The organism is Rossellomorea aquimaris, assembly GCF_001877785.1.
Taxonomy (GTDB): Bacteria; Bacillota; Bacilli; order Bacillales; family Bacillaceae_B; genus Rossellomorea; species Rossellomorea aquimaris_A.
Window position 1 is genome coordinate 57,672 of the sequence record NZ_MINN01000139.1, and the last position, 115,343, is coordinate 173,014.

101 protein-coding genes, 1 pseudogene and 3 riboswitches (1 of these 105 only partly in view) are annotated in these 115,343 nt (G+C 46.6%); of the genes and pseudogenes, 25 read left to right on the plus strand and 77 right to left on the minus strand.

Annotation, left to right across the window (positions count from 1 at the left end):
• On the plus strand, positions 1 to 2,244 hold the 3' portion of the coding sequence (locus BHE18_RS20385; RefSeq protein ID WP_071620336.1) for a glucosaminidase domain-containing protein. 780 nt of this gene lie to the left of the window's left edge; the window shows 2,244 of its 3,024 coding nt (coding positions 781-3,024); its start codon lies off the left edge, out of view; it ends in the stop codon at positions 2,242 to 2,244.
• A gap of 54 nt (positions 2,245 to 2,298) precedes the next feature.
• Here BHE18_RS20385 and BHE18_RS20390 read toward each other — a convergent pair whose 3' ends face one another.
• The 4 genes from BHE18_RS20390 to BHE18_RS20405 form a co-directional block, all read right to left on the minus strand.
• Positions 2,299 to 3,468: a CDP-glycerol glycerophosphotransferase family protein gene (locus BHE18_RS20390; protein WP_071620337.1), complete on the minus strand. Its 1,170-nt coding sequence runs from the start codon at positions 3,466 to 3,468 to the stop codon at positions 2,299 to 2,301.
• Complete coding sequence (tagD, locus tag BHE18_RS20395) at positions 3,468 to 3,860, minus strand: glycerol-3-phosphate cytidylyltransferase (RefSeq protein ID WP_071620338.1); 393 nt, start codon at positions 3,858 to 3,860, stop codon at positions 3,468 to 3,470. The genes BHE18_RS20390 and tagD overlap by 1 nt, the downstream gene beginning before the upstream one ends.
• 336 nt (positions 3,861 to 4,196) lie before the next feature.
• Positions 4,197 to 5,300: an acyltransferase gene (locus tag BHE18_RS20400; protein ID WP_071620339.1), complete on the minus strand. Its 1,104-nt coding sequence runs from the start codon at positions 5,298 to 5,300 to the stop codon at positions 4,197 to 4,199.
• A gap of 312 nt (positions 5,301 to 5,612) precedes the next feature.
• Complete coding sequence (locus BHE18_RS20405) at positions 5,613 to 7,163, minus strand: glycosyltransferase family 2 protein (RefSeq protein WP_071620340.1); 1,551 nt, start codon at positions 7,161 to 7,163, stop codon at positions 5,613 to 5,615.
• A gap of 299 nt (positions 7,164 to 7,462) precedes the next feature.
• On the opposite strand from BHE18_RS20405, the gene BHE18_RS20410 reads away from it, so the two are divergent.
• The 6 genes and pseudogenes from BHE18_RS20410 (at position 7,463) to BHE18_RS20435 (ending at position 18,484) form a co-directional block, all read left to right on the plus strand.
• Positions 7,463 to 10,816 (plus strand): CDP-glycerol glycerophosphotransferase family protein, encoded by a 3,354-nt coding sequence (locus BHE18_RS20410; protein WP_071620341.1) that lies wholly within the window; start codon positions 7,463 to 7,465, stop codon positions 10,814 to 10,816.
• Between the two features lie 168 nt (positions 10,817 to 10,984).
• Positions 10,985 to 11,806 carry an ABC transporter permease gene (locus BHE18_RS20415; RefSeq protein WP_071620342.1) on the plus strand — a complete coding sequence of 274 codons (822 nt, stop codon included), beginning with the start codon at positions 10,985 to 10,987 and terminating at the stop codon, positions 11,804 to 11,806.
• Positions 11,807 to 11,823: 17 nt separating this feature from the next.
• Positions 11,824 to 12,630 (plus strand): teichoic acids export ABC transporter ATP-binding subunit TagH, encoded by an 807-nt coding sequence (gene tagH / locus BHE18_RS20420; protein WP_071620343.1) that lies wholly within the window; start codon positions 11,824 to 11,826, stop codon positions 12,628 to 12,630.
• Between the two features lie 104 nt (positions 12,631 to 12,734).
• Positions 12,735 to 13,901: pseudogene (locus BHE18_RS20425) on the plus strand (CDP-glycerol glycerophosphotransferase family protein); the annotation flags it as partial.
• Between the two features lie 217 nt (positions 13,902 to 14,118).
• Complete coding sequence (locus BHE18_RS20430; RefSeq protein ID WP_071620345.1) at positions 14,119 to 15,171, plus strand: C40 family peptidase; 1,053 nt, start codon at positions 14,119 to 14,121, stop codon at positions 15,169 to 15,171.
• A 187-nt stretch (positions 15,172 to 15,358) separates the two neighbouring features.
• Positions 15,359 to 18,484 carry a S8 family peptidase gene (locus tag BHE18_RS20435; RefSeq protein WP_071620346.1) on the plus strand — a complete coding sequence of 1,042 codons (3,126 nt, stop codon included), beginning with the start codon at positions 15,359 to 15,361 and terminating at the stop codon, positions 18,482 to 18,484.
• A 45-nt stretch (positions 18,485 to 18,529) separates the two neighbouring features.
• Here the strand turns inward: BHE18_RS20435 and BHE18_RS20440 are convergent, their stop codons facing one another.
• A complete protein-coding gene (locus BHE18_RS20440; protein ID WP_071620347.1) occupies positions 18,530 to 19,408 on the minus strand; it encodes a helix-turn-helix domain-containing protein in 879 nt (292 codons plus the stop codon).
• A 557-nt stretch (positions 19,409 to 19,965) separates the two neighbouring features.
• Between BHE18_RS20440 and BHE18_RS20445 the strand changes: the two genes are divergently transcribed.
• Positions 19,966 to 20,286, plus strand: a complete 321-nt coding sequence (locus BHE18_RS20445; RefSeq protein ID WP_141771952.1) for a hypothetical protein — start codon at positions 19,966 to 19,968, stop codon at positions 20,284 to 20,286.
• Between the two features lie 56 nt (positions 20,287 to 20,342).
• Here the strand turns inward: BHE18_RS20445 and hutG are convergent, their stop codons facing one another.
• The 7 genes from hutG to BHE18_RS23360 form a co-directional block, all read right to left on the minus strand.
• Positions 20,343 to 21,284, minus strand: coding sequence for a formimidoylglutamase (gene hutG, locus BHE18_RS20450; RefSeq protein ID WP_071620349.1), 942 nt, complete (start codon positions 21,282 to 21,284; stop codon positions 20,343 to 20,345).
• Positions 21,262 to 22,542: an imidazolonepropionase gene (gene hutI / locus BHE18_RS20455; protein ID WP_071620428.1), complete on the minus strand. Its 1,281-nt coding sequence runs from the start codon at positions 22,540 to 22,542 to the stop codon at positions 21,262 to 21,264. The genes hutG and hutI overlap by 23 nt, the downstream gene beginning before the upstream one ends.
• Positions 22,543 to 22,545: 3 nt before the next feature.
• Positions 22,546 to 24,216 (minus strand): urocanate hydratase, encoded by a 1,671-nt coding sequence (gene hutU / locus BHE18_RS20460; RefSeq protein WP_071620350.1) that lies wholly within the window; start codon positions 24,214 to 24,216, stop codon positions 22,546 to 22,548.
• Positions 24,209 to 25,732 carry a histidine ammonia-lyase gene (hutH, locus tag BHE18_RS20465; RefSeq protein ID WP_071620351.1) on the minus strand — a complete coding sequence of 508 codons (1,524 nt, stop codon included), beginning with the start codon at positions 25,730 to 25,732 and terminating at the stop codon, positions 24,209 to 24,211. Before hutH ends, hutU begins: the two co-directional genes overlap by 8 nt.
• Before the next feature lie 298 nt (positions 25,733 to 26,030).
• Complete coding sequence (gene hutP, locus BHE18_RS20470) at positions 26,031 to 26,477, minus strand: hut operon transcriptional regulator HutP (protein ID WP_328585904.1); 447 nt, start codon at positions 26,475 to 26,477, stop codon at positions 26,031 to 26,033.
• Positions 26,478 to 26,718: 241 nt separating this feature from the next.
• Positions 26,719 to 27,168, minus strand: coding sequence for a hypothetical protein (locus BHE18_RS20475; protein WP_071620352.1), 450 nt, complete (start codon positions 27,166 to 27,168; stop codon positions 26,719 to 26,721).
• A gap of 772 nt (positions 27,169 to 27,940) precedes the next feature.
• Entirely contained in the window at positions 27,941 to 28,096 is a 156-nt protein-coding gene (locus tag BHE18_RS23360; RefSeq protein WP_171910765.1) for a hypothetical protein, read from the minus strand.
• A 207-nt stretch (positions 28,097 to 28,303) separates the two neighbouring features.
• Positions 28,304 to 28,379, plus strand: a riboswitch (cyclic di-GMP riboswitch).
• A 17-nt stretch (positions 28,380 to 28,396) separates the two neighbouring features.
• Between BHE18_RS23360 and BHE18_RS23820 the strand changes: the two genes are divergently transcribed.
• The 6 genes from BHE18_RS23820 to BHE18_RS20505 all read left to right on the plus strand — a co-directional run bounded on the left by BHE18_RS23820 (position 28,397) and on the right by BHE18_RS20505 (position 37,281).
• Positions 28,397 to 28,525, plus strand: coding sequence for a hypothetical protein (locus BHE18_RS23820; protein ID WP_268876478.1), 129 nt, complete (start codon positions 28,397 to 28,399; stop codon positions 28,523 to 28,525).
• Between the two features lie 120 nt (positions 28,526 to 28,645).
• Positions 28,646 to 29,311 carry a hypothetical protein gene (locus tag BHE18_RS20485; RefSeq protein ID WP_071620354.1) on the plus strand — a complete coding sequence of 222 codons (666 nt, stop codon included), beginning with the start codon at positions 28,646 to 28,648 and terminating at the stop codon, positions 29,309 to 29,311.
• Positions 29,312 to 29,333: 22 nt separating this feature from the next.
• Entirely contained in the window at positions 29,334 to 30,566 is a 1,233-nt protein-coding gene (locus BHE18_RS20490; RefSeq protein ID WP_071620355.1) for an efflux RND transporter periplasmic adaptor subunit, read from the plus strand.
• 110 nt (positions 30,567 to 30,676) lie between these two features.
• The gene (locus BHE18_RS20495; RefSeq protein WP_071620356.1) at positions 30,677 to 32,284 is read left to right on the plus strand and encodes an alkaline phosphatase; all 1,608 of its coding nucleotides are present in this window, start codon (positions 30,677 to 30,679) and stop codon (positions 32,282 to 32,284) included.
• 520 nt (positions 32,285 to 32,804) lie between these two features.
• Entirely contained in the window at positions 32,805 to 34,457 is a 1,653-nt protein-coding gene (locus tag BHE18_RS20500; RefSeq protein WP_071620357.1) for an SWIM zinc finger family protein, read from the plus strand.
• Positions 34,450 to 37,281: a DEAD/DEAH box helicase gene (locus BHE18_RS20505; RefSeq protein ID WP_071620358.1), complete on the plus strand. Its 2,832-nt coding sequence runs from the start codon at positions 34,450 to 34,452 to the stop codon at positions 37,279 to 37,281. Before BHE18_RS20500 ends, BHE18_RS20505 begins: the two co-directional genes overlap by 8 nt.
• 617 nt (positions 37,282 to 37,898) lie before the next feature.
• On the opposite strand, the gene BHE18_RS23365 is transcribed toward BHE18_RS20505, so the two are convergent.
• Positions 37,899 to 38,072, minus strand: a complete 174-nt coding sequence (locus BHE18_RS23365; protein ID WP_156416151.1) for a hypothetical protein — start codon at positions 38,070 to 38,072, stop codon at positions 37,899 to 37,901.
• A gap of 18 nt (positions 38,073 to 38,090) precedes the next feature.
• Positions 38,091 to 38,480, minus strand: a complete 390-nt coding sequence (gene ssb / locus BHE18_RS20510; RefSeq protein ID WP_071620359.1) for a single-stranded DNA-binding protein — start codon at positions 38,478 to 38,480, stop codon at positions 38,091 to 38,093.
• Positions 38,481 to 38,740: 260 nt separating this feature from the next.
• Here ssb and BHE18_RS20515 point away from each other — a divergent pair, with 260 nt between their 5' ends.
• Positions 38,741 to 39,181, plus strand: a complete 441-nt coding sequence (locus tag BHE18_RS20515) for a YwpF-like family protein (RefSeq protein ID WP_071620360.1) — start codon at positions 38,741 to 38,743, stop codon at positions 39,179 to 39,181.
• Positions 39,182 to 39,275: 94 nt separating this feature from the next.
• Positions 39,276 to 39,596 carry a helix-turn-helix domain-containing protein gene (locus BHE18_RS20520; protein ID WP_071620361.1) on the plus strand — a complete coding sequence of 107 codons (321 nt, stop codon included), beginning with the start codon at positions 39,276 to 39,278 and terminating at the stop codon, positions 39,594 to 39,596.
• An 83-nt stretch (positions 39,597 to 39,679) separates the two neighbouring features.
• Here the strand turns inward: BHE18_RS20520 and BHE18_RS20525 are convergent, their stop codons facing one another.
• Both BHE18_RS20525 and BHE18_RS20535 read right to left on the minus strand, forming a co-directional pair.
• On the minus strand, positions 39,680 to 39,811 hold the full coding sequence (locus BHE18_RS20525; protein ID WP_235860398.1) for an anti-repressor SinI family protein: 132 nt from the start codon (positions 39,809 to 39,811) through the stop codon (positions 39,680 to 39,682).
• 34 nt (positions 39,812 to 39,845) lie between these two features.
• A riboswitch (cyclic di-GMP riboswitch) is annotated at positions 39,846 to 39,975 on the minus strand.
• 368 nt (positions 39,976 to 40,343) lie between these two features.
• Entirely contained in the window at positions 40,344 to 40,982 is a 639-nt protein-coding gene (locus tag BHE18_RS20535) for a TasA family protein (RefSeq protein ID WP_071620363.1), read from the minus strand.
• Between the two features lie 249 nt (positions 40,983 to 41,231).
• On the opposite strand from BHE18_RS20535, the gene BHE18_RS20540 reads away from it, so the two are divergent.
• On the plus strand, positions 41,232 to 41,555 hold the full coding sequence (locus tag BHE18_RS20540; RefSeq protein WP_071620364.1) for a helix-turn-helix domain-containing protein: 324 nt from the start codon (positions 41,232 to 41,234) through the stop codon (positions 41,553 to 41,555).
• Positions 41,552 to 42,136 carry a class D sortase gene (locus tag BHE18_RS20545; protein ID WP_171910766.1) on the plus strand — a complete coding sequence of 195 codons (585 nt, stop codon included), beginning with the start codon at positions 41,552 to 41,554 and terminating at the stop codon, positions 42,134 to 42,136. The genes BHE18_RS20540 and BHE18_RS20545 overlap by 4 nt, the downstream gene beginning before the upstream one ends.
• 33 nt (positions 42,137 to 42,169) lie before the next feature.
• Here the strand turns inward: BHE18_RS20545 and BHE18_RS20550 are convergent, their stop codons facing one another.
• From BHE18_RS20550 to BHE18_RS20610, 13 genes are all read right to left on the minus strand, one after another.
• Positions 42,170 to 42,484 carry a hypothetical protein gene (locus BHE18_RS20550; protein WP_071620365.1) on the minus strand — a complete coding sequence of 105 codons (315 nt, stop codon included), beginning with the start codon at positions 42,482 to 42,484 and terminating at the stop codon, positions 42,170 to 42,172.
• Positions 42,485 to 42,995: 511 nt separating this feature from the next.
• Entirely contained in the window at positions 42,996 to 43,430 is a 435-nt protein-coding gene (gene fabZ, locus BHE18_RS20555) for a 3-hydroxyacyl-ACP dehydratase FabZ (RefSeq protein ID WP_071620366.1), read from the minus strand.
• Between the two features lie 135 nt (positions 43,431 to 43,565).
• The gene (locus BHE18_RS20560; protein WP_071620367.1) at positions 43,566 to 43,841 is read right to left on the minus strand and encodes a DNA-directed RNA polymerase subunit beta; all 276 of its coding nucleotides are present in this window, start codon (positions 43,839 to 43,841) and stop codon (positions 43,566 to 43,568) included.
• Positions 43,842 to 43,856: 15 nt separating this feature from the next.
• A complete protein-coding gene (locus BHE18_RS20565; protein ID WP_071620368.1) occupies positions 43,857 to 44,699 on the minus strand; it encodes a flagellar hook-basal body protein in 843 nt (280 codons plus the stop codon).
• Between the two features lie 57 nt (positions 44,700 to 44,756).
• Positions 44,757 to 45,596, minus strand: coding sequence for a flagellar hook-basal body protein (locus tag BHE18_RS20570; RefSeq protein ID WP_071620369.1), 840 nt, complete (start codon positions 45,594 to 45,596; stop codon positions 44,757 to 44,759).
• A gap of 95 nt (positions 45,597 to 45,691) precedes the next feature.
• The gene (locus BHE18_RS20575; RefSeq protein ID WP_071620370.1) at positions 45,692 to 46,711 is read right to left on the minus strand and encodes a rod shape-determining protein; all 1,020 of its coding nucleotides are present in this window, start codon (positions 46,709 to 46,711) and stop codon (positions 45,692 to 45,694) included.
• A gap of 676 nt (positions 46,712 to 47,387) precedes the next feature.
• Positions 47,388 to 47,648, minus strand: coding sequence for a sporulation transcriptional regulator SpoIIID (spoIIID, locus tag BHE18_RS20580; RefSeq protein ID WP_034765200.1), 261 nt, complete (start codon positions 47,646 to 47,648; stop codon positions 47,388 to 47,390).
• Positions 47,649 to 48,177: 529 nt separating this feature from the next.
• Positions 48,178 to 48,846, minus strand: coding sequence for a 3'-5' exonuclease (locus tag BHE18_RS20585; protein WP_235860399.1), 669 nt, complete (start codon positions 48,844 to 48,846; stop codon positions 48,178 to 48,180).
• 7 nt (positions 48,847 to 48,853) lie between these two features.
• Entirely contained in the window at positions 48,854 to 50,740 is a 1,887-nt protein-coding gene (locus BHE18_RS20590; protein ID WP_071620371.1) for a DUF294 nucleotidyltransferase-like domain-containing protein, read from the minus strand.
• A complete protein-coding gene (locus BHE18_RS20595; RefSeq protein ID WP_071620372.1) occupies positions 50,721 to 52,388 on the minus strand; it encodes a sodium:solute symporter family protein in 1,668 nt (555 codons plus the stop codon). Before BHE18_RS20595 ends, BHE18_RS20590 begins: the two co-directional genes overlap by 20 nt.
• A gap of 150 nt (positions 52,389 to 52,538) precedes the next feature.
• Positions 52,539 to 52,841 carry a DUF4212 domain-containing protein gene (locus tag BHE18_RS20600; RefSeq protein ID WP_071620373.1) on the minus strand — a complete coding sequence of 101 codons (303 nt, stop codon included), beginning with the start codon at positions 52,839 to 52,841 and terminating at the stop codon, positions 52,539 to 52,541.
• Positions 52,842 to 53,032: 191 nt separating this feature from the next.
• A complete protein-coding gene (locus tag BHE18_RS20605) occupies positions 53,033 to 53,215 on the minus strand; it encodes a hypothetical protein (RefSeq protein ID WP_071620374.1) in 183 nt (60 codons plus the stop codon).
• Positions 53,216 to 53,511: 296 nt separating this feature from the next.
• A complete protein-coding gene (locus tag BHE18_RS20610; RefSeq protein WP_071620375.1) occupies positions 53,512 to 54,438 on the minus strand; it encodes a M23 family metallopeptidase in 927 nt (308 codons plus the stop codon).
• A gap of 233 nt (positions 54,439 to 54,671) precedes the next feature.
• On the opposite strand from BHE18_RS20610, the gene BHE18_RS20615 reads away from it, so the two are divergent.
• Positions 54,672 to 55,103 carry a VanZ family protein gene (locus tag BHE18_RS20615; RefSeq protein ID WP_235860400.1) on the plus strand — a complete coding sequence of 144 codons (432 nt, stop codon included), beginning with the start codon at positions 54,672 to 54,674 and terminating at the stop codon, positions 55,101 to 55,103.
• Between the two features lie 413 nt (positions 55,104 to 55,516).
• Here BHE18_RS20615 and spoIID read toward each other — a convergent pair whose 3' ends face one another.
• From spoIID to BHE18_RS20640, 4 genes are all read right to left on the minus strand, one after another.
• Complete coding sequence (gene spoIID, locus BHE18_RS20620; RefSeq protein WP_071620376.1) at positions 55,517 to 56,530, minus strand: stage II sporulation protein D; 1,014 nt, start codon at positions 56,528 to 56,530, stop codon at positions 55,517 to 55,519.
• A 530-nt stretch (positions 56,531 to 57,060) separates the two neighbouring features.
• The gene (gene murA, locus BHE18_RS20625; protein ID WP_071620377.1) at positions 57,061 to 58,371 is read right to left on the minus strand and encodes a UDP-N-acetylglucosamine 1-carboxyvinyltransferase; all 1,311 of its coding nucleotides are present in this window, start codon (positions 58,369 to 58,371) and stop codon (positions 57,061 to 57,063) included.
• A 32-nt stretch (positions 58,372 to 58,403) separates the two neighbouring features.
• Positions 58,404 to 59,153 (minus strand): YwmB family TATA-box binding protein, encoded by a 750-nt coding sequence (locus BHE18_RS20630; protein WP_071620378.1) that lies wholly within the window; start codon positions 59,151 to 59,153, stop codon positions 58,404 to 58,406.
• A gap of 489 nt (positions 59,154 to 59,642) precedes the next feature.
• The gene (locus tag BHE18_RS20640; protein WP_071620380.1) at positions 59,643 to 59,879 is read right to left on the minus strand and encodes a DUF1146 family protein; all 237 of its coding nucleotides are present in this window, start codon (positions 59,877 to 59,879) and stop codon (positions 59,643 to 59,645) included.
• A 486-nt stretch (positions 59,880 to 60,365) separates the two neighbouring features.
• Here BHE18_RS20640 and BHE18_RS20645 point away from each other — a divergent pair, with 486 nt between their 5' ends.
• The 4 genes from BHE18_RS20645 (at position 60,366) to BHE18_RS20655 (ending at position 63,301) form a co-directional block, all read left to right on the plus strand.
• Entirely contained in the window at positions 60,366 to 60,971 is a 606-nt protein-coding gene (locus BHE18_RS20645) for a hypothetical protein (protein WP_071620381.1), read from the plus strand.
• A 142-nt stretch (positions 60,972 to 61,113) separates the two neighbouring features.
• Positions 61,114 to 61,269: a hypothetical protein gene (locus BHE18_RS23370; protein ID WP_171910767.1), complete on the plus strand. Its 156-nt coding sequence runs from the start codon at positions 61,114 to 61,116 to the stop codon at positions 61,267 to 61,269.
• Entirely contained in the window at positions 61,259 to 62,611 is a 1,353-nt protein-coding gene (locus tag BHE18_RS20650) for an arsenic transporter (RefSeq protein ID WP_071620382.1), read from the plus strand. The genes BHE18_RS23370 and BHE18_RS20650 overlap by 11 nt, the downstream gene beginning before the upstream one ends.
• A 21-nt stretch (positions 62,612 to 62,632) precedes the next feature.
• Positions 62,633 to 63,301, plus strand: a complete 669-nt coding sequence (locus tag BHE18_RS20655; protein ID WP_071620383.1) for a DUF2642 domain-containing protein — start codon at positions 62,633 to 62,635, stop codon at positions 63,299 to 63,301.
• A 559-nt stretch (positions 63,302 to 63,860) separates the two neighbouring features.
• Here BHE18_RS20655 and BHE18_RS20660 read toward each other — a convergent pair.
• The 12 genes from BHE18_RS20660 to upp form a co-directional block, all read right to left on the minus strand.
• On the minus strand, positions 63,861 to 64,265 hold the full coding sequence (locus BHE18_RS20660) for a F0F1 ATP synthase subunit epsilon (RefSeq protein ID WP_032086917.1): 405 nt from the start codon (positions 64,263 to 64,265) through the stop codon (positions 63,861 to 63,863).
• Between the two features lie 22 nt (positions 64,266 to 64,287).
• Positions 64,288 to 65,691 carry a F0F1 ATP synthase subunit beta gene (gene atpD / locus BHE18_RS20665; RefSeq protein ID WP_071620384.1) on the minus strand — a complete coding sequence of 468 codons (1,404 nt, stop codon included), beginning with the start codon at positions 65,689 to 65,691 and terminating at the stop codon, positions 64,288 to 64,290.
• Positions 65,692 to 65,763: 72 nt separating this feature from the next.
• Positions 65,764 to 66,621 (minus strand): F0F1 ATP synthase subunit gamma, encoded by an 858-nt coding sequence (locus BHE18_RS20670; protein WP_032086919.1) that lies wholly within the window; start codon positions 66,619 to 66,621, stop codon positions 65,764 to 65,766.
• 120 nt (positions 66,622 to 66,741) lie between these two features.
• On the minus strand, positions 66,742 to 68,250 hold the full coding sequence (atpA, locus tag BHE18_RS20675) for a F0F1 ATP synthase subunit alpha (protein WP_071620385.1): 1,509 nt from the start codon (positions 68,248 to 68,250) through the stop codon (positions 66,742 to 66,744).
• Positions 68,251 to 68,277: 27 nt separating this feature from the next.
• Positions 68,278 to 68,814 carry a F0F1 ATP synthase subunit delta gene (locus BHE18_RS20680; protein ID WP_071620386.1) on the minus strand — a complete coding sequence of 179 codons (537 nt, stop codon included), beginning with the start codon at positions 68,812 to 68,814 and terminating at the stop codon, positions 68,278 to 68,280.
• Positions 68,811 to 69,329, minus strand: coding sequence for a F0F1 ATP synthase subunit B (locus tag BHE18_RS20685; protein WP_064567825.1), 519 nt, complete (start codon positions 69,327 to 69,329; stop codon positions 68,811 to 68,813). The genes BHE18_RS20680 and BHE18_RS20685 overlap by 4 nt, the downstream gene beginning before the upstream one ends.
• 146 nt (positions 69,330 to 69,475) lie before the next feature.
• Positions 69,476 to 69,688, minus strand: coding sequence for a F0F1 ATP synthase subunit C (gene atpE / locus BHE18_RS20690; RefSeq protein ID WP_032086923.1), 213 nt, complete (start codon positions 69,686 to 69,688; stop codon positions 69,476 to 69,478).
• 74 nt (positions 69,689 to 69,762) lie between these two features.
• Positions 69,763 to 70,479 (minus strand): F0F1 ATP synthase subunit A, encoded by a 717-nt coding sequence (atpB, locus tag BHE18_RS20695; protein WP_071620387.1) that lies wholly within the window; start codon positions 70,477 to 70,479, stop codon positions 69,763 to 69,765.
• 22 nt (positions 70,480 to 70,501) lie between these two features.
• On the minus strand, positions 70,502 to 70,876 hold the full coding sequence (locus BHE18_RS20700; RefSeq protein ID WP_032086925.1) for an ATP synthase subunit I: 375 nt from the start codon (positions 70,874 to 70,876) through the stop codon (positions 70,502 to 70,504).
• A 14-nt stretch (positions 70,877 to 70,890) separates the two neighbouring features.
• Positions 70,891 to 71,103: an AtpZ/AtpI family protein gene (locus BHE18_RS20705; protein ID WP_032086926.1), complete on the minus strand. Its 213-nt coding sequence runs from the start codon at positions 71,101 to 71,103 to the stop codon at positions 70,891 to 70,893.
• A 1,389-nt stretch (positions 71,104 to 72,492) separates the two neighbouring features.
• Complete coding sequence (gene wecB, locus BHE18_RS20715; RefSeq protein WP_071620389.1) at positions 72,493 to 73,641, minus strand: non-hydrolyzing UDP-N-acetylglucosamine 2-epimerase; 1,149 nt, start codon at positions 73,639 to 73,641, stop codon at positions 72,493 to 72,495.
• A 17-nt stretch (positions 73,642 to 73,658) separates the two neighbouring features.
• Positions 73,659 to 74,288 (minus strand): uracil phosphoribosyltransferase, encoded by a 630-nt coding sequence (gene upp / locus BHE18_RS20720; RefSeq protein WP_032086928.1) that lies wholly within the window; start codon positions 74,286 to 74,288, stop codon positions 73,659 to 73,661.
• A gap of 168 nt (positions 74,289 to 74,456) precedes the next feature.
• On the opposite strand from upp, the gene BHE18_RS23375 reads away from it, so the two are divergent.
• Positions 74,457 to 74,618, plus strand: coding sequence for a hypothetical protein (locus BHE18_RS23375; protein WP_171910768.1), 162 nt, complete (start codon positions 74,457 to 74,459; stop codon positions 74,616 to 74,618).
• Positions 74,619 to 74,771: 153 nt separating this feature from the next.
• On the opposite strand, the gene glyA is transcribed toward BHE18_RS23375, so the two are convergent.
• The 20 genes from glyA to BHE18_RS20840 all read right to left on the minus strand — a co-directional run bounded on the left by glyA (position 74,772) and on the right by BHE18_RS20840 (position 96,170).
• Positions 74,772 to 76,013, minus strand: coding sequence for a serine hydroxymethyltransferase (glyA, locus tag BHE18_RS20730; RefSeq protein WP_071620391.1), 1,242 nt, complete (start codon positions 76,011 to 76,013; stop codon positions 74,772 to 74,774).
• A 460-nt stretch (positions 76,014 to 76,473) separates the two neighbouring features.
• Positions 76,474 to 77,016 carry a TIGR01440 family protein gene (locus BHE18_RS20735; protein WP_071620392.1) on the minus strand — a complete coding sequence of 181 codons (543 nt, stop codon included), beginning with the start codon at positions 77,014 to 77,016 and terminating at the stop codon, positions 76,474 to 76,476.
• 12 nt (positions 77,017 to 77,028) lie between these two features.
• Positions 77,029 to 77,472, minus strand: a complete 444-nt coding sequence (rpiB, locus tag BHE18_RS20740; RefSeq protein WP_071620393.1) for a ribose 5-phosphate isomerase B — start codon at positions 77,470 to 77,472, stop codon at positions 77,029 to 77,031.
• Positions 77,473 to 77,676: 204 nt separating this feature from the next.
• Entirely contained in the window at positions 77,677 to 78,966 is a 1,290-nt protein-coding gene (locus BHE18_RS20745; RefSeq protein ID WP_071620394.1) for a methyl-accepting chemotaxis protein, read from the minus strand.
• Between the two features lie 20 nt (positions 78,967 to 78,986).
• Positions 78,987 to 79,433, minus strand: coding sequence for a low molecular weight protein arginine phosphatase (locus tag BHE18_RS20750; RefSeq protein ID WP_071620395.1), 447 nt, complete (start codon positions 79,431 to 79,433; stop codon positions 78,987 to 78,989).
• A 948-nt stretch (positions 79,434 to 80,381) separates the two neighbouring features.
• On the minus strand, positions 80,382 to 80,936 hold the full coding sequence (locus BHE18_RS20765; protein WP_071620398.1) for a manganese efflux pump MntP: 555 nt from the start codon (positions 80,934 to 80,936) through the stop codon (positions 80,382 to 80,384).
• A 139-nt stretch (positions 80,937 to 81,075) separates the two neighbouring features.
• Entirely contained in the window at positions 81,076 to 82,116 is a 1,041-nt protein-coding gene (locus tag BHE18_RS20770) for an L-threonylcarbamoyladenylate synthase (protein WP_071620399.1), read from the minus strand.
• Positions 82,117 to 82,465: 349 nt separating this feature from the next.
• Positions 82,466 to 82,912 carry a GNAT family N-acetyltransferase gene (locus BHE18_RS20775; protein WP_071620400.1) on the minus strand — a complete coding sequence of 149 codons (447 nt, stop codon included), beginning with the start codon at positions 82,910 to 82,912 and terminating at the stop codon, positions 82,466 to 82,468.
• A 591-nt stretch (positions 82,913 to 83,503) separates the two neighbouring features.
• A complete protein-coding gene (spoIIR, locus tag BHE18_RS20785; RefSeq protein ID WP_071620402.1) occupies positions 83,504 to 84,367 on the minus strand; it encodes a stage II sporulation protein R in 864 nt (287 codons plus the stop codon).
• A gap of 298 nt (positions 84,368 to 84,665) precedes the next feature.
• Positions 84,666 to 85,532: a peptide chain release factor N(5)-glutamine methyltransferase gene (gene prmC / locus BHE18_RS20790; RefSeq protein WP_328585905.1), complete on the minus strand. Its 867-nt coding sequence runs from the start codon at positions 85,530 to 85,532 to the stop codon at positions 84,666 to 84,668.
• A 1-nt stretch (position 85,533) separates the two neighbouring features.
• Positions 85,534 to 86,607: a peptide chain release factor 1 gene (prfA, locus tag BHE18_RS20795; RefSeq protein ID WP_071620403.1), complete on the minus strand. Its 1,074-nt coding sequence runs from the start codon at positions 86,605 to 86,607 to the stop codon at positions 85,534 to 85,536.
• A 523-nt stretch (positions 86,608 to 87,130) separates the two neighbouring features.
• Positions 87,131 to 87,595, minus strand: a complete 465-nt coding sequence (locus tag BHE18_RS20800; protein ID WP_071620404.1) for a hypothetical protein — start codon at positions 87,593 to 87,595, stop codon at positions 87,131 to 87,133.
• 160 nt (positions 87,596 to 87,755) lie between these two features.
• Positions 87,756 to 88,367: a thymidine kinase gene (locus BHE18_RS20805; RefSeq protein WP_071620405.1), complete on the minus strand. Its 612-nt coding sequence runs from the start codon at positions 88,365 to 88,367 to the stop codon at positions 87,756 to 87,758.
• Between the two features lie 562 nt (positions 88,368 to 88,929).
• Complete coding sequence (rpmE, locus tag BHE18_RS20810) at positions 88,930 to 89,142, minus strand: 50S ribosomal protein L31 (RefSeq protein WP_071620406.1); 213 nt, start codon at positions 89,140 to 89,142, stop codon at positions 88,930 to 88,932.
• Between the two features lie 211 nt (positions 89,143 to 89,353).
• Positions 89,354 to 90,616 carry a transcription termination factor Rho gene (rho, locus tag BHE18_RS20815; protein ID WP_071620407.1) on the minus strand — a complete coding sequence of 421 codons (1,263 nt, stop codon included), beginning with the start codon at positions 90,614 to 90,616 and terminating at the stop codon, positions 89,354 to 89,356.
• Positions 90,617 to 91,315: 699 nt separating this feature from the next.
• On the minus strand, positions 91,316 to 92,278 hold the full coding sequence (gene glpX / locus BHE18_RS20820) for a class II fructose-bisphosphatase (protein WP_071620408.1): 963 nt from the start codon (positions 92,276 to 92,278) through the stop codon (positions 91,316 to 91,318).
• A gap of 212 nt (positions 92,279 to 92,490) precedes the next feature.
• Positions 92,491 to 93,774 (minus strand): UDP-N-acetylglucosamine 1-carboxyvinyltransferase, encoded by a 1,284-nt coding sequence (locus tag BHE18_RS20825; protein ID WP_071620409.1) that lies wholly within the window; start codon positions 93,772 to 93,774, stop codon positions 92,491 to 92,493.
• A gap of 177 nt (positions 93,775 to 93,951) precedes the next feature.
• Positions 93,952 to 94,593, minus strand: a complete 642-nt coding sequence (gene fsa / locus BHE18_RS20830; RefSeq protein WP_071620410.1) for a fructose-6-phosphate aldolase — start codon at positions 94,591 to 94,593, stop codon at positions 93,952 to 93,954.
• A gap of 178 nt (positions 94,594 to 94,771) precedes the next feature.
• A complete protein-coding gene (gene fdaB / locus BHE18_RS20835) occupies positions 94,772 to 95,629 on the minus strand; it encodes a class IIb fructose-bisphosphate aldolase FdaB (protein WP_032086946.1) in 858 nt (285 codons plus the stop codon).
• Between the two features lie 178 nt (positions 95,630 to 95,807).
• A complete protein-coding gene (locus tag BHE18_RS20840) occupies positions 95,808 to 96,170 on the minus strand; it encodes a response regulator (protein ID WP_032086947.1) in 363 nt (120 codons plus the stop codon).
• Between the two features lie 353 nt (positions 96,171 to 96,523).
• On the opposite strand from BHE18_RS20840, the gene BHE18_RS20845 reads away from it, so the two are divergent.
• The gene (locus tag BHE18_RS20845) at positions 96,524 to 97,045 is read left to right on the plus strand and encodes a DUF2529 domain-containing protein (RefSeq protein ID WP_071620411.1); all 522 of its coding nucleotides are present in this window, start codon (positions 96,524 to 96,526) and stop codon (positions 97,043 to 97,045) included.
• A 33-nt stretch (positions 97,046 to 97,078) separates the two neighbouring features.
• Here the strand turns inward: BHE18_RS20845 and BHE18_RS20850 are convergent, their stop codons facing one another.
• The 12 genes from BHE18_RS20850 to BHE18_RS20910 form a co-directional block, all read right to left on the minus strand.
• Positions 97,079 to 98,068, minus strand: coding sequence for an ABC transporter permease (locus tag BHE18_RS20850; RefSeq protein ID WP_071620412.1), 990 nt, complete (start codon positions 98,066 to 98,068; stop codon positions 97,079 to 97,081).
• Positions 98,037 to 99,575: a sugar ABC transporter ATP-binding protein gene (locus BHE18_RS20855; RefSeq protein ID WP_440480404.1), complete on the minus strand. Its 1,539-nt coding sequence runs from the start codon at positions 99,573 to 99,575 to the stop codon at positions 98,037 to 98,039. Before BHE18_RS20855 ends, BHE18_RS20850 begins: the two co-directional genes overlap by 32 nt.
• A 10-nt stretch (positions 99,576 to 99,585) precedes the next feature.
• Complete coding sequence (locus BHE18_RS20860; protein ID WP_071620414.1) at positions 99,586 to 100,671, minus strand: sugar ABC transporter substrate-binding protein; 1,086 nt, start codon at positions 100,669 to 100,671, stop codon at positions 99,586 to 99,588.
• Positions 100,672 to 100,831: 160 nt separating this feature from the next.
• A riboswitch (SAM riboswitch) is annotated at positions 100,832 to 100,938 on the minus strand.
• A 514-nt stretch (positions 100,939 to 101,452) separates the two neighbouring features.
• Complete coding sequence (locus BHE18_RS20865) at positions 101,453 to 103,057, minus strand: CTP synthase (RefSeq protein ID WP_071620415.1); 1,605 nt, start codon at positions 103,055 to 103,057, stop codon at positions 101,453 to 101,455.
• 384 nt (positions 103,058 to 103,441) lie between these two features.
• Positions 103,442 to 104,020: a DNA-directed RNA polymerase subunit delta gene (rpoE, locus tag BHE18_RS20870; protein WP_071620416.1), complete on the minus strand. Its 579-nt coding sequence runs from the start codon at positions 104,018 to 104,020 to the stop codon at positions 103,442 to 103,444.
• Between the two features lie 161 nt (positions 104,021 to 104,181).
• A complete protein-coding gene (locus BHE18_RS20875) occupies positions 104,182 to 104,376 on the minus strand; it encodes a hypothetical protein (protein WP_071620417.1) in 195 nt (64 codons plus the stop codon).
• A 931-nt stretch (positions 104,377 to 105,307) separates the two neighbouring features.
• The gene (gene icmF, locus BHE18_RS20885) at positions 105,308 to 108,574 is read right to left on the minus strand and encodes a fused isobutyryl-CoA mutase/GTPase IcmF (protein WP_071620419.1); all 3,267 of its coding nucleotides are present in this window, start codon (positions 108,572 to 108,574) and stop codon (positions 105,308 to 105,310) included.
• Positions 108,571 to 109,224, minus strand: coding sequence for a TetR/AcrR family transcriptional regulator (locus BHE18_RS20890; RefSeq protein ID WP_071620420.1), 654 nt, complete (start codon positions 109,222 to 109,224; stop codon positions 108,571 to 108,573). The genes icmF and BHE18_RS20890 overlap by 4 nt, the downstream gene beginning before the upstream one ends.
• 116 nt (positions 109,225 to 109,340) lie before the next feature.
• On the minus strand, positions 109,341 to 110,480 hold the full coding sequence (locus BHE18_RS20895; protein WP_071620421.1) for an acyl-CoA dehydrogenase: 1,140 nt from the start codon (positions 110,478 to 110,480) through the stop codon (positions 109,341 to 109,343).
• Positions 110,481 to 110,753: 273 nt separating this feature from the next.
• The gene (locus BHE18_RS20900; protein WP_071620422.1) at positions 110,754 to 111,890 is read right to left on the minus strand and encodes an acyl-CoA dehydrogenase; all 1,137 of its coding nucleotides are present in this window, start codon (positions 111,888 to 111,890) and stop codon (positions 110,754 to 110,756) included.
• Between the two features lie 245 nt (positions 111,891 to 112,135).
• A complete protein-coding gene (locus tag BHE18_RS20905; RefSeq protein ID WP_071620423.1) occupies positions 112,136 to 112,987 on the minus strand; it encodes a 3-hydroxybutyryl-CoA dehydrogenase in 852 nt (283 codons plus the stop codon).
• A gap of 529 nt (positions 112,988 to 113,516) precedes the next feature.
• Positions 113,517 to 114,704: an acetyl-CoA C-acetyltransferase gene (locus tag BHE18_RS20910; protein WP_071620424.1), complete on the minus strand. Its 1,188-nt coding sequence runs from the start codon at positions 114,702 to 114,704 to the stop codon at positions 113,517 to 113,519.
• Between the last annotated feature and the right edge of the window lie 639 nt (positions 114,705 to 115,343).

A 115,343-nucleotide genomic window follows, 5' to 3' on the forward strand; every position in this document is an offset into this window, starting at 1 on the left:
TCGAATTGGTATGTTACTAGAGTATATTTAAACGGCATCGCCACTACAGGTTATATCTCTGTCAAGGATGTCGAGAAACTCCCGGCGGAACAAACAAGGCTTAAGGGAGTGGCGAAACAGACTACTCCGATCTACCGTAAGGCATCAGCATCCTCAGGTACTTGGAAGAGTTACCCTGCAGGAAGTGTACTTGTTTACGATACATTCATCAGCGGATGGTATGAAGCAAGGGTTTATGCTGAAGGTGATTGGAGAATCGGATACATCAATGCAGCCCACGTACAGAATGCAGCTGAAGATCCGGTCAGGTTGAAAGGCGCAGCCAAGAATACCACCCCGGTTTACCACGATGCGACGACCTCTTCACCTGTGTGGAAGAGCTATCCGGCAGGAAGTATCCTTGTCTATGATACATTCATTGACGGATGGTATTCAGCAAGGATGTATGCAGACGGTGCCTGGAGAACAGGTTACATCAATGCAGCAGACGTACAGAATGCAACTGAAAATCCGGTCAGGCTGAAAGGCGCTGCCAAGAAGACCACTCCGGTTTATCACGATGCAGCGACTTCTTCACCTGTATGGAAAAGCTACCCGGCAGGAAGCGTACTCGTTTATGATACATTCATTGACGGATGGTATTCAGCAAGGATGTATGCAGACGGCGCCTGGAGAACGGGGTACATCAATGCAGCAGACGTACAGAATGCTACTGAAAATCCGGTCAGGCTGAAAGGTGTTGCCAAGAACACCACTCCGATTTACCAAGATGCGGCGACTTCTTCACCTGTATGGAAAAGCTATCCGGCAGGAAGCGTACTTGTCTATGATACATTCATTGACGGATGGTATTCAGCAAGGATGTACGCAGACGGCGCTTGGAGAACGGGATACATTAATGCTTCAGATGTCGAGAACAGCGTACAGGATCAGAAATCCATCAGAGGGATCGGCCTGCAGTCGCCAACCAATCTTTATGAAGATGCCAGTACTGATTCCTCTGTATTAAAGAGCTATCCACAAGGGAAGATTCTGTACTATCAGTCATTTGTAAGCGGTTGGTATGAAACAGGATTTTATGTAGACGGCAAAAAGAAAACGGCTTATATTGACGCCAGCCATGTTGAAAATATCCTGGATCAGCAGGATGATCTTGAGGGGATTTCCCTTTCAGACTCAACGAATGTATATACGTATGCATCAAGAGGCTCTTCTGTGATCAAGAGTTATCCAAAAGGAAAGATCCTGAAGTTCAAAACGTTTTCCGCCAGCTGGTACGAGGCGCGGGTCTTTGTAAACGGAGACCCTAAAATCGGATATATCCATAAAGACGATGTCCAAACCCTCGGTACCGATGTCATCCAGGAGTATACGAATTATGGAATGACATTTGAAGAAATGCTGGATCTACAGATGAGTAACAACCCGCAGACCGATTTATACCGTAATGAGCCTGCCTATATCTGGGCAGACTATGTGGATTTGGATACGTGGACGGTAACGGCCAATGTTAACGTACGTTCCAGTATGTCCACAGCCAGCAGCGATAATATCGTCTCAATGGTAAAGAACGGCGGATGGGTAAATGTCGTCGATACGCATGGTGACTGGGTAGAGGTCCGCCTCACTTGGAAAAATGCTAAAAGAGATGATGTAGCCTACTACTTGGACCCTTCTAACTTCACATTTGGAAGCAAAGAGTACTATCAGTTCCTGAAACTTTCATTACCTGCTAATTTAAGCGTGCAGGAAGTGAATGAGAAGGTGCTTACAGGCAAGGGAATACTGGATGGAAAAGGCCAGGCGTTCATTGATGCTGCCAGCAAGTACAAGGTAAATGAAGTTTACTTGATTTCACACGCTTTGCTTGAAACGGGTAACGGGACATCCGATCTTGCTAATGGTGTCGTTTACAACGGAGTGAAAGTATACAACATGTATGGCTATGGTGCATACGACAGCTGCCCGCTGACCTGCGGTGCACAAACCGCCTATGAACAAGGCTGGTTCACCCCTGAGAAAGCCATCATCGGGGGAGCCGAACTGATCAGCAGCGGATATATCTACAGGGATGGATTCCAGCAGGATACTCTTTATAAAATGAGATGGAATCCTGAAGGATATCACCAATATGCAACAGATATCGGCTGGGCTGCCAAACAGGTTTCAAGTATTTTTAACCTTTATTCATTATTGGATAACTATACTTTGTACTTTGATCAGCCATATTATGAAGTGAAATAAATGACTGAATTAAAAAAGCTGAAGCGAAAACCGCTTCAGCTTTTTTTCATGAGATCAATCCATCTTCTCTCTTATATGATTCAAGATATTTTTACTCGATTCCCCTTTTGAATATTCATTCCATTTAGAGGAGAATGAGCGGACTCTTTCCATGTTTACATCCCCTTGAGCAATAAAAGCGGCGACCTCCTCCGGGGTACGGGCAATCGGACCAGGCAGGAGTGAGAGGAAATTCTCCCATATTCCCCGTTCCTTTTCGTATTGCTCCAAGTCATGCCAGAAGAATATGATCGGGCGATTCAACAAAGAATATTCAAATGGAATGGAAGAGTAATCGGTTATGAGTACATCTGAAATAAATAATAATTCATTCAGCTGATGATGGCCCGAAAAATCATATACGAAATGAGCCAGATCTCCAGGGATGCTTATGTTATTTTTGACTGCCGGGTGAAGTTTAAGAAGCAGGACATATTCATCGCCGAATTGCTTAGCCATGTTCTTCAGATCCAGCTTGATTTCAGTATCCGTCAACTGGTCTTCCCGATAAGTCGGTGCATAAAGCAGCACTTTTTTATCTTTAAGGAAAGGATGTTTCTTGTATAGTACAGATTGTGCGAGAAGCTGGGCCTTTTGATCAAAAAATACATCTGTTCGCGGAATTCCTGTTCGGAGCAGCCGATCTTCTGTCACCCCGAATGCTTCCCGGAAGACTTCTGCCATCGCTTCGGAGCCGATAACTACCTTGTTGAAGCGATTATAAACCGATTTAAAGCGACTTTGGGCCTTTTGGCTTCTATTCTCAATCGACGGATCTTTTAATCCGAATTTTTTAATCGCTCCATTAGCATGCCATAATTGAATGCATTCCACTGTCGGCTTAAAGTCGGATTTTGCAAGGAATCCGTAATAGTTATCCACGAAGACCACTTTAGACGTGGCCAGATGATAGATGGAGCGTATGAAATCCCAAGGTTTTTTAAACTCAAAGAGCAATGTTTCTGCGTCTTTATATTTTGAGAAAATCCCATACATTTTTTCTGTCGTTAAAAAAAGAGTACGACAAGAAAAATCTTGTCGTATCATCTCTTTATAAATGCTTTTATTATTTTCACTGAAAGAGACCACAAAGGTTACTTTCTTTTGCAAAGGGAATAATTTGCTGACTTTAAAGATCACGCTGAAAATAAATAAATAGAATGTTACAGCAAGCTCTCTGATCATTATTTTACATGCAGCAGATCTTTTTTGATCTTACTTGTTGAGATACCGATCGTTCTCGGAAGGTAAACCACTTCACAGTATTCTTTAAGGAAGTCGAACTCACCTTTCCAATCGTCTCCCATTACAAATACGTCAATATCTCTATTTACAACATCCAATACTTTTTGTTCCCAGTTTTCTTCAGCAATGACTTCGTCAACATATTTGATTGACTCAAGGATCATTTTTCTATTTTCGAAGCTGTGATAAGACTTTTTATTTTTAATGGCATTGAATTCATCTGAAGAAATTGCCACTGTTAAATGATCTCCCAATTCTTTTGCTCTTTTCAGCAGATTAATATGACCCCAATGAAGTAAATCGAACGTTCCATATGTGATTACTTTTTTCATTATAGGTTCTCCTCCTGTATTATAACTTCCCAAAAATCTCTATTCTTTTATCCAATTAATCCAAGTGGCTTGTCATTATAGCAAACTAGTAAATAAATCATCTAATAATCAAGTAATCAAGCATTTCTTAAGACAAGTATACCCGAAACTCTTTACACTGAGTTTATAGGGAATTTACAATTGCGTAATAATACTGTCGAAAAATGCCATTCTTTCATCTCATTTTAAACGAGGGAACTTTTTATCGCAAGAGCCCTTGAATGAATATTTAGTGAACTATCTACTTAATACCCATAACATAATGGATTTACACTACATTTACAATTGAAATTTTTTCTATTGTTTCCATTGAGCCAGCGATATTCCCTTTATTCTTATCATCGGCTTAACGACACGTTTTTTCACTTTTTGCAGTAATTCATAGGATACATAAGAGAGGACCAGGACCAGCGGGCTGAATAGAATATGCCACACCACTCTTTCTTCCAAGCCAGGGTATCCCATCACATCTATGAGCAAATGAATGAATTTAATATAGAAGACATGGATCACATAGATGCCTGCGGTTTCCCTCCCGATCTTCGTAATCACAGAGTCTTTCCCCAACTCCGGTTTTGATAGCGCAAATAAGAAAAGTGCAATTGTAACAGGAAGACTCAGAAGGAAGTAATCCCCTATCTTTCCATCAAGAATGAAGACCGTTATTCCTCTTTCTATGATCAACAAGAAAGAAAAGACGATGAAAAGACCCAGCCAGACATACTCATTTATGTCCTTTATCTTCTTTTTGATCGTCTGTTCGTTATACGCTGCATAAGCACCCAATGTTGTGTAAAGAAGACCGAAAAACACTGCGTCCCTCGTTCCGAACGGCAGACTGATCAAACCCGAATAAGATTGTCCGAACAGACCTGTTAAATGTAATCCAAAGCTTGCTAATAGCAGCAGATTAAGCTTATTCAGATGAAGGAAAACATATAAAATGATGATGCTCCATATAAGTGCAACCAGATACCAAAGCTGATAGCCCGAACTTTCCCCATAGAAGAACACTTCCAGTCTGATATTCTCACCCAGGAATCGCATGGTTTCTTTTACAGACGCAATAGGGAAGGAGTGAAAGAACACCTGAACGGCCAAATCGTAAAGCATATAGAAAATGAACCAGCTTGCAAAAAGAATTGAAAGCTTTGACACGTACTTGCTGAAGTACACACCCCCGCCGCTCCCGTCGCGCGCCCTCATTTTCTTTCCGAGTAAATAACCTGAAGTTATAAAGAAGAACGGCACTGCAAAGCGTGAAAGCGTATCAATGGTAAAATCGATATATTGTCCTTCTATCCCCCGGACAGTCACTTCTTCGAATGGACCTGCGTGAATCAGTATGACAGCAAATATGGCAAAAAATTTAAGATAGTCTATTGCATCGTTTCTCTTCATTAAAGTGTCACCTCACTACTAGCGGCTTCACGCTAATTTAACATGTTTCGTCACATGGCGAAATTAAATATACATTACATTAAAATTAAAGGCTGTTTTCTAAAAGATTGCTGCTTTTCGTAAATTGTCCAGCAGCCTGAATGTTTCTTTGTGGACATGCCCTTTTCGAATTCAAGTTTAGACCACAGGCAGAAGGACATCAGAAAACCCTAAGTTCCGGTATTTTCTTGTGTGTAAAACAGCAAAGTATGCGAAAAGAGCTACATTAAAAAAGTGAGCCCTGGAAAAGCTCACTTTAATAGATGTCACTATTCATTCCATTACCGGCTTGACTGAAAGACCCAGGTTATCCGCCTTTGTAGTATAGAAGAGGAACTCCCTGTCTTTATAGGTGATATGATTTTGCGGGATGACTTTAAGGTTTGCCAATTGGTAGTCATTATACCGGACGAAAATGGTATATAAGGAGTCATCCAGGCGATTGAGGTCCTCTACTGATACAATGAAGGAACCCTCATTGCCTTTCAGGCTGACATCACACAGCAAGTCATGATCGACCTTGGAACGGTCCCTGATGACAATTTCATTTATTTCATTCATATAGTCACCGTACACTTCAAACGTCTGTCTGTATGACTTTTCCCCTGCCGTTTCCTGTTCAGAGGCTACTGCAAGCATTGGAATACGGATTAAATGATATTCGTCCTCTAAAAAAGGAATTTCAAAGTACGGGAGCCCGCCTTTGATCACGTACTTCTTATGTTTCTCTTTTTTATGCCATAGGAAGATTTTCGTGAAATCATCGATTCGATTATTGATAAAAAGCTCTGCTGCAGCTCTGAATAACGGCATCTTGAACTCCTCAAGGAACGGATAACGCAAATCCGATGTTGTCTCTACTACTTCTCTGAACAATTCAAAAAACGATTCCTTGTTTTTTGAATTCACAAAAAGGCTGCTGTCGAATGTCCGAAGGAAATCATACTCATATATTCGTGTCAGTGCTGTCTTTTCCATATGCAAAGGAAGATTCTTACCTTTGATATAGTGAATGATTTCAAGATCATTTCTGCGTTTATCCAAAACATCTGTCGTTTTGGTCAATGATCCTTTGTTTTCTTCCAGTCTGTTCACATAGTAGACAGGCTGAACAGTAGTGGATACGGCAGCTGCATTAAAGAATACATCAGAGAAGAAAACTTTATCTTCTCCGAATCTCATCTCCGGAAACCGGATGTCATGGTCAATCAACAGTTTTCTTTTAACCATTCTTGCAGTTGGGCCCATATGATAGAAGAAATGCGGAACATCAAACGGCGAAATCCCCCTTCTTTCCTTTACTGAAGCGAATTCACCTATGATGCTTTCTCCCGATTTCTCCATTTTGATGGTCTTCCCTGCAACATAGTCATCACCCGTCTCTTCCAGAATTGAATACAAGGCTTTCAATCCGTCAGGGTGAAGCCAGTCATCTGCATCCAGAAACGTAATATAGTCGGTTGTTGCAAGCTCAATTCCTATATTTCGCGGAGTCCCGGGAGAGCCGGTATTCTCGTGCAAAGTGATCAGTGTTATATTCTTATATCGATCCGCATAAGACGCGGCAATTTCGGCCGTTCGGTCAGTTGAACAATCATCCACGATGATATACTCGATGCTCTCTGCTTCCAATGATTGATTAAGCACCGATTCAATGGTCTTCCCGATGAATCTCTCTGCATTGTAGGCAGCTGTTACTACCGTGAGTTTCTTGCTGCTCAACAGCTTTTTCATCAGGCTGTGAGGATGATTCAACACACTATATTTCTTTTGAGCAATTAAGTCCCTTGCTTTCTGACCAAAGTCACCATTTAATTTGTTCATTCTCATCCTCCTAGCGGTTGAAACCTTCAAAGGATTATACCCGTCATCGTCTTTTTATTAACCTCAAGGTTTTTTAAAATTCTTTTACAAAGTGACAGCTTCTTAACAATTCGTTACCCTTCCTTATCATGTCTCTTTTTATGTATTTAATAAGCTATAATAATTTCTATTGCAAAGCGGAAACTATGCATATTATGAAGAATTTATCAGTCCTTGTCGAAAATTGAAAAAACATTTATCATTAAATGGTCTATATTAATTTTCTGTAAAAAATTTTAAGAATATTGGTGGTCTGAGATATGCTCCCGAAACTTTTAAATAAGTTCAAAAACAATAACCGCAAGGGCAATAATCACAAGAATAAGCTTAAAGAGAAGATTACCATCCTTCAAGATGGCGACACCCTTACATTTAATGGGAAACTCTCTAAAGATTACTACAAAGTTGAAGATCTATGGCTGAATTCCCGTTTCAATAGTGAAGATTGGTTCAATGTCTCCGCAAATCAATTATCCGATCAACATCATTTTCAATATCAATTCTCCATCACGGAACTAATAAAAAATGTAAGCTCCAAATATCCCGAAGGCGAGCAGGCTTTCGATTGGTATGTAAAGCTCAGTGTTCCCGTTGTACAGTTAGGTGAAAAGGGTTATCGAGCGATTGAAAATAAAGCCACTTTCACCGAAAAAGATGGTGAGACAATCGCTTCATACATGATCCGCCTGGGACGGTTCACGCATACCGAGCGCGGCCGGCTGGCTTTTGTCGAATACAACGATCAAAAAGGAATCTGCTATTTAACGACAAAAGGGAATCTATCCTTCCTTTTGAATGGAGAGCCTGATACTCCCACTAAAATTCAAATTGATCACGTTTCCGTCAAAAAAGGAGCAATGGACATATCCGGGAAATTGTTCACCCGAAATTCAACGATCCTGCATTCACGGATTGTACTGAAAGGAAGAAACACGAGCAGTGAATTCACCAGCCCCGCAACCGTTGACTGGAACGAGGAGACACGCAACAAATTCGGCTTGAACAGATATGAATATTCCGCCACTCTCGACTTTAATAAAGTCTGCGCCGGAGAAATCCTCAAGGAAGATATTTATGACATCTATCTTGCCCTCAAACTTCATGACAAAATGGAAGAAAAACTAATACGGGTCGGCAGACCGACTTTCCGGTCAAGATATTTCATTAAGGAAACTCATTACACAGCAGGGGAAACGGTATCGATTATCAACCCTTACTACACCTTCAAGGCATCCAATTTGTCGCTGGAAGTATATGAATATGACAGAGAAACATTTACTTATTTAGCGGCAAAACAGAAATTCGCCTGGTTTCATCGATTCATGAACAGAAACAAAGATGTATGGCTTGTTGGTGAAAGACCATATAAAGCGCAGGATACAGGATTCCATTTCTTTAAATACATGAGAGAGAACCATCCTGAAAAAAATGTGTATTACGTAATTGAAAAAGATTCTCCAGAAAGAAAAAACGTCGAGCCATATGGAAATGTCATTAACTTTAAGTCAAAGGAACACGTATGGAATTCCTTGATTGCAACAAAGGTTATTTCATCCCATCATCCCGACTATCTATATCCTGTCCGCACACCGCGGTATAAGCGGATTGTGAAAGCTACAAAGGTCTTTCTGCAGCACGGTGTCATGGGAACAAAGAATATGGTGGCAAACTACGGGAAAAAAGCAGCCGGCTTTGACACAGATCTTTTTCTTGTGAGCTCTGATTTTGAAAAAGACATGATTGTAAATGACTTCGGTTATCATCCAAAAGAAGTATTTGTCACTGGTTTATCAAGATTCGATCAACTGCTGAAAAAGGATGTTGCAAAAAAGGATCAAATCCTGATCATCCCTACGTGGCGCGATTGGATAAATAACGAAGAAAGTTTCCTGGAAAGCGAATATTATGAGCGATACCGAGAGCTTGTTTACCATCCAGAGCTTCACGCTATAGCTGAACGCAACGGGATGGAAATAGTCTTCTGCCTCCACCCGAATATGCAGGCATTCACGAAATATTTCACCGATGCCCCGGTCAAGCTCATTAATCAGGGTGATGTGGATGTCCAGAGGCTATTGAAGGAAAGCACCCTAATGATTACTGATTACTCAAGTGTAGGATTTGACTTCAGCTTCTTAAATAAGCCGATCATCTACTACCAGTTCGACCGTGACCGCTTTATCGGCAAGCGCCGCTCACATTTGGATCTTGATAATGACCTCCCGGGGGCGATTGTAAGAGATGCAGATCATTTACTGGACGCTCTCCGGAAATACGAAGATCAGTCATTCATTATGCCTGCTGAATTCCAGAAAAGGTCGCGGAAATTCCTTAAATATAATGATTTAAAATCTTCTGAGAGAATTTACAATGTCATCAATACAGCGGAAGTCAAAAAGCCGCTGACTGAAAAAATCAGCGAAAATCCGCTTGCAACCGCATTGTTCAATCGGTACCGCCGAAGTAAATGGTATTATCCATCAATGAAGTGGTTTTATGCCGCGGCAAAACGGGTAGTACCTATTGACAGAAATATGATCCTGTTTGAAAGCGGCATCGGAAAACAGTATGCTGACAGCCCTCGTTATATTTACGAAGAAATTGTCAATGAAGGGCTGCCGTTCAAAAAAATCTGGGTATATAACCAGACGATGCCGGTTCGCGATGATGATACCAAACAGATCAAGAGGCTGAGTCCCCAGTATTTCTATTATCTTGCAAAATCAGGTTATTGGGTGAACAACCAAAATTTCCCGACCTACATCAAAAAGCGCAAAGGCACCACCTATCTTCAAACGTGGCACGGTACTCCGTTGAAAAAAATGCTGTTTGATATCGAAAACATCCAGGGCCGCTCTGATGATTATCTTGATCGCGTCCACGGAGCAACACAGCAATGGGATTACCTGGTGTCACCGAGTTCATATGCTACCAAGGCATTCAAAAGTGCATTTAGATACAAAGGAAATATGCTGGAAGTCGGATATCCGCGCAATGATTTATTTTACAAACCAAGTCAAGATGATCTGGCTGAAAAAGTAAAGAACAGATTGGGGATTCCGAAAGATAAAAAAGTTATCCTGTATGCACCAACCTTCCGGGATAATGAGACAACCGGCAAGAATAAGTTCGTCTTTGATATCAAGATGGATCTGCAGCAAATGAAAGAACGCCTGGGTGATGAATATATCATCCTGCTCCGGATGCACGTTGTCATCAGTAACAAACTTACCATTCCGGAAGAACTCAGAACTTTTGTTTACAATGTTTCAAAGTATCCTGAAATCCAGGAACTCAGCTTGATCAGTGATATCCTTATTACGGATTATTCTTCCGTTATGTTCGACTTTGCGAATACAGGTCAGCCTATCCTGTATTTCACTTATGATTTCGAAGAATATAAAAACAATATCCGCGGCTTCTATATGGATTTTGAAGAAGAAGCACCCGGCCCGTTTGTGTATGATACCCAGGAAATTATTGAAGCGGTTGAAAACATCGGACGGGTGAAGCATGATTACCGCGATAAATACCAGGCCTTCCTGGAAAAATACTGTTATCTTGAAGACGGTCAGGCTTCTAAACGAATTGTTGATCAATTTTTCAAGGACTGAATAAAAGGACGAGCTTTCGTCCTTTTCCTTCTTCCATGAAAAAATGATTGAAGAAATCAGAGATTTATTGCAGAATAGTCTAAGACTATGACAAACAGTTTGACCAACCGGCATTCTTGTTTGATAAACCGGGCTGTCTTCAGCCCGTTCTGAAGGAAAGGAATCAATATGAAATCAGCTGTCACAGTGTTTAAAGAACAAATTAGCAGTTTTTATTTGATACAACGACTTTCACTCTATGAACTAAAAAGCTCTAATAAAAATAATTATCTCGGGATGCTCTGGGAAGTGTTGAATCCCGGCATTCAGATCGCGATTTACTGGTTCGTGTTCGGTTACGGACTTAAGAGCGGCGGAGAAGGACGCGGAGAGGTGGACGGTGTTCCGTTCTTCCCTTGGCTTCTTGCGGGGATGGTCGTCTGGTTCTTTATAAACCCGGCGATTGTACAAGCATCCAAATCCATTTATTCGCGTATCAAAATGCTGTCTAAAATGAGCTTTCCATTGAGCGCAATCCCCTCTTATGTCATCATGTCGAAATTCTACCCGCATTTATATTTGACGGGAATTTCAATTTTGATGTTTCAATTTATGGGGTATCCTATCAGTATCTACTATTTGCAGCTGCCGTACTATATGTTTGCGGTCATCGCAGTGATCGTTGCCATCTCCCTGATCACGTCGACGCTTTCCACCATCATCAGGGACGTACAGATGGTCGTGCAATCCGTGGTGAGGATGCTGCTGTATCTCTCCCCCATTCTCTGGAATATGGAAGAGCTGCTGAGTGAAAAGTTAGTGACCATCATGAAAATCAACCCTTTTTATTATATTGTCGAAGGATATAGAAGTGCTCTGCTCGGCCAGGGCTGGTACTTTATCGAGCACATGGAGTATACGCTCTACTTCTGGGCCCTTGTACTGGTATTATTCGCTTTCGGTTCATTCATCCATCTGAAATTCAGAAGACATTTCGTTGATTTTCTATAAGGAAAGAAGAGGATACTATGACCAAATCTGTAATCGTAGAAAAAGTCTCAAAAAAATACAAGCTGTATAATAAGCCTTCCGAGCGAATCCTTGACCTTATTTCACCCAAAAGTTTCGGGGAAGATTTCTACGGACTTCGCAATGTCAGCTTTGAGGCTGATAAAGGAGATATCATTGGATTTGTCGGGGTTAACGGATCCGGTAAATCCACTTTGGCCAATATCCTGGCAGGTATCATCCCGGAAACCTCAGGTAAAGTGGAGGTTCACGGCAAAACCGCATTGATTGCGGTCGCTGCCGGATTGAACAATCAACTGACAGGCCGCGAGAACATAGAGTTGAAATGTCTGATGCTTGGATTCAATAAGAAAGAGATCAAGGAAGTTGAACCTGATATCATCGAGTTTTCAGAGCTTGGGAAGTTTATTGATCAGCCTGTCAAATCCTACTCCAGCGGTATGAAGTCAAGGCTCGGATTTGCTATTTCCGTCCATATCGATCCGGATATCCTGATAATCGATGAAGCACTATCTGTAGGGGATAAAGCATTCGCTGAAAAAAGTCTTGAGAAGATGAATGAATTCAAGGAACGCGGAAAAACAATGTTTTTTGTCAGCCATTCCATCGGCCAGATGAAGAAATTCTGTGAGAAGATCCTTTGGCTGGAGTACGGTGAAGTAAAAGCGTTCGGACCCGTCGATGAAGTCATTCCTCAATACGAGAAATTCTTTAAAGACTATAAAGCGATGTCCAAAGCCGAAAAGAAAAAGTTCAGGGAAGAAGCACTGCGTAAACAAAGTGGTCTTGAACCCGTCACTCAATAAATAAGAAGAAGGACCGCATATGGTTCTTCTTTTTACTATGCAGTGCCCCTAACTAAACAAAGGAGTGAGAATTACGATTGAGAAACCTTCTTCTGCGCATCAAAAGAGGCAAAACCATTAAAAGATTATATAAATTGGCCTTTATCCTTGTTGGAAAATTGCCTGCTAAAAAGAATGTCGTTGTGTTTGAAAGCTTCCTGGGCAAGCAGTACAGCTGCAACCCACGGGCCATTTATGAATATATGAAAAGAAATCACCCTGAATATGAGATGTATTGGAGTATCGATCCACGTTATTCAAATATTTTCAAAGACAAGGGGCTAAACACACTTCCCAGATTCTCGATCCCCTGGCTGTTCAAAATGGCACGTGCGAAATATTGGGTGTCCAACAGCAGGCTGCCCTTGTGGATTCCGAAGCCTGCCCGCACCGTGTATCTGCAGACCTGGCACGGAACCCCTTTAAAGCGGCTTGCAGCCGATATGGATGAAGTGCACATGCCCGGCACGGATACAGAGAAGTATAAACGGAATTTCTTGAATGAATCGAGCAGATGGGATTATCTGATTTCGCCCAACCGCTACTCCTCTGAAATATTCGCGCGGGCGTTCGGCTTCAACAAGAATATGATTGAATCAGGCTATCCAAGAAATGATTATCTGCATAATCATGATGATGCAGAAACGATTGCAGAAATAAAAAAACGTTTGAATCTTCCAAAGGACAAGCAGGTCATACTGTATGCCCCCACTTGGAGGGATAATGAATTTTATTCGGTCGGCAAGTATAAATTCAATCTTAAACTTGATCTGGATAAGATGCAGAAGGAGCTTGGCAATGACTATATCGTCCTTTTGCGGATGCACTATCTTATCGCTGAAAACCTCGATCTAAATGATTATTCCGGATTCGCTTATGATGTTTCCCATCATACGGATATCAGCGAATTATATTTGATTTCCGACCTGCTGATCACGGATTACTCTTCAGTATTCTTTGATTATGCCAACCTTAAGCGCCCGATGATTTTTTATGTATACGATATTGAAAATTACCGGGATTCATTGAGAGGCTTTTATTTTGACTTCGAGGAGCAGGCTCCGGGACCTCTTGTCAAGACAACGGAAGAAGTTATTCACCATGTCAGGAACAAAGACCTGTTTAATCAATCTGATTTTGACTCATTTTATGAGAAGTTCTGTTATCTCGAGAGCGGACAATCAAGTAAACGGGTGGTTGAAGAAGTATTCCAGCCGAACCGGAAGAACTAGAAGTCTGAAAGAAACCTGTGGTAAAACAGGTTTCTTTTTTTGCTCATAATGTTACGTTTTCACTCCAAATATTACACTTATATTTCAAAACGATGTTTATATGCATAAAGAACTACAAAACACACTATAATTCGCGAAAATACTCCCCTATTCCTCTTAATATATGGTAAAATGACAGAAAAATATCCCAAACTAGTACATAAAAGGAGAAAGATTCGTGAAAAAAACTATTGTGTCTTTTGCAGCCACCGCTGTTCTGTCCACCACTTTCGTCTCAACTGCTGCCGCGAACACCCATAAGGTCGAAACGGGTGATTCTCTTTGGTCGATTGCCAGGAAATATGATGTGACTGTTGCCAATCTAAAACAGGTGAACAAGTTGAATTCAGATTTGATTTTTCCGAATCAGGTCCTTAAAGTAGCAGCCGGCCCGGATAATACTCCATCTGCCCCTTCTGCCCCGGCGAAAACTGCACCGGCCAATTCATACACGGTAAAGTCGGGTGATACGCTGATTGCCATTGCGAACGAACATTCCATCACCCTGGGAGAATTGAAAAGCTGGAACAATATTAAAAGTCATTTGATTTATCCCGGACAGAAATTGACCGTTTCAAAGGACGGTTCTCCGGCACCTGCAGAACCATCCGCTCCTAGCCCGGCCCCAAATAAAAAGCCGGCTGAGTCTGCGAACGGTTCTTACACCGTGAAATCCGGTGATACACTGTCCCACATCAGCATCAACTATAATGTCAGCGTATCCGCAATCAAAAAAGCCAACAACCTGAAAAGTGATATGATCTATGTTGGACAGGTGCTTAAGCTTGGAACGTCTCAAGCTGTACAGCCGGAGCAGCCTTCAAAGCCTGCAGAACCGGCTCCGCAACAGGACGGCACTGCTTTCAATGCAGATCAGCTCATTTCGCTCGCTAAAGCACAGCTTGGCAAACCTTACGTATGGGGCGGCTCAACCACTTCAGGTTTCGACTGCAGCGGATATATCTATTATGCATTCAACAAAGCCGGTGTGAAAGTCACCCGTACTTCCAGTGAGGGCTATTATAACCGCTCATTTTATGTGAATAAGCCTGTAGTTGGCGACTTGGTCTTTTTTGAAAATACATATAAAAAAGGCATTTCGCATCTCGGAATTTACGTAGGCGATAATAAGTTCATCCATGCGGGTGACAACGGGGTGGAGATCACAAGCCTGAATAATTCTTATTGGAAATCGAAGTTTGACGGATTTAAGAGATTTTATGAATTGTAATTTGCCAGAGAGCAGAAATCCTTTTGGATTCTGCTTTTTTTTATTTTGAGCTTGCGAACCCGCGTCATTTGTCGTATTTTGAAGAAAAATTTTTGTTCTATGACCCCCATAAACTATATTCCACTTGTTGTTGAATTGTGGTTTAATTAATTGATTTTATTATTTCAATTGATGGAGGATCAGTCCCATGGGGAAAAAATGGTTCAGCAGTTTACTAGTTCTCATGTTGTTTTTCAGTTACAGTCTTTCAGACATTCCAATGGTGAAGGCAGCCGGAGAAGAAATGCCGGTGCTGGATGCCGAAACACTCGAACAATCCATTACGGTCGAGGACGAATTTGAGGGAGGAGAAACCATTCAATGGTATAAGGTTACTCCCTCTGCAGAAGATATCGGGAATTTCACGCACTTCCGGATCAATCTTCAATCACAGGAAGAAGTGACGGTCACCGTATATGCAAGTCTTGATAAGGCAATAGCCAATGAAGCCTTTGACCGCTACAGAGGGTATTCATATTCGGACGAAGCAGCATCCATCGACTTCCCTCTTGCCTGGACCGGCCCTTATTACATAAAGGCAGAATCTTACCCAATGGAAGAGGAAGCTGATGAAGGCGGTGCCCGCGGATCTTATTCGCTTGCATATGAAGGAGTGGCCCTGCCGCCTTCGCACGGGGGTGCAAGTGAAGAATGCCCTGCGGAATTAAGTACTAAAGAGAAAGAGAACGGAAAAGCGATCCTGCAGGATATGCGCACAATACGTGATACCCTTCTTTCAGAAAACACGAAGGGCAAAGAATGGACATCCCTTTACTATAAAGCTGCACCATTCATCTCGGCAAAAATACTATTTAATAAGAAAGCGCGCGAGGAAGTCTATACGAATTTGGACACCTTGAAGAATCTGCTTTCCGATACAGCCGATAACGGGAAGTACAGCAGTTATACCATTTCACCTTCTGAACAGAAAGCTATTCAATCCCTGCACATGCTCGCATATGAGGCAGTGCCTGCAGTGCTCCAGAAACAAATGGGCAAAGCGCTGAACGGGATTGACCTGGAAAAGGTGTCAGGCTCCACCGTTGCCGCGTTGCTGGGGAAAACCGGCCTGATTGAAGCCTCGGCAGCAGCAGAACAGAAGCTGATCGTAAAAGTAAAAGACAACCAATCAGCAAACAAAGTCATTTCAAAGGTCAAATCCTACGGGACGCAATCGGTCAGCATGCTTTCTTCTCAAACCAGCCAGCTGCTTGTTGTCGACTTGAACGATGAAGAAAAAGGTTATCATGCAACTGCCGCTTCAACAGAGAAACAAATTGAAAAGCTCCCGGAAGTCGAGTATGTCGAACCGGTTCAGACATACAGGGCTCTATCGACAGATACCAGCTATCCCTATCAATGGTCTTTAGAAAATCCTGAGATCGAAACCGGGGATATTGGATACGATGCACTGGAGAGTCTCCTGCAAGGAAAGCAGCTCCCTTCCACTATGATCGCGGTCGTGGATACCGGGGTTGACCACAGCCTGGCAGACCTTTCTGACCAGGTTGCTTCTGACAAAGGAAAGAACTTTGTGGACAGAACAGCCGATGCAAGCGATGATAACGGGCACGGAACCCATGTCGCCTCCATCATTGCAGCAAAAGCCAATAACCACTACTCGATTGCCGGGATCAACCCATTTGCTGTAATCCTGCCGGTAAAAGTTCTTGATGCTTCTGGAAGCGGAGACACCGAACAGATCGCTTACGGTATCATGTACGCGGCCGACCAGGGTGCGAAAGTCATTAATCTCAGCTTAGGCGGGCCATACAGCCGTACCATTGAGTATGCGCTTCAATATGCCTCCAAAAAAGGCGCTGTGATCGTGGCAGCAAGCGGAAATGACGGGTTTGAAGAAGTATCTTACCCTGCCTCTTCCAAGTATGCCATTTCGGTCGGATCAACAAATAAATTGAATATCGTTTCGGACTTTTCCAATTACGGGACAGGACTGGATATGGTTGCACCGGGATCTGAAATCCCCGCCCTGCTCCCTGACGGAAATGTATCCTATATGAGCGGGACTTCCATGGCGGCCCCTCATGTCTCAGCCGCTGCCGGACTGCTTTTATCGCAAAAGCCGGGGCTGGCTGCCGGAGAAGTTGAAAAACTGCTCACGGAGACGAGCAGGGATATCGCTTTTGAGGAACTGGATAACCCTATGAATCAATATGAGGAAGATCCCTATCAGTATGAAGAAGAGTATCCGTACCCTGAAGAGGAGCTGCTTCCGGGCTACGACATGGTTTCCGGCTGGGGAAGCCTGAACGCCTTAAGTGCCTACAGCGTTGGGGAGCTCCTGGTAAACGTAAATCCAGTACTGAACAACCAGACAAAGGTAACCGGAAAAGCGAAGACAGGTTCAACTGTTAAAGTAATGAATGGAAGCAAAGTACTGGGAACGGCTGCAGCGAAATCAGGAGCATTCTCTGTGACGATTCCGATCCAGAAAACAGATCAGATTCTAAATGTGACGGTTACCGGCGGCTCTGCAGAAGCGTCCATCCGCAAAGTGGTCGAAAAAGCACCGGATAAACCGAAAGTGAAACGCGTCACCAATAAGGATTCATACGTTTCAGGTAACGCAGCAGCAGGCTTAAAAGTAACCATCAAAAACACATCGAAAAAAGTGATTGCCTCAGGGAAAGTAAATGATGAAGGTTCTTTCAAAATAAAGATTCCTAATCAAAAAGCCGGCACCGTCCTTTATGCAAGTGCAGTCGAAGGTTATAAAGAAAGCACCGAAGTAAAATTAACGGTTGCAGATGCCATTCCTCCAGGTGCCCCTAAAGTGAAGGCGGTAAGCGACAAGAGCACGGTAATGACGGGAACAGGCGAAGCATACGCCTTCATTTCGGCAAAGGTGAAAGGAAAACAGATTGCCTCTGCCAAAGCAAATTCGAAAGGCAGCTTCACATTAAAAATCAAGAAACAAAAAGCCGGTGCGACCATCACCGTCACAGCAAAAGACAAAGCGGGGAATGTCAGCAAAGGAACGAACATCAAAGTCAGCGACAAGACCCCTCCCCCTTCCCCGAAAGTCAATAAAGTGACGAGTAAGGACAAAGTGGTTAAAGGTAAGTCGGAAGCAGGCGCTGCGATCACGGTGAGAGCCAAAAATAAAACGATCGGGACTGGGAAGGCTGATAAGAAGGGATCGTTTTCAGTGAAAATAAAACAGCAGAAAGCAATGTCGGTATTGACGGTAACCGCGAAAGATAAGGCTAAAAACGTAAGCCAAGGTAAAAAAGTCACTGTGAAGAGTAAATAATTCTAAACTAAAAAGGTAAATCCCATTTGCAAGGGATTTACCTTTTTATAATGAAGTTAGTTCTGTTATTTTATTTTTAATGAATTGAATATACTTATCATCCTGCTGCAGTTCAAATACTACCAATGCTTTTTCCATGTACACCTTAGCTTTATCTTTGTCATTTAGTAATTCAAAATTGTAACCGATCTGGTAATGCAGTTCTCCCAAAAGGAACATGGTATCTTTTTCCAAACACCATGAGATTCCATCTTGACAATATTTTATCGATTCTTCTATTTTTTCAGACCTCGTTAACAGTCTTGCGTAATTATAAAAAAATCGAGTTTTAATTGTATAGTCAGACAAATATGGTAAAAGCATAATCCCTTCCCGAATTTCTGTAAATACTTCTTTAGCTTTCATTATATCTTCGTTAAAATAAAACATACCAACGGAAATCAATATCTCTAACTCTCTCTCGGAATAGACTTTATTGTTTTTGTGAGTCAAGTTAATGGCTTCCTGTAATGTGGTTATTGCTTTCTTCACATCTTTATCCAACTCATATTCATATATTCCCTTGTGCCATTTTAATATTTGTAGATTAGCATTGTTTTGTATGAATAACGGGTTCTGTTCTTCTGCTTTCACAATTTGTTTAATATCATTATAGTTAAATGTTCTTCTTGCCTTCTTCAACTGATGACTGACTTCTTGTACATAGTCTAATCTCGGTGTCATGCCGATATCAAAGAAGTAGTTTACATCTACACCTAATTTTTGCGATATTAAATATAAAGTAGAAGCATAAGGAAACACAATCCCTTTTTCAATCTTACTTATTTGAGCTTGTGTACATATTCCCTCAGCTAATTCTTCTTGAGAGATACCAATATTTTTTCTTAATTCTTTAATTTTTTTACCGACTGCATAAAAGTCCATAAAATCCCATCCTTAAAATATGCCTATAGTTATATTTTTGTAAGAAAAAAATCGATTTTCATACATTTGATCGCGAATATCTAGTGAGAAAGTCTCCTCAGGGCTTATTTTATATTTGAAAATTTTTGTTAATATAAGTATTCTTAAACTAATCATATCGAATTTTCATTGATTTGAAAAAGGAGGAAATACCTATGAAAAAGAAATTATTTGCCATTTTAACTACAGCTTTTCTAATCACAGGGTTAACTGCAGTATCATATGGCGGAACGGTTACTCCCCAATCCACAGAATTACCAAATATTCATTAATACCTTCTGCGATTTATCTATACTACGTTTTATTAACTTAACACTTTCATTTTACTGAAAGTGTTTTTGTTTTGACAGGAAAACATTTTATTCTTCTGAGAATATTCCTAAAGTTATATATTTCTTTAAAAAACAGCAGATTCCTCTAATTTAATGCCTGAGATTACTTAATGAAGTCACTGAGCCAAAATACCTCTTTTTACTTATTGTGATAGTATAAAAGTACAATAACAGAAAGGGGGCTTCATGATGAAAGAACTCAACATGAAAGTAAATCCTCTATATTCCGAGGTAGATTTGTCGATACAGTTCCACTTTGAATTTGAACAAGGTGACAGTAAGGTCGGTGAAGCACTGGTTTCTACCTATGCCATCCAAGATCAATCAGAAATGCCCCGCAGCACCAAGGGTATCAGTTACAGAAAGACTTCGAAATGCGCGGTGATCGACCGGTTTGAAGTCATCAACGATTCGGAAAAATTATGTATGAACAAACTCAATCATTTTCTCCAGGTCATCGGGATGAAAGAAGTCCACAGCGGTTACGACCTCTATAAAGAAGCATAAATCATTTGAAGGCCCGTCACTACGGTCGCTTAAAGCGCCGAGTGACGGGCCTTCCTTTAGTTGATGAGTGTATTGATTATGAGCAGGCTCGCAATCCTGCTCGTCATATCCCTGATATCGAGCGTCGGATCGATTTCGACGATGTCCATGGCCTGGACCTTAGGGTGTCTGACTGCTGACTGAACCGCTTCCGATAGCGTGTCCGGATCCATCCCTCCCGGACCGATCGCCGGGCATCCTGGAGCATAAGCCTGATCGAGGACGTCCATGTCGACTGACAGGTAGATGGTGTCCACTTTGGGGTCGAGCTGGTTTAAGGCTGACTCGATCAGTTCTTGAATTGGATGTTGTTTGACGTCCTTCATCGTGTAGACGGTCACACCGTTTTCAATGGCGTAATCATGGTACGCTTTAGCGTTCGCGTAGTTCCGGATGCCGATCTGGATGAGATGCTCCCCTTTAAGATGCCCTTCTTGTATCAATCTCCTGAACGGCGTGCCGTTGGTCGGACCCCCATCCTCTGTGTTCCTGAGGTCATGGTGGGCGTCGAGCTGGATGATGCCGACCGTCCCCTTCGTTTCTTTGATGGCTTTCACGGTTGAGGTGGTGATGGAGTGATCGCCTCCCAGGATGATCGTAAAAGGTGCCGCTTCCGCTTGGGCGATTTCTTTGGTCGATTGATAGATTCGCTGGTGGCACTCTTCGATTGATGTCGGATGCATTGCGATGTCGCCGAAATCGATGATGGTTTTGCCGCTTATGTCCGTTTCTTCCTCGATGTTGTACGTTGTGAAGGAGTTCAGGCATCTTCTCATCGCATCCGGTGCAAAGCTTGCCCCCGAATGGGAAATGGACGGTTTGGAAAGGGGGGCGCCAAGGATGGCGACATCCCCTTTCGCCCCGTCCGTATATGGTGTCAGCAGTTCGGCAGCCTTCGTCGTGTACCGGTCCATGAACTGCGCTTTACCTGCCGGCTTAATGTGTTGAAAGTTGCTCATGCAGCTTCTCCTTGCGGTAGACTATGCGTCCGTTTTTCATGACGGTGTTTGTATGGTTCACCCCGTAGTGATACGGGATGTAATGATAGTTCGGTGCATCCCACAGGACGATATCGGCTTTACGCCCTTCCTTGAGCCTGCCTGCCTGGTCCCCTCTGTTGATGGCAAAGGCAGAGTTGACCGTCACCGCGTTCCAGATCTCTTCAGGCGTCATTTTCAGCTGAAGAGATGCCAGGCTCATGATGAACTGCAGATTCTCGGTCGGCGAGCTGCCCGGGTTGAAGTCGGTGGACAGTGCCACTGCCGCTCCCGCCTCGAGCATGCCGCGTGCATTGGCGAATTTCCCTTTGTTCAGGTAGAAGGATGTACCGGGCAGGAGGACTGCGATGGTGTCCGTCTCTCCCAGTGCCTGAATGCCTTTTTCGGAAGCACCTACCAGGTGGTCCCCGCTCGCCGCGCCGATTTCTGCAGCCATTTCCGTTCCGCCGAGCGGATCGATTTCGTCGGCGTGGATTTTCACGGAGAATCCTTTTTCTTTGGCTGCTTTCAGGAAGCTGCGTGACTGCTCGACCGTGAAGACACCCGTTTCGCAGAAGATGTCTACGAATTCGGCGAGGTCTTCTTTTTCAATGTCTGAGAGCATGTCGAGCATTTCCTGAAGGAATTCATCAGAGCGGTCTTTGTATTCCGGCGGGATTGCGTGCGCCCCGAGGAACGTCGATACAAGATCGGCTGCGTGTTCCCCGTTCAGTTTTTTGGCCACTCTGAGTTGTTTGAGTTCCGTTTCTTTGTCGAGACCGTAGCCGCTTTTTGCTTCGACGGTTGTAACTCCGTATGAAATCATGCGGTCGAGGTGGAAGCGCGCTTTTTTGAGCAGCTCTTCTTCTGAAGCTTCGCGTGTAGCTTCCACTGTAGAAAGGATGCCTCCTCCTCGCTTTAGGATTTCTAAGTATGGGACGCCCTGCTGTTTCAGAGCCATTTCATGTTCGCGCGAGCCGCCGAACACGAGATGAGTGTGCGGATCGACGAGCCCGGGTGTCAAGAGCTTTCCTTCTGCGTCAATGCGCTCTGTTGCTTTGTGTGACTGAGCTTCCTCATGGGTGCCGATCCAGTCGATATGGCCATCCTTGATTCCGATGGCTGCGTTATTAAGCACTGGGAGATCACTCATTTCTTTCCCTTTTAAAGGTCCATCACCGTGGTCCATTGTCAGCAGCTGTCCAATGTTTTCTATAATCATGTCGAATTGTTTCGTCATCAATTATTCTCCTCCTTTTTTCATTGGGATTTGAATGTTATGTTTTTCAGCTGTTCTTTCGGCGATATCATAGCCAGCGTCCGCGTGGCGGATGACGCCCATTCCAGGGTCTGTCGTAAGGACGCGTTCCAAGCGTTCCTGCGCAAGGTCCGTACCGTCCGCTACGACTACCATTCCAGCGTGCAGGGAGTAACCCATACCCACTCCGCCGCCATGGTGGAAGGAAATCCAGGAACCGCCTGCCGCTGTGTTGATCAGCGCGTTCAGGATCGCCCAGTCCCCGACTGCGTCGCTTCCGTCCTTCATGCTTTCGGTTTCACGATTCGGCGATGCGACAGATCCGCAGTCAAGGTGGTCACGGCCGATGACGATCGGCGCTTTGAGTTCTCCTTTTTTAACCAGTTCATTGATGGCAAGCCCCATCTTTACGCGCTCGCCGTAACCGAGCCAGCAGATCCGTGACGGCAGTCCCTGGAACGATACCTGCTCCTGTGCCATGTCGATCCAGCGGTTGAGTGCTTCGTTTTCTGGGAAGAGTTCTTTGATCAGGCGGTCCGTTCTGTAGATGTCTTCCGGGTCTCCTGAAAGTGCTGCCCAGCGGAATGGCCCTTTCCCTTCACAGAATAGCGGGCGGATATAGGCAGGGACGAATCCAGGGAAGTCGAATGCGTTTTCTACCCCTTCATCTTTCGCGACCTGGCGGATGTTGTTTCCGTAGTCGAATACGATGCTGCCGCCTTTTTGGAACTCCAGCATCGCTTCCACATGTTTGGCCATGCTTTTTTGTGACAGCTCCGTGTACTTGGCTGGATTTTCTTTTCTCAGGCGTGCCGCTTCTTCTATGGAGTATCCTTCAGGGACATAGCCGTTGAGCGGATCGTGCGCTGAGGTCTGGTCGGTCACGATGTCGATTTTCACGCCTCTTTTTAAAAGTTCGTGATGGATTTCAGCTGCGTTTCCTAATAGAGCGATGGAGAGTGCTTTCCCTTTGTCCCTTGCTTCGTAAGCCATTGCGACGGCTTCTTCCAACGAGTCCGTCTTCACGTCACAGTACTTCGTATCCAGACGCTTCTGGATGCGTTCTTCATCGACGTCCACCGCGATGACGACCCCGCCGTTCATTGTGACGGCGAGCGGCTGCGCGCCGCCCATGCCCCCAAGGCCTGCTGTGAGGGTGATGGTGCCCTTCAAGGAGTTATTGAAGTGTTTCTTGGCAAGTGCCGCAAACGTCTCGTACGTGCCCTGCAGGATGCCCTGGGTGCCGATGTAGATCCAGCTGCCCGCCGTCATCTGGCCGTACATCATGAGGCCTTTCTGATCGAGCTCGTGGAAATGCTCCCAGTTGGCCCATTTCGGCACGAGTACGGAGTTTGAAAGAAGAACTCTCGGAGCCGCTTTGTGCGTTTTGAAGACGCCGACAGGCTTACCTGATTGGACAAGCATCGTTTCATCGTTTTCCAGGTTTCGGAGCGTGTTGACGATCGCATCGAATGATTCCCAGTTGCGGGCCGCTTTCCCGATGCCGCCGTAAACGACGAGCTCTTCCGGAATCTCTGCCACTTCCGGGTCCAGATTGTTGTAGAGCATGCGGAGGACCGCCTCCTGCTCCCATCCCTTGCACTCTATTTCCGTTCCTTTTTTCACTTGTACGATTCGTTTGTTTGCATTAACCATTAGTCGTTTCCTCCTTTGTTTTCGTGATCGATTTTAGTTGGAATTGTTTAAGCCAGCCTGCTGCTTTTTCTATATCCTTCGAGAAGATCCGGTCCTTCGTGATCGAAGGGACGATTTTTCTCGCTTCTTCATAAAATTTGCGGGTCGCGCTTGCGAGCAGATCCGTGCCCCGGTGCTCGACTGCCTGCAGATTGCAGATCAATTCGACCGCAAGGACTCTTCTTGTATTTTGTAAAATTTGATAGGCGTGGCGAGATCCGATCGTACCCATGCTGACGTGGTCCTCCTGGTTCGCTGATGACGGGATTGAATCGACGCTAGCCGGATGGGCCAGTGTTTTATTTTCAGAAACGAGTGAGGCAGCACAGTATTGCATGATCATCGCGCCTGACTGCAGGCCTGGCTGCGGGCTAAGGAATGCCGGCAGGTCGTTCAGCTGCGGATTGACGAGCCGCTCGATCCGGCGTTCCGAGATGTTCGCGAGTTCGGCGACCGCTATTTTCATAAAGTCCATGGCAAACGCGATCGGCTGGCCGTGGAAGTTCCCGCCGGAGATGACCTTTTCCCCGTTTTCAAAGATCAGCGGATTATCCGTCGCGGCGTTCATCTCGATTTCCAGCTTTTCTTTTACATAATCGAGTGCCTGCCAGGAAGCACCGTGTACCTGCGGGATGCATCTCAGGGAATAGGCGTCCTGCACGCGGATATCCCCCTGCTTTGTCGTCAGTTTACTGTCTTGCAGGTATTCCCTGATCCGCTTCGCCGTTGCGACCTGCTGAGGATAGCCCCTTACTACATGTATATCTTCGTCAAACGCATCCATGATTCCCTGCAGGCCTTCCATTGTCAGGCTGGCGATCATTTCACTTTGAAAGGCGAGCTCCTCCGCTTCCAGGTAGCCGACGACACCCATCGCCGTCATCGCTTGCGTGCCATTGATGAGGGCCAGCCCTTCTTTTGCCTGAAGCTGGATCGGGAAGATGTTTTCTTTGGAGAGTACAGGCAGTGTCTGATGCACTTCTCCTCTGTAGTGGACTTCTCCCTCTCCCATAAGCGCCAGTGCCAGATGGGAAAGAGGTGCAAGGTCTCCGCTTGCCCCGAGCGAGCCCTGCTGCGGGATCACCGGGTGGATTTCTTTATTCAGGAACTCTACCAATCTTTCAACAATGACCGGTCTCACACCGGAATAGCCCTTCAGGAGGGCATTGGCCCTAAGAAGAAGCATCGCCCGTGATACCGTTTCAGGGAACGGATCTCCCACTCCGCACGCATGGGAATGGATGAGATTGAGCTGCAGCTCCTCCACGTCATCGGAATCGATCAGCACATCGCTGAATTTCCCGAAGCCGGTCGTGATCCCGTACACCACGCGCTTCTCCTTCACAATCTTCTCAACCGCTTCACGGCTCTTCTTCACCCGCTCCATGCTCTCCGGGGAGATGACAGCCTCCTCCCCTTCATAAATGATCTTTCTTGCGTCTTCCAGACTCAATGAACCCCCTGATAAAACGACCATGTATATTCACCTCAAGTAGATAATTTTTTTATAAACAGAAAAGGAGACCCGACCCGAAGACAGAGTTCTGCCTTGGGTCGAGCCTCCTTTTGACTGGTTTCTATAGGCTCTTACTACATTAAATTGATTTCTTGAAAAAATACTTGCATTTCGATTCCAGCTGGACTGCTAATTACAGTACTGACTCGTGCTCTTTTCGCCGTCAAGCGAAAACCTGTAAACGGCAGAATTCCCGAAAATACCCAAACCCCGGTATTTTCTAATGTGTAATAATGCATAGTATCCGAAAAGAGCTTAATTAAATATGATTGATGCCTAAACCGATTGTTTCGTGTTCCAATCCTTTGATGGGCGCGCCAATCGTTCCATACAGTGCGACTGCGATCCATTCGCCTTCCTCTTCGCTTTCATAAGGCGTTCCCCTTACGATGGAGAATCGGAGGCCGACCGTCCGGAGGACTTCCCCGATCTGGGTGTGTCCCCTGGTCACCCCCGTGAGGGCTTCCATGGTCGCATGATACAGCGCATGCATTTCACGATAAAGATCTTCTCGTACAAGATCGCTTCTTTTTGCTGCCGTTTCGATGGCAGCGACGATCTTCTGACTGTCCATGGAGCCGATCCTGCCTGTGCAATAGCTCCAGTCCAGTTCATTGAAATGCCGGTTCCACTCGTCTTCTTTCTTGTCCAGAAGCAGGAGCAGCATGGCGTTCTTTCCAATTTTGGTATGATCCAATTTCTCCAAATGGCATTCCTACCTTAACTAGAAAATTCTAAAAATACTAATAACTACTTCTATTGTATGGTGTGCATTCTGATCGGTCAACGGAAAATGTCTTGATTTTAGAAACTTAGAGAGGTAGTTTGGTAGCGTGGTAAAGGGGGTTTTTGCTCACTGCACGGAAAATAGACGCCCCCAGCTTAACAGGTTCGCCTTGATTTTTAATGATTACCGATCTTTGCTTTTTCATTTTCTCTTTTTAAGTTCAAGATTTTTCATAAAGTATGAATCTTCCATCATCGCATTTATGACTGAGATAAGAGAGAATATCAACCCTGTCTCCTTCCCTCAACGTGTCTTTCATGGGAAACCGGGCACGCACATTCAGTTTTCCTTCCCCATCTTGGTTTTCCAGCACGATTTTACAGTCGAGGGGCTTCTGTTCCCTGTCATCTACACGGACAAATTTAAAGGGGATCGAGTGCTTGGAATCGATCGGCACCGCAAACAAAGTGCTGAATCCAACTGTTTCAAGGATTCTGTCGGAGTATAGGATTCCTTCCAATGCATGGGAGAAACCCGGCGGCCTGCTGACCACCACCAGCTGTTTTTTGTACTGCTGGCCTTGGAATAATACGAGGTGTTTTTTGAGTGTTGTTTCAATTTTCCTTGATACGTGGAAATCTTCAAATACTAAAATGAATTCTTTGCTCATTGCTTCCTCCTCTTTATGCTGTATTGTTGACTAGGAATATTTTCCTATAAACTACCATTCGACATTATATTCCTTATTCCTGTAATTTTTTTAAAATTTTTACAAATATAATTGTAAGCGTTCATTTCTAGCGAAAGACCTTACCTATATAGATAATCCGGTCGTTCTCTTTAATAAAGCAGGTTAGCTTATTGCTGCGGGTTGTTCTTGGCTGCGTATGGAAGTGATATAATCCGGAGTGATTTTTGTCGTTTTCTTTGTAGCTGGAAAAGAAATGGATCCGCTTTTTGCCGCAGTTTCCAGCCCTGAAGCAGCTTTTGTTTTTCTTTGAAACTTGAAAACTGATACTCATTGATGAAAAGTCCTTGTTGTTGTCCCACTTTTCATTTTCAGATTCAGTGGTTGAAACGCTTCCTGCAACTATCTTGCTATACTCTTGTCTCTTTATATTCAATCTAATCGCCACCCTTCATTCTTTTACAACAACAAATGACAATATTCTACTTTATCATACTACTGATTTACGTAATTTGGTATAGGTAATTTACTATTTTCCGAATTGAAAGTTAATTAACTTGTTAATCCGTTGATTCATTCACTATGAGCAATTAAAAGGATTATATTGAAGGAAAAGGGATGGTCGGTGAGAAGCTGGGAGTTACATGAGGAGCTGGAGCCATACAGGGAAGCAAGCCGTCTTTATTGTTATACCGGAGATTCGTGATTGACTTCGCTTTTTTAATAAAAAAGCACTCTATACCTTATTGCAGGTTTAGAGTGCTTTTGTGCTTTGTAATGTATATTCAGTTTGCAATTCTTGTTTAAGCCAATTTAACATCTTATCCGCATCCATGTTTCCTTGCTGCCCTTTATCAAATGCTTTCTGCATGACAGAAAGAACATGCTGCTCCTTGCTGATCTTATTCAAAAAAGATAACCTCCTGCAAATTCTGATAGTTTCTACTACATTAATACACTGTCTGACACGAATACAAACATCAATTAATTGATATATTACCATATTTATACATGAAATCATATAGTTATCCTTTAAAAAATATGACTTTTTTACTATATTTATTTTATGTTTATTTCCGATAAAAACCGGGTAAGGTGTTACACTGAGTTGTAAGGTTCTGAATAATGGCAAAATCATCGAAAGGTGATGACGCAAAGCTATAGGGGCTATCCAACGCCAGCCAGCTGCCAAAACCAAGGAGTGATCGATTTGTCGTTTTTAACACCAGAAGAAATCATGATCAAAAAACAAAAGAGAAAAACTATGATGTATGTTGGGATATTTTCTGCAACAGGCATCGTGGTTGCAGGAACCACGCTTCTTACATACGGTTTCTAAAAAAGGCGTCTTTTGACGCTTTTTTTTATTGGTTTCTTCTATTATTCTACAATATATGGAAAAGTTCCCGGTTTTTCGATAGAATATGAGTTGAGCCTATACTACTTGGAGGAAACCGCCATGAAAAAAGAATTAAATCTATTCAAGGGACTTAAAAACCCTTCTTTCTTTTTCTACGATCTTTCATCAACTGAAGATATTAAAGGTTACCGGAAAAATATAGTTCGTTTAATTTTATTATCTGTTTTTACATTCGGTTTGGTTGCCTCTTTCGGTATAGGAATGGATCCTCTTTCTAAAGAACTAAACAACCTCTCCGCAACAGCATATGAATTAGAGAAGTTCCTGTTTTTCTTAGGGAGAATCTTAAGCGGGATTTTCTATTCCTGCATTACTCTTTTTATTCCCAGCATCCTTTTCTGGACGATTTCGGAGAAGGGGGAATACCGCAAGCTTGTAATCATTCAAGGATTGGTTTTATTGATCCTGCTTATTGAGAAATTAACTTACATCCCATTATCTTTATTCTTCTCACTCGATTGGTTCTCGTCTCCCCTGTCTCTCGGAGTCATTGCCCAATACATAACCGGGAAATCCTGGGTCATCTATTTCCTGGGGTGCTTCTCCCTATTCAAGATCTGGATTTTTTACATACAATACAAGGGTCTGAAAAAGCTCACCGAACAAAAGAACTGGCTGATCTGGCTGGTCATCCTTTTGACCAATCTCTTTTTCTGGGCCATCACCGCTTTGTTAGCCTATCTCGATTTTTCAACATTAATCTAACGTTCAAAGGCTGGGATCATTTATGAATAAACGTAAGGTATTATATACCGGACTCGCTTTGTCTCTCCTTTTTGCAGGTACGAATGGTTACCTGATCGGAAAGGCAAAGAGCAAAGTAGACCGTGAAGTCCGTATTGAAGAATGGAAGGCACTCGACAAAGGCGACCTGCAAGAAGAGCTCCCTAAATCCGGCGTGGTCACTTCGGCTGAAGAAAACTACCTCTACTTCAATGATGAATTCGGTTCGTTCAAAAAGTTCCTCGTCAAAGAAGGCGACGAAGTAAAGGCGGGTACCCCGCTTTACGAATATGAAGTCACTGATTTCACCGGCCAAAAAGATGTCCTGGAATCCGAAGCCGATCAGCTGCAAGAGGAAATCGACAGTATTGAAGCCAACATTTCAGACCTGAAGATCCTTGAAAACTCACTTCCATCTTCATATGAAGAAGAAGAGATTCCCCTTGAAGCAAGTGCCCTTGCAACAGAGTATGATATAAAGAAGGAAATTGCTTTTCGCGAGCTCGAAATAGACCGATTGGAAAATCAAATCGACGGTCTTGAAAGTCAAATTTCCGATTTGGAATCTTATGAAACGACTCTCACTGTTGAAAGCAGCGGAGACGGTACCATCAAAGAGCTGTCTCACACCGTACAAAATCCATTAATCACGATTGCGTCCAAGGGTGTAATCGTGACAACCGACCTGACTGAAAAGGAAATCATGGATGTCGAAGAAAACATGGACGCCAAGGTTCAGTCAGAGGTTGAAAGGAAAACCCTGAAGGGACTCGTATCGGATGTCTCCACTCTCCCTAAACGAGACCCCCATATCCAAACGGAAAGCGTGTATCCAATTGAAATTCAGCTTCAGGATGAAGACATTAAGCTGCTTCCCGGACATCATGTGTTTGTATCGGTGATCACCGATGAAGTAAAGAACGCTTTGGCAGTGCCTGTAACAGCTGTTGAAAAATCAGGAATGAAAAAACACATCTGGGTACTGACTGATAAAGGATCGGTGAAAAAGAAAACCGTCGAAACCGGACTGGAAGTGGACGGCAAGGTCCAGATCAAATCAGGCGCGAAAGCCGGGGACTATTATATCGTGAACCCTGGTGAAGTGCCGGCTCTGCAAAGCGGCGCTGCATTCATTACAGCTCTTGATTGGGACAAGATCAAGCTGAGGGATCTGAAGAAAATGAAACGGCCGACTGTTATTGAAAACCTGCTGCTCGGGATATTGGAAAGAAAATAATGTTTTAGTGGGCCCCGCTCTGATATAGAGCGGGGCTTTTTTATACATAGTCTCTTTTGGAGTGATGATACTAAAGGTATCTGACACTTTTTAAAGGAGACGATTTTTTTATGAAACGAATCAAACCTGTATTCATCATCTTTATCCTATTATCACTTCTTGCATTCTCTTTCCCATCGGGATGCGGCTTTGCTGCTAATCCTGCGAAGAAAAATGTCATCTTCATGATCATGGACGGAACAAATTCTGATATCGTCACGCTTTCACGATGGTATAAGGGTTCCGGGCTTAACCTTGATAAAATCCTGGTCGGCGGTGTCCGGACGTATTCAGGGGAATCAGCGATCACGGACTCTGCGGCTGCAGGAACGGCTATGGCGACCGGCATGAAAACCCGTGCTGATCATATCGGGATGTCTAAGGATGGCAAGCCGGTGTTATCCGTTCTGGAGGCAGCCAAGCTGTCCGGCTACGCAGCGGGGATCGTATCGACTTCCCCTGTCCAGCATGCCACCCCTGCTGCCTTCACTTCCCATGTGATTGACCGGGATGAATTCGGTGATATCGGAGAACAGCAGGTGTACCAGGACCTCGATGTCATTCTCGGGGGCGGGGCTGCGTGGCTGAAGCCCAAGTCCAAAAACAAGGTCAAGAATGACGACGGTATGCTAAAGACCAAGCAAATATCCCGTGAAGATGGAGAAAACCTTATCTCCAGTATAAAGTCTAATTTGGTGTATAACTTCATTTCCTCGAGAGACGGCCTTTCAAATAGCCGCGGTGATGAGAAGCTTTGGGGAGCATTTGCGGAAGAAGATCTGGCGTACGATATTGACCGTAAAGCGTTGAAGCCGGATGAACCGACCCTTGCAGAGATGACCAGGGCTGCGATTGAACGATTATCCGCAAGCAGGAAAGGATTCTTTCTGATGGTGGAAGGCAGCAAGGTGGACTGGGCAGCACACAAAAATGATCCGGTCGGGATGATAAGCGAGGTGCTGAGCTTTGACAGAGCGGTCGGAGAAGCATTGGATTTTGCGGAGCGTGACGGGAACACAATGGTGGTCGCGGTCACCGATCACGGGAACAGCGGGCTGACGCTTGGAAACGTGGATACCGATAAGAATTATAAGAGTCAGCCTAAGGATCACTTTGTTGGGCCGTTGAAGAAGGCGAAATATACGGTTAAAGGTGCTGTTTCTTTGTTGAAGGATGACCGTTCGAATTTGAAGGAAGTGTTGGGGTCGTATGGGCTGCATGATTTGAATAAGAAAGAATATTGTGTGATGAAAGATGCCAAGGAGATCGGTGACCTGGAGGATGAAATGGTCAAGTTGATGGCGAAGCGCGCGAATTTAGGGTTCTCCACCCACGGGCATACCGGAGAAGATGTTTTTTTATATGGATTTGGTCCGGGGAAGCCATCCGGACTGATTGAGAATATTGAATTGTCTAGGGTGTTTGCCCGTTATCTTGGGTTTTCTTTGGAGAATTTTACTGATTGGTATGTGGATGGGGAGAAGTTTTTCAAGAAGAAAGGCTATAAGGTGATGATTGATAAGCGGGATCGTGATAATCCTGAGCTTGTTGTGTCTCGGGAAGAAGAGGAGATCCGTTTTCCGGAGAATAAGAATTATTATTTGAGGAATGGGGAGCGTGTGGAGCTGCGGAGTGTGAATGTTTATAGCGGGGGGAGGTTTTATGTGCATTGGGAGTGATAGTTTGTTGAATTGGAATCCGGTGCGCGCGGTGCCTGGCTCAGATTTGCGGTTTTGAGCCTGGCTCGATGTGGCGGTTTTGAGCCTGGCTCGATGTGGCGGTTTTGAGCCTGGCTCGATGTTGCCCATTTGAACCTGGCTCAATTGGGACGATTTGAGCCAGGCTCAGATGGGCTTTTTTGAGCCTGGTTCGAAGTTGCCTGTTTGAGCCTGCTCAAACCTGGGTGTGGCTGTACCTGGTACACAGAACCTGATTTGTACCAGGTACAGGCAACGCAGTTTGTACCTGGTACATTACGTGCTTCTTGTACCAGGTACAACAATACATTCAATGTGTATCTGGTACACCCTATCCAACCAATCAGATACCATACCTCCCCCCTCCACCCTTCGACATTTCCCGAGAAATATCTCCCCCATCCTTCCCCAATCCCCGCAGTTTTTCCTCTTTTATTCCATTCCCGCCCCCTTATGCGTTATAATAAAAGAATGCGATTTTATAGATGGGAGAGATTATTCGATGGCGATCCGGATCGAAGAGTTGAAGGATAAATTAATTCCGATGAGTCGGGCGATACAGGGTGAGTTGAACCCGGGTACCGACGATGGAAGAAATATTGTCTCAAAAGGGCTTCTTTTGTTTCGCCAGAACCTGGTGTCGAATGTGAAGGTCCGGGATGAGGAGGCCAGTGCGGATGTTCAGGATGTGACGCCTGTTTCGGTGCGGCTTGACCTGCAGTTCCCGCTGCTCAGCAAATGCTCCTGCCCCTACTCCGGCTGGTGCAGGCATCAGATGGCCACGTTTTTTATGATTTACAACAAGGTGGCCCGCGTCAGCGAATGGATCCAGGATTGGCGCAGCCAGGAAAGCTCTCCCGATACGGATGAAAATAAACCCTCATCACTTGATGAATTATTCAAGAAACACACGGATTCAGGTGCCCTGCGGAAGGCCAGTGAGCTGCTGCAGGAGCGCAAAACACGGGGAAATACACCCGATGAATGGTGGCAGTTTTTTGAGTCGCTCCTGAAAAAGGAAGATTTGCAGCTTCTCGAGAGACAGCCATATTTGATGGACGTGATTATACAGAATATCTATAAGCGATTTAATAAAGAAGCACCGTTTGAACGCGAGTGGAAGCCTCTTTATCAGCTTTTCGCCACCTTCTTCCTGACGCTTGAGGTGGATGTTTTTTTACAGGAAAGAAATATTGAATTAAGCCGCGAGCAGTATGCCCTGTTCGATTTCCTGCTGGATGAGATGGAGGATGCGGTCGAAAAGCTGTCGGTGCATGCGATGCCGTTCAGCTTCGATCCGTTCATTGCTTTCTTGAAGGAGAAATCTGGGGAGATGAGTGAGGATAACAAGCACAGCACGGAAATAAAAGCTGAGGTTTACCGGTTCATCTGGTATTACTTATTCAAACAAAAGGCCTGGCGCCGCAAAGAGGTAGAGCGTTTGGAAAGTTCCCCTTCCCAGGATGATCCATTCATTAAGATTGCTCTGCTCCATCAATATCTGCTGCTTGATGACTTGGATAAAGCAGAGGAAACGGTGGAAAGGATCGGGACGGAGCTTGTCGCTTATTCCGAGTTCTGGATGGTTAAGTTTGTTCTTTCCAAGCGATATGAAGGTCTGCTGCTCCTTTTGAAGGCCATTTTGGTAAGGCTCCCTTCCTATATCGAAGAAAAGAGTCATTATGAGGCATCAAGCTTTGTGCGCTGGTTTGTGCGCAAGCTGCCGACGGATTGGCTGATGGAGCGGGACCCTGTGTTCTTGCGGGAACTTCTCCTGGCGATGCTGCCGTTCAGCTATTACAGCTACTCGGAGTTCCTGCTTAGTTCAAAATCCCACCGCGAGTGGGTGGAACTCCAGAAGTATATGGGCTATTCCGTCGGCGAGATGGAAAACATGGGCCTCAGCCAGGTGTATAAGGAATCGCCTGAGCTTGCACTGCCGGTCTATTATAACGGTGTCATCGACATGATCGAGCAGAAGAACCGCGACAGTTACAAGTATGCTGTGCGCTATATGAAGAAGATCCGGACGATTTATAAGAAGCTGAAGCAAACGGATAAGTGGGATGACTATCTCCCCTATATCCTTGAAAAATATAAACGACTCCGTGCGTTTCAAGAAGAATGCAGAAAGGGTAAGTTGATTGATGCTTAAATTGTCTTCCGTGAAGATCAATGTAGACGCAACTAAATATGCCGGCCGCTTCTTCCTGACGGCTGAAAACGGCGAGGGTGAAGAGCTGCATCCTTCCCAATGGAAAAGTCAGCTGTTCCTTTGGCATGAGGATACCCATTACGGGACGCTGCTTCAAGACCGGATGGCTGATGGCGGGATCGTCGTGTCGCACTGGGAACTCCTCACCTTACTCGCGCAGGAACATTTCAGCGGGATGGTCGAATGGGACTGGGATGAAACCGGCCAGGCCTGCAATGCGATTGCCCCCGTCCTTTATGAAGCGATTGAAGCCGGCCGCTGGCTCCCCCGCTTTGATGAATGGCAGGAAACGGGGCTGCAGTTCCATATCCCGGATGAAGTCTGGGAAAATTTCAATGAAGACTTCTGGCAGCAGGACCTCCCTGATGGCCCGTCCCTCGCCGCTTTAACACAGCAGTGGTTTGAAGGGTCGCTGAATGAAGCGATGGCTGCCGGCGGGTCGGAAGCGATGAAGAGGATACAGAAGCTGAAGGAGAGTACGCTCACTTCCGAGGAGCTTCATGCTTATTTTGACGAGAAGCGCTGGAGCGAGTGGATCCGCGGTGAAGAGGATGAAGAACTGCCGTTTTCAATCGGACTGCGTATCTCGGAGCCGCTTGATGAAGATGAAACGTGGCAGCTTGAGACGATTCTGCGTGACCGGAAGCGGGAGAAGCGTGTGATTTCGTTGACAGAAGATACGGTTCCGGCAGGTTGGAAACCTTATCTGCCGCAAGTACGTGAAGAACAGGAACGCTGGCTGAAGATGATTCCGATGCTCCGTGAGAGTGATGGGACGCTGACCGATTCACTTAGTGAACACGACGCTTGGGATTTTTTGTCGGTGCTCAGTGAAAAACTGATCGACCTCGACATCGAAATCCTTCTGCCGTCCTGGTGGGAAGCGATGAAGGACGCACAGGTACTCGTGAAGGCGAAGCTGAAGAACACCGATACAAGCTACCGCCCTTCTTTCGTCGGCTTGAACGCAATGCTTGATTTTGACTGGCGCCTGTCGATGAACGGGGTCAATTTATCGGAGGATGATTTTAATAAGCTCGTAGATGACCAGCGAAGACTCGTGAAGATCCGCGGTCAGTGGATGAAGCTCGATCCTGCGATGATCCGCCGCATTCAGCAGATGATGACGAAGGCGAAGCAGGAAGGCATCTCGATCCAGGATATGCTTGAGCAGGAGCTTGTGCCGCGGGATGAAGAAGACGGTGCGCTCGATGATGAAGACGACGAGTATGATCCATATAAATACGCCCGCATCCAGTTGGAACTCAACCGCTCGTTGAAAAAACTGGTGAGTCAGCTGACGAATGTATCGTCCATTCCACTGGTGGAAACGCCGGATGCCTTTCATGGGGAACTCAGGCCGTATCAGCAGCTCGGGATGAGCTGGATGCTGTTCCTGCGGAAGTTCGGTTTCGGGGCATGTCTTGCCGATGATATGGGTCTTGGGAAAACGGTGCAGCTCATTACGTACCTTCTGCATATTAGGTCCGATGAAAAACCGGAGACACCTGCCTTGATCATTGCGCCGACATCGGTGCTAGGGAACTGGCAGCGTGAGATCGAGAAGTTCGCACCCGATTTGAAGGTTCATCTTCATTACGGTTCGTCACGCGCAAAAGAAGAAAAGTTTTTCGAGCGGATTTCCGGCATGGATATCGTACTGACCTCTTACGGGCTGTCGCATATTGATTTTGACGAATTGTCAGGTGTGGAGTGGAGCTGCATTTCACTGGATGAAGCGCAGAATATCAAGAATGCGAACACAAAACAGTCCCGCGCGATCCGAAAGCTTAATGGAAAGCATCATGTCGCTCTGACGGGAACGCCGATGGAGAACCGGCTGTCCGAACTGTGGTCGATCTTTGATTTCCTGAACCACGGCTATCTCGGCGGCTTCACTCAGTATCAGAAGAACTATATCGCACCGATTGAAAAAGACGAATCCCAGGAAAAAGTCCGCGAGCTGCAGGCAAAAATCAAGCCGTTCCTGCTGCGCCGGACGAAGAAGGACCCAGAGGTCGAACTCAACCTTCCTGAGAAGATCGAGCAGAAGGAATACTGCAGCCTGACTGCTGAACAGGCGGCGCTCTATGAACAGCTTGTACAGGAGACCTTGACGAAAGTCGAAACGCTGAGCGGGTTCGAGCGCAAGGGATTGATTTTGCAGATGCTGAATCAGTTAAAGCAGCTTTGTAACCATCCTGCTTTATATCTGAAGGAACCGGATCCCCGTTCGATCCTGACGCGTTCCGAGAAAATGCAGAAGCTGAAGGATATCGTGGAAGCGGCCCTTGAATCTGGTGAGGGAACATTGATTTTCACCCAATATATCTCTATGGGTGAAATGATCCAGGAAGTCATGAAAAAGGAATTCGGCGTGGATGTTCCATTCTTGAACGGAAGCATGGCAAAAGCAAAGCGGGATGAACTCGTAGACCGCTTCCAGAACGGCGAATTCCCGGTCTTCCTTCTATCATTGAAGGCTGGCGGAACCGGCTTGAACCTCACTGCCGCCAACCACGTCGTTCACTACGACCGCTGGTGGAACCCTGCCGTCGAAAACCAGGCAACCGACCGTGCCTATAGGATTGGTCAGAAACGATTCGTTCACGTTCATAAGCTGGTGTCATCTGGGACCCTAGAGGAAAAAATCGATGCCATGCTCGAAAAGAAACAGGCATTGAACGACGAAATCATCAGGAGCGACCAGTGGGTCACCGAATTGTCGGATCAGGACTTGCAGTCGTTGTTGGTGTTGGAGTAGATTATGTATGACCCCCTTTCATTGTAGGAAGGGGGTTTTTGTTTTTTTGTTGTTATGGATGCTGATGTCTAAGTAACTACTACTTAGTTGATTGGAGCTCCAGGCACTCGACTCCTGCGGGAAAAGCGAGTCAAGGGAGACCCCACAGGCGTGAAACGCCGAGGAGGCTCCCGACCGCCCGCGGAAAGCGAGTGCCTGGAGCGGAAATCAACGAGCTGCGTTTTATGGAGAGATAGTTTTAAACTTGCATTCTAAGTAGAGTAGAAAATTATTGGAGTAGAACTCCACCTTTTTAAGATAGCCCCTGAGGAGGCTTACCGTCCGCCCGCGGAAAGCGAAGTCCTGCACGGAAATCAAATGCGGTGATCAGCGAATACAACCACAAAAAAACAGCCGGCTCCAATGGAAACCGACCCTACATGAAGACATATTGGGGAACGTACAAAACTGCTTCACTGCTACTTACAATCTTCTATTTCTAACGAGGTATGTTAGAGGGATGCCGCGGAGTCATGATGAAAATTGGACATTGAGACAAAACTTACAGGTTGGATAAAACGTTTAGTTGGTGTTCATTCTCTGAAGGTTTCTAAGATGAGGATTGCATGCGGGGTTCCTTAAGATGTGGTCTTGAGGGCAGGATTCGGGTATTCAAACCCTTGTTCCAGTGCGGTCACCCGTTGTGAAAGATAGAAGTTCTCGACGTTTGTACGGGCCACTTTCTTGATCAGTTCTTCGTTCAATTTTTCAAGTCGATCGATCCGCTGTTCCAGCGTCTGCAGGGTTGCCAATGGGTCCCCTCCCTTCTTTTAAAATGGCAGTTCAACCGGCTCTTTCTCCGGCGGCTTCTCAGTCTGCTGTTGTTCCCGGTCAGCGACAGGCCTTGAATTCATGAACCGAATGGAATCAGCTACTACCTCAGTAACATAAACCCGTTTACCTTGATCATTCTCATAATTTCGGGTCTGGATGCGGCCGGTGATGCCGACGACAGATCCCTTCCGGCAGTATTTCTCCGTGTTATCGGCCGCCTTGTTCCATATCTTGCACATGACGAAATCCGTTTCGACCTGCCCCTGCTGATTTTTAAACTGGCGGTTTACGGCTACTGTCACATTCAGGACAGACCGGCCTTCCATCGTTTTCCTAGCTTCGGGATCCTTGGTCAGCCTGCCCACCAGGGTGACTTGATTGATCACTTTTATTCCCCCCTCTCTTTTGGAATGATTTAATCTTACCCTCTCCAATCCACCGGTGTAAAATCGTGAATTTCCGGAATCTGCGTATATAACTTCAATAAATTCACTAAATTCCCCTAGGGAGATTTGCCATTTCTGAAGTAAAATAAGCCCGAAAATCGAAAATCCACTTTTTTTAGCACAATTTACTCATTAGGGATTCTTTTACCGCTGTGATATAATTTTTATAATTAAAACCTATTCACGGGAGATGTTCGTTCATGAAAACCTTTAAAGTGATTTCACTGCAGGTAGTGGATAATGAGGAACTCCAGGATTTTGATATCGAGGACGGCCTGATCATCAATAAAGAGGATGGGAAAAGTACGTGGCTCGTGGAAACCTATATGTCCCAGAAGTATCTCGAGTTTTTTCAGAAGGCTCAGCAGCAAGAGAATGACTTGGAGATACAGGTCGTCATCTCCAACAAAGCCAATGATCCCGCCGCTTTCATGACATCGATACGGGGAATCAAGAAAATGAACGGCCGGATGAGCGTTTTATTTGAAGGGAAATTGAAGAAGCAGCGCAACGAATATGCAGAATTACTATTGGATGACCTATTACAAAGAGGATATACCGGAGATGAACTGGTGAAGGAATTCCGCGAAAAAATGGTATCCAAACCGCGTCTGCCTGTTACTTCAAAACCAAGCGTCTGATTTTTTACGACAATATGTAAACTTCTTATAGAGCGGATGTTGACTGTTTGATATAATAAAAGTATCGAAACGATTTTATAGGCAGGTGTCCACCATGATCGGGGAACGAGTTAAAAGGTATAGACAAGAAAAAAGAATGTCCATGACTGAGCTGGCTGATAAAGCCGGGGTTGCCAAGTCATATTTGAGCTCCATCGAGCGAAACATTCAACAAAACCCATCCATTCAGTTTTTGGAAAAAGTCTCTGCCGCTCTGGGAATCTCGATGGACGCGTTGTTACACGATGATTCAGAAAACAATTCTGTCGACCGCGAGTGGATTAAAATTGCAGAGGAAGCAATGGATTCCGGTATTACAAAGGAACAATTCCGCGAGTTTATTGAGTTTAATAAATGGAAATTGGGCAACAAATAAAGTCTTGCAGCGGCTGCAAGACTTTTTACATTCATCATTTATTTTTTTTATATTCTTTGTGTCTACATGTTTTAAAACAATGTTTACACAATTTTGTATTCTTCAAGTTCCTTACTATGATTCTGTAAAAAATGTCTTATCTCATTCTTAGAGATTCCTGCATCAAGTGCTTGTTTAACTAATTCAATCCATTCTAGATCAAGTTCACGCTTCATCTTTTCCATTCCTCCTAAAATACATGTATGTATTCCAGGCAATCCAGCCATCTTAGTCGTCCGCTGGGTTCCATCTACTTTAACTAAATACACAGCACCCATCTTCTTACCTTAGACCTGTGACTTTGCGTCCCTACTTTTCAATAGGTTTGCCTTTATCTGACTAGCTCCTTAGAACTATACCCATTATACTAAGGAATAACCTCTATCATCTGTTGTTTTTTGTCTTTTCTGACAACTTTTTTCCAACAAATCATGCCTTAATCTGACAAATATGGAATAAATAACTCTTAATGGTACCAGGAAATAATGAAATGATGTAAATATAGTCGAATTTTAGCGAAAATCTTTGCGGTACGCTTCTAATTTCTTTTTTATAGGAAGGACTTTATCATTAATATTTCGGAAGGTTTTGGAGTCATAAAATGGATGATCAGATAAGTCTTTTCCGCATGATGGGCAGAGCCAGTGACCGGTTTCTGAACTGCTGAATGATGCCCGTGTACAGCGGGTGCATATTTTCTTATACATGTTATACATTTTTCCTTTCTTTCAAGCTAAAATCAGACAGTCTCAGTTTTCTTCGAGTAAGGATATACAAACAAATCCCTGCTAAAAACAGGCTGCTGCCCCACATTAAATAGTTGAAGTAATCAGTTCCCGTATCCGGTAATAAGCTTCCTTCTGCAACAGAGGTAACAGCACCGTCAGGTCCTTCCGCCAGGAAATCGAATTGAAACTCTGTCATTAACCCCTGATATTCATTTCCGAGCCCATATGGTATTTCTATGGAAATTTCATATGTTTTAGAATCACTTCTTTCTAAATTGCGAAGGTCAAGGTTTTTGAAATCTTTTACTTTTCCTTCTGCTAAAGTTTTATTACCATCGCTTATATCAAGAATTAATTCATTATAGAATTTTTCAGAACCACTTAGAAATGTGTTTTTAAACAGGTAACTGAAATCTTGTTTCCCTCTATTTGATATCGTAATGTTCCTTGTGATTTTATCGCCTGGTTTCATATTTGTTAGGTTAAATAAAATCGGAGATGGACTAACAGAGATATCTGCAGATCTGTGCTCTTTTGTATTCTCTTCAGCAAAGATATCAGTATTAATCAAATATGATGAAATAATAATAATAGTAACGATTTTATAGATGATTTTCATAGTTTATCTCCTTTAGTATTGTTATGCACTGCTAATATGTACAACTCGTTCTTTTTAAAGAACTACCAATTTCAGTATATATAACAAACAATCCGTTATAAAGGATTGAATTTCTTTAAAATCCCTACTTTTTCTAGCAATAGTGTTCTATATATAGAATTAACTCGTTCTTACTCGGTTTTTCGTTTTTTATAAATATTATTTTGTTCTATATAATGAAAATATCTGAGTTAGAAAGGACTGAGGCTAATGGTCGGTGAGGTTTTAAAATATTTCAGGGAAGAAAGGGGGTTAACCATCACTGAACTCTCCCATTTAGCAGGCATCTCAAAGTCATACATAAGTTCAATTGAAAGAGGGCTGCAAAAAAACCCCAGTATTAAAGTTCTTCAAAAACTGGCCGACACATTGAATATCCCGCTCAGTCAATTACTTGAATTCAAATCGGAAAACCTTCTAATCGATAGAGAGTGGCTTCAACTAGTAAATAAGGCGATTGAAGAAGGGCTGACAAAGAAAGACTTTCTTGAATATATCCAATTCTTCCAATTCAAAAAGGGGAACCATATGTGAGGATCTTTTTAAAATTCATAAGTATCGTGTTACTGATTTTGGGGTTAATATTTATTGGATTTTCGGGTTACAAGTTAATAAATATTAAGTTCCAAGAAAAAAAATCATTGGATGAGGCTGTCGATGTTGTGAGTGGTCAAGAAAATTTTGAGGATCATTCAAGCGAGTTACCGCACTCGTTTTTAAAAGGCGAAGTGGTAGGCATATTACAAATACCCAAATTGGATAAAAAACTGCCCATTATTGAAGGAACAGAAGAAGAAGAGCTTGAAAAAGGGGTCGGCCATTATTCAGACACCAAACTGCCTGGAGAAAAGGATCGTATCTTCTTGGCCGGACACAGAGATACGGTTTTTAAAAACATGGGCAAAATTGAAAACGGGGATATATTAAGCATTGATATGGCTACAGGAACCCACGAGTATGAAGTCTTTGAAAGTCTCATTGTCAAAGAAGATGACCTATCTGTATTACAACCTACCTCACCTGAGGAAATCCTGACCCTTTCCACCTGCTACCCCTTCGAATATCTGTCGAGCACTGAAGATCGATATATCATCAATGCGCGGAGAATAAACTAAGCGTAGAAGCAACAACTTCTACGCTTTGTTTCATTACTCGTCCTTATTATCTTTATCATTCATATCGATATCATCTTCAACAGCATCTTCTTCAGGTGTGTTGTTGTCTTTTGTTGCATCTTTATCATTCGGTGTGTTCTTGTCTTCTGACTCAGGATAGTTCTCGTCGTTCATGTCGTTATCATTCATGTCGTTGTTGTCATTGATATCGCCATCTTCGTCGACGTTCCCGTTGTCCTCGACATTATTGTCTTCCGGAGGAGGCTCCTGGTCGTTTGCATTACATCCGACAAGCAGCATGGCTGCAAGTGCAGTTCCGCTTAGGATTGAGAGTAATTTTTTGCTCATGATGTTGGCTCCTTTCTGTTGTGGGTTGTTTGTTGTGTAAGACCGCGGTTTGTGGTCTTTCGTGGTTAGCTTTCCCTGAAGTTCGGTTTTTTTGCATGGATTTTGGGATTTTTTTGATTGGGGTTGTTACTTTCAGAATGTAGTCAAGTATAGTTCTGCAAAAGCCGCTTTTGATTTCCGTGGAAGACTTCGCTTTCCGCGGGTGACGCGTGAGCCTCCTCCTTCAAGCGGTTAACTGTCTAGCTGCAGGGCTTAGAGGCACATGTCATAAGCCAAACCCGACCAAGAAGGCAAAGAACGCCTTCGTGGACGATTCGTCTTATGCCACACGCCTCTGAGCAAAGCCCTTCCGCTTTTCGGTTAGGAGTCTGCGTCTTCCACTCCAATCAAAAGCTGGAGCCGGTTAATATTGTGGAGCGTTAAACCAACCTTCATGAAGTTATTATAGGATCAAAACAAAAAACCAGCCCATCAGTGATCCAAATATCACCTCAGAACTGGTTCCATCAACTTATTCTTCTTTAGCGCCAAGTGCGAACATCATTTCGAGTTCGCATGCTACTTCGCCGTCTACTGTGGCGAGGCCTTTTCCTTTGCCGATTGCTCCTTTGAAGCGGATCATTTCGACTTCGAGTTTGAGCTGGTCTCCTGGTTTAACCTGGCGTTTGAAGCGGCATTTGTCGATGCCTGTGAAGAATGCGAGGCGGCCGCGGTTTTCTTCTTTTTTGAGCATGGCAACCGCTCCGACCTGTGCAAGTGCTTCAACGATCAGGACGCCGGGCATAACCGGGTAATCAGGGAAGTGCCCATTGAAGAACTCTTCATTGGCGGTTACATTTTTAATACCGACCGCTTTCTTACCTTCTTCGACCTCTATGATGCGATCCACCAGCAAGAATGGATAGCGGTGCGGGATAATGTCTTTGATTTCATTGATATCTAGCATTGATTATGTACCTCCTGTTATATACAACCTTCCTCCATTGTACATAAATCGCGGGGAGAATGGAATAGCCTGGCACGGAAGCAAAAAGGCCCGTCCCTCAATGCGTTAAAGCACTGAGGGCCGGGCCTTCATATCTTATTTATGCTTTACAATATCGATAATATGCTGCCAGGTTTCTTTTTTAAAAACGTCGGCCGGGTTGCCGTCACCGATGACGCCGTAACCGACCATCGCCCCAAGCGCAAGACTGGCAGCAAGAAGGACGATGACGAGAAGGATCCGCAGCCAGATTGGAATCATCCGCACGCGCACCCAGCGCTGCGGTTTTGCCTCTTCCTTCTGCTTCACCTTTTTCTCGGCATTTATTGTTTCCCTTGTTTTCGCTTCTTGTACCAGTTCTTTTTCACTCATAGCTTAAGACTCCTTTTAGCGTATACCATTAACGAGACCCATCATCTGGTCCGCAAGCGAGATCGAACGCGCCTGGAACTGATAGGATCGTTGAACATTCAGCATATCCGTCATTTCTTTTCCTATATCCACGTTTGAGGTCTCCAGCGAATTCTGGACCATAGAAACACCCGCTCTGTCTCCACCGGTAACATTGGTGAGAATCTCATCAATGTCGACGTCGAGCGTGTCCATATTTTCGGGAAGACCTACTAAGTTACTTCCATATTGACTGAGAAACTGAGGTTTTTCAATGGAAACTATTCCTAAATTCACTTGCTCTTGCTGTCCGTTCTGTCCGGAAATCGTGAGAACCCCGTTGTCTCCCAGTTTAAAATCTGTGGCTTCTTCAGAAAACGTTATATAATTATCGTTCTCATCCAGGACAGGATGGCCGCCGGCATTGACCAGCATCGATTCACCATTCCCCACCGGACTGACGAAGAACGCACCGTCTCTTGTATAACGCACTGCATTCGTTTCACCGTCCTGGACAAGCACCTTGAAATACTGTCTTTCATTCGTCAACGCAAAATCCAGCGAACGTCCCGTTGATCTGAGAGAGCCCTGTGACAGAATAAGCTGAGCCTGCCCCAGCTTCGCCCCAACGCCTGACCGGATACCTAGAGGAGTAAGCCTGCCTGTCTCATCGTTGGTTCTTTCCTGATTTCGGACGTTCTGAACCATCAATTCGGAAAAAGACGCTTCACGGCGTTTGTACCCATTCGTCTCTGCATTCGACAAATTATGACCGATCATATCCATTTGTTTCTGCAATTGTCCCAGCGTATTCGTCGCTGTGATCATGGTCCGGTTCATGTCAATTCCCCTTTATTATAAGGTATTTCGCGTGAATTTTCTATTTCAAAAGGATGACTATCCGTTTACCCGGCCGATTTCATTTGCTGCTTTTTCCATGCTGCGGTCGTAAGCCTGAAGTATTTTCTGGTTCGCCTCGAACGAACGGTAAGCAGTCATCATGTCGGTCATTGTACGGGAGGCGTCGACGTTCGAGCGTTCAAGGAACCCCTGCTTTGTTGAAAAAATGACGCCTTCTGCTTCATATGCGTTTGGAAGAGCAGCATTGACTTCCATTGCAAACAAACCGTCTCCCTGCTTGATCATAGTGTTCGGATTTCCGGAAAAACCGATGCCCAATCGAGCGACCTCAGCATCGTCAACAAGGATTTCCCCGTTATCGCCAATTTTGAAATCATCCGATTCAAGCTGAATCCTGCTGCCATTCTCATCGAGTACAAAAAAGCCGCTGTTCGTTGTCAAGAACCCGTTCCCGTTCACTGTCAGGTTCCCGTTGCGTGTGTAACGGGGACCGTCCGCACCTTCCACTGTCAAAAACACAGACCCTTGAATTCCTGTATCCCCATCAATCGGCATCGTCCCGTTTATAAGGGCAATATCAGCATCCCTGCCTGTTTCCTGGAGGTCACCCTGCAAAAAGTTCGGGGTCGTCTCCTGCATATAGACGCCTGTATTCAATTTGCCCACCTTCTGGTTAAATGGAACCGACATCCCTTTTTCCGTCGGGATCTTAGCCGAGTCCAAACGCTCCAACAGCATTTCCGGAAAAGCGCGCATCGAAGCCTGGTCAGCTTTGTAACCGGGAGTATTGGCATTCGCCATATTATTGGTCAGCATTTCTGTTTTTCGCTGCTGTGCAAGCATTCCGCTCGCCACAGTATAAAAACCACGAAACATACGTCCACCTCTTTACGTTTTCACTCTTCCATCCTGTTATCGGATCATTAGGACCGACTTTTCACTCCGATCTTGTAAGTTCCAAAAAGTTCCTGTCAGCCGATTTTCCTGCGTGAGATTTTATCAATGTTCTCAAGCATCATGCCTGTACCGACTGCCACACAGTCCATCGGATTCTCCGCTTTAAAGACAGGCACCTTTAATTCCTCTGCAAGTAGCTGATCCATACCGTGCAATAAGGCACCTCCGCCAGTGATGATGACACCGCGGTCGATAATATCCGCTGAAAGCTCAGGCGGAGTCTTCTCAAGGACATTTTTAGCCGCCTGTACGATGACAGCGACTGATTCCTTAAGTGCCCCTTCAATCTCCTTGGAAGTGACCGTAATCGTACGTGGAAGCCCTGATACCATGTCACGTCCGCGGATATCCATTTCAGTCTGAACTTCTTCCCCGTCCTCGCGATTAACAGAGAAAACCGTACCGATATTGATCTTGATGTCTTCCGCCGTACGCTCACCGATCAGAAGCTTGTACTCTCTCTTGATATAGTTAAGGATTTCATGATCAAATTTATCGCCGGCCATCTTGATTGACTGCGCCGTCACGATGTCTCCCATTGAAAGGACCGCAACATCCGTCGTTCCGCCGCCGATATCGACAACCATATTGCCTGTCGGATTGAAGATATCCATGCCTGCTCCGATTGCAGCAACTTTAGGCTCTTCTTCAAGATAAATCTTCTTGCCGCCGCTCTTCTCGGCCGCTTCCCTGATCGCCTTCTGCTCAACGCTTGTGATATTCGTCGGGCAGCAGATGAGGATCCTTGGCTTCGATAAGAATCCTTTAACATTCAGTTTGTTAATGAAATGCTTCAGCATCGCTTCAGTCACGTCGAAATCCGCGATGACGCCATCCTTCAATGGACGAATTGCCACGATGTTCCCAGGTGTACGCCCAACCATGCGGCGTGCCTCTTCTCCGACTGCCAATACTTTATTCGTATTCTTATCAAGCGCCACAACGGATGGCTCATTCAATACGATCCCTTTTCCCTTAACATGAATCAGGACATTCGCCGTCCCAAGGTCAATACCGATATCTTTCGCAAACATTTCGTGTTACTCCCTTCTACGGTTCCAGTCATTTATATGTGTAGTTAATTTGTTGTATGTAATTACGTTATTACGATAAGGTAAAACTTTCACCCAATATATTATTTTACCACAAATATGTCGAAAGTACGTATTCTTTGTCAAAAAAATGTATTAATATTGTTATTTATTTGAAAAATGATGTTGGTTTGGTGTTTTTTGTTACAAGTAGGTTAAAAGGGCTGGCGATTTGATTGCCGCAGTTGATTTCCGTGAAGGACTTCGCTTTCTGCGGGCGGTTGGTGAGCCTCCTACGTCCTTATCGAGGCAGGGTCCAGCTGCAGGGCTTAGAGGCACATGTCATAAGCCAAACCGACCAAGAAGGCAAAGAACGCCTTCGTGGCCAATTCGTCTTATGCCCCACGCCTCTGAGCAAAGCCCTTCCGCTTTTCTAATAGGAGTCTTCGCCTTCCACTCCAATCAACTGCTGGTGAGGGGAAATACATCGTTTTTCTCACCACATCAAATCCCAACCAACTCCCAGCCAAATTCCGGTTGGTGACTGAGCGCTCGGTCTGCTGTTTCCTATAAATTAGCTGTGCCTGGCACAATACCGCTTAATTGTGCCAGGCACAGCTTTTCCGTCCAAAAATAAAAACACACCAAGCGCAACGATGCGTAGCTTGGCGTATTTTGATCAGCTGTGGAGCTCTTCTTTTTTGTACTTTTGTTTGGTGGCTTCACCGCCCCGAAGATGTCGGATTGATTTATGATAATCAAGTATCGTTTTTACTTCGTTTGCCAGATCTGGATTGATTTCCGGCAGGCGTTCTGTTAGATCCTTGTGAACAGTACTTTTGGACACGCCAAACTCCTTCGCAATGACACGAACGGTTTTCTTCGTCTCCACGATATACTTTCCAATCTTGATTGTTCTCTCTTTGATGTAATCGTGCACACCACTCGACCTCCCTGAATTGGATGTGAGAAGTGTGAAATGAGACTCGCTGGATCAATAATGAAATAGTATAGACCGCAATCTGCGGCAGAAAGCTTTATTTACTGCTGTGCTTCCTGATCATGCAACGTATGGACAAATTCCCCGGCTCTGTGAAGTAGTAGGTTGAAACGATTCCTCACCTCAAACACTCTCTATTTTGATAGGTTTGTATCATTTTATTAGCCGAGGTCCCCATATATGCACAAAAAAGACAATAAGGACAAGGTTTGGCGGGAATTTTCTGATAAATAAATCAGGCATAAGTCTGCTTTTCTGATTTCGCTGGCCTCTGAATGAGGGTGAGCAAGTGTACCAGGTACGTCCGGAGTCAATTGTACCTGGTACAAGAAGGAGGCTTTGTACCAGGTACACCCGCCAATCGGGACGGTGCCGCACCTGGTGCCTGGCTCAATTCGGCCAAAACGAGCCAGGCTCAAAACCCCTGAATTGAGCCAGGCACCAACAAAACACCCCACAAAAAAACGGGTCAAGGGACCTGTCCCCCCGACCCGCTCACCCTCAGCAGTTCTCCCCATGTATTGATTTTACGGTCGTGCAGCAGTTCGAGGAGCTCGACGAATAGATAGGCTGTGGTGAGTGCATCGTTGACGGCCCGGTGCCTCGGGTACATGCGGGTGCCGAAGATCTGCGCGTATCGCTCTAGGTCCCGCATGTCATAGGATGGGGCCAGGTATCCTATGAGGTTCAGAGTATCGATGCTTGGGGGCATTTTCAGGCTGTATCCTGTTCGTTTCAATTCACTTCTCAGCACAAGCTCATCAAAGCTGACGTAGTGGCCTGCAAGGCAATCAGCTTTATTTTGCCTCAGGAAATCAAAGAAAGCGGAAATCGCCTCATAAGCTGACGGAGCCGGTTCGACATCATTCGCCGTGATTCCGGTCAATTCGGCTATTTCCCGAGAAATAAGTCGATTGGGATTTGAAAAGGTTTGAAAGGTTGTTTTGTCTTTAACGGTGCTGCCCTTCACCAGCACTGCACCGATTTCAAGCAGCCGGTCTTCGGCGTTAACACGGAATCCTGTTGTTTCAGTGTCAAATACGATGAACGTCATTTCCCCGATCGGCTTGTTCAGCGGAATCGTATCGTAGCCAAGAGGACAGGTGAGTTTCTTTTTAGAAAAAATGAATGGAGTCACTTCCCTTCTATGCGAGTGAGTAATGGCCAAGCATCATGTTCTGGAATTCCCGTATCGTTTTCACGCTGTGGTAGAGGCTTTCCTTTTCCCTCGTTGACAGGGTGGAAAGTTGAACTGTATCGCCTTCCTTATTTCGCTTCAGCTCCATATAGATTTTCATCACTTCCTCGAATGCATCCTTTAACTCTTCCCCAAAACCGGGGGTTATCGAGCCTTTCTTAACCAGGAACGCTATCTTCTCCAATGTGGACCCGTTCAGATTCCCATGCGAAAGATTCAGGATTTGAAGGGCATGATGGAATGGGAATAGAATTTCTTTCTTCAGTGAAAATTCCTTGCGCTGCAACCCGAGCAGGGACCGGATCGATGAGTGCAGAACAGGAACAGGCTTTGTCTTTTCGACCTGGGCCATCCTTGCCAGCAGGATCTTCGAGTTCATCAATTGCCGCTCCAGGGATTCCTCAAATGCCTTCTGAACTTCCCCATCACCGTCAATCACCCTGAAAGAAAAGAAGTTCTGCGCCTTCAACAAGGTTTCCTCGGATGACCGGACTGACCAGCGCCTGACTCTTTCTTCCCACTGGCCCAGGCTGCCTCTCCAGGCAGACTCGGAGCACATCATCCCCCCGTCACATCGCCTCAGCCCGGCTTTCTCCAGCTTAGCCGCCACCCGTTTAGAAAATCTGGTGAAATAGGACTGGGATTCCGGGTCTTCTTTTTCATAAACCAGGAAATGATCCTGATCAGTCATCATGAACTGCTCTCGTCTTCCTGCAGAGCCCATCACATAAAAGGCATAGCTGCAAGGATTCGAATATCCTTTTTCCAGCAGTTCCTCTTCTGTTTCTTTCAGCACCCTGCGATACAGCCTGTCGAGGAGACCTGACATGACATCCAAAATGTGAAATACCGGGGCGTGCGCCTTCCATAACTGATGGAAGATGGATTCGATGGCAGCATTTATTTTAACGAGAGGGAATGTCCGGTCTTCAAGCTTATGGGCACTCGTTAAAGCCCCAATATGATTAGCCTTCATCACATCGTAAAGGGTGACGATCCCGGCAAGCCTTCCATTTTCGGTGACTGGCAGGTGCTTGATCGAATGGTCCAGCATCAACCCGAGCGCTTCGTATAGATATTCATCCTGATCAATCACGACCGGCCGTTCTGTCATCCCTTCCTTAACCTGCCCGGTAAGGGGGATGTTCCCCGCTATGTATCGGGTGACGATATCCCTTTCTGTCAGGATGCCGGCAACCCCGCTGTGATCAAGCACCACGACCGAACTGACCCGATATGCCCCCATGATATGCGCCGCTTCCTGAACTGTCGCATTACTGTCCACGGTCCTTACGTTATCAATCATGATTTCTTTCACTCTTTTTAAAATCGTCGAACGTTCCTGAAGCCCGTACGATACTCCAACCCTCTCGGATAGAGAGTAATAGATATCCTGAAGCCGCCTGGACGTTTCAGTCAACAAAAACCCCTGTAAATGCGGTTCTTTCCAGTATTCCTTCAATCCGCTGTAAGGGACGAGGCAAAGCATGCTGTCTTCTTTGGCCCTCACTTCCACAGACGCGTAGACCCCTTCATCGACTTCTTCTTTTTCCATAAAAGAATAGAGCGAGGAAAGACCGACGATACCGCCTCCCGATATGACCTCCAGCACTTCATCGTTATCTTTTTTCACGACGACTTCTACTTCCCCTTCAATGACAAGGTAGAGCCCTGTACGATTTTCATTGCTTTTCAGGAGGGTCTGGTCCCTGCCTGTTTTCACTTTTTTACATCGCGAAAAAAGGGAAAGAGCTGTACCGTGCTCCATCCCATTGAAGAAGGGATGAAGCAGTACAGCTTCTTTAAAGTTATGATCAGGACTTGAAGTTGACATCATCGTCCACCCAAACGTCCCCGTTTTTGAAAGTCATTTGCTCAGGATAACGAAGGTTTGTCACTTCATCCTGGAATTTTTGATCAGGCGCCTTCGTCATCAAAGACACGACAATATTGGCAATGAATCCGGCTGCGGCGCCAAATACGCCTGCCCCGGTATCAATGATGCCGAACACATTGACTCCTGCCCTTGCCATGAAGATATACGTGAGCGTGACGCCCAGTCCGACTAGGAGTCCGGCAATGACCCCTTTTGCGTTCGAACGTTTCCACCAGACTCCGAGAATGAGAGCCGGGAAGAAGGTGCCCGAGGCGAGCGCGAATGCCCATGCAACGATCTGGGTGATGACTCCCGGAGGATTCAAGGCCACAAGACCTGCTGCAAGTGTTGCGATGACGATCGTCCAGCGGGCTACGGCGAGACGGTTCTTCTCTGTCGCATTCGGTTTGAATACGCGGTAGTAGATATCATGTGCGAATGAAGACGATATGGCAATCATCAATCCTCCGGCTGTCGATAATGCCGCTGCCATCGCACCCGCTGCGACGAGACCGATGACAAACACGCCCAGGTTTGCGATTTCAGGCGTCGCCATGACGACGATATCGTTCGAGATGACGATTTCCTTCCATTGAAGGATTCCGTCAGCATTCGCATCCGCTACCTGCAGCTTCCCTGTATCCACCCATGAAGCCGTCCAGGCAGGCAGTTCACTGATTTTACTCCCCGCGACCTTCGTCATTAAAATGAAGCGGGAGAACGCTGCGTAAGCAGGCGCCGACAGATAAAGAAGTCCGATGAAAAGAAGTGCCCATGCCCCGGACCAGCGGGCCGCTTTCATCGTGGAAACCGTATAGAATCGGACAATGACGTGCGGAAGACCGGCCGTCCCGGCCATCAATGTAAACATAAGTGCGAGGAATTGCCACTTCGTCCCGTTCGTAAACGGTGCGAAGTATTCCGAGACCCCGAGCTCCCGGTCGAGCTCACCGATTTTCCCGACCAGTTCACCGTACGAAATCCAGGGAGCTGGATTCCCTGTGATCTGCAGGGACATGAAAATGATGGGGATCAAATAGGCAATGATCAACACGATATATTGCGCAACCTGGGTCCATGTGATTCCTTTCATACCGCCGAATGCAGAATAAAAGGCGATCAGTACGACCCCGATCAGCGTTCCGACTTTGGCGTCGATTTCAAAAAGGCGTCCTATGACGACCCCGGAACCCGAAAGTTGTCCGATTGAATAGGTGAAACTGATGATGATCGTACAGATGGCCGCAATGACGCGGGCCGTATGACTGTTATAGCGGTCACCGATGAACTCAGGAACCGTATAGCGCCCGTATTTGCGGAGCTGCGGTGCCAGCAGGAAGGTCAGCAGTAAATAACCGCCTGTCCACCCCATGATATAGGCGAGGCCGTCATAACCGAGGATCATGACCGTACCGGCAAGCCCGATGAATGAAGCCGCACTCATCCAGTCCGCACCGATCGCCATCCCGTTGAAGACCGGCGGCACCCCGCGGCCGGCAACATAGAAGTCCGATGTCGCCTTCGCTTTATTGTATATCGCTATCCCGATATATAATGCAAATGTTGCAAGGATAATAGCCGTTGACACGATAAACTGTGCATCCATTAACCGATTTCCCCCTTTTGTCTGCTGTTCTTTCTCTAAAGCCCTGAATCGTATTTAAGCAGGCTTAAGCCCGGCCGTTTCTTCGTTCGTCACGGCTGGTCCGTTATACCGCTTCTTATATTCCAGAGCTATTTTTTCTATAAATGAAGATCAATGATCAAGCGTCTTTCCGTAACTCACCTGTTCATTCTTGCTTTCATCGATTCCATATTTACGGTCGATGCGGTCGGAGACGATGGCATTCACATAAAGAAGGATGATAAAGATCAATATCGAGCCTTGTGCCCCCATGAAATAGTGGAACGGAAACCCGTTGATAGAGAAAGATGATAGACTTTCCGCGAAGAATACCATGACAAACGAACTGATGAACCAAATGACAAGGTATAAGGCCATATAACGGTTTTTCTCTTTGAAATACTGATCGGCTTTCGCACGGTCAATCTTCTTCATAAAAATCCCCCTTTTATCTAGGCTCTTTTCGTAAACTTTGAGCCTTCCATACTGGAACATACCGGATCTTGGGTATTTTTGTTGGTTAAAACCAAACTTCATTGAATATCGATTCCGAAAAGAGCTCGTGTCCCCATCCAAATAAAATATAGTGTGTTGTACGCAAATCAACATTTTTTAGATAGCAGTCTTTATCTAAGACTGAAGATGAACTTGACTGTTTCAAAAAACGGCATTGGAACCAGTGCGATCTGAACAATAAAATATACAAACATGGATAAGAACGGCAGGACTAAAAATACAGCCCTCTTTTTCTTTATGGCAAACACGATGCTGGCTCCCGTGACCAGGAGTAACGCGATGAAGAAAAGCAAACTTTCACCTCCTGTTATGTAACCGCTGTCATAATTATTAAACTTTTCTGAAATTTATTCGTGCCCTCATTATCTTTTATGTGGAAAAGCTTTTTCAATAACAAAATTCCGACAAAGCCAACATTGCCGGATGACAATATTTTATAAATATAAGGATTTTCTCTATAATCATGCAGTAATTGGTCAGCTACGGGATTCCGATATTCTAGTAACATAATATAAGTGTGTCGAATACAGTCGAAACTTTTTTCATAAACGCAAAAAACCGACCGGTGTCATACCGGTCGGTCCGTTTATTATTCTTGGTCTTCTTGAGTTGTATCAGCGTTTGATTCAGCGTCTTCATCCTGTGCATCTGCATTGGACTCGGCATCGCCTGCGTCTTTCTGCTCAGCATCGGATGGGTTTGCTTCCTGATTTTCTTCAGCAGCTTCACCTTCAGCGCCTTCTTCTGGCTTCGCTTCATCTTGTGCAGCAGCGTCTTCTTTCACTGCATCTTCCTGAGCGGCTTCGGCTTCAGGCTGATCGCCGGAAACCTTCTGCTCATCAAGCTTTGCTTCTTGAAGGGTGGCAAGAGACTTGTTGAAATAGTTGATTGGATTGACTGCTACACTGTCTTTGCGGATTTCAAAGTGTACGTGTACACCCGCATCCTCATTGAATAAAGATTTTCCTGCTTTTGCAATCGCTTGACCTTGATCCACGACATCCCCGACAGCTACTTCAAAATCCTTGACTGATTGGTAACGAGTGACGATACCCTTGCTGTGTTCGATTTCGATTGTGTTGCCCAGTAATGAATCTTCCTGAACCTTTGTGACAGTTCCACTCATGGCAGCCAGTACGTCGAATTCTTTCCCATCCTTCGAGATATCGATCCCTTGGTTCGGATAGTACATATTGCCGTACACGACTAAAGCGGCTTCCTGTTCTTCGGCAGAAGCTTCAGCATCGTAGAAGTTTTTTTCGATGACTGTGTCTTCCGGACTTGAAACAGGCATTACGAAGTTTTCCAGTGAACGATTGACTTCTTCTGCAGGCTGATTGAACTCGTTATCAGTAGGAACATCATAGCTGTAATCCTTTTCGTTCGCATCATTTCCTGCCTGGTACCACAGAATTCCTGTGATAATGACTGCTGCACTTGCCAGATAGATTGCTGGGTATGCCCAACGTCTTTTCAAAAATTTTGGAGAAGTGTATTTCTTTTCTTCCTCTCTCATTTTCATCACCTCAGCAATCATTCTGAACAGAATTCTGAAAATATATACTCATGTCCAAAAAAATTTTTAATTCTTATCTTTCGACAAAGTGAAATGAATTATGTACAGAATCTCAAAATTTTTTCAGGAATCTTCATAGAACTGCAATATTTAGCCGTCGGGTGAACCGTTTTCACATGATACAATGAGGAAGTATTTTTTACAATTAACGTAAATTGAAAGGACGATAGACTGTGAAAACACTGCTAAAATACGCCCTTACAGCTGCGCCTTTTCTATATATGATGCTGGTGTGGGTCATGTCCAGCAATCCCGATGACGCGGTCATCCGCTTTCCTGACAGCGGATGGGACCGGATTATCAAGGAATCACTCCACCTGATCGAATTTGCGATCCTGTACGGTTTGTTCGTACTCGCACTGCTCGTGCACGGCATGCTCGGCTATACCATAAACTTCACTGTTGCATTAATCGCAATCTTTTACGGTTTTGTCGACGAAATCCATCAATCATTCGTTCCTTACAGGTCGGCGACAATGATTGATGCCGCAAAGGACCTGATCGGAGTGACCGCCCTGTTCTGGATCGTGAACCGGACGTACTTCAGGAATTCGGGGCATGGTCTGACGAGATATATGAAGAGGGTTGAAGGATATTTTAATTAAAAAAGATGGATCCCCCCGGGGTGGGGGAATCCATCTTTTTTTGGTTTTGGCTGGTTTGTTGGGGCGTGTACCTGGTACAGGAGAGCTTGATTGTACCTGGTACACGGACGTTTGATTGTACCTGGTACAATTCCGCGTTTGTGTACCTGGTACATGGGGTTTGCTTTGTACCTGGTACACAGCCTGTTGATCGAGCCAGGCTCAGAACCCTTGATTTGAGCCTGGCTCAAAGCCGCTGAAATGAGCCTGGCTCAATTTGCCCGTTCGGTGCCAGGCTCAATGCCCCTGCTCGGTGCCTGGCACAATCCCGGCCATTTGTTCCTGGCACAAATCAGGCATCCTGTGCCAGGAACAAAACCGTCAATTTGTACCTGGCACCACGAATTCAACTCCAGAACGCCCCGTCATCACCCCTACCGCTGCGCCGTCACTTTCTGCAGCAGCTTCTCCGATGTCGTGATCTTCACTCCCTTATAATAGTGGGTCACGATCTCTTTATAGTTCTTCCCTTCCTTCGCCATGCCGTTGGCGCCGTACTGGCTCATGCCGACCCCGTGGCCGTAGCCTTTGGTCGAGATGACGATATGGCTGTCTTTCAGGTACCAGGAGAAGTCGGAGGATTTAAGGCCGAGCTTATCTCTTATTTCGCGTCCGGTGAATGACGTTCCGTTGATATCGACATTGGCGACCCGTTTCCCTTTTGTACGCGAGGTGATCGTGCCGACCGATCCGTCCTTCGGAAGTTTTACACCGAGCTTTTGCTCAAACTCGGTGATTGGAATGATTTTTTGATCGGTGAACTTTGGAGACTTCTCATCCCAGGGGCTTTTCACGCTCCTGAGGTATGGGATTTCATTTTGCCAGTAGGCTTCTGAGTTTTCCGTGTATCCGTTGCTTGTTGAGAAGAAGGCCGCGGTGATCGGCTTCCCGTTATATGTGAGTACCTGGCCCTTTGTTTCGAGGACCGCTTCCGATATCTTTTCCAGCTTCCATTCTGCATCCGCCCCCCAAAGGCTTGCAAGTTCGGATGGATTTTTGAAAACTTGATCGTTGATCGTATCGGTGACATCCGCTCCTTTAGGAAGGGACGTATCTTCCGTCATCATTTTATTTACGATGAATGTCCTTGCTGCAAGCGCCTGTGCTTTCAGTGCTTCCTTTTCAAAATCTGCAGGCATTTCACCAGCAAGCACCCCTACTACATACTGCTCAAGCGGCAGCTTTTCGATCACTTCCTTGCCCGAGCGGTATACCGCCACTTCGACTGAATCTGCGAGCTCACCGATTCCGGGGCCGGCCTCCAGTTTTTCATTCAGGTTGGTCTTTTCTTTGTCCGATGAAAACGGAAGCACAAGCAGAGTGGGTACGATAAAGATGATGCAAATGAAGATTGAGAAGACGATCAGTACTGGTTTTAAATGCGTCATGTTCGCTGCCTCCAATGAAATATTAAATAGGAGAATGCCCTTTGCACACTTCTCCATTCCTTTTCATATGTATGGTAGTGGACAAGCTTTTATGATTGAAAATTGTTTTGACGGGATGGACATTTATTCAGAGATGACTGACACGAGTGTTGAACTATAAACGGAGCAAATCGCTTTAAAAATAAGGCATAACTGAGTTAATCCGGGCTGAATATTGGTTAAAAGTCGGTGAAAGTTGCCTGTAACCAGCGAAAACGTAGATATTTAGGTTTCCAACCCTTTTATAAACAAGTCCCTAACCCATATATTATCAAAAACAACGCTTTTATTATCAAAAATCCACATATATTATCAAAAACAGGCGGTTTATTATCAAAAATCCCATTATATTATCAAAACACTATTTTGTTCTGGAACGGGTCCCGGTGTTAGCTACAAACCTACATCCCCACCCCATCCAAGTCCAAACAATAAAAAAAGGCAAGCTCCTCAACCCGGAAAGCTTACCTTTTCTATCTATACGATTACGATTATGCGTCTTTCAACATGCTCTGTTCTGAAACAGCTGCATCGTTTTCTTCGACTTCGTTTATGCGTTCGATGTCTGCGCCCAGGCCAGCAAGCTTCTGGTGGAAGTTTACATAGCCGCGGTCCAAATGCTTAAGTTCGGTTACACGTGTGTAGCCGTCCGCGATCAGACCTGCGATTGAAAGCGCAGCTGCTGCACGCAAGTCGGTTGCTGCTACTTCTGCACCTTGAAGGGCTGTAGGTCCCTGCATGATGACAGAGCGGCCTTCGATCTTGACGTCTGCTCCCATGCGGCGGAATTCTTCCACGTGCATGAAGCGGTTTTCGAAGACTGTCTCAGTGAGCACACTTGTACCCTCTGCTGCTAGAAGAAGAGCCATCATTTGTGACTGCATATCCGTCGGGAATCCAGGGTGAGGCATCGTCTTGATGTCGACGGACTTTAACTTGTCAGGTCCGATGACACGCAGACCTTCGCCTTCGTCAATGATGGTAACGCCCATTTCTTCCATTTTTGAAACTAAAGAAGATAAATGCTCAGGGATTGCACCTTTTACAAGGACGTCCCCTTTTGTGATGGCTGCAGCCACCATGAATGTTCCCGCTTCGACGCGGTCAGGAATGATGCTGTGCTCGACACCGTAAAGGCGTTCCACACCTTCAATGCGGATCGTTCCTGTTCCTGCACCGACTACGTTTCCACCCATTTTATTGATGAAGTTTGCCAAGTCGACGATTTCAGGTTCTTTTGCGACGTTTTCAAGGATTGTCGTCCCGTCAGCAAGGGCTGCTGCCATCATGATGTTCTCAGTGGCACCCACGCTTGGGAAATCCAGGTATACTTTCGCGCCTTTCAATCTTCCATCGACTTCCGCTTCGATGAATCCGTTACCGACCTTTACCTTGGCTCCCATTGCTTCGAAGCCTTTAAGATGCTGGTCGATTGGTCTTGAACCGATGGCACATCCGCCTGGCAGTGCCACCCGTGCTTTTCCGGTACGTCCAAGAAGCGATCCCATTACAAGAACGGATGCACGCATTTTACGTACATATTCGAATGGTGCTTCTACAAATAACTCCCTTGATGCATTAACGACCACTTCATCATTATGGAACTCAACATCTGTATTTAAATGACGTAATACTTGATTAATCGTATATACATCGGAGAGTGGTGGTACATTTGTGATTTTGCTTTTTCCTTCACTTGCTAATAATGTAGCAGCGAGAACAGGTAAAACGGCATTCTTTGCTCCTTCAACTTGCACAGTACCGCTTAAACGCTGACCGCCGCGGACGATAATTTTTTCCAAGAGTATTCCCCTCCGCGTCCAATTTCTCTATATTAATATTCAATCGTCAGGATGGGTGTGCCAAGAACAAAGGTTGTCTTGGTGCCCATTCCACTTTTCCGTAGACCCAGTTGTATGTTCATTTCGTTATTTTTTGTTGGTATTGACCGTGACATTTGCTTCGAGTAGGCGGAAACGGAATGGAAGTCTTCTTCTTCCAGCGACTCCGTTTCGGTTGCGTCAAGAATCGACATCATTTCGACGGCCTGATTCGACAAAACTTTCTCAAGCGTATCATTGAATTCGCCTTTTATACAAGAGAAAATCAAAGGTTTAGAAGTAAAAATGATTTCCGTATTTGGGATAAATTGTTTTTTGAGATACTGCGATGTTTCTTCTCCCAGCGATTCCTGATTTCCACGGATCTCATACATAATGTACGAAATGGAATGTCCGTTTCCGAGGGTGCGCTGCAATTTAATTGTTTCTTCCCCGTGGGAGGTCTTTCGCGTTCCCACAACAATTAGTTCTTCAGCCTTCTCTTCTTTGGACCAGTTGAAATCAGAAAAAGTTTCTTGCATATTCTTACTATATTGGGCAAATCCTTTATTCGTGAAGCTTTTTACATTTTCTCTTGCATATAGAGACCATTCATTTACTTCACCGTTCGTTTGAGAAATGGCGTGATCAAGCTTTTCGATGTCCAATAATTGATTGGCTTCGATAGTGTTCTTCCCATTAATGATAGGCAGGAAACCTATTCCAACAAAAAAGATTAATAAAATGTAAAAATACCGTGTCATTTTCCATTCCTCCCCTTAGGTAAAAGTCTTTCCTTATAGAGGGAGAACATACTTCGAAAATGTCGTCATCTTTTTACAATTTTTTGTTGCGGGATCGTACGAACACTTCTGTTGATTTCCGGTCAACAGATCCGGTTTAGATCAAAGTGATGATCTGCATCGTGTGAAGAATTTTCAGATGTTTTTGTGTGCAGTTGGTTTGAACCTTTTTCACAATTTAACCGTCGAACGCTGATCAAAGGGGAAACGGTATTCTTTACTCCTCCGGCAGGCGTGTTCTGGCATATGTATGAAAACGGATTCACATTGAAACTTTTTCACAAACACGCAAATACAAAATTAATCTTACTCAAAACAGGCCCTAAAGAAAACATGCAGGAAGTCCTATTTTTTGTAAACATTTTGTCTTGATTTTGTAAGATGCATGGTTCCACCCGTTCGATCTTCTTATCATACGGCATCCGTTAATATGGCACGGTGACGATAGACTTATTGAAAGAACGCAGGCAGCTGCTGTGACCATAGGTAATAATCCAGCAGGAATCGGCTCACGGATGATCCAATCGCGATCGTCAGCAGGATGAAGAGCAGTCTTGCCTGTGCGACGCGGTTCTTTTTCAGCAATTTATCAAGCTGGATCGCCTGCAGTGCCCAGAATGTGATCCCGAACACAAATATATGCACGAGCATGCTGACTAATGCCTGCTGGCTGAAGCTGTCCATCATTGCGCTTCTCTCCAATCGATAAAAAATTCTACACACACATAGACCATTTTACCACAACCTTCACTGGGTTTATATGAAATTTTATCGATGTGGCAAACTATTTTTTCGGCATTATCCGGCTTCCTTCATTATTATATGTACTCTTTTCAATACATCTCCCGTCACTCCCTTAAAAACCGTCCGCGAGTGAGTTAACGAGTTGGAACAGTCCTTTACTGCGCTGATTCGTTGATCCCTGCTTTTATACCCTCTCCGCTATCATTTCAGGCGCTTGTTTTAGTAGATTCACCCATTCCCTCATGCCGACTCTATCATTCCATGTGCATACATCTATCGGATTGGAGGCAAACCGCAAGAGTTATCTTGTTAAATCAGCGTTTTTCCCCTCTTACTCTAGCAAAAAGGGCTATCTTCTTAGTACCTTGTCACGGTATGACACATATACATGTATTGTAAATGCTTATTAAAACCAGGAGGGAATAATGTATGAACAAAGTGTTAATGTCGAGTATGGTCGGCAAAGTCGTCAAGATTAACCGTGGTGGTTCCGAAGCTCGGACAGGTCTATTGTTATCTGCAGGTGACGATTACTTCGTCTTGCAGACGAAAGAGGAAGGGATCCTTTATATTGCTTCCCAGCACGTGAAGAGCATCACCGAAAATGCAAAACAGGGCATCGATTTTGTAAGTGAAGGATCTGAGTCATTGGTATGGAGCAGCGCAGTTGACTTCACTTCCATGCTTGGGGAACTTAAACACCAATGGGTGACCATCAACCGGGGAGGTCCTGAAAAAATCGAGGGTGTTCTTGAAGATGCAAACGGGGATTATATCACGCTCATCTTGAAAGAAGAAGTCATCCGCCTTGCTTCTTACCATGTGAAGAGCGTAGCCGTTTCCGTGAAGAAGAAGGAAGAAGAGAAAGAAGAAGAAAATAAGTCCGAAGACAGCGGGGAAAGCAGCAATTCAAAACAATCTTCCTCTGAAAACAAATCAAATTCCAACAAAGGCAACTCCAAAAACTCTAAGGACTCCAGCAAGAATAGTAACCTTAATCGGTATTATTACGAAATCGAAGCTTTGGATTTCTAATAGCACGCAGGACTCTTCACTCATGCTTCTTACGGATAGCAAAGGGCAGTTTCATGAATCCCGGCGTTAGTCTTTCATCTTAGAGTAAAGACGCCGGGAATCCCTTTGTTTATCGAACTACCAGAGAGGAGGATACATGTTGTTGATGACCATCTATTTCATTGTATTGGGAAGCTTGTTTTATTTCTTTTTCCTATCCGCTTCTGAAGCGAAAAAGGACAAACAGTATGGAGAACTCCGCGCAGGCGAGCCACCTCTGCCTTCTTATATAAAAGAGGCGAATCAGCATGTACGATAGCTCATTCCTGTTGATGGTGCTCATCTTTTCCGTCACCATCATCGTCATGCTGTGGCGCCCGTTCAACGTGAATGAAACGGTACCGACCACAATCGGTGCAGCGCTGGTGCTGCTGATCGGAATTGTACCGCTTTCTGATGTCCTGAATATCTTTTCCATCGTCAGCGGGGCTTCCCTTACCATTTTATCCACGATCATGATGTCCGTGGTGCTCGAAAGCATCGGATTTTTTAAAATCGTCGCAGCCAATATCGTCAACAGGTCGAGGGGGTCCGGGAGAAGATTGTATCTTTACGTCATCCTACTCTGTTTTATGATGACGATGTTCTTTAACAATGATGGCAGCATCCTGATCACCACCCCCATCATCATTCACATCACATCACTCTTAAAGTTGAAAAACCACCAGAAAATCCCCTACCTATTATCGGGTGCTTTAATTGCGACAGCCGCAAGTGCACCGATTGCCGTCAGTAACATCTCAAACCTGATCGCCCTTAAGATCGTCGGGCTCAGTTTGCAGGACTATATCGAAATGATGTTCGTCCCCTCGATGGTCGGAATCTTCGTCATTGCCATCCTGCTCTACCTTTATTTCAAAAATGACATCCCCAAGAGAATCCTGGAAGTCTCCGTCAAATGGAAGTCACATGCCCAGAAATATTCCTACACCCACCCTCTCTCTTCATCGGGGAGCGAAAAAGAAGTCGACTGGGGTCTGATCAAAGCATGCCTCGCAATCGTCGTCCTCACCCGTGCTGCATTCTTTGCCCTGACACCATTCGGGATACCGCTTGAAGTCATCGGGCTCACCGGGGCAGCGATCCTGATCGTAGTGCGCTGGTTCCGCACAGAGACGGGTGTTGTCGATATTTTCAAGAAGACGCCGTGGCACATCCTGTTGTTCGCTTTCAATATGTACGTACTCGTCTATGGATTGAAGAATGTCGGCCTCAATGATTTCATCGTCGCCCAGTTCAAGGACCTGATAGTGGGACAGCCCCTAAATGCGAGCCTGATCATGGGTCTCTTCCTCACCGCGGCATCCAACCTTTTCAATAATCTGCCGGCAGTGATGATCGGAACGCTGTCGATCACCGAGATGGGACTTGACCCGCATACACTGCAAATTGCTTACCTTGCGAACGTCATCGGCAGTGATATCGGAGCACTCTTGACGCCAGTCGGAACGCTTGCGACCTTGATCTGGATGTACATTTTAAAAACAAACGGCGTATCGATTTCATGGGCCCGATATTTGAGGGTCACGATCATCGTCGTGCCGGTCGGCCTGATTGTCAGCCTGCTGAGTCTGTATCTCTGGGTCGAAATGCTATTTTAATAGGGAAGGAGTGTAGAAAACTTGAAAAAAGCATATTCATCATTCATCGGGAAGGCAGTGACCGTCGAGCTTACCGGTAAAAAAGAGATCAGCGGCTATCTCATCGATGTCGGAAGCGAAGTGCTGATCATCTTCAACGGCGAAGATTATATTTATGTATCGAGTATTCATATCAGGTCACTTCGCGTGGTGTCGATCGATGAGCTCGATATTGCAGAACCGACGTCAGGACCGCAGCTTGAGCAGGAGGACGAGCTTGCCCTCCGGAAAATCCTCACTTCGGCCAAAGGGGTTTTCATCGAGATTTACCTGACAGGCAATCAATCCATTCATGGCTACATCACAAGCATCATGAACAATTACTTTACCTTCTACTCGCCTGTCTATAAAACGATGTACATCTCCCTGCAGCATCTGAAATGGCTCACCCCTTATTCGGGATCGCTTTCTCCATATGCGCTTGGAAAGGATAAACTTCCGGTGAACCCGAGCCAGCTGTCGCTCGCCAGGACTTATGAAATCCAGCTTGAAAAACTGACCGGGAACCTCGTCGTCTTCAACCTCGGACTCCAGCCGGAATCCATCGGGAAAATCGAAAAAGTCGAAAGCAACATCATCCAGCTCATCACCGCGAAAGGCAAGTCGGTCTATTTGAACCTTCAGCATATACAGAGTGTACATCAGCCTTGATTCATTTTAAAAAGGGACTGTCCATTCGTGCAGTAGTGTGCGGAAGGACAGTTTTTTTGTAAGTTAATGCGCAAGAAGGACGGGCCTCGCGCTTTGGTCGGAGGCCTTTTCTTGAGGGCGCGGGGCGGGGGGACGATGACCGGTGCTTGGTGCGTTGATCGGTCCGTGGGGCGTTGATCGGTACGCGGTTTTTATTATCGCGTCATTTCAATCTAATAATCGGCTTTTTTTGTTAAAATAAGACCTATTTTCTGTACGTTTCAGGGATTTTGCATCCATAACACACCATCCCAGCCTTCAACCAACCAAAATCCCCTCCCCATCCGCCCTGCCGACCGATATATTATCAAAAACGGCCAAGTTATTATCAAAAATCCAATTATATTATCAAAAACAGAGATATATTATCAAAACCGGACCATTTATTATCAAATCCATAAAAACGCCAAAAAATCCATGGCTCCCAGCCGCCCCACACTTAATCCAAGCCCCCAGCCAAATCCCAAAGCCCAAAACAAAAAAACACCCTCTCCACAAAGGAAAGGGTGTTTCTCCATTATTAGAAATTACGTTCTGAAACGTTGATTCTGTTCATGGCACGCTTAAGGGCAAGTTCGGCACGGCGGAAGTCTACGTCATCCTTTTGTGCCTGCATGCGGTTTTCGGCACGGCCTTTTGCTTCTTTGGCGCGTTGTACGTCGATAGCTTCTGCCGTTTCGGCAGACTGTGCCAGAATTGTCACCTGTTCAGGGCGGACTTCGAGGAATCCTCCGCTGACAGCTACAAGCTCAGTGTTACCGCCTTTTTTGAGGCGTACAGCACCGATTTGTAGTGGAGCAACCATCGGAATGTGTCCAGGTAAGATTCCAAGCTCACCGCTTTGAGCTTTCGTGCTCACCATTTCCACTTCTGAATCGTACACTGGGCCATCGGGAGTGACAATATTGACTTTTAATGTCTTCATTTTCTTCCCTCCTGGTCCCTGATTATACCTCTACGCCCATTTCTTTAGCTGCTTTCAGTACGTCCTCGATCGGACCTACAAGACGGAAAGCATCTTCAGGAATGTGGTCGTATTTACCGGCAAGGATATCTTTGAATCCTTTAACCGTGTCTTTCACTTCTACGTACGATCCTTTTTGACCTGTGAACTGTTCAGCAACGTGGAAGTTTTGAGATAAGAAGAATTGTACGCGGCGTGCACGTGCAACCGTCAGCTTATCATCATCTGAAAGTTCGTCCATACCAAGGATCGCGATGATATCTTGAAGCTCTCTGTAACGCTGCAGTGTCTGCTGTACGCTACGTGCCACATCATAGTGTTCTTCTCCGACGATGTCAGGAGAAAGCGCACGTGAAGTTGACGCGAGTGGATCCACCGCAGGGTAGATACCCATCTCAGAAAGTTTACGCTCAAGGTTCGTTGTTGCATCTAAGTGAGCGAATGTTGTTGCAGGAGCCGGATCCGTGTAGTCATCGGCAGGTACATAGATCGCTTGGATCGATGTAACGGAACCGACGTTTGTAGACGTGATACGCTCTTGCAATTGACCCATTTCAGTAGCAAGTGTCGGCTGGTAACCAACGGCTGATGGCATACGGCCTAGAAGGGCTGATACCTCAGAACCTGCCTGCGTGAAACGGAAGATGTTATCGATGAACAGAAGTACGTCCTGTCCTTGCTCATCACGGAAGTACTCAGCCATTGTAAGACCCGTTAAGGCAACACGCATACGTGCACCAGGCGGCTCGTTCATTTGTCCGAATACCATCGCTGTTTTCTTGATAACTCCGGAATCGCTCATCTCGTGGTAAAGGTCATTCCCTTCACGCGTACGCTCTCCGACACCAGCGAATACCGAGATACCGCCGTGCTCTTGAGCGATGTTGTTGATAAGCTCCTGGATTAATACGGTTTTACCTACACCGGCACCACCGAATAGACCGATCTTACCACCCTTGATGTAAGGAGCAAGTAAGTCTACTACTTTGATACCTGTTTCAAGAATCTCAACTTCTGTGGAAAGTTGATCGAATGTAGGTGCTTGTCTGTGGATCGGATCGCGACGGATGCCTGCTGTAAGCGGCTCGTCTAAATCGATTGATTCACCAAGGACGTTGAATACACGACCTAACGTTACATCCCCTACTGGTACAGAGATTGGTGCTCCTGTATCGAGTACGTCTGCTCCACGCTGCAACCCGTCCGTTGAAGCCATCGCGATCGTACGTACAGAATCATCACCTAGGTGAAGGGCAACCTCTAATGTAAGTTCAGCTCTATCTGCAATTTGGACCTTTAAAGAGTTGTAGATATCAGGAAGCTGCCCGCTGGCGAACTTGACATCAACAACTGGACCCATTACTTGAAGAACGTGTCCTTTGTTCATCTCTTTCCCTCCTAACTGGCTTTTAACAAAAACTTTATAAAAAATTGACGGTCATCACAGACCGAAGAAGTTCTATTCGAGTGCAGCTGCCCCGCCGACGATCTCAGTGATTTCCTGAGTGATCGCAGCCTGACGCGCACGGTTGTATTTCAGTGTAAGATTGCTGATGAGTTCCTTCGCATTATCTGTTGCATTTCTCATCGCTGTCATACGAGCGGCATGCTCACTTGCTTTACCGTCAAGAAGTGCACCGTAAATCAAGCTTTCAGCGTATTGAGGAAGCAATACTTCAAGGATTTCTTCCGGAGACGGCTCGAATTCATAGGAAACAAGCTTGCCGGAAGTATTAAGATCCGTTAATGGAAGAACTTTTTTCTCCGTGACATCCTGCTGGATGGCACTTACATAGTGGTTGTAGAACAGGTAAAGTTCATCGTATGCCTCTGCAGAGAACATACCAACCGCTTTGTTAGCGATGTCTTTAACATCCGCGAAACTCGGCTGATCCGGAAGACCAACGACGGATTCGATGACATTAAAGCCTTTTTTACGGAAAAAGTCGGCTCCAACACGGCCAAGAGCGATAATGGCAAATTCATCATTCGAGCTGTGACGCTCTTTAATTCGATTGCTTACAGCACGGATTACGTTACTGTTATAAGCCCCCGCCAAACCGCGGTCTGAAGTGATTAACAGGTACCCGGTCTTTTTAACGGGGCGGGAGACTAGCATCGGATTCCTTACACCTTGACTACCTGCCGCAACGGACGTGACCACTTCCTGGATCTTGTTCATGTAAGGGACGAATGATTTCGCATTCGACTCAGCACGATTCAATTTGGAAGCAGATACCATTTCCATTGCTTTTGTGATCTGACTAGTCTTTTTGGTAGAAGTAATACGAGTTTGTATATCGCGTAACGATGCCACTGGTTCTCACCACCCTTTACATATTGTTAGACACAGGGGGGCGCGGCATTAACCGGTAATGCACGCGGCCCGGACCCTGCGGTCGAAAGCCTGTTTTTTTAAAAAAATGGCCTCTTATCCTTACTCGGACTTGATGAATGTCTTCTTGAATTCAGAGATCGCTGCAACCATTGCATCGTCTTCAGGAAGACCTTTCGTCGTGCGGATTTGGTCTAACAGTTCTGTATGGTTGTGATCCAGCCAGCTTAGGAATTCACCTTCGAAACGGCGAATGTCTGTTACTGGAATTTCATCTAAATGACCTTTAGTCAATGCATAAAGGATCATGACTTGTTTTTCGACTTTTAGCGGTTTGTTAAGATCCTGCTTCAGTACTTCTACTGTACGCGCACCACGGTTCAATTTCGCCTGTGTTGCTGCGTCAAGATCTGATCCGAACTGAGCGAATGCTTCAAGTTCACGGTAAGCTGCAAGGTCAAGACGCAGTGTACCGGATACCTTCTTCATCGCTTTGATCTGTGCGGATCCACCAACACGTGATACGGATAAACCTGCGTTGATCGCCGGACGAACACCGGAGAAGAACAGGTCAGACTGTAAGAAGATCTGTCCGTCAGTGATGGAGATAACGTTTGTCGGGATATAAGCGGAGATGTCTCCTGCTTGTGTCTCAACGAATGGCAGTGCCGTGATGGAACCGCCGCCTTTCGCATCGCTCAATTTCGCTGCACGCTCAAGTAAGCGGGAGTGCAAGTAGAATACGTCACCAGGGAATGCTTCACGGCCTGGAGGACGACGTAATAATAGGGAAAGTTCACGGTAAGCAGAAGCCTGCTTGGAAAGATCATCATACACAACAAGAACGTGCTTGCCGTTATGCATGAACTCTTCACCCATTGTGATACCAGCATAAGGTGCCAAGAATAGCATTGGAGCTGGTGATGCTGCAGATGCCGTTACAACGATTGTGTAATCAAGGGCACCGTGCTTACGCAATGTTTCAACTGCGTTACGTACAGTTGATTCTTTTTGTCCGATCGCAACATAGATACAGATCATGTCTTGATCTTTTTGGTTCAAGATGGAGTCGATCGCAACAGATGTTTTACCTGTTTGACGGTCTCCGATGATCAATTCACGTTGACCACGGCCGATCGGCACAAGGGCGTCGATCGCCTTGATACCTGTTTGAAGCGGCTCGTGTACGGATTTACGATCCATAACACCAGGTGCTCCGCTTTCAATTGGACGAGTCTTGGTTGTGGCAATCGGGCCCAACCCGTCAACTGGTTGTCCAAGTGAGTTTACTACACGACCTACTAGTTCTTCTCCTACTGGAACTTCCATGATACGTCCAGTACGACGAACCTCATCGCCTTCACGAATGTCAGTAAATGGTCCGAGAATGATGATACCAACGTTGTTTTCTTCTAAGTTCTGTGCCATACCCATGACACCGTTAGAAAATTCAACAAGCTCTCCAGCCATGACATTGTCGAGGCCATGAGCACGAGCGATACCGTCACCGATTTGGATAACTGTACCTACGTCGCTTACTTTCATCTCAGACTGGTAGTTTTCAATTTGCTTTTTTATCAGCGCGCTGATTTCTTCCGCCTTGATGCTCATGAATTTCACCCCTCATTTATACGAAAGTTAACGAATTAGTTCACGCTCAAGACGAGTCAATTTACCTTGGAGGCTGCCATCATAAATGCGGGTTCCGATCTGAACCTTGATGCCGCCCAGTAAATGTTCGTCTGTCACATTGGTAATTCTTAATGATTGTTTTCCGACTTTTTTAGCAAAAGAAGATGATAGTGCTGACTTCTCATCTTCTGACAATGGACGCACGGAGTACACAGTCGCATCTGCGATTCCGCGTGCTTCATTGGTTAATTCGATGTATGCCTCAACAAGACCTGTGATCTCGCCCGTACGGTGACGGTCCGTCATGATCATCAGAGTGTTCAGGACAAACGGGGAAGCCGTTTGAAAAGCTTCCTGGATGATGGATTTCTTCTTCGCCAGCGTAAACTTCGGATTCTCGAAAAGAGCGTTAAGCTCCCTGTTCTCCAAGAAAACCGCTCTTACTGTACGCAGCTCCTCTTCGATCGCTTCAAGCTGATTATGTTCTTTGGCAATATCGAAAAGAGCTAACGCATAGCGCTTTGCAACTGTAGAGTAGCTCATCGCTCTTCCCCTACCTCTTGAATATAATCATTGATTAACTTCTGTTGATCGTCGGCAGAAAGTTCTTTCTCGATGACCTTAGAAGCAATAAGTACGGATAGTGATGCAACTTGTTTCTGAAGTGCCGCAACCGCTTGTTCTTTCTGCGTTTCGATCTCGCGCTTCGCAGATTCCTTCAAACGTTCAGCTTCCTGGCGGGCAGAAGCGATGATTTCTTCACGCTGCTCCACGCCTTGCTTTTTAGAATTCTCGATCATAGCTTGAGCTTCTGTGCGTGCTTCTTTAAGAAGTTGACGCTGCTCCTCAAGAATCTTGTTTGCTTCTTCACGGCTTGCTTCAGCCGCTGTGATTTCACCGGCGATATGGTCTTCACGCTGCTGCATGATTCCCATCAACGGTCCCCAGGCAAATTTCTTAAGAAGCGCCATAAGGATAAGGAACATAATCAGCTGGAATACGATATCCCCACTGTTGAAACCGCCGCCTGCACCTAAAACGAATGCGTTCGTTAACATACTCGATTCACTCCCTTCAAGAATCGATCGGATCTTATTTTTATAAAATGGAACAATCTATACTTGCTAAAAACTTTTCAGTACATAGGAATGGCGAAGATAATCGTCAAGACGAAACTTCGCCATTTAACATGTAGCCGGTTCTATTAGCTTCCAAGAGCGATGAAGGCAATAACTACACCGATGATTGGAAGTGCCTCAACTAGTGCGATACCGATGAACATTGTTGTTTGAAGCGTACCTCTTAATTCCGGTTGACGTGCAATTCCCTCTACTGTACGACCTACGATAAGACCGTTACCAATACCAGCTCCTAGTGCTGCTAAACCAACTGCGATTGCTGCTGCGATAAGACTCATTCTAAAGTTCCTCCTTAATTTATAAGAAAATATTTTTATATATATGTTTGTCCATAGGAATGAACAGGTATATATTAATGGTCATGACTAACTTTATGAGATAGATAGACCATCGTTAACATACAGAAAATGAATGCCTGGATTGCCCCGATAAAGATCGAGAACCCTTGCCAAGCAAGCATTGGAGCGATTGCCCCAAGTGTTCCAGCGATACCGCCGTTAACGGCCATGCTCGCGATAAGTGCCAGCAGGATTTCACCGGCATAGATGTTCCCGTAAAGACGAAGACCCAATGTAAGAGTGTTTGCAAACTCCTCAATGACTTTCAACGGGAATAGCCACCACATAGGTGAGAAAAAGGTGTCCTTACCGTATGCACCGAACCCTTTCATCCTGATTCCATAGAAATGGGACAGCGCCACGATCATAACCGCCAGAGTCAATGTGACCGCCGGATCGGCTGTAGGTGATTTCCACCATAGTTGGTGATCATACACAACCGAGAATGGAAGACCCAGCATGTTTGATACAAAGATATACATAATGATTGTGAGCCCGAGGATATGAAAACGTCCACCCGTTTTCCAGTCCATGTTGCTCTTGATGATTCCTTTCACAAAGTCCATGACCCACTCGAAAAAGTTCTGCATCCCGGTAGGCTTCAGGGCTAAGCGTCGTGTCGAAATAACTGCGATGAGAAACACAATGGCAGATGCTATCGTGATCATCATCACGTTGGCCAGGTTGAACGTAAGGCCCATAAAATCGGCTAAAGGTGCTTCATGATTCAAAATACTTCACCTCTCTTCCCCGCTATTTGTTTATTTTGAAACTGCTGAAAAAATAATCTATCATAATGACAATATAAGCTGTCATTAATCCAATAATTAGACTTAGGAGATGAAACATTTCTGGATAGCGGGTCACGATGATCACGCCAAGGGCCGCTGCAGCCATCCGCGACGTCGTTCCGAGGGATCTCACTTTCTTCCCCTGGACCACCGCCTCGCCGAACTTGCTGACTCTCTTCGTCATGCCCCAGTGCATATACAGGCTCAAAGCCGTTCCTAGCGTCAACCCTAAAAATACTGATTTGTGGTCGGTAAATCCCCAACCCAGGACGTAAATAGCCAGCAAATAAATTATGTACTTCCGCTGTCTATTAAACATTTGATGGAGTTCCGGCATATCTTAATATTCTCCTAAGATAAATGTCGTAAGGTACGAAGCATCGCATAAATCCCCGTCGCTAACCCGAGAAGTAATCCGATGATTAAAAAGAGTGGTGCAGAGTCTGCTTGCTGGTCAATCCACCTGCCCAAGAAGATCCCCACTAATATGGAGCCGACAAGCTGCGACAAAATCGCTGAATAAATCGCCATCGCCTTATACGGGCTTTGATTTTTTTGACCCATTTCAACCCTTCCTATTCAAAAAGAAATTTGAACGTGAGGCAAGCTGTGTAAAATGGAAGGAAATCAGAGTTTACAAGGTTTTGAAAGTTGTGAAAACCTTATCATTTTACATCCTTTGTAAGCATACAATAGGGCATATTCTATGTCAATGCGTTCAAGTTAAAAAGTTCACAACCTTGCCACGCGTATGTCGAAAGTTCACATTATTTACACATTTACCAGAAAAGCGGAGGCGGCTTGGTTAGAGGCGTGTGGCATAAGGCGAATCGGGCTGAAAGGCGCTTTTTGCCTTTTGGTCCGGTTTGACTTATGACATGTGCCTCTAGCCGCCGGAGCTGGACAATCCGAAAAGCGGAGGCAGCTTGGTCAGAGGCGTGTGGCATAAGACGAAGCGGACTGGAAGGCGTTCTTTGCCTTCTTGGGCGATTTGACTTATGACATGTGCCTCTAAGCCCTGCAGCTGGACACCGCTTAGAAAAGCGGAGGCGGCTTGGTCAGTGGCGTGTGGGCATAAGACGAATCGGGCTGGAAGGCGCTCTTTGCCTTCTTGGGCGGTTTGACTTATGACATGTGCCTCTAGCCGCCGGAGCTGGACACCGCTATGAAAAGCGGAAGGGCTTTGGTTAGAGGCGTGTGGCATAAGGCGAACCGGGCTGGAAGGCATTCTTTGCCTTCATGTTCGGTTTGACTTATGACGTGTGCCTCTAAGCCCTGGAGCTGGACACCGCTTGAAATGCGGAGGCGGCACGGATATAGGCAGATCCAGACACCGACAAAAAATGCGGAGGTGCCCCACGGCAAACCGTTCAACATATTATATGTAAAATCTAAACAAAGACACAGCTGAACAAAAAAATTGACTCTCTTCTTCGCACATCTTCCATTATAAAGTAACCGCCACCCGCGAGAAACCCTGCATTTTAATGTAAATATATCCATATACCTATTGATACGCCCGTATCGCTGTTTTGACTCTTGATCAAGCTGCAGGAGGATTATATCGGAGTTCGGGTTGCTGCATCCAGATTAGAATAATTCTTATAAGATCATAAAATCTCGAAATGGATCATATATTTTGATTTTGGATCATAATTCTCCGGAATGGATCATAAAATCTCGAAATGGATCATAAATCTTCACAATGGATCATATATCGTTGGGTGCCTCTCCCAACCACATCTAAAATACACCCTCCACTCTCCTTTCAAGGCGGTTCACCCCAACGAAACTGCATTTTTACCAAAAAATTACTTAGATAAGCTAATTTTTCAAGGGAATTTGATAGAAAGTTAACTTTCCATAAGAATTACCCGCTTTATTTAAAACAAAGCCCGTCCCCCACTGCTTCATTGCAGCGAGGAACGGGCTTTTATTCCCAAGTCTACTATTTTATTCCGGTTTAAACGATTTCGGACGCTCATCCAGCTGACCGAATTGATAGCGGATCGCCTGGGCAATTCGGTAGGATGCCTGTCCGTCGCCGTATGGATTTGTTGCTTTGGACATCTTGCTGTGAGCCTGCTCGTCTGTCAGCAGCTCTTTTGCCAGCTTGTAGATATTTTCTTCTTCGTTTCCTGCAAGCTTCAGCGTGCCGGCTTCGATTCCTTCCGGGCGTTCAGTCGTGTCACGAAGGACAAGGACTGGAACACCGAGTGAAGGAGCTTCTTCCTGCACTCCGCCAGAATCAGTCAGGATCAGGTGTGCCCTTGAAGCGAAGTTATGGAAATCGATGACATCAAGCGGTTCAATCAGGTGGATGCGGCTGTCATTGCCGAGCACCTCATCCGCCACTTCACGGACGGCAGGATTCAAGTGAACCGGATAAACAACTTGGATATCCTTATGTTCTTCGACTAAACGCTTGATTGCACGGAACATATTTCTCATTGGCTGGCCGAGATTTTCACGGCGGTGAGCAGTCAATAGAATAAGACGGTCGCTCCCAACCTTCTCAAGAACCTCATGCTTGTACTCGTCCTTAACCGTTGTTTTCAGCGCATCGATCGCTGTATTCCCCGTGATGAAAATACCTTCTTCCTTCTTGCTTTCATTCAGCAGGTTTTGAGCCGACTTTTCTGTAGGAGCGAAATGAAGATCCGCCATGACACCAGTCAGCTGCCGGTTCATTTCCTCTGGGAATGGAGAGTACTTATTCCACGTACGAAGTCCCGCTTCCACATGTCCGACCGAAATCTGGTTATAGAATGCTGCAAGGCTCGCAACGAATGTAGTCGTCGTATCGCCGTGGACAAGAACGATATCAGGCTTCGCTTCCTTCATGATCTTATCAAGGCCCTCAAGCCCGCGTGTTGTTACATCGATCAGAGTCTGGCGGTCTTTCATGATGTTCAAGTCGTAATCTGGTGTGATATCAAAGATAGAAAGTACTTGATCAAGCATTTCACGGTGCTGTGCCGTAACGGTCACAATCGTTTCAAAGCTTTTTGGGTATTTTTTTAACTCAAGAACGAGCGGAGCCATCTTGATCGCTTCCGGTCTTGTTCCGAAAATCGTCATTACCTTAATGGGAGTACTCATACTTTCACACCGCCTTGTTATTTTGTTCCGAATAAACGGTCACCGGCATCGCCCAGTCCAGGAACGATATAGCCTTTTTCGTTCAGCTTTTCATCAAGCGCCGCAATGTAGATGTCTACGTCCGGGTGCTCGGCTTGAATTGCTTCCACTCCTTCAGGACATGCAACAAGGCACATGAACGTGATGTTTTTTGCCCCGCGCTTTTTTAGGGAATTGATTGCCTCAACTGCTGAACCGCCCGTTGCAAGCATCGGATCCACCAGGATGAAGTCGCGCTCTTCCACGTCGCTTGGAAGTTTGACGTAGTATTCGATTGGTTTAAGAGTCTCAGGATCACGGTATAACCCGACGTGACCGACTTTCGCTGCCGGGATCAATTTAAGGATTCCGTCGACCATGCCAAGACCTGCACGCAGGATCGGAACGATTCCCAGTTTTTTACCTGTAAGTGTCTTTGCGTTCGCTTTGCTTACCGGAGTATCGATTTCGATATCTTCAAGCGGAAGTTCACGCGTGATTTCAAATGCCATCAGTGTTGATACTTCATCGACAAGTTCGCGGAATTCCTTTGTACCTGTGTTTTTATCACGGATGAATGTCAGCTTATGCTGGATTAATGGATGATCAAATACGTATACTTTGCCCATTCGACTCTCTCCTTTTGGTTTCGATTTATGTAAAAAATAGATAGTTACTGTTTTACACCTCTGACTATTGTACATAAAAGAAGTTTTGAGGGCAATAAAAGTTGGGAGGTGTAATGAAATCGTTATTTTTTGTGGGCAGGTTTTTTTCGCAAAAAGATAGAGTTCTTTATGACGCTTATGATTTCCGTGGAAGACTTCGCTTTCCGCGGGCGGGCGTGGAGCCTCCTCGGCTTCGCCTGCGGGGTCTCAACAGCTTCGCTTTCCCCGCAGGAGTCTTCGTCTTCCACTCCAATCAACCGCTGGATTCCATTCAATCATAATTTAGAATAACTGGAACCATCCTAACTTTCACTTCCCATTTTATTAAACCAATTAACCTGTCTAACAACTTCAATCATTGTTACCAGCAATACTATCAATCTATCTTCCTCATAAAAAACCTCCCCAAAAGATCATGTCTTTTGAAGAGGTTTCTACTATTTATTATCTTTCTGGATATAAAGCAAATCTGCTTGTTAAATCTGTCACACGTTTACGAGCTTCTTGAAGCTTGGTTTCGTCTTCGTGGTTTTTGAGGGTAAGGGCCATGATGGACGCGATTTCGTCCATTTCTTCCTTAGCAAAACCCCGGGACGTAACGGCTGCTGTTCCGATGCGGATACCGCTTGTGACGAATGGGCTTTCCGGATCGAATGGGATGGTGTTTTTGTTGACCGTGATTCCGATATCATCCAGGACTTTTTCAGCGATTTTACCAGTCAGTCCCAGTGAGCGAAGGTCGATCAAGAGCAGGTGGTTGTCCGAACCGCCGGAAACAAGGTCGATTCCTTCTTTTCGTAGGCTTTCACCGAGACGCGCTGCGTTGTCGATGATGTTCTGGGCGTAATCTTTAAAAGAATCCTGCAGCGCTTCACCAAACGATACAGCTTTTGCAGAAATAACGTGCATCAACGGACCGCCTTGAAGACCAGGGAAGATGGACTTGTCAATCTTCTTGCCGAATTCTTCTTTACAAAGGATCATCCCGCCGCGGGGACCGCGAAGTGTTTTGTGAGTCGTAGTCGTCACGAAATCTGCGTAAGGAACCGGATTCTGGTGAAGGCCAGCCGCCACAAGACCTGCGATATGAGCCATATCCACCATCAGGTACGCTCCCACTTCATCCGCAATTTCACGGAATTTTGCAAAATCGATCTTTCTAGGATATGCACTTGCTCCCGCTACGATCAGCTTAGGCTTGTGCTCAACTGCCTTCTGGCGGACATCTTCATAATTGATCAGGTGGCTTTCCTTGTCGACTCCATATTCAACGAAGTTGTACTGGATCCCGCTGAAGTTGACCGGGCTTCCGTGCGTGAGATGTCCTCCGTGTGAAAGGTTCATCCCAAGCACCGTGTCACCCTGCTCAAGGATTGTGAAGTAGACTGCCATATTGGCTTGTGCCCCCGAGTGAGGCTGCACGTTCACATGCTCCGCTCCGAATAACTCTTTCGCGCGGTCGCGCGCTAAGTTTTCCGCTACATCGACATGCTCACACCCGCCATAATAGCGACGACCTGGGTACCCTTCTGCATACTTGTTCGTGAGGACCGAACCCTGCGCTTCCATAACGGCTTCACTGACAAAATTCTCAGATGCAATTAACTCGATTTTCGTGCGTTGACGCTCTAATTCATCTTGAATCGCTGCATAAATTTCCGGATCTTGCTTGGCAATCTTACTCATACATATCCCCCTTTTATTCATCGGCCCATTCTAAGCTGCGCCATCTTGATTCATTCAATCTCATTCTATCATGATTAAGCAGAACGCGAAATAAGAACGTGTGGGTAAATTGGAATGTTCGTGTTTTGGGGTGTAGGGGGCGCGGTTGAAGCGGGAAATAATTTGCTGTTCCGGTTTTGTTGGGTGAAGGTTCGGTTCTCAATTAAGAATCATACCCTGGCTGAAGTCCGGCTGTGTCGAAAAATCGCCAGTTCGCACTTAAAACTGGAATTTCGCACTTATATAAAAAATAGCGCACTGAAATCAAGAGACTTCGCACTCATCCGGAAAATTCCGCACTTAAATCAGGAGATACCGCACATAAATGTCTTCCAAAGTCAGAGATGAACACCACCTCAACCAATAAAAAAGCCCGTCTCCCAACGCACTAATGCATTGAAGACGGAACTCCTCCCCAAACCTATTCATAAACAGCCCGAACCCCGCCAATCAGCTTCGGACGGGTCTTGGCGAGTGTCACATGCGCACCGCCGAGGCTCTTCTGAGAAACCCTGACCGGCACGGCCACATGCTTCAGCTGCATCCCGATGAAGGTGTCACCGATGTCGATCCCGGCATCCGCTTTGATGAATTCCACCATGACGGGGTCATCAAATGAACGGTATGCGTGGGTCGCCATTGCACCGCCGGCCGACCGGGCCGGGATGACGGTTACTTCATCGAGCCGCAGCCGTTCAGCCGTTTCCCTTTCAAGGACGATCGCCCTGTTCAAGTGCTCGCAGCACTGGAACGCGAGCGACACTCCTAGGCAATCTGCGAACGTTTTTAATTCACCATAAATCATTTCGGCCACTTCAAAGGTTCCGGCTGTCCCGATTCGTTCCCCGATGACTTCCGAGGTGGAACAACCGATCACAAAGACCTGTCCTTTTTTAAGCGTGACCTTTTCCTTGAATTCAGTCAGGATACTTCGGAGCTGCTCCTGCAATTGAGTGATTTCCATGAAAACCGCTCCCTAGTGTTTGTCTTCGTATGACGTGATCTTACCGATGCGGTTGGCGTGGCGTCCGCCTTCGAATTCCGTCCCAAGCCAGGTTTTAGCGATTTCACGGGCAAGTCCCGGTCCGATGACGCGTTCGCCCATCGCCAGGATGTTGCTGTCATTATGTTCGCGCGTCGCTTTCGCACTGAACACATCATGGACAAGCGCACAGCGGATGCCCTTCACTTTATTGGCGGAAATGCTCATGCCGATGCCGGTACCGCAGATCAGGATGCCGCGGTCAAACTCGCCGGCAGCCACTTTCTCGGCAACCGGTACTGCAAAATCAGGATAATCCACTGAAGTGCCGCACTCACAGCCGAAATCCTCATATTCAAGACCCAGCTCTTCCAATAATGATTTTATTTCTTCACGAATATTTACTCCGCCGTGATCAGACGCGATTGCGATTTTCATCCAACTTCACTCCCCATTTTTGACTAGTGTTTGTTTCCTTTTATTTTGACATACCTTTGTGAATAGATAAAGTTAATCATCTTAGGAAAAAAGTCGTTTTCGAGTTCCGTCCATCGCCCCTTTAACGCGGTACCCCGCACCGATAGGGCCTTTCACTGAAAAAAACAGCACGGACCCAAAGCCCGTGCCGACCTGCATACCTTTTTATAAATGAAAACGAGTGATCGTTCCCTTCAACGATTCCGCCTGCTTCTTCAGATTCAGCGCCAGTTCCTCGACATTCTCCATGACCGACGCCTGTTCGCGGGTCGCTTCCGACACTTCTTCCGCTCCTGCGGACGTTTCCTCTGCAATCGCCGCAACTTCCTGAGACTGCTGGGACGTTTCCCTGATGCTTTCCATCTGCCTGTCGACGAGTCCCGAGATTTTTTGTACAGAGTCCGCCACTTCATGGATCGTGTTCGTCATCGTTTCGAAGACTTCGTTCGTTTTCGACCCTTTTTCCGCTTCTTTATTGGCAGTCGTCACCTGGTTTGATATTTGTCCGACCACATTTCCGACTTCATTCTGAATGTTTTTGATCAGCTCGGAAATTCCCTGGACCGCTTTCCCGCTCTCATCTGCGAGCTTGCGGACTTCCTCTGCGACGACAGCGAAGCCTTTTCCGTGTTCACCGGCACGCGCTGCTTCGATGGAAGCATTCAGTGCGAGAAGATTCGTCTGTTTCGCGATATCGCCGACAAGCTGGATGATCTGCTCCACTTTTTTCGCGTTATCTTCAAGACGGCGTACGACCGTCAGTGACTCTTCATTTCCTTTCGCAAGCGTCGTGATCCCTTCCACGAGCGAATGGATGACCTCCATGCTGCCTTGCAGCTCGGTGACCATATTTTTAGAAAGCTGCTCGGAAGACTTGGAATGATTCTGAACTTCCTGGGCGATCGCGATGACATCCTCCACCGATTCGGCAGTTGTCTGGATCGACATCGCCGAGCTTTCTGCGCCCGCTGATATTTCACTGATCGTGCGTGAAATGGATTCCGCCTGATGCGATGCCACTTCTGATGCCTTCGACAGATCCACGACGTGTGCATTTGTTTTTGTGAAATTCTCATCGATGCTCGACACCATATCACGGAGGTTGTGGAGCATGCGGTTGAACGCAAGTCCGAGCGAACGGATTTCATCATCCGACCTTGGCACGTCCACTTCCACTGCGATGTCACCTTCAGCCGCTTTAAGAGCTGCCTGCTCCAGGCGCTGCAACGGTTTGACGATAATCCGTGCCGCGAAGAACGCTAGCAGCCCGGACCAGAACACACCCATCCCGAGCGTCAGGCTTGTAAACAGGAATTCATTCATGTCCGGCGCAAATGCCGGTTTGATAAAATAAATGAAAAATGCCGATGTCGAATACGTCACCAGTGCCAGGATCGTCGTGAAGAAAACCAGTTTCTTTCTCAGACCCGTCTTATACCTTCTCTCTGTCCCCATCCCTTTTCTCTCCTCAAAAATCACTCTTTACTAAGCTTGCCGATCAATTGCCCGATCAGCGACTCCAGCTCCCTGTATGTATGTCTGTAAATATCGATGCTTCCCCCGAACGGATCGGATACATCCATGTCTTCAGGATCCTCGAGCACATATTCCTTCAGGGTGAATACTTTATCCGAAGCTTCCGGATACTGGTCCATGATCGCCCATTTATGGTGCGCGGTCATCGTGAACACATAATCCGCCCAGTCGATATCTTTTTTCCTCAGTGTGCTGGATGCATGCTCATGTTTTATATCGTTCTCTTTCAACACTTCTTTAGCCTGAAATGACGCATCGCTGCCGTCCATCGCAAACACACCGGACGATTTCACCTCAAAACTTTCTTTCCCTCTATGCCTCAATACCGCTTCCGCCATCGGACTGCGGCATGTATTACCCGTACAAATAAACAAGATTTTCATCATCTCATCCTCCTTACGCCTATTATAAAATATTTTCCAATTAGCATATAGGACATTCACAAAGAATACAAAAAGAAAAGCGGAAGGGGGCGTTTTGCTCCCTTTGAAAAATGTTCTTTGGCTTTAGAGGCGTTTTTTGCCTCAAAAGCCGAAGGTTAATTTTCAAACGGGAGCAGACCACTGGAGCTGGACAAAAAGAAAAGCGGAAGGGCTTCGTTCAGAGGCGGGTGGCGTAAGGCGAACCGGACGGGAAGGCGTTCTTTGCCTTCTTGGCCGGTTTGACTTATGACATGTGCCTCTAAGCCCTGGAGCTGGACAAGAAAAGCGGAGGCGGCTTGTTCAGAGACGACAAGCATAAGACGAGCTTGCACGAAAGGCGCTTTTTGCCTTTTGAGCAAGCTTGGCTTATGTCTCGAGTCTCTAGCCGCCGGAGCTGGACAAAAAGAAAAGCGGAAGGGCTTCGTTCAGAGGCGGGTGGCGTAAGGCGAACCGGACGGGAAGGCGTTCTTTGCCTTCTTGGCCGGTTTGACTTATGACATGTGCCTCTAAGCCCTGGAGCTGGACAAGAAAAGCGGAGGCGGCTTGTTCAGAGACGACAAGCATAAGACGAGCTTGCACGAAAGGCGCTTTTTGCCTTTTGAGCAAGCTTGGCTTATGTCTCGAGTCTCTAGCCGCCGGAGCTGGACAAAAGAATCACCCTTCAATACCGCTCTTGGTTTCCGTGCAAGACTTCGCTTTCCGCGGGCAGTTGGTGAGCCTCTTAGTCGCATGCGCTCCTGCGGGGTCTCACCTAACTCGCTTTTCCCGCAGGAGTCTTCGTCTTGCACTCCAACCAATAGCTGGAGTTATTTTTATCAATGTCAAATATCTGATTAACAAGAAACATGCGGCAATCTTTTATTCATGAAAAATCCCCCACTACACAAAGCAGTGAGGGATCGATTTCGATTATTATATCGGCAGCAGAAGCTTGATCCCGAAGGCGAAAAGGATGCTGCCCCCGAGGGCCTCGCTGTAGGTGCCGAGTACGCCTTGAAATTTCCTTCCGAGCAGGAGGCCGACCCAGGTCAGCAGGGTGGCGGCAATTCCGAAACAAGCGAGCGCAACAGCCGTCCTCGCCCCGAAGATCCCGAGAGTCAGGCCGACTGAGAAGCTGTCCAGGCTTACGCTAAGCGCAAACAGCAAAAGACCGAATCCAACCGGGGAAATCAGCGTGGTTTCCTCCTCTTTGAAGCTGGCCATGAACATCTGAATTCCGAGAACAATCAGGAGGATTCCCCCTGCGTACGTGGCAAATGACCCGAATGTATCCGAGAGGAATTTTCCGGTCAAAATGCCGAAGAGCGGCATCACGACGTGAAATAACCCCACCGTCAATCCTATGTAAAAAATCTGCCTCAGCCGAAGCTGCAGCATTCCCATTCCAATTCCAATCGAAAAGGCATCCATCCCAAGAGCAAATGCCATCAACATCAAGGTTATCAGTTCTCCGATAAGTGTCGTCATTCCATTTTCCTCCTCTGGACGTGCCTTCAAGAAAAATGTATGCACGTCCAAAGTGAAATAGAATGAAAATGTTTCATATAAAAACCCCTGACGGCCGCCATCCATGCGACCATACAGGGGTTTGCTGATTCTTAATTAGTCAGGGCTTAATCACCCGGTATCCGGCGGCTTTCTGAAGCCGGTTCATGATTGCAAGGCCGACCCCTTCTTCAGGGAACATTTCGGCGAAAATAATATCCACATCACTGTTATTAAAGGCGCGCAACTTATCGTAGAGTCCGTGGGCGACCGTATTCAAATCGTCTCTCCGGCCGACTGAAAACACAACATCGGCACGGTAATCACCCGCAAATTCATCCGTAGTAAGCACTCCGGCCTTCAATCCTTCGCTTCTTTTTTCATCCACAAGCTTCTGCACATCTTCCCGTGTCCCATCGACGAGCCAGACAGGGGCGTCCGGCGCATAGTGCGTGTATTTCATCCCCGGTGATTTTGGTGCACCCTTCCCTTCTTTCAAGGAAGGATCAACACTCACTTCCCCTACGACTTCCTCAAGCTGCTCCTTCGTCACGCCGCCCGGGCGGAGGATAACTGGAATTGATCCCGCGCAGTCGACGACCGTCGATTCCACACCGACGCCCGTCTCACCGCCGTCCACAACACCGATGATCCGGCCCTCGAGATCCTCAATCACGTGCTGAGCCGTAGTAGGGCTCGGTTTTCCTGACCGGTTCGCACTCGGTGCCGCAATCGGCAGGCCGGATTCCTCAATGATGGCAAGCGCCACGGGATGGTCCGGCATCCGGATCCCGACAGTATCCAGACCTGCCGTAACCTTCTCTGAAAGTACGCCTTCTTTTTTTTGAAAAATCAGCGTCAACGGCCCTGGCCAGTAGGCAGTCATTAACTTCTGTGCCGCTTCCGGGATCTCTTCTACCAGCTCTTTTAATTGTTTTTTATTTGAAATGTGGACAATCAGTGGATTATCGGACGGCCTTCCTTTTGCCTTGAAAATTTTATCCACGGCTTCATCACTTTTTGCATTTGCTCCAAGTCCATAAACCGTCTCAGTAGGAAAAGCCACAACCTCATTTTGCTGCAAAATCCGGGCTGCATCCACAATTTGTGGATAACTTTCTTTGTTATCCACATCATTTTCCACAATCCAGCGTTTTATCATATCATTCGTCCACCTTTTTATTTCAAACATACATCTATTCACATATATGTGGATAAACACAGAATTAACAAGTGTTCCACAATCATACCCATTTGAAAGTATAAAAGAATCCTGATATTTTCTCAAGTATTGTCCACAAAACGTGTATAAATCAAACCTGACTGTGGATAACCCTGTGGACGAGTGTGAATAATTCTGAAAAAAGAGACATTTCGACATAGATACACGTCCAACAAAATTTTTGTCGAATGCGAATATGAAAAAGAGGACCATTTTATAGAAAATGATCCTTCTCGCGGAATAAACCTATTTTGTTTTATCATACAAGCATTTTGTCGAAACTTAGGGATTAAGACTGCAAATGCAGGCTCATGGTCAGCAGGTTATCCACTGTGGATAACTGTTTGGCATGGACAAAATCCTTCAGCTCATCCACAAGCCCCTGTGCTTCCTGTTGAAAACCAAGCATTTCAAAGAAGTTCAAGGAAGCCCGCCGATTCGTGATCAAGTAGAGTCTGGATAAGTCCTTTTCCTTTGCCAGTTTAAAAATCTCCTGAAAGAGGGTGAAGATTTCTTCACTGTCAAATGCAGGCGTGACAACCAGCGACCGGAGCAGTCCCGTCCCGTCCCTCATCTCGATTCCCAGCGTCCCGATCAGATTCCCTTCTGTGTCCTCGACAAGCAGGAAGCAGTCTATTGTATTCTTGACCCCTTCTGTGCTCAATCCCGCTTTTACGAGAAAACCGATTACTTTATAGATATCTTCGTGAGTGGCCTGCCTGATTGTTTTCGTCATCTTTTCTTCCTCCCTTTTCTAGTATCTTTACTTTAACTTTATGAGAGGGAGGGAAGATTAGAACTGTTTTTTGATAGAATTGGTTGTTTAGTAGAAAATATCATTGTAGTAATTTTGTGAAGAGGTTTTAATTACCGCTAATGATTTCCGTGCAGGACTTCGCTTTCCGCGGGCGGTTGGTGAGCCTCCTCGTCGCTGCGCTTCTGCGGGAAGAAAAGCGTATGGGCTTTGAAGAGAGGCGGGTGGCATAAGGCGGATCGGCCACGAAGGCGTTCTTTGCCTTCTTCTTGGACGATTTGACTTATGACATGTGCCTCTAAGCCCTGAAGCTGGACAAATAGAAACGCGGAGGCGGCTTGCTCAGAGGCGACATGCATAAGGCGAGCAAGCCTGAAAGGCGCTCTTTGCCTTTTTGGCTTGCTTGACTTATGAACTCGAGCCTCTAGCCGCCGGAGCTGGCCAAGTCTCACATTGGCCACTTCTCTCGCAGGAGTCTTCATCTCCCACTTCAATTAACCGCTGGATCAGCTTATACAATGAAAAAATTCCACATAATAAAGAAAGCTCCGTCATATCGACAGAGCCATGGTACTAGTTAAACAATCCTTTTACGAGGTCTACTACGAAGAATCTTACTTCTACTTCTTCTTGGTCGCCTTCTTCTACGAATACCTTTTCACTAGCCGTTTGTTCTTGTTGAGGCGTTTCTTGTGTGTTGAAATCGTTGATTAGTTTGGTTTCTTTGACGATTGAGGCTTGGGACTTTGCTTCTTCCACTGATTCCTCAACTACTTCTTTAGCTGCCGGTGTTTCTTCAACCTGCTCGACGTTCTCTTCCACAACCGCCGTTTCTTCCGCCGGTTGCTCTGCTGCCAGTTCATCTTCCAAATCTACTTCTGTGACCACTTCACCGCTTGCTTCTACAGTGGTTTCAAATCCAGGGCTTCTGACTGCATTGCCTGTTGAGAAGTCCAGGAAGCATAGCGGCGGATAAAGGACGCACCACCAGTTGGCTCCTTCGCCTTCTCCGAGTGTGATCAGGACCGCTTCGTATTCTCCTGCCGGATAAAGATATTCTCCGTAAAGTTTAGTCGGGAACTGCACTTTGCCGAAATCAATTTTTACTTCTTGATCAAGACCTTCTGCCGCCACCACGTTTTCTGCGATTGTTTGAAGCTCTGGAAGACCCGTTTTGATGATTTTCTTCGCTTCTTCCTGAGATGTCAGATTGCCGACCCATTTTGTGATTTCTTTGTTTACTTCGTCCCGCACCAGACGTTTTACGTTCTGGTCTTTTTCCAGGTCACTGTTTGCCAGGATGCGAAGCCGGATCGCTTCCTGGGGAATGACCATCGGCTCCTGGGCCGTGATTTCCTGTTTCGGAATATATAAACTTACGATTGTCCCTAAAGTAAGAATCAGAATATAAGATAATACCGCGTGTTTTGTTTTCATTTTTCTCTCCACCTTCCCCTCAGTAACATAGTCTGGACAAGGCGGGGGAATCTTAAACTAGTAAATTGATATTTTTTCAGGAAGTTTGAATTTTTTAAGCTGAAGACACTCAAAAAGCGATTTGATAATATATTCTTGTTTTTGATAATATAAGTTCTCGGGACCTTCGTTCACCTTCTATTATTCTATTAAATTACGCTTCAGCATCTCATTTTTCACTAAATGAAGCTGGTTCTCAGCAGATTTCGGAAAAAAAAGACCCCTTTTCAATATAAAAAGGAGCCTCTTCAATCAAATTCTATTCTCTCCAGCAAAAAACCATCCGGTCCTTGCCGTTAATATCAAACACTACTTCAGCTTCGGCGTCAGGAAAAGCACTGTGAAGCATGTCCCGTACAGATTCACCCTGGCCGGCGCCGACTTCGAACCCGATCAGGAACGTGTCATTCATCACTAAAGGCAGCTCTTCCATAAACCGTCTGTACAGATCATAACCGTCTTCACCGCCAAACAAAGCGAGCTGCGGTTCATGGTCGACGACCACTTCGGACATCGTTTCGCGGTCACCCAAAGGGATGTACGGCGGGTTCGATAGCATGATATCGAGCTTCACGCCCTTATCCACCAAGGGCTTAAGGAGATCTCCCTGGTAAAAATCGACCTCGGCTCCCAACCGGCGGCTGTTGTCCTTCGCGACTTCAAGAGCTTTCTCCGAAATATCTACGGCCATCACTTCAAGCTGCCGATCCGTACATTCAAGCTTCAGCGTCACGGCAATCGCCCCGCTGCCGGTCCCGATATCCGCAGCACGCAGCTCAACGCCGCGGGGAAACAGCCGCTTCATCTTCTCCAGTCCGTAATAAATCAACTCTTCCGTCTCAGGCCTAGGAATCAACACATGCTCATTCACCTTGAACTCGCGGCCGTAAAACTCCTCAACCCCGATGATATGCTGAATCGGCACACCGGATGCATGCTGCCGGATACCTTCCTGGAACTCTTCCCATGTACCTTGAGGAACCGTCATCCGCTGTTCGGCAAACAATTGCGAACGCGATACGCCCAGCAGATGCCGCAAATAGATTTCGCCCGCGTTTTCGTCCCGTTTACGTTCTATTAAAAAAGAAGAAGCCCACTTCAGGGCTTCAAATACAGTCACGTTCATTTTATACTTCTTCCATTCTTTCAAGGAGCTTGGACTGGTCTTCGATGATCAGTGCATCGATGACTTCATCCATTTTCCCTTCAAGGATCTGGTCAAGCTTCTGGATCGTCAGGCCGATGCGGTGGTCGGTCACGCGGTTTTGCGGGAAGTTGTACGTACGGATACGTTCGGAACGGTCACCCGTACCGACGGCAGACTTACGGTTTGCATCGTATTCAGCCTGAACTTCACGCTGAAATTTATCGTATACGCGCGCACGCAATACCTTCATAGCTTTCTCTTTGTTTTTGATCTGTGACTTTTCATCCTGACAGGAAACTACGACACCTGTAGGCATGTGGGTCAGACGGACAGCGGACATTGTCGTATTGACAGACTGTCCTCCAGGTCCGCTTGACGCAAAGGTATCGACGCGGATATCTTTTTCATGGATATCGACTTCGACTTCTTCCGCTTCCGGAAGGCACGCCACTGTCGCTGTGGACGTATGGATACGGCCGCCTGATTCAGTTTCAGGGACACGCTGCACGCGGTGCGCACCGTTTTCGTATTTCATTTTTGAATATGCTCCGCTTCCTGTGATCATGAAGATGATCTCTTTATAACCGCCGACACCCGTGGATGTCGCTTCCATCACTTCGATCTTCCAGCCCTGGGACTCGGCATAGCGGCTGTACATGCGGTACAGGTCACCCGCAAATAGAGCGGCTTCGTCTCCGCCGGCTGCTCCGCGCACCTCCATGATAACATTCTTGTCGTCATTCGGGTCTTTCGGGATCAATAATATTTTCAAACGCTCTTCCAGTGCATGAATCTGCTCTTCAAGCTCGGATACTTCTTCTTTAACCATTTCACGCATGTCAGCATCCATCTTCTCATCCAGCATCGCTTTGGCGTCCTTGAACTGCTGGCTGATGTCTTTATATTCGCGGTATGCTTCAACCGTCGCCTGGATATCTGACTGCTCTTTTGAATATTCTCTTAGCTTCTTTGGGTCATTCACAATTTCCGGATCACTTAAAAGTTCATTTAATTTATCATAGCGATCTTCCACTGCTTGTAAACGATCGTACACAGCTATTCACCTCAATTTTAATCCATAACAGTCTAATTATATTATATGGGGTGGGTAAAAACAAGAAGGTTCGGGAACAGCTGCCGTTTGCTTTTATGTAAAATTATTTCCGGGAAATGTGGGACTTCTATTGCCGCATTTGATTTCCGTGGAAGACTTCGCTTTCCGCGGGTAGCCCGTGAGCCTCCTCGGTCGTACCTCCCTGCGGGGTCTCACATTAGCTACTCTTCCCGCAGGAGTCTTCGTCTTCCACTCCAATCAAATGCTGGATTCAAACTTTAATTGAGCATGCATTCTGCTGCTGGTTTTACATTAAAAATCAGAAGGTGAGTCTAACCCTCCAATCAACTGCTGAATTTTGGTTAAATCGGGCTAGGATTCACCTGCTTATTTTCCACCTAAAGTCAGCAGGTGAACATACTGATAAATCCAATACAGTTGAATTCAGACAAACAGCATTCCAACTCCTATCACCACAAAAAGACAAGCAGAATCCATCTTCCACTCGCCTTAATATGATTATTTATCTTTCGGTAATTTTGACATTTACGTCGTACCGGGGAATTGCTTCTTGGAGTTTTTTCTTTAGTTTTGCTTCTTCCTGCGCTGTTTGTTTGGAACTCATTTCTTTCTTCGTATGGGCTGTGACCCACATTTGTTCGCCGTTGATCCAGACTTCGTCGGGTTTGAACGGTGAGTATTCTCTTACGACTTCCCTTGCTTTATCTTCAAAGACACCCATCGTTGTCGATGTGCTCTCCTGATTGTTTGTCAGGTTCGGCAGATTGGGATTCTGATTCATGCTTTCGCCTTTATCCACGTTTTGCGGATTGTCCTGATTGTCCATTTTAGGCTTGCGGTTGTCAATGAATTTCGCACCGCCGCTGTCGTTGTGAGCCCCGTATTCGGACTCCTGATTTACACCGCATGCAGTGGCGATGATAAAAATCATTGTGAACAACAGAGCAAGCATCATTCTTTTCATCATGCAAAAACACCTCCTGTAATTACTTTTTCCTTCAGGAAGGTGCTTATACAAGGTGAAATTTGGCTGGCAGCTCACCCGTCCCGTAAAAAATCGAAGGCAAAACTTCACCAAAAAACCGCCATCCAAACGGATAGCGGCTTCACATAAATCAAATACTATATTATAATTCCTTCACCATATCAGGCGATACACTGAGGCCCTTTGGAACCTCATGATGATGGCGGCATCTTGGTTCGTAGGCTTCGGATGCGCCGACAAGGATGATCGGATCGTCGTAGCCTGCCGGTTCGCCGTTGATCAGGCGCTGGGTCCTGCTCGCCGGGGAGCCGCAGACGGCACAGACGGCCTGGAGCTTGGTCACTTGTTCCGCAATGGACATGAGCGCCGGCATCGGACCGAAGGGCTCACCGCGAAAATCCTGATCAAGTCCCGCAATGATCACACGGTATCCGCTATTCGCAAGCTTTTGCACGACTTCGACTATGCCCTCGTCAAAAAATTGGACTTCGTCTATTGCGATGACGTCCACCTTTGGATTCAGATCCTCAAGGATGACCGCCGATCCCTCGACTGCCTTTGCAATGACCGAGGTACCATTGTGGGATACGACCGATTCATCGCTGTAGCGATTATCTAATTTTGGCTTATACACAGCAATTTCCTGCTTTGCGAATTGAGTGCGTCTTACGCGGCGGATCAGTTCTTCTGACTTGCCAGAGAACATGCTGCCGCAGATGACTTCCACCCATCCGGTTTGCTTCATGACATACACGAAAGCGCCTCTCCTTTCTAACCCCTCATTTTAAAAATCCTGCTAACACCGCTTTTGATTTCCGTGCAAGACTTCGCTTTCCGCGGGCAGCCCGTGAGCCTCCTCGGCAAGCCTGCGGGGTCTCACATAAGCTACTCTTCCCGCAGGAGTCTTCGTCTTGCACTCCAATCAACCGCTGGATCCAAATCATTTAGATCGGCAAGTTTAGGCAGTAGCATCTTATTTAAAAAGCGGTACCTCAACTGCCCTTTTTCGCAATTTTCAGTAAACAAAATCCCTGACTGAATTCTAACAAAAAAGGACATCTGCCGCTGATTGTCTATTAGTATAAAGCATTCCTTTATGTACGGAAAAAATGCTCTTTGAATGTGAATTTGACAGAAAAAAAGAGGCTCAGGTCTTATAAAAAAACCGCCTCGATTTTGTCTTTACGTAATAAAAAACAGGCAAGCAGAATGTCCTTGCCTGTTTTTATGCAGTGAAGAGAAGACAGCGGGAGCCCTTCCCGCCTATATGCAAGGCATGTAAACGGATTGGGCGTCCCCGATCTTCTGACTCTTCATTATTGTTGTTTTTGTTTAAGACCGTATTTTTTGTTGAAACGGTCAACACGTCCACCAGCGTCAGCGAATTTCTGACGGCCTGTGTAGAATGGATGGCATTCAGAACATACCTCAACGCGCATTTCTTCTGCTACAGAACCAGTTTCAAATTCGTTACCACATGCACAACTAACTTTGATTGTGTTGTACTTAGGATGAATTCCTGATTTCATTACTTTCATCTCCTTCCGCCCTGAATCATCTGAAACAGAGTAATTTATTACGAAGATATATGCGATATGAGCATAAGCATGGTAGTAATAGCCAGCCCCTTACCGCATCCATTTTTAAAAACACATTGATTACATTATAACAAGGACATGCCGTTTTTGCAACCTAATAAATTGGAAACGGCGGACAATAAATTTCGTCCCGAACAATAGATTAACGCTTCTTCGCTTCTTCTGTCAACACTTCGAAAAACTCGTGATTTGTCTTCGACTGCTTCAGCTTGCGCATAAGTTTTTCTGCGAAATCAGGCTGATCGGACATCGCCTTTCTGATCGCCCATAGTTTGTCCAGATGTTCCTGCGGGATAAGAAGCTCTTCTTTACGCGTACCGGAGCGGCGGATGTCGATGGCCGGGAAGATACGGCGTTCGGCAAGTGAACGGTCAAGGTGAAGTTCCATGTTACCCGTTCCCTTGAATTCTTCATAGATGACGTCATCCATGCGTGAACCGGTGTCGACAAGTGCCGTTGCAAGGACCGTCAAGCTGCCGCCTTCTTCGATATTACGCGCCGCACCGAAGAAGCGTTTCGGACGGTGGAACGCAGCCGGGTCGATACCGCCGGACAATGTACGTCCGCTTGGCGGGATGACAAGATTGTATGCACGAGCCAGGCGGGTGATGCTGTCCATCAGGATCACGACGTCACGCTTGTGCTCCACAAGGCGCATCGCACGTTCAAGGACAAGCTCGGCCACTTTGATGTGGTTTTCAGGAACTTCGTCAAATGTAGAAGAAACGACTTCCGCATCCACTGAACGTTCGATGTCGGTCACTTCTTCAGGACGTTCATCGATCAGAAGGATGATCAATTCCGCTTCAGGATTATTTGTAGTGATCGAATTCGCGATTTCTTTTAAAAGCATCGTCTTACCGGCTTTAGGCGGTGCCACGATCAGACCGCGCTGCCCGAAACCGACGGGTGCCATCAGATCCATGATCCGTGTTGAAATCCTGTTCGGTGTTGTTTCCAGTGTGATTTGACGGTCAGGATATAAAGGCGTCAGAGCCGGGAAGTGAACGCGTTCCTTCGCTGCTTCAGGCTCTTCACCGTTGACCATTTCAACATGCAGAAGTCCGAAGTAACGCTCATTTTCTTTCGGAGGACGCACCTTACCGGATACTTTGTCACCGTTACGAAGGTCGAAGCGGCGGATCTGGGACGCAGAAATATAAATATCCTCAGAGCTTGGGGAATAATTGATCGGGCGCAGGAATCCGAATCCTTCAGATTGGATGATTTCAAGTACACCTTCCATGAAGAAGAAGCCTTCCTGCTCCGCCCTTACTTTCAGGATGGCGAAAATTAATTCTTTTTTTGTTAATTTACTATAATAAGAAACTTTGTATCGTTTAGCCAACTCATAAAGCTCTTTCAGCTTCATGTTCTCTAAGTTGGAGATTGTTAATTCTTCCATTATGACACCACGCTTTATTAGTTTGATTGCTGCTTTGATTGAGTGAATTGAGTTTAGGGGATTTGCACGTTGTCTTGTTTACCCTTCCTGAGGACAAAACAATCTATGTAAAATGACCCTGTAAATAAAATGAAGAAATTCTGTTGAAGCAAGAGAATCTGAAGAAAAAACCTTATCTATTTTAACCATACTTACTGAAAAAGCGCAAGGTACCCTTTTCATCTGTTGATAACTGTTCATGACTTTTTGCTTTTTCGGTGAATTGTTTTGTGTTTGAGAAAAATAGGAAGGCAGCGTCACCTTTGAAGGGTAGGTGTGGGTGATAAGATGTTGAGGGGGAAAGTTGGCTTTCCCCTTCTCTATCTTTTTGAAGATTTCTCTTTTATTTTTGAATGGTGCTGATATACCGCTAATGATTTCCGTGGAAGACTCCGCTTTCCGCGGGTAGCCCGTGAGCCTCTACAAACTTTGAGAGGAAGCTGTCCAGCTCCAGGGCTTAGAGGCACATGTCATAAGCCAAACCGGTCAAGAAGGCAAAGAACGCCTTCGTGGCCGGTCCGTCTTATGCCACACGCCTCTGAGCAAAGCCCCTCCGCTTTTCGGATAGGAGTCTGCGTCTTCCACTACAATCAACCGCTGGAAAGTATCATTCAAAGTTACGCTCAGAATGCTGCACTTTCCCCACCAAAACTTACTACTTTATCTTATAACCAAGTTCGGTTTTTTCTGAAGGCTGTGGCGGCCGTCGATGAAGCGGACGGTTCCGGATTTGGCACGCATGACGATGGAGTGGGTCAGTCCGTGTGAGCCTTTCAGCTGGACGCCTCTCAGGAGTTCGCCGTCGGTTACGCCGGTTGCGGCGAAGATGGCGTCGTCTCCGCAGACGAGGTCTTCCATGCGCAATACCTTGTCTACATCAAGCCCCATGCTGATGCAGCGCTGAAGCTCGGCATCGTTCTGAGGGAGCAGTTTCCCTTGGATTTCCCCGCCTAGGCACTTCAGGGCCACTGCGGCAAGGACACCTTCAGGGGCACCGCCGGATCCGAATAAGATGTCGACTCCCGTGTGGTCGAATGCTGTGTTCATCGCACCGGCAACATCACCGTCATTGATCAGCTTGATGCGGGCACCCGCTTCTCTCAGCTGCTGGATGATGTGCTCATGGCGCTCACGGTTCAGCACCGTTGCCACGACGTCTTCAATATCTTTGTTCTTCGCTTTGGCCACTGCTTTCAGATTATCGATGACGGAAGCATCGATATCGATCTTGCCTACTGCTTCCGGTCCAACCGCAATTTTATCCATATACATATCCGGGGCGTTCAACAGGTTCCCGTGATCGGCAACAGCAAGGACCGCAAGTGCGTTCCAGCCGCCGGATGCAACGATATTCGTCCCTTCAAGGGGATCCACTGCCACGTCGACGCGCGGTCCGTAACCCGTTCCGAGCTTTTCGCCGATATACAGCATCGGTGCTTCGTCCATTTCCCCTTCACCGATCACGACGGTCCCTTTCATCGGTACAGTATCAAAAACATCACGCATGGCAGAAGTAGCGGCATCATCCGCTTCGTCCTTCTTGCCGCGGCCCATCCATCTCGCTGATGCAAGCGCCGCTCCTTCCGTTACACGAACCAGTTCCATTGATAAACTTCTTTCCATGTATACAGCCTCCCCGAATTCCCTTTAGTGTGAGTCCCTTCACCTGCAGGCCCCATGCCCGCAGCACCCGAAAAGGAACATTATCTGCAATAAATTTAAATTGTATAACATATTAACAGATTTATTGTAACACATTTATCGGTTCAGAGAGGCTTTTTTTCAAAAAAAGCGGGTCCAATCCTTCTCAATGCTGAGAATTATTTCAAATCAGATTATGATTTTAATTGTTCCAGCTCTTCCGCCGTCATTTTTTCACGCCAGATTGTCGCACCGAGTCCTTCAAGCTTCTCGACCAGGTCGCTGTAGCCGCGGTCGATGTGCTCAAGGCCTGTCACCTCGGTGATCCCTTCCGCCATCAGGCCGGCAATCACCAGGGCCGCTCCCGCACGGAGGTCGCTTGCTTTTACCTTTGCGCCCTGAAGCTGGACAGGTCCGTTGATGATGGCTGAACGCCCTTCCACTTTAATCGTGGCATTCATGCGTCTCAGTTCATCGATATGCTTGAAACGGGCGGAATAAATCGTATCGGTCACGACAGCGGAACCTTCCGCTCTATTCAGGAGTGCCGTGAACGGCTGCTGAAGGTCCGTCGGGAAGCCTGGATATACCAGCGTTTTGATATCGACGGATTTCAGCTTGTCCGCTTTTCCGATAAAGATCTGGTCATCATTCGCTTCCACAGGGACGCCCATTTCGCGAAGCTTCGCAATCACTGATTCCATATGTAACGGAATGACATTGTCGATCAGGACGCCTTTACCTGCAGCCGCTGCAAGAATCATGAACGTTCCCGCCTCGATGCGGTCAGGGATAATCGTGTGCCTGCAGCCATGAAGTTCATCGACTCCGTCGATGCGGATGACGTCTGTTCCGGCTCCTTTGATTTTTGCTCCCATATTGCTGAGGAGAGTCGCAACATCAATGATTTCAGGCTCTTTCGCCGCATTCTCGATGATTGTGCGGCCTTTTGCGCGCACGGCTGCCAGCATGATATTGATGGTAGCACCTACACTGACAACATCAAGATAAATACGCGCGCCTTTTAGTTCATCGGCACGAAGATAAATCGCACCCTGTTCATTTGTCACTTCGGCACCGAGGGCTTCGAATCCCTTGATATGCTGGTCGATCGGACGGGGGCCGAGATGACATCCGCCAGGAAGGCCGATGACGGCTTTCTTGAAGCGGCCGAGCATCGCACCCATCAGATAGTAGGACGCGCGGAGCTTTTTGACTTTTCCGCTCGGAAGCGGCATGGACACCATCGTGCTTGGGTCCACTCTCATTTCTCCATCTTCGAAACTGACCGTTCCGCCGATTTCTTCAAGCAGATCCTGAAGTGTGCGGACGTCTGATATATCCGGCAGTCCTTCAATCGTTACCGGCGAGTCGGCAAGAATCGTTGCCGGGATCAATGCGACTGCGCTGTTTTTTGCACCACTGACTTTAATGGTACCTTCAAGTGGATATCCACCTGCAATCTTAAGCTTTTCCATTTTAATCTCCCTTCCACTGTCCCGGTGGCGGCTTCAATCCAGCAACCGGACAAAAAGGATTATTTTTCCATACGAAGACGATCTAAGAAGTGTTATTGTCTACTAGTTTATACATATTTCGTCAAAACATGTATAGGATTTTCGATTTTATTCTCACTGGTCCAATTGACCCTGAGTTTATCGGTTATTCCAGTCATTAAGGAATGCTTCGATCCCTTTATCAGTAAGAGGATGGTTGAATAACTGCTTCAATACTTTAAGAGGGACGGTCGCAATATGCGCGCCTCTAAGTGCAGCTTCTGTGATATGCTGCGGGTGGCGTGTCGATGCAGCGATGATCTCCGTTTCAAGTCCGTGGATCGCAAAGATTTCAGCGATTTTCGAAACGAGTTCAAGGCCGTCATGGCCGATGTCATCCAGTCTTCCAAGGAAAGGTGATACATACGTTGCACCGGCACGGGCTGCCAGCAGGGCCTGGTTCGCACTGAAGATCAGCGTGACATTGGTCTTAATCCCTTCTTTTGAAAAAGTGGATGCAGCAGTCAAGCCGTCAGGAGTCATCGGAAGCTTGATCGTGATGTTCGGAGCGATTTTTGCAAGCTCGCGTCCTTCCTTGATCATGCCTTCCGCATCTGTGGCGATGACTTCTGCACTGACCGAGCCCGGTACAAGCTCCGTGATTTCCTTCAGGCGGTCTTCGAAGGTGACGCCTTTTTCTTTCGCCACGAGTGACGGATTCGTCGTAACCCCCGACACGATTCCCCATTCAAAGGCTTCTCTGATTTCGTCCATGTTTGCTGTATCGATGAAAAATTTCAAGTCTCCTACCCCTTTTCGACAAAATTTTCAATCTTTTTATAATGAACGGAGAGGACTGACCCAAAAAGGCATTACCTTCCCTGGTGCCAGTCCTCTCCAACTGCTTCATTCTTTTTCTACCACGCCTGAAAAGATCTAATCTGTTTCCAGTCACTTTCCAGACATTACCTCTATCCGCTTACGCCTGGTTAGAAGAACCGAATTCACGCATTTTACCGATAACAGTCGCTTTGATTGCTTCACGTGCAGGACCCATGTATTTACGTGGATCGTACACTTCAGAATCTGCAGCAAGCACTTCGCGTACTTTCTTCGCAGAAGCGATTTGGTTTTCAGTGTTTACGTTGATTTTAGCTGTTCCATAAGAAATCGCTTTTTGGATATCTTTTGTAGGAATACCAGTACCGCCGTGAAGTACTAGTGGTACTCCTGTAGCAGCTCCGATTTCTTCCATTTCTTTGAATCCAAGGTTTGGTTCGCCTTTGTAAGGACCATGTACTGAACCAAGTGCAGGTGCAAGTGTGTCGATTCCAGTACGTTCAACCAACTCCTGGCACTCTTTAGGGTCAGCATAGATTACGCCGTCAGCCACTACGTCATCTTCCTGTCCGCCTACAGTACCAAGCTCAGCTTCAACAGAAACACCTTTAGAGTGAGCATACTCAACCACTTTTGAAGTGATTTCGATGTTCTCTTCGAAAGGACCGTGAGAAGCGTCGATCATAACTGATGTGAAACCGGCATCGATTGCTTCTTTACATTTATCATAGCTTGAACCGTGGTCAAGGTGGATTGCAACAGGGACCGTGATGTTCAAGTCTTCCATAAGACCTTCCACCATTTTCACTACTGTTTTGAATCCGCTCATGTAACGCGCTGCACCTTCAGAAACACCAAGGATGACAGGTGATTTCTCTTCTTCTGCAGCTTGAAGGATCGCTTGAGTGAACTCAAGGTTGTTCAAGTTGAATTGACCAACAGCATAGCTGTTTTCTTTTGCTTGGATAAGCATGTCTTTCATTGAAACTAAAGGCATTATTTTTCCTCCTTTTATTCAGTCAGTGCGCCATTTTTGGTATGATAATGGAAGTGTGTTCACACTGATTAACATTGTTAACAATTTCACTTGTATCATACCAAAACATAAATGATTTTACCAACTGATGAGGCAAATTGTAAAAAATACTACTATTTTCACTATTCTAAATTCTGGGTCAAACCGGAATGTACTGCCTTACTGCCTGTCTGATGTCATCGATATCGAACGGCTTAGCGAAATGCGTCAATGCACCCAGATCCTTCGCTTCCTGGATCATATCCAGTTCCCCGTAGGCGGTCATGATGATGACGCGGATATCCTGATTCTTCTTCTTCATGCGCTTCAGGATTTCGATTCCGTCCATGCCGGGAATCTTCATATCCAGAAGGACGAGATCAGGGGAATGCTTATCCGCGATTTCAAGTGCCTGGACGCCATTCGCTGCCTGGAAGGTTTGATAGCCTTCCTTTTGCAGGACTTCGTTTAATAGAATTCGAATACCGAACTGATCATCAACAATAAGAATCTTTTCATTCATGTGACTTATCCCCTTTTTAAATAGAATCTGATTTTCGCTTAAGAACATAAAAAATCAACCGATGGATTTTGAACGTCTGTTGTCTTGTCCCCTGTCATACTCCTCTTTGATTTCCGTGCAAGCCTCCGCTTTACGCAGGGCGCTTGCACGGAAATCAACCGCTGCAACAACTTCAAACAATGTTCAAAATTAATTTAACGTATCTACTTATTTCCCACTTCTAATACTTCTCTTTTTCCGGTGAAAATTCCTGCTTATTCTCCATTATTTTACTTAGGTTCATTTTCCTTTATAATAAGCGATACAGCAAAGATTGTCGAAGGCTAATGTTCGACAGATGGAGGAGTGGAAAGATGATCAAAATGTTCACGACCCAGTTATCGGGTCTGTTTAAACGCATATCTGAAAAGCAGGAGTTTGAGATCGAGGATGCGGCAAGGCTGCTGGCCCAGGCGGCTGTCGGAGAAGGCTCGATTTACATCAAGGCATTCGGAGAGATGGAGGCGGTGACGGCAGAGGCGCTCTATGGTGCTGAACGCCTGCCTTCTGTTAAAAAATTCGAGGAGTCCACCGTGCTGACGGAAGCGGACCGCGTCCTTGTCGTGACCCGTTTGTCATCGGATGAGGAAGCGGCCCGATTTGCGGGCGGCCTGGCGGATGAAGGTGTTCCGTTTGTCGGCATATCGGGGCTTGTCCCGGACAACGAAGGACTTGCAGGACTTGCCGACCTTCATCTTGATACCAAAGTGATCAAAGGGATGCTTCCGGGTGAGGAAATCGGCGAGCGGGTGTGCATGCCGACGAGCATGGCCGCTCTTTATATTTATTTTGCGATCGGGTTTGTGATCCGGGAGATGCTTGAGGAGTATGAATAATAGGAAGGCCCGTCCAGGGATGGACGGGCTTTTTTATGCTGATTTTACTTTTTTCGCATGAATATACGTAACGGCGAGGGCCAGTACGAGCACGCTTCCTTTGATGATTTCGAATGCGTAGTACGGCAGGTTCATCATGGTGAGCCCGTTGAGGAGGACTCCGATGAGCGCGGCACCGAAGAAGGTTCCGAGGATGTTTGGTTTCCCCGCTCCGAGTACCGAAAAACCGACGAACACTGCGGCCACCGCTTCCATGAGAAGAGGTGCCCCGGCATCCATCTGTCCCGAACCGACTCTGGCGGTAAACAGGATGCCGCCGATGGAAGCAAACACCCCCGACAGGACATAGGCGATCAGTTTCACCCGCTTGATGTTCACCCCAGACAACCGCGATGCTTCCGCATTCCCTCCCGTCATATAAAGGATCCGTCCCCAGCGCGTAAAATGCATGATCACATACATCAACCCGACAAAGACGAGCATGATCCAGACGGGTACAGGCAGACCGAGCAGTTCTCCCTGGCCGATCCATAAAAACGCATCAGAAAACGTTCCCGGGGCCGTCCCGCCGCTTGCCATCGGCATATTGTTATAAATGGAGTATCCCTCTGTATATGTACGGTGGATCCCTGAAATGATGTACATCGCACCGAGCGTCGCCAGCAGATCCGGGATCCCGAGTTTGACGATCAGGAGGGAATTGAAGAGCCCCACTCCCGCGCCGGCCAGCAGCGGGATCAGGAGCACGAGCCACAACGGTGCTTCATACCACACCATCAGAGAAGCCGTCACCACCGTGGAGAGTGAAACGGTCGAACCGACGGACAAATCAAACCCGTCGACGACCAGCGTGAAAGTCACACCGAGTGCGACGAGCGTCACGATCGAAATGGACCTTAAAATATCCGACAGATTCCCGTATGTGAAGAAGAATGGATGATAAACGCTGAAAAAAATCAATATAACCGCCATCAATGCAATGGCACCGTATTTAAACAGTAAGTCTAACGTCTTTGCTTTCATTCGCTGCCGTCCCTCCTGATGCATAAAGCAAAATGGTTTCTTGTGTAGCTTCCGCTGCCCTCATTTCAGTGACGATTTGGCCGTCATACATGACAAGGATCCGATCTGAAATGGCCAGAATTTCTTGGATTTCACACGAAAAATAAAGGATTCCCTTCCCTTCTTGAGCAAGCGATTGAATCAATGAGAAGATTTCTTTTTTCGCCCCTACATCCACACCCTTCGTCGGTTCATCGAATAAAAACAGCGAAGCGTCTTCCGTCAGCCATTTGCCGATTGATACCTTCTGCTGATTGCCGCCGCTCAAGTCATTTGCCGCGACCCTTTCGTGTGCCGTCCGGATGCCGAGTGTTTTTATCCTTTCCCTGGCAAGCTCTCTTTCTGCCCTCGCGTTGATCCATAGTCGTTTTGAAATATCCCGTAACGAAGCAAAGCTGAGATTATGCTGGACAGATTCATGGATGAAGAGTCCCTCTTTCCTTCTTTCCTCAGGTACGAGCGCCATTCCGTTCTTCACGGCGTCACGCGGGCTTCGGACCCTGATTTCTTTTCCTTTCAATAAACAGGAGCCATTCGCCACCGTTGATGCCCCGAACAGTGCTTTTGCCAGCTCTGTTTTACCGGCTCCGACAAGCCCCACAATCCCGACGACCTCCCCTTCCCTGACATGAAGGTCGATCGAACGGAGCTTACGTCCGTCATCCAGCCCCTTCACTTCATAAAGCAGCCCTCCTTTTTCAGCAGGCTTCTTCACGAATTCTTCCTTAAATGAACGCCCAAGCATCTTTTCAACGACTTCTTCCGGTGCAGTCTCCTCTTTTTCTTGGATGCCGATCGTCCTGCCGTCCCTCATCACTGTGATCCGGTCGGACACGTGGAACACTTCCGGGAGCCGGTGGGAAATGAACACGATTCCGACGCCTTCTTTCTTCAACTCTTCCATCACCTCGAACAGCCTGTCGGCTTCCGATAGACTGAGAGGGGCTGTCGGCTCATCGAGGATCAGGATTTCCGCTTTCTGAAGCAGTGCCCTCGCGATCAGGACGAGCTGCTTTTCCGCCAGGCTTAATGATGAAGCAGGTAAACCCAGTGACAAGTTTCCAGCCCCGATCCTGTGAAGAACGGCTCCTGCCTCTTTCTCAAGCAACCTTTTGTTCACGAAAAAAGATCCGCCGCCTGATAAGCGGTCAAGCAGGATATTCTCGGCAACCGAAAGCTGATAGACAATCGCTGTATCCACTTCCTGATAGACACAGTGGATGCCGTGCTGCTTCGCTTCTCTCGGAGTTTGATAGCGTTTCTTTTCACCGCGGAGAAGGATGTCCCCGCTGTCCGGTGTGTACGCCCCGGAGAGGATTTTCATGAGCGTACTCTTTCCGGCTCCATTCGCTCCGAGCAGGGCATGGATCTCCCCCTCATTCACTTCGAACCTTGCTGCGTCCAGGGCCTTCACCCCTGAAAAAGCTTTGGAGATATCTCTCATTTCCAGTAAAGCGGCCATCTTCATCCTCCTCTCTTTAATCGTTGAACGAGTCTTCAAGCTCCTTCAATTCATCTGTATATCCCTGCTCGCTTGCTCCCCAGCCTTCGACATGCTTGTGAAGCTGGGCGGTTGTGATCTGTTCATCCGGAAGTTGATCCTGTTCGATGAAGACAGGTTCGAGCTTCACCGTTTGGGGTGTTTCTTCCCCTGAAATCTTTTGATAAAGGAAACGGACCTGTACGCGACCGATATCTTTAGGATCAACCGCAGCCGACGCCACCCACGGACTGCCATCCTTTTGGATGATCTGGAGATCTTCATCGCTCATATCGATCCCGTAAACTTTGATCTCATCCCTGTCAGCCGCTTCAATGGCCCTGACAGCACCCTTGGCAAATTCATCCCAGGCCGCCCATACTGCATCGATATCACCTTTATTCGGATACTGTTTCAGGATCGCTTCCATCTGTGCCTGGGTATCGAGTGCCGTATTCTGGGTCGCAGCTCCGAAAGCCGCCACTTCTTTGATGTCCGGGTTGGATTCAAGGAATTCTTTATACGCTGCCTGGCGCCTTTCCATCGGGGCGAACCCCGCCACCCATATCTTGACGATTTCCCCTTTTCCGCCTAGCTCTTCGGAAAGGGCGTTAAGTGTCTGATCCGCCATCTGCCTGTCCCCTTGTTCAAGGACGGTCACACCTTTAGTTTTTACATCAGCATCAAATACGACGACCGGGATCCCCTCGCCTTTCGCTTTCTCGACGCCTGACTGCAGCGCCTCCTTCGTTCCGTGGTCGATCAATATCCCATCGAACTTTTGATTGATGGCAGCATCCAGATTCGACGACATCTTGGACAGATCTCCATCAGAAGTGAAGACCTGGACCTTCCCTCCGAACTTCTCGACCTGCTCTTTCACACCCTCAATGTATTGGGCTGAAAACGTACCCAGATTGATCTGCATGATCAAGGCGATTTTCTTTCCTGCAAGCGCATGATCGGATGTCCCTTTCACTGCCCCCGCTTCACCATTCGATTCCTCGGAAACTTTTGGCTGGCACGCTGCCATAAGGCTCAGTACAAGCGTGATGATGATAAGAAATAATAACGGCTTTTTCATAAATGATTCTCCTCTTGTGATTTGTTTTTTTTAAAAAAATTTGCCTCTCTCATCGAGCGGTGCACTCGCTCTTGGGGAGGAGCAATAACGGGATGGTTCCCGTGAACAACAAAAAACCCCTTTTCCCGAGGGAAAAGAGGTTTATGTATCAATAAACGTGCTCTTATCACTCAGGAAATCAATCCTGCAGGTCTTAGCACCTTTCCGTCGAAACGGTAGGTTGCCGGGCATCATCGGGCCAGTCCCTCTGCCAACTCTTTATAAGAGAAATATGAAATTTATTTACTGTTCGCATGCGTATAAACGATATCTTACTTATTTGTGGAAAAATTGTCAATATTCTTTTTTGATTTTTTTGGTTGTGTATACAAGCCTGGGTATTGGGAAGCATCTCATGGCCTGGGTTTTGATTTTATGCTCGAAATCGGGTAGCTTTTGCTCGAATGCAGCCACTTTGCGCTCGAACTCCAGTTGTTTTTGATCGAAAACTTCCTCGTTATGCTCGAACTGTCGAATAATTTATTCCTCCACCAATGGCGGTCCCAATTTTTATGGGCGATATCTGCAATGTTATGGGCGATATTCTAAATTTTATGGGCGAAATCTTGATTATAAGGGCTAAATATCAAATATAAGGGCTTTCTACCGATTTAACGACAATATTCGACACCCCTACCATCTTCATACCCGCACCTGTATATAACATCGAAATTCCCTACACAAAATAACCGCCCCCCCAAACCAGGAGAGCGGCCACAAACCAAAACCAAAATCTCTTCTATTACTTCTCACCAAACGCAAGACTTGCTTCAACAAAGTCGCGGAACAGCGGCTGCGGACGTGTCGGGCGTGATGTGAATTCCGGGTGGAACTGGGATGCCACGAACCATGGGTGATCTTCGAGTTCGATGATCTCCACAAGGCGTCCGTCAGGGCTTGTACCGGAGAAGATGAAGCCTGCGTCTTCCATTTGCTCACGGTAGTGATTATTGAATTCGAAGCGGTGGCGGTGACGCTCGTATACCACTTCGCCGTCGTAGGCTGCATATGCTTTTGAACCTTTCGTCAGCTTACATGGATATAAGCCGAGGCGAAGGGTTCCGCCAAGATCTTCGATGTCCTTTTGTTCAGGAAGCAGATCGATGACCGGGTGAGGCGTATCAGGGTTCAACTCTGCAGAGTGAGCACCCTCAAGTCCAAGCACGTTGCGTGCATATTCAACGGATGCAAGCTGCATGCCGAGGCAGATTCCAAGGAAAGGCACCTTGTTTTCACGCGCATATTGAGTCGCAGCGATCTTACCTTCGACACCTCGGTCACCGAAGCCGCCAGGCACAAGGATCCCGTCAACGCCGCCAAGTTTCTCGGCAACATTTTCTGCGTCTACAAGTTCTGAGTTCAGCCATTTCACTTCGATGTCGCTGTCGAATTGATAGCCGGCATGACGAAGAGCTTCCACTACTGAGATATACGCATCCTGAAGCTCGACATATTTTCCGACGAGGGCGATCTTCGTTTTGCGGGACAGATTCGTCACGCGGGAAACGAGTTCGTTCCACTCGGTCATATCGGCTTCACGGCAGTTCAATTTCAGGTGCCGGCAAGTGATCTCATCAAGCTTCTGATCCTGAAGGGACAGAGGCACTGAGTAAAGAGTGTCAGCATCCATTGCTTCGATGACGGCATTTTTATCGATATCGCAGAACAGCGCGATTTTATCTTTCATATCCTGCGTCATCGGCATTTCTGTACGAACGACGATGACATTCGGCTGAATCCCGAGGCTGCGAAGTTCCTTTACGCTATGCTGGGTCGGCTTTGTTTTCATTTCGCCGGCAGCTTTGATGTAAGGCACCAATGTACAGTGGATGTACATCACATTATCACGGCCTACATCACTCTTGATTTGGCGGATTGCTTCAAGGAATGGAAGAGACTCGATATCCCCTACCGTTCCGCCGATTTCTGTGATGACAACATCCGAATTCGTTTCGCGGCCAGCGCGGTAGACGCGTTCCTTGATTTCATTTGTGATATGCGGGATGACCTGGACCGTTCCGCCAAGATAGTCGCCGCGGCGCTCTTTTTTCAGAACTGTGGAATAGATTTTCCCAGTCGTCACGGAGCTGTATTTTGTCAGGTTGATGTCGACGAAACGTTCATAGTGACCTAAGTCAAGATCCGTTTCCGCACCGTCATCCGTCACGAATACTTCACCGTGCTGATACGGGCTCATCGTTCCCGGGTCCACGTTGATGTATGGATCGAATTTCTGGATTGTCACCGAAACCCCGCGGTTTTTTAATAGTCTTCCAAGGGACGCTGCTGTGATCCCTTTTCCAAGTGACGACACAACGCCGCCTGTTACGAAAATATACTTAGTCATGTATATGTCCCCCTTTTAATATGATTTGGTTCAAAAAAAGTAGAGGGTGTCTCCTATGTATCCTTGTCATGAAGTTATCTTGTTCAAAGAAGGAGAAGTCCATTCCTTCTAATAAACTTCATGGCCAAAAATCTGCTAAAAGACAGCCTCTTATTTCTAAATGAATGTGAGTTGTAGGGGGAAGAGAAGTCCCGGCCGGCCTGCATCCCGTGCAGGTTCCGGCCCGCAAAAAATAAAAAACGCCCCACTCGCCGAATGGCAAGGGGAGCGTTTGAATACTCTATCCGTCCTTTTTTAAGGAGCCCAAATAAAATACTACATTCCTGAAAGAAAGAAGTCAAGCATAGAATGGGGTCGGGTAAATCTTCCTAATTCACTGAAAAATTAGCGATTTTCTTCCTCTTCATCTTCATCAGCTTCTTCTTCCTCTTCATCGTCATCAAGATCATCCAACTCATCGATTTCCAACTCTTCTTCATCGTCATCAACATCCAGGTCTTCATCAATGTCCTCTTCGATGTCCTCGTCGTCATCATCCGTCAGATCTTCATCTTCCGTATCATCCAGATCGTCGTAATCCAGGTCGTCATCGAGATCCTCATCCTCAAGATCATCGAAGTCGTCAAGATCTAGGTCCTCGTCGACTTTCTTCTTCGCCTTTTTCTTTTTGGTAGATTTCATCGTAGGGACGGTTTCCTCTTCGATTTGATCAACCGGATACCATTCACGAAGCCCCCAGCGGTTTTCGCCGAGCGCAATGAAACGGCCGTCAATGTTAAGGTCTGTATAAAATTGAACCATGCGGCTTTTAACCTCTGAATCAGAGATTTCAAGTAAACTCTTAATTTCGTTCAGCACTTCCTGGAACGTCACGGCCTGCTTCTTGTCCGTCATGATTTCATGTGCCAATTCAATAAAAGATGTTTGGCGCAATTCTTCCTTCGATAACTGTTTTAGACTCACGTTACGCACTTCCTTTCTCTATTTCAGACTCTGCTTGGAGAGCCGTTAAATCATTCGAAAAAAAATGGCACAATCCTGCCATTATCATTTTAAGCATATTACCCATTATAAACAATTGAAGAGACTTTATGCTATCTTTATCTGGCATTTCTATCATTTTTTTATTTTTGTGAATTCAGAAGGCTGCTTTCCTCTTCCCTTTCCCGCTTCACATCAGATCTGATCACCTTGTATGCTTCATAGAAAAAGTAGAAGGAGAGCAGAAGGAAGGGGATGGCCCCGAGCTGATAATGATAAAGAAGGGCAGCAGCGTAGATACCGGCCGCAATGAGCATATAGCGAATAAATGTCCTCACAATTTCACATCCAGTATAAGTCGTCTAAAAGTCTAATTATCCAATACCCATTATATAGGAAAATGATGCGTTCTACTATTACGTTACGGTAAAGAATTGTCACTTTTCTGTATATTCATTGTGGACAGTTTTTTTCGTTTCTAAACAACGCTGTTGGTTTCCGTGGAAGACTTCGCTTTCCGCGGGTGACCCATGAGTAATCCCAAAAATTGAGAAGCTCATTCTAGCCTTCTTAACTCATTTGATTCCATGTATCACGCTAATGATTTCCGTGCAAAACTTCGCTTTCCGCGGGCGGTAGGTGAGCCTCCTCGGCCTTCGCCTGCGGGTTAGAAAAGCAGAAGGGCTTTGGTCAGAGGCGGGTGGCATAAGGCGAATCGTTCACGAAGGCGTTCTTTGCCTTCTTGGGCGAGTTGACTTATGACATGTGCCTCTAAGCCCTGGAGCTGGACAAACAGAAAAGCGCAGGCGGCTCGCCCAGAGGCGACAAGCATAAGGCGAGCAAGCCGGAAAGGCGCTTTTTGCTTTTCTGGATTGATTGTCTTATGACCTCGAGCCTCTAGCCGCCGGAGCTGGACAGGTCTCACCTTACACGCTTCTCCCGCAGGAGTCTGCGTTTTGCACTCCAATCAACCGCTGTAACGGTTTTGAATATGAATAAGTTCACACAACTTAATCCTTATTAAATGGACTGTAATTTATTTAGGTTTTTCTAGATCCTCCTTTTTTGATGGACCAGAAGCTAAGAACACGGTGCGAAGTTAAATTCTCTCCTGTTGTTAATACTCGTTTTACCTATTACCTTCCCATTCTAGACACCTATATGTAAAATAGCGATAATTTCACACCCAAATACTTTCCTGTCTGTTTCTTGTTTAATAAGTGAAGAAAAGACTGCCGTCCACAACGACAGCAGTCTTCTCTTTTTCTATTACATATTCCGGCGGTACTGGCCGCCGACTTCGTATAAAGCACGCGTGATCTGCCCAAGGCTTGCGACTTTGACGGTTTCCATCAGTTCTTCGAAGATGTTGCCGCCGTCGACTGCCGCTTTTTTCAGGCGCTTAAGCGCTTCTTCGATATCACTTTCGTTTCTCGCCTGGAAGTCGCGCAGGTTCTTGATCTGCGTTTCCTTCTCTTCCTTCGTCGCACGTGCCAGTTCCATGCTGTCCATCTGTTCTTCTGATGGAGGATTCGGGTTCAGGTACGTGTTCACGCCGACGATCGGAAGCTCGCCGTTATGTTTCTTCATTTCATAATACATTGATTCTTCCTGGATCTTTCCGCGCTGATACTGGGTTTCCATGGAACCGAGCACGCCTCCGCGGTCATTCAGGCGGTCGAACTCTGTGAGCACCATTTCTTCCACGAGGTCGGTCAATTCTTCAACGATGAACGACCCTTGAAGCGGATTTTCATTTTTAGAAAGACCGTGTTCTTTCGTGATGATCATCTGGATCGCCATCGCACGGCGGACGGATTCTTCGGTCGGCGTCGTGATCGCTTCGTCATACGCATTCGTGTGAAGCGAGTTACAGTTATCCTGCAGCGCCATCAATGCCTGAAGCGTCGTACGGATATCGTTGAAATCGATCTCCTGCGCATGCAGCGAGCGGCCGGACGTCTGGATGTGGTACTTCAGCTTCTGGCTGCGCTCATCCGCACCATACTTATCCCTCATGACCGTCGACCAGATGCGGCGGGCCACGCGGCCGATGACCGTATACTCAGGATCAAGTCCGTTCGAGAAGAAGAATGACAGATTAGGCGCGAACTTATTGATATCCATTCCGCGGCTCAGATAGTACTCAACATACGTGAAGCCGTTTGCGAGCGTGAACGCAAGCTGCGAAATCGGATTCGCTCCCGCTTCCGCGATGTGGTAGCCGGAAATCGATACTGAATAGTAGTTTCTCACTTTATGATCGATGAAGTACTGCTGGATATCACCCATCATGCGAAGCGCGAACTCAGTCGAGAAGATGCATGTGTTCTGGCCCTGATCTTCTTTTAAAATATCGGCCTGAACCGTTCCGCGCACGACTCCAAGCGTCTGTTCCTTCACTTCTACATACTCTTCGACTGTCAGCACGCGGCCAAGCTCTTCTTCCTTGGCACGGATCTGCTGGTCGATCGCTGTGTTCATGTACATCGCCAGGATGATCGGCGCCGGACCGTTGATCGTCATCGAAACAGACGTGGACGGAGCACACAGATCGAAGCCTGCATACAGCTTCTTCATATCATCAAGCGTACAGATGCTGACGCCGCTCTCGCCGACTTTTCCGTAGATGTCAGGGCGGTAATCCGGATCTTCACCGTATAATGTAACCGAGTCGAACGCCGTACTCAGGCGCTTCGCATCATCGTCCTTCGAAAGATAATGGAATCGGCGGTTTGTTCGTTCCGGAGTCCCTTCGCCTGCGAACTGGCGCTTCGGATCTTCCCCTTTTCGTTTAAAAGGAAACACACCGGCCGTATACGGGAATGAACCCGGTACGTTTTCCCTGTACACCCATTTCAGGATTTCCCCGTAATCCTTGTACTTAGGCAGGGCCACCTTAGGAATATTGAGCCCTGACAAGCTCTTCGTACTCAGCTCGGTGACTATTTCCTTGTCGCGGATCTTCGTGACGAACTGGTCCTTGCTGTACGTATCCTTCAGGTTTTCCCATTTAGCCAAAATATCCTTGGATTCTGCTGTCAGCTTGTTTTCCACTTCTTCTTTCAACGTGTTGAGTGAAGTCAGGACTTCATCGTTCTGTTCCTTTTCACGGAGGGCTTCCATCGCCCCTTCAAGCTGGAACAGGCGGCGCGCAAGATTCACTTGCTCTTCCGCTTTTTTATGATAATTGCGGACGGTATCCGCGATTTCCCTTAAATAATAGCGGCGGTTGTTCGGAATGATCACATTCTGCTTTTCAACATCGACGTTTTTAGAAAAACTTGTCTTCCAGTCAAGCTTCATCTTCTCATTCACAGTTTCCACAATTGCCGCGAACAGCGCATTCGTACCCGGATCGTTGAACTGGCTCGCGATTGTGCCGTAAACCGGCATCTCATCAAGATCCTTGTCAAACAGCATGTGGCTGCGCTGATACTGCTTCTGGACCTGACGGCGAGCATCCTCAGAGCCTTTGCGTTCGAATTTGTTGATGACGATCAGGTCGGCAAAATCGATCATATCGATTTTTTCAAGCTGTGAAGGAGCACCGAATTCGCTCGTCATCACATACATGGACATATCGCAGATTTCAGCGATTTCCGCATCCCCCTGACCGATTCCGCTCGTCTCGACGACAACGAGATCGTAGCCGGCCGCCTTGACGACATTGATCGCATCCTTGATCGCAAGTGAAAGCTCCGTCTTCGAACCGCGTGTGGCAAGACTGCGCATGTAAACGCGCGGATTGAAGATCGCGTTCATGCGGATACGATCGCCAAGAAGCGCCCCGCCCGTCTTCTGTTTCGTCGGATCGATCGACAGCACCGCGATCTTTTTCTCAGGAAGCTCGTTAATGAAACGGCGGATCAGTTCGTCCGTCAGTGAACTTTTCCCTGCTCCACCTGTTCCTGTGATCCCAAGGACCGGTACCTTTTTAGCCAGTGTCTTGATCTCAGAGAAAACCGTCTGTGCAGCAGCCGCGACTTCTTCATTCGCCCCTACTTGATACTCAGCCAGTGAGATCAGCTTGGAAACGGCATTCACGTCGCCACTCGAAAGCTTTTCAACTTCAGAGTTGACGCTGTCTTTGATCGTCGGGAAATCACATTCCTCAATCATCTGGTTGATCATCCCCTGAAGACCGTGCTGACGGCCGTCTTCAGGCGAGAAGATGCGGGCGATCCCGTATTCATGGAGCTCCTTGATTTCGCGCGGGATGATGACGCCGCCGCCACCGCCGTAAATACGGATATGGGAAGCCCCTCTTTCTTTCAGCAAATCATACATGTATTTAAAATATTCGACGTGGCCGCCTTGATAGGAGGAAATCGCAATCCCTTGAACGTCCTCCTGGATCGCAGCGTTCACCACTTCTTCCACGGAGCGGTTATGACCTAAGTGAATGACCTCTGAACCGCTCGCCTGGATAATCCGTCTCATTATGTTGATCGATGCATCATGTCCGTCGAAAAGGCTCGACGCCGTCACGAATCGGACATGGTGCTTTGGTTTGTATACTTCAACCGTGCTCATACTACTCCCCCTGTTCTCCTTTGTTTTTCAAAACCCGTGACCCCTGCAAAAAGCAGTTCGACCTGCAGATCGATGTATTCCTGGAGCGAATACCTCTTTTGAAGGGCCCAGCGGCGGAATCCCCACATCTGCCCCTGGACGAATACATTCTGCGCGAGCATATGGATCTGATGTTCATCAAGTTCGAGTTCCCCCGTCTCGACGCAGCGCACGATCAGCTTCTCGACCATCGCGACCATCTCAAGCTCTTTCCGGAGGACGTAAGGCAAAGCGTCCTTAGAAAGCGACTTCGCCTCCTGATACATGACGAGGACCTCGTCCTGCATCCTGTCCATCACCTGAAAATAGTGGGCGATGCCGAGCTTCAAGCTGTCAACCGTGCCTTGATCGATATCCAGCTCCTCAAGCTCCAGTCTCACCTGCTCATAAATGCTGTCACAGACCAGATACAATACATCTTCCTTTGTCCGTATATATTCATAAAGCGTGCCGATGCTGAACCCTGCGGCCTTGGCAATCTCCCTCGTCGTGGTGCGGTGAAACCCCTTCTGTTTAAAAAGAGAGACGGCTCCCCGGATCATCTGATCGCGCCTTTTCTCCACCAAACGTTCATCTTTGACAGAAGCATGCACTTCCCTTTTGTTCTCCACATCTACCGACCGCCTTTATTTCATTCTCCCATTGTCCCTGCTGTTCCCCGCCTGCTTCATCCCCCAACGAGGCAGGCGGATCTATACGGTAATCATGCCCCTTTACATTGCCGCTCTTACTTCGTGACCATTCTTGAAATGACAAGGCGCTGGATTTCCTGCGTTCCTTCATAGATTTGAGTGATCTTCGCGTCACGCATGTAGCGCTCGACAGGGTAATCCTTCGTGTAGCCGTAGCCGCCGAAGATCTGGACCGCTTCCGTTGTCACCTTCATCGCCGTATCCCCGGCCATCAATTTCGACATCGCCGATTCTTTACCGTATGGAAGGCCTTCCGACTCAAGCCACGCAGCCTGATAGGTTAATAGACGGGAAGCTTCGATGGATGTCGCCATGTCGGCAATTTTAAAAGAAATGCCTTGATTCGCAGCGATCGGCTTCCCGAACTGCTCACGCTCCTTCGCATAGTCGATTGACGCATCAAGCGCTCCCTGAGCAATCCCGACAGCCTGTGCGGCAATCCCGTTACGTCCGCCGTCAAGCGTCATCATTGCGATCTTGAAGCCTTCCCCTTCTTTGCCGAGAAGGTTTTCCTTCGGCACCTTGCACTCTTCGAACACGATTTCCGTCGTTGGAGACGAACGGATGCCGAGCTTCTTCTCTTTTTTACCGACAGAGAAGCCTTCGAAGTCCTTCTCCACGATGAACGCACTCGTACCGCGCTGGCGCGATGACGGATCCGTCAGTGCAAACACGATATACGTATCTGCGATTCCGCCGTTTGTGATGAAAATTTTAGATCCGTTTAAAATATAGTGATCGCCTTCAAGACGCGCAGTCGTCTTCATGCCGCCTGCATCTGAGCCTGATCCCGGCTCAGTCAAGCCATACGCGCCGATTTTCTCACCCTGCGCCATCGGACGGAGATACTTCTGCTTCTGCTCTTCCGTACCGAATTTGTACACAGGCCAGCCTGCCAGTGAAGTATGGGCGGATAACGTAACACCCGTAGAAGCACACACTCTTGAAAGCTCCTCGACTGCGATACAGTAAGCAAGATAGTCGCTTCCGATCCCGCCGTACTCTTCAGGCCAAGGAATCCCGGTCAAGCCGAGCTCCGCCATTTTCTTGAAGATATCCATATCGAAGCGCTCTTCTTCATCACGCTCAGCGGCAGTAGGAGCAACCTCATTGCGTGCAAAATCGCGCACCATCTTGCGAATCATCTCATGTTCTTCAGACAACGTAAATTTCATGATTTTTTCTCCTATCTTTGTTGGAATCTATTTTGATATTTATTTTAAAAATGTGGTTATTTCTCAGACACAAGTGTAATCACCGCTGTTGATTTCCGTGGAGGACTTCGCTTTCCGCGGGTAGCCCGTGAGCCTCCTCGTCGCATTCGCTCCTGCGGGGTCTCACATAAGCTACTCTTCCCGCTGGAGTCTTCGTCTTCCACTCCAATCAACAGCTGGAATACCCCTAAATCCCATCATCTTAATTAAAACTAACTTCTATCGGGAAAACTTTTAAACCAATAAGTTCTTCCCGATTACCATCCTCTGAATCTCACTGGTGCCTTCGTAGATTTCGGTTACTTTGGCGTCTCGGAACAGGCGCTCTACCGGGTATTCTTTTGTGTAGCCGTAGCCTCCGTATACCTGGATGGCTTCGGTTGTGACGTCGACGGCTGTTTTTGAGGCGAAAAGTTTTGCCATGGAGGCTTCTTTTCCGCAGGAGATGCCCTGCCCGCGGAGGTCAGCCGCTCTGTAGACCAAAAGCTTTGCCCCTTCGACTGCGGTTGCCATGTCGGCGAGCTTGAACCCGATTCCCTGCTGGGAGGCGATCGGTTTGCCGAACTGGACGCGTTCTTTTGCATAAGCCGTTGCGTAATCGAACGCTCCTTCAGCGATCCCGAGGGCCTGTGCTGCGATTCCGATGCGGCCGACATCCAGGTTCGCCATCGCGATCTTGAAGCCTTCCCCTTCCTCGCCAAGGAGGTTTTCAACAGGCACTTTCATGTCTTCAAATGTCAGCTGTACAGTTCTTGAACCGTGCAGCCCCATTTTGTGTTCGTCTTTCCCGATGATCAGTCCGGGTGTACCTTTTTCAACGATGAATGCCGATACCCCGCGGCTTCCCTTCGTCTGATCGGTTACGGCGAACACGATATATGTATCCGCCTCGCCCCCGTTCGTGATGAAAACCTTCGAACCGTTCAGGACATAGTGATCGCCGCGTTTTTCCGCTTTTGACTTCAAGCTCTTCGCGTCCGACCCCGCACTCGGTTCCGTCAAACAGAATGCCCCTAAATATTCACCTGAAGCAAGCTTCGGAAGGTACTTCTGCTTCTGTTCCTCATTCCCAAAGTAGAGGATCGGATTCGTCCCGACCGAAGTGTGGACGGACAGGATCACCCCGATGGTGGCGCTTACTTTTGACAGCTCGTGAATCGCGATGATGTAGGAGGTGAAATCCATCTCTGAGCCGCCGTACTTTTCAGGGATCGTGATCCCCATCAGGCCGAGCTCCGCCATTTTATTTAAAATCTCCCGCGGAAAATGCCCCTCTTCCATTTTCTCAACGAAAGGCTGTATTTCTGTTTCAGCAAAATCACGCACCATCTTGCGCATCATCTGCTGTTCTTCCGTGAATCGTAAATTCATGATTGTCCCCTCCCGGATGTTCGCATGCACTACAAGGATCTTTCTCATGGCCCTTTCAACAAGGCCGTTGATTTCCGCTGCAGGTATTTGCTTTCCGCGGGGAGGAAGTCGAGCCTCCTCGGCGTCCCGCCTGCGGGGTCTCGACTTTTCCTCTTTATCCCGTCGGAGTCAAATGCCTTCCGCTTCAATCAACTTAGTGGTAATATCATCAATCGGCTTTAACGAAATCCTTATGTGACATCCACTTATTCGTAAGAGTAAAAACCTCTTCCTGTCTTTTTACCGAGCCAGCCTGCTTTGACATATTTTCTGAGCAGCGGGCATGGACGGTATTTGTCGTCTCCGAAGCCTTCGTGGAGTGTTTCCATGATGTACAGGCAAGTGTCGAGACCGATGAAATCGGCAAGCGTCAGCGGCCCCATCGGATGATTCATGCCGAGCTTCATCACCTCGTCGATCGCTTCCTTGCTTGCCACCCCTTCATACAGCGTGTAGACCGCTTCGTTGATCATCGGCATCAGGATACGGTTCGAAACGAATCCCGGGAAGTCTTCCACCTCGACCGGCACTTTGCTCAGTGACTTCGTCATATCCTCGATCGCCTGATACACCTCATCCGTCGTCGCAAGCCCGCGGATGATCTCAACTAGCTTCATCACCGGTACCGGGTTCATGAAATGCATCCCGATCACCTGCTGGGGACGCTTAGTCGCCGCTGCAATCTCCGTGATTGGAAGAGAAGAAGTATTGGTCGCAAGGATCGCATGCTCGGGAGCAATTTCATCCAGCTGAGCGAAGATCTTCGTTTTGATCTCCATATTCTCAACCGCTGCTTCGATCACGATATCCACACTTTTGGCATCGTTGAGATCCGTTGAAGCCGTCAGTCTGTTCAGCGTCGCTGCCTTCTCGTCTTCACTCATCCGGCCTTTGTCCACCGAACGGGAAAGGTTTTTTGTAATGACGCCGATCCCTTTTTGGACGAACTCTTCTTTGAGGTCATTCAGGAACACGTCGAACCCTGCCTGTGCGCATACCTGGGCGATTCCGGAACCCATCTGACCGGCTCCGATGACCATGACTTTTTTTATGTTCATTTTGTTTCTCCCCTTTGTTTGAGATGTTTCTGATTACAACGCTTTTGATTTCCGTGCAAGACTACGCTTTCCGCGGGCGGCCGGTAAGCCTCCTCGTCGCGTTGCTCCTGCGGGGTCTTACCTGTCTCGCTTTTCCCGCAGGAGTCTTCGTCTTGCACTCCAATCAACGCTGGAACAAGTAATATTTCAATAAATGTTTTATCAGAAATTCCGGTTTGGTGTACCTGGTACATTTGGGTTGATAGTACCTGGTACACAGGCATTCCCGTTGTGGTGCCAGGCACAGAAGCCTTGTTTTGTGCCTGGCACAAATTGCTTCGATTGTTCCTGGCACAATATGGTCTGTTTGTTCCTGGCACCGTTAATCCTTCAAATGGTGCCTGGGTCAGATGCCCCGATTTGAGCCTGGCTCAAAACACCACATTTGAGCCAGGCTCAAAACCACCAAATCGAGCCAGGCACCACCACTGCTGGAAGGCACCCAGCCCAACCCTAAAACTCTCTCAATCTGACAATCCACAACCCAAGCCTACTGCTTCGGCACCTCGATCATAACCGCATCGCCCTGTCCGCCTCCGGAGCAGATGGATGCGATTCCGATACCGCCGCCGCGGCGTTTCAGTTCGTAGGCGAGTGTGAGGATGATGCGCGCTCCGCTTGCCCCGATTGGGTGGCCGAGTGCTACGGCGCCCCCGTTCACGTTGATTTTTTCAGGGTCGAGACCGGCAATCTTGCCGCTTGTAAGTGCTACTGCCGCGAATGCTTCGTTGATTTCGAACAGGTCGATTTCTTCGAGTGATTTGCCTGTTTTCTTCAGCAGTTCATTGATGACAAGGCCCGGTGTCTGCGGGAAGTCCTTTGCTTCCACTGCAATTGCTGTATGACCGAGGATTGCCGCCAATGGTTTTTTGCCTTCTTTTTTCGCACGTTCTTCGCTCATCAGGATCATGGCGGCTGCCCCGTCATTGACCCCTGGCGCGTTACCTGCCGTGATCGTGCCGTCCGATCCGAATACCGGACCGAGTTTTGCCAATACTTCAAGGGATGTATCCTTACGAGGTGCTTCGTCGCGGTCGACCACTACCGGATCGCCTTTGCGCTGCGGCACTTCTACTGCCACGATTTCTTCACCAAGCTTCCCGTCTTCAGTTGCTTTCACCGCAAGCTCGTGGCTTCTGAATGCCCAGTTGTCCTGGTCTTCCCTGGACAGTTCAAATTCTTTGGCTGTCTCGTTTCCGTATGTGCCCATGTGGACATTGTTAAAGGAGCAAGTCAGGCCGTCGTGTACCATCAAGTCCTTCACGCTTGAGTCGCCCATTTTGAATCCCCAGCGTGCTTTTGGCAGGATGTATGGCGCATTCGACATTGATTCCATTCCGCCGGCCACGATGACTTCCCCGTCTCCTGCACGGATGATCTGATCGGCCATCGTGACACTTCTCATACCGGACGCGCACACTTTATTGATTGTTTCTGTTTTTACGTTCCAAGGAATTCCTGCGTGGCGCGATGCCTGGCGGGAAGGAATCTGTCCCTGTCCTCCCTGAAGGACCGTGCCGAGGATCACCTCGTCAATGTCTTCACCGCTGACACCTGCTCTATTCAATGCTTCCTTCACTGCAAAACCGCCGAGCTCGGAAGCTGTAAAACTGCTCAATCCGCCTCCAAACTTGCCGAAAGGAGTTCTGGCTCCATCTAGAATGACCGTTTTCCCCATGTAAATCCCTCTCCTCTTTCTTTCAGTTTGAGTACTTCATTTTGTATACGCTTTCAAAAAATATTCTAAGTATCAGGTGGTTCCCTTGTTCTTCATGAACTCGTCATGCAGAGTGTTAAATGGCTTTCCCTACCGGCTGCAGCGATCTTGACTGAACGCTCGCTCGACCGAATGCCAAAAGAGGAAGGGACAGATTCCGTCCCTTTCCACTATTTCCATTGTACTTCAAAATTGTGTAAAACGTAATGATTTTTTAGAAAGTTTTTATTTTTCATTTAAATTATTATTCTAGAAAAATAAACAGGAGTGAAACATATTAGTTATTTAGTTTCACTCTGTTTCAGGTAAGTTGTATTAGGTTAATTCTGCTATCACCGCTTTTGATTTCCGTGGAAGACTTCGCTTTCCGCGGGCGGCCGGTGAGCCTCCTCGTCGCTACGCTCCTGCGGGTAGAAAAGCGGAAGGGCTTTGCTCAGAGGCTTTGGCATAAGGCGAATCGGCCACGAAGGCGTTCTTTGCCTTCTTGGACGATTTGACTTATGACATTTGCCTCTAAGCCCTGTAGCTGGACAGGTCTCACCTGTCTCGCTTTTCCCGCAGGAGTCTTCGTCTTCCACTACAATCAAAAGCTAGAGCTGT

What these genes read in the sequence shown, in the direction of transcription:
- hutH (WP_071620351.1), bottom strand. Translation starts at nt 25,732, where the DNA reads ATGGTCGTTTTATCAGGGGGTTCATTGAGTCTGGAAGACGCAAGAAAG.
- BHE18_RS20825 (WP_071620409.1), bottom strand. Translation starts at nt 93,774, where the DNA reads ATGGAAAAGCTTAAGATTGCAGGTGGATATCCACTTGAAGGTACCATT.
- spoIID (WP_071620376.1), bottom strand. Translation starts at nt 56,530, where the DNA reads ATGACGCATTTAAAACCAGTACTGATCGTCTTCTCAATCTTCATTTGC.
- BHE18_RS20800 (WP_071620404.1), bottom strand. Translation starts at nt 87,595, where the DNA reads ATGATGAAAAGAATGATGCTTGCTCTGTTGTTCACAATGATTTTTATC.
- spoIIR (WP_071620402.1), bottom strand. Translation starts at nt 84,367, where the DNA reads ATGAAAACAAAACACGCGGTATTATCTTATATTCTGATTCTTACTTTA.
- hutU (WP_071620350.1), bottom strand. Translation starts at nt 24,216, where the DNA reads ATGGTTAATGCAAACAAACGAATCGTACAAGTGAAAAAAGGAACGGAA.
- BHE18_RS20565 (WP_071620368.1), bottom strand. Translation starts at nt 44,699, where the DNA reads ATGAACCGGACCATGATCACAGCGACGAATACGCTGGGACAATTGCAG.
- BHE18_RS20905 (WP_071620423.1), bottom strand. Translation starts at nt 112,987, where the DNA reads ATGAACATAAAAAAAGTCATGGTCATCGGAGCCGGTCAGATGGGTTCC.
- glyA (WP_071620391.1), bottom strand. Translation starts at nt 76,013, where the DNA reads ATGAGTAAGATTGCCAAGCAAGATCCGGAAATTTATGCAGCGATTCAA.
- glpX (WP_071620408.1), bottom strand. Translation starts at nt 92,278, where the DNA reads ATGGAAAGAAGTTTATCAATGGAACTGGTTCGTGTAACGGAAGGAGCG.
- BHE18_RS20570 (WP_071620369.1), bottom strand. Translation starts at nt 45,596, where the DNA reads ATGTTTCGTGGTTTTTATACTGTGGCGAGCGGAATGCTTGCACAGCAG.
- BHE18_RS20865 (WP_071620415.1), bottom strand. Translation starts at nt 103,057, where the DNA reads ATGACTAAGTATATTTTCGTAACAGGCGGCGTTGTGTCGTCACTTGGA.
- rho (WP_071620407.1), bottom strand. Translation starts at nt 90,616, where the DNA reads ATGGAAGAATTAACAATCTCCAACTTAGAGAACATGAAGCTGAAAGAG.
- BHE18_RS20910 (WP_071620424.1), bottom strand. Translation starts at nt 114,704, where the DNA reads ATGGGGAAAACGGTCATTCTAGATGGAGCCAGAACTCCTTTCGGCAAG.
- BHE18_RS20700 (WP_032086925.1), bottom strand. Translation starts at nt 70,876, where the DNA reads ATGCCGGAACTCCATCAAATGTTTAATAGACAGCGGAAGTACATAATT.
- BHE18_RS20745 (WP_071620394.1), bottom strand. Translation starts at nt 78,966, where the DNA reads ATGGGGACAGAGAGAAGGTATAAGACGGGTCTGAGAAAGAAACTGGTT.
- hutG (WP_071620349.1), bottom strand. Translation starts at nt 21,284, where the DNA reads ATGAGCAACTTTCAACACATTAAGCCGGCAGGTAAAGCGCAGTTCATG.
- BHE18_RS20520 (WP_071620361.1), top strand. Translation starts at nt 39,276, where the DNA reads ATGATCGGGGAACGAGTTAAAAGGTATAGACAAGAAAAAAGAATGTCC.
- fabZ (WP_071620366.1), bottom strand. Translation starts at nt 43,430, where the DNA reads ATGCTAGATATCAATGAAATCAAAGACATTATCCCGCACCGCTATCCA.
- fdaB (WP_032086946.1), bottom strand. Translation starts at nt 95,629, where the DNA reads ATGCCTTTAGTTTCAATGAAAGACATGCTTATCCAAGCAAAAGAAAAC.
- BHE18_RS20770 (WP_071620399.1), bottom strand. Translation starts at nt 82,116, where the DNA reads ATGATAAAACGCTGGATTGTGGAAAATGATGTGGATAACAAAGAAAGT.
- atpE (WP_032086923.1), bottom strand. Translation starts at nt 69,688, where the DNA reads ATGAGTCTTATCGCAGCAGCAATCGCAGTTGGTTTAGCAGCACTAGGA.
- BHE18_RS20435 (WP_071620346.1), top strand. Translation starts at nt 15,359, where the DNA reads ATGGGGAAAAAATGGTTCAGCAGTTTACTAGTTCTCATGTTGTTTTTC.
- BHE18_RS20660 (WP_032086917.1), bottom strand. Translation starts at nt 64,265, where the DNA reads ATGAAGACATTAAAAGTCAATATTGTCACTCCCGATGGCCCAGTGTAC.
- prmC (WP_328585905.1), bottom strand. Translation starts at nt 85,532, where the DNA reads ATGAACGTGACTGTATTTGAAGCCCTGAAGTGGGCTTCTTCTTTTTTA.
- BHE18_RS20390 (WP_071620337.1), bottom strand. Translation starts at nt 3,468, where the DNA reads ATGATCAGAGAGCTTGCTGTAACATTCTATTTATTTATTTTCAGCGTG.
- BHE18_RS20850 (WP_071620412.1), bottom strand. Translation starts at nt 98,068, where the DNA reads ATGAAAGCAAAGACGTTAGACTTACTGTTTAAATACGGTGCCATTGCA.
- tagH (WP_071620343.1), top strand. Translation starts at nt 11,824, where the DNA reads ATGACCAAATCTGTAATCGTAGAAAAAGTCTCAAAAAAATACAAGCTG.
- hutI (WP_071620428.1), bottom strand. Translation starts at nt 22,542, where the DNA reads ATGACGAAACAATTCGACATGATTATAGAAAACATTGGACAGCTGCTG.
- BHE18_RS20410 (WP_071620341.1), top strand. Translation starts at nt 7,463, where the DNA reads ATGCTCCCGAAACTTTTAAATAAGTTCAAAAACAATAACCGCAAGGGC.
- BHE18_RS23375 (WP_171910768.1), top strand. Translation starts at nt 74,457, where the DNA reads ATGACGCTTATGATTTCCGTGGAAGACTTCGCTTTCCGCGGGCGGGCG.
- BHE18_RS20550 (WP_071620365.1), bottom strand. Translation starts at nt 42,484, where the DNA reads ATGAGCAAAAAATTACTCTCAATCCTAAGCGGAACTGCACTTGCAGCC.
- BHE18_RS20735 (WP_071620392.1), bottom strand. Translation starts at nt 77,016, where the DNA reads ATGGAAATCACTCAATTGCAGGAGCAGCTCCGAAGTATCCTGACTGAA.
- BHE18_RS20775 (WP_071620400.1), bottom strand. Translation starts at nt 82,912, where the DNA reads ATGACGAAAACAATCAGGCAGGCCACTCACGAAGATATCTATAAAGTA.
- BHE18_RS20525 (WP_235860398.1), bottom strand. Translation starts at nt 39,811, where the DNA reads ATGAAGCGTGAACTTGATCTAGAATGGATTGAATTAGTTAAACAAGCA.
- icmF (WP_071620419.1), bottom strand. Translation starts at nt 108,574, where the DNA reads ATGAGCACGGTTGAAGTATACAAACCAAAGCACCATGTCCGATTCGTG.
- BHE18_RS20765 (WP_071620398.1), bottom strand. Translation starts at nt 80,936, where the DNA reads ATGACGACACTTATCGGAGAACTGATAACCTTGATGTTGATGGCATTT.
- BHE18_RS20505 (WP_071620358.1), top strand. Translation starts at nt 34,450, where the DNA reads ATGCTTAAATTGTCTTCCGTGAAGATCAATGTAGACGCAACTAAATAT.
- atpD (WP_071620384.1), bottom strand. Translation starts at nt 65,691, where the DNA reads ATGAACAAAGGACACGTTCTTCAAGTAATGGGTCCAGTTGTTGATGTC.
- BHE18_RS20440 (WP_071620347.1), bottom strand. Translation starts at nt 19,408, where the DNA reads ATGGACTTTTATGCAGTCGGTAAAAAAATTAAAGAATTAAGAAAAAAT.
- BHE18_RS20400 (WP_071620339.1), bottom strand. Translation starts at nt 5,300, where the DNA reads ATGAAGAGAAACGATGCAATAGACTATCTTAAATTTTTTGCCATATTT.
- atpA (WP_071620385.1), bottom strand. Translation starts at nt 68,250, where the DNA reads ATGAGCATCAAGGCGGAAGAAATCAGCGCGCTGATAAAAAAGCAAATT.
- BHE18_RS20680 (WP_071620386.1), bottom strand. Translation starts at nt 68,814, where the DNA reads ATGAGCTACTCTACAGTTGCAAAGCGCTATGCGTTAGCTCTTTTCGAT.
- BHE18_RS20540 (WP_071620364.1), top strand. Translation starts at nt 41,232, where the DNA reads ATGGTCGGTGAGGTTTTAAAATATTTCAGGGAAGAAAGGGGGTTAACC.
- BHE18_RS20475 (WP_071620352.1), bottom strand. Translation starts at nt 27,168, where the DNA reads ATGAGCAAAGAATTCATTTTAGTATTTGAAGATTTCCACGTATCAAGG.
- BHE18_RS20900 (WP_071620422.1), bottom strand. Translation starts at nt 111,890, where the DNA reads ATGAATTTACGATTCACGGAAGAACAGCAGATGATGCGCAAGATGGTG.
- BHE18_RS20645 (WP_071620381.1), top strand. Translation starts at nt 60,366, where the DNA reads ATGAACAAAGTGTTAATGTCGAGTATGGTCGGCAAAGTCGTCAAGATT.
- BHE18_RS20895 (WP_071620421.1), bottom strand. Translation starts at nt 110,480, where the DNA reads ATGAAATTTACGTTGTCTGAAGAACATGAGATGATTCGCAAGATGGTG.
- BHE18_RS20560 (WP_071620367.1), bottom strand. Translation starts at nt 43,841, where the DNA reads ATGAGTGAAAAAGAACTGGTACAAGAAGCGAAAACAAGGGAAACAATA.
- wecB (WP_071620389.1), bottom strand. Translation starts at nt 73,641, where the DNA reads ATGAGTACTCCCATTAAGGTAATGACGATTTTCGGAACAAGACCGGAA.
- BHE18_RS20590 (WP_071620371.1), bottom strand. Translation starts at nt 50,740, where the DNA reads ATGTCAACTTCAAGTCCTGATCATAACTTTAAAGAAGCTGTACTGCTT.
- BHE18_RS20500 (WP_071620357.1), top strand. Translation starts at nt 32,805, where the DNA reads ATGGCGATCCGGATCGAAGAGTTGAAGGATAAATTAATTCCGATGAGT.
- BHE18_RS20610 (WP_071620375.1), bottom strand. Translation starts at nt 54,438, where the DNA reads ATGAGAGAGGAAGAAAAGAAATACACTTCTCCAAAATTTTTGAAAAGA.
- tagD (WP_071620338.1), bottom strand. Translation starts at nt 3,860, where the DNA reads ATGAAAAAAGTAATCACATATGGAACGTTCGATTTACTTCATTGGGGT.
- BHE18_RS20860 (WP_071620414.1), bottom strand. Translation starts at nt 100,671, where the DNA reads ATGAAAAAGCCGTTATTATTTCTTATCATCATCACGCTTGTACTGAGC.
- BHE18_RS20600 (WP_071620373.1), bottom strand. Translation starts at nt 52,841, where the DNA reads ATGAAGAAGATTGACCGTGCGAAAGCCGATCAGTATTTCAAAGAGAAA.
- BHE18_RS20705 (WP_032086926.1), bottom strand. Translation starts at nt 71,103, where the DNA reads ATGGGTCAAAAAAATCAAAGCCCGTATAAGGCGATGGCGATTTATTCA.
- BHE18_RS20405 (WP_071620340.1), bottom strand. Translation starts at nt 7,163, where the DNA reads ATGAACAAATTAAATGGTGACTTTGGTCAGAAAGCAAGGGACTTAATT.
- BHE18_RS20595 (WP_071620372.1), bottom strand. Translation starts at nt 52,388, where the DNA reads ATGGATGCACAGTTTATCGTGTCAACGGCTATTATCCTTGCAACATTT.
- rpmE (WP_071620406.1), bottom strand. Translation starts at nt 89,142, where the DNA reads ATGAAATCAGGAATTCATCCTAAGTACAACACAATCAAAGTTAGTTGT.
- BHE18_RS20855 (WP_440480404.1), bottom strand. Translation starts at nt 99,575, where the DNA reads ATGAAGATGGCCGCTTTACTGGAAATGAGAGATATCTCCAAAGCTTTT.
- BHE18_RS20650 (WP_071620382.1), top strand. Translation starts at nt 61,259, where the DNA reads ATGTACGATAGCTCATTCCTGTTGATGGTGCTCATCTTTTCCGTCACC.
- BHE18_RS20630 (WP_071620378.1), bottom strand. Translation starts at nt 59,153, where the DNA reads ATGACACGGTATTTTTACATTTTATTAATCTTTTTTGTTGGAATAGGT.
- BHE18_RS20640 (WP_071620380.1), bottom strand. Translation starts at nt 59,879, where the DNA reads ATGATGGACAGCTTCAGCCAGCAGGCATTAGTCAGCATGCTCGTGCAT.
- BHE18_RS20415 (WP_071620342.1), top strand. Translation starts at nt 10,985, where the DNA reads ATGAAATCAGCTGTCACAGTGTTTAAAGAACAAATTAGCAGTTTTTAT.
- upp (WP_032086928.1), bottom strand. Translation starts at nt 74,288, where the DNA reads ATGGGCAAAGTATACGTATTTGATCATCCATTAATCCAGCATAAGCTG.
- BHE18_RS20575 (WP_071620370.1), bottom strand. Translation starts at nt 46,711, where the DNA reads ATGTTTGCGAAAGATATCGGTATTGACCTTGGGACGGCGAATGTCCTG.
- BHE18_RS20840 (WP_032086947.1), bottom strand. Translation starts at nt 96,170, where the DNA reads ATGAATGAAAAGATTCTTATTGTTGATGATCAGTTCGGTATTCGAATT.
- rpiB (WP_071620393.1), bottom strand. Translation starts at nt 77,472, where the DNA reads ATGAAAATCGCAATCGCGTCTGATCACGGCGGAGTAAATATTCGTGAA.
- BHE18_RS20515 (WP_071620360.1), top strand. Translation starts at nt 38,741, where the DNA reads ATGAAAACCTTTAAAGTGATTTCACTGCAGGTAGTGGATAATGAGGAA.
- BHE18_RS20485 (WP_071620354.1), top strand. Translation starts at nt 28,646, where the DNA reads ATGAAAAAAGAATTAAATCTATTCAAGGGACTTAAAAACCCTTCTTTC.
- BHE18_RS20685 (WP_064567825.1), bottom strand. Translation starts at nt 69,329, where the DNA reads ATGTTAACGAACGCATTCGTTTTAGGTGCAGGCGGCGGTTTCAACAGT.
- BHE18_RS20845 (WP_071620411.1), top strand. Translation starts at nt 96,524, where the DNA reads ATGATCAAAATGTTCACGACCCAGTTATCGGGTCTGTTTAAACGCATA.
- BHE18_RS20445 (WP_141771952.1), top strand. Translation starts at nt 19,966, where the DNA reads ATGATGAAAGAACTCAACATGAAAGTAAATCCTCTATATTCCGAGGTA.
- BHE18_RS20535 (WP_071620363.1), bottom strand. Translation starts at nt 40,982, where the DNA reads ATGAAAATCATCTATAAAATCGTTACTATTATTATTATTTCATCATAT.
- BHE18_RS20750 (WP_071620395.1), bottom strand. Translation starts at nt 79,433, where the DNA reads ATGATGAAAATCTTGTTTATTTGTACGGGTAATACATGCCGCAGTCCG.
- BHE18_RS20495 (WP_071620356.1), top strand. Translation starts at nt 30,677, where the DNA reads ATGAAACGAATCAAACCTGTATTCATCATCTTTATCCTATTATCACTT.
- BHE18_RS20490 (WP_071620355.1), top strand. Translation starts at nt 29,334, where the DNA reads ATGAATAAACGTAAGGTATTATATACCGGACTCGCTTTGTCTCTCCTT.